The sequence below is a fragment of the Flavobacterium sp. LB2P53 genome (assembly GCF_003970305.1).
In the GTDB taxonomy this organism is placed as follows: Bacteria; Bacteroidota; Bacteroidia; order Flavobacteriales; family Flavobacteriaceae; genus Flavobacterium.
This window is the reverse complement of sequence record NZ_RYDG01000002.1, coordinates 230,686-346,028: the sequence shown is the minus strand read 5'-3', so window position 1 is coordinate 346,028 and position 115,343 is coordinate 230,686. Positions and strand designations below refer to the sequence as shown.

General features: G+C 36.2%; 88 protein-coding genes and 1 tRNA gene (2 of these 89 only partly in view). 43 read left to right on the top strand and 46 right to left on the bottom strand.

Annotation, left to right across the window (positions count from 1 at the left end; genetic code table 11):
* A protein-coding gene (locus EKL95_RS03985; RefSeq protein ID WP_126563592.1) for a leucine--tRNA ligase crosses the window boundary here: on the bottom strand, positions 1-555 show its start. It extends 2,910 nt beyond the left edge of the window; 555 of the gene's 3,465 nt are visible here — the first part of the coding sequence; the start codon lies at positions 553-555; its stop codon lies off the left edge, out of view.
* Positions 556-962: 407 nt separating this feature from the next.
* On the opposite strand from EKL95_RS03985, the gene EKL95_RS03980 reads away from it, so the two are divergent.
* The 4 genes from EKL95_RS03980 (at position 963) to truB (ending at position 3,739) form a co-directional block, all read left to right on the top strand.
* On the top strand, positions 963-1,838 hold the full coding sequence (locus tag EKL95_RS03980) for a cell division protein FtsX (RefSeq protein WP_126457611.1): 876 nt from the start codon (positions 963-965) through the stop codon (positions 1,836-1,838).
* Positions 1,839-1,909: 71 nt separating this feature from the next.
* Complete coding sequence (locus tag EKL95_RS03975; protein WP_126457612.1) at positions 1,910-2,149, top strand: DUF3098 domain-containing protein; 240 nt, start codon at positions 1,910-1,912, stop codon at positions 2,147-2,149.
* 72 nt (positions 2,150-2,221) lie between these two features.
* Entirely contained in the window at positions 2,222-3,031 is an 810-nt protein-coding gene (locus EKL95_RS03970) for an undecaprenyl-diphosphate phosphatase (RefSeq protein WP_126554004.1), read from the top strand.
* A 6-nt stretch (positions 3,032-3,037) separates the two neighbouring features.
* Positions 3,038-3,739, top strand: coding sequence for a tRNA pseudouridine(55) synthase TruB (truB, locus tag EKL95_RS03965; protein ID WP_126457614.1), 702 nt, complete (start codon positions 3,038-3,040; stop codon positions 3,737-3,739).
* Positions 3,740-3,965: 226 nt separating this feature from the next.
* Here the strand turns inward: truB and hflX are convergent, their stop codons facing one another.
* Positions 3,966-5,216, bottom strand: coding sequence for a GTPase HflX (hflX, locus tag EKL95_RS03960; RefSeq protein WP_126456307.1), 1,251 nt, complete (start codon positions 5,214-5,216; stop codon positions 3,966-3,968).
* 713 nt (positions 5,217-5,929) lie between these two features.
* On the opposite strand from hflX, the gene EKL95_RS03955 reads away from it, so the two are divergent.
* Positions 5,930-8,110 carry a glycoside hydrolase family 97 protein gene (locus tag EKL95_RS03955; protein ID WP_126563591.1) on the top strand — a complete coding sequence of 727 codons (2,181 nt, stop codon included), beginning with the start codon at positions 5,930-5,932 and terminating at the stop codon, positions 8,108-8,110.
* 326 nt (positions 8,111-8,436) lie between these two features.
* Here EKL95_RS03955 and EKL95_RS03950 read toward each other — a convergent pair whose 3' ends face one another.
* The 3 genes from EKL95_RS03950 to EKL95_RS03940 are packed head-to-tail and all read right to left on the bottom strand — an operon-like array spanning position 8,437 to position 13,162.
* Positions 8,437-8,898: an FKBP-type peptidyl-prolyl cis-trans isomerase gene (locus EKL95_RS03950; RefSeq protein ID WP_126561437.1), complete on the bottom strand. Its 462-nt coding sequence runs from the start codon at positions 8,896-8,898 to the stop codon at positions 8,437-8,439.
* Between the two features lie 60 nt (positions 8,899-8,958).
* Positions 8,959-10,314 carry a DUF5689 domain-containing protein gene (locus EKL95_RS03945; RefSeq protein ID WP_126561436.1) on the bottom strand — a complete coding sequence of 452 codons (1,356 nt, stop codon included), beginning with the start codon at positions 10,312-10,314 and terminating at the stop codon, positions 8,959-8,961.
* A gap of 10 nt (positions 10,315-10,324) precedes the next feature.
* Complete coding sequence (locus EKL95_RS03940) at positions 10,325-13,162, bottom strand: carboxypeptidase-like regulatory domain-containing protein (protein WP_126563590.1); 2,838 nt, start codon at positions 13,160-13,162, stop codon at positions 10,325-10,327.
* Positions 13,163-13,719: 557 nt separating this feature from the next.
* Here EKL95_RS03940 and rbfA point away from each other — a divergent pair.
* Both rbfA and EKL95_RS03930 read left to right on the top strand, forming a co-directional pair.
* A complete protein-coding gene (rbfA, locus tag EKL95_RS03935) occupies positions 13,720-14,112 on the top strand; it encodes a 30S ribosome-binding factor RbfA (RefSeq protein ID WP_126452046.1) in 393 nt (130 codons plus the stop codon).
* Positions 14,113-14,115: 3 nt separating this feature from the next.
* Entirely contained in the window at positions 14,116-15,315 is a 1,200-nt protein-coding gene (locus EKL95_RS03930) for an ABC transporter permease (RefSeq protein WP_126554014.1), read from the top strand.
* A gap of 122 nt (positions 15,316-15,437) precedes the next feature.
* Here the strand turns inward: EKL95_RS03930 and dusB are convergent, their stop codons facing one another.
* The gene (gene dusB, locus EKL95_RS03925; protein WP_126561434.1) at positions 15,438-16,430 is read right to left on the bottom strand and encodes a tRNA dihydrouridine synthase DusB; all 993 of its coding nucleotides are present in this window, start codon (positions 16,428-16,430) and stop codon (positions 15,438-15,440) included.
* Between the two features lie 294 nt (positions 16,431-16,724).
* On the opposite strand from dusB, the gene lepA reads away from it, so the two are divergent.
* Both lepA and EKL95_RS03915 read left to right on the top strand, forming a co-directional pair.
* Entirely contained in the window at positions 16,725-18,521 is a 1,797-nt protein-coding gene (gene lepA, locus EKL95_RS03920; protein ID WP_126452060.1) for a translation elongation factor 4, read from the top strand.
* Between the two features lie 172 nt (positions 18,522-18,693).
* Positions 18,694-19,464, top strand: coding sequence for a Bax inhibitor-1/YccA family protein (locus EKL95_RS03915; RefSeq protein ID WP_126563589.1), 771 nt, complete (start codon positions 18,694-18,696; stop codon positions 19,462-19,464).
* Between the two features lie 60 nt (positions 19,465-19,524).
* On the opposite strand, the gene EKL95_RS03910 is transcribed toward EKL95_RS03915, so the two are convergent.
* From EKL95_RS03910 to EKL95_RS03900, 3 genes are all read right to left on the bottom strand, one after another.
* Positions 19,525-20,040, bottom strand: coding sequence for a PAS domain-containing protein (locus EKL95_RS03910; RefSeq protein WP_126563588.1), 516 nt, complete (start codon positions 20,038-20,040; stop codon positions 19,525-19,527).
* Between the two features lie 94 nt (positions 20,041-20,134).
* Positions 20,135-21,217, bottom strand: coding sequence for a DNA polymerase IV (gene dinB / locus EKL95_RS03905; protein WP_126563587.1), 1,083 nt, complete (start codon positions 21,215-21,217; stop codon positions 20,135-20,137).
* 54 nt (positions 21,218-21,271) lie between these two features.
* Positions 21,272-23,356 (bottom strand): site-specific recombinase, encoded by a 2,085-nt coding sequence (locus EKL95_RS03900; RefSeq protein WP_233589370.1) that lies wholly within the window; start codon positions 23,354-23,356, stop codon positions 21,272-21,274.
* A gap of 422 nt (positions 23,357-23,778) precedes the next feature.
* Between EKL95_RS03900 and EKL95_RS03895 the strand changes: the two genes are divergently transcribed.
* Positions 23,779-24,246, top strand: coding sequence for a CYTH domain-containing protein (locus EKL95_RS03895; RefSeq protein ID WP_126457624.1), 468 nt, complete (start codon positions 23,779-23,781; stop codon positions 24,244-24,246).
* Position 24,247: 1 nt separating this feature from the next.
* Here EKL95_RS03895 and EKL95_RS03890 read toward each other — a convergent pair whose 3' ends face one another.
* From EKL95_RS03890 to uvrC, 12 genes are all read right to left on the bottom strand, one after another.
* Complete coding sequence (locus tag EKL95_RS03890) at positions 24,248-24,730, bottom strand: septal ring lytic transglycosylase RlpA family protein (protein ID WP_126563586.1); 483 nt, start codon at positions 24,728-24,730, stop codon at positions 24,248-24,250.
* A gap of 84 nt (positions 24,731-24,814) precedes the next feature.
* On the bottom strand, positions 24,815-25,249 hold the full coding sequence (locus EKL95_RS03885) for a hypothetical protein (protein ID WP_126554024.1): 435 nt from the start codon (positions 25,247-25,249) through the stop codon (positions 24,815-24,817).
* A 96-nt stretch (positions 25,250-25,345) separates the two neighbouring features.
* Positions 25,346-28,639, bottom strand: coding sequence for a TonB-dependent receptor (locus EKL95_RS03880; RefSeq protein WP_126561432.1), 3,294 nt, complete (start codon positions 28,637-28,639; stop codon positions 25,346-25,348).
* A gap of 261 nt (positions 28,640-28,900) precedes the next feature.
* The gene (locus tag EKL95_RS03875; protein WP_126563585.1) at positions 28,901-32,137 is read right to left on the bottom strand and encodes a carboxypeptidase regulatory-like domain-containing protein; all 3,237 of its coding nucleotides are present in this window, start codon (positions 32,135-32,137) and stop codon (positions 28,901-28,903) included.
* 379 nt (positions 32,138-32,516) lie between these two features.
* Positions 32,517-34,160 (bottom strand): glucose-6-phosphate isomerase, encoded by a 1,644-nt coding sequence (pgi, locus tag EKL95_RS03870; protein ID WP_126554030.1) that lies wholly within the window; start codon positions 34,158-34,160, stop codon positions 32,517-32,519.
* A 188-nt stretch (positions 34,161-34,348) separates the two neighbouring features.
* Entirely contained in the window at positions 34,349-35,569 is a 1,221-nt protein-coding gene (locus EKL95_RS03865; RefSeq protein ID WP_126457630.1) for a peptidoglycan DD-metalloendopeptidase family protein, read from the bottom strand.
* 22 nt (positions 35,570-35,591) lie between these two features.
* The gene (locus tag EKL95_RS03860; RefSeq protein ID WP_126554032.1) at positions 35,592-36,527 is read right to left on the bottom strand and encodes a tryptophan 2,3-dioxygenase family protein; all 936 of its coding nucleotides are present in this window, start codon (positions 36,525-36,527) and stop codon (positions 35,592-35,594) included.
* On the bottom strand, positions 36,527-37,297 hold the full coding sequence (locus EKL95_RS03855) for a DUF3108 domain-containing protein (protein ID WP_126457632.1): 771 nt from the start codon (positions 37,295-37,297) through the stop codon (positions 36,527-36,529). Before EKL95_RS03855 ends, EKL95_RS03860 begins: the two co-directional genes overlap by 1 nt.
* A gap of 292 nt (positions 37,298-37,589) precedes the next feature.
* Positions 37,590-38,750, bottom strand: coding sequence for a 4-hydroxyphenylpyruvate dioxygenase (hppD, locus tag EKL95_RS03850; protein WP_126457633.1), 1,161 nt, complete (start codon positions 38,748-38,750; stop codon positions 37,590-37,592).
* A gap of 206 nt (positions 38,751-38,956) precedes the next feature.
* Positions 38,957-40,114 carry a homogentisate 1,2-dioxygenase gene (locus EKL95_RS03845; RefSeq protein ID WP_126561430.1) on the bottom strand — a complete coding sequence of 386 codons (1,158 nt, stop codon included), beginning with the start codon at positions 40,112-40,114 and terminating at the stop codon, positions 38,957-38,959.
* A gap of 189 nt (positions 40,115-40,303) precedes the next feature.
* Positions 40,304-42,502, bottom strand: a complete 2,199-nt coding sequence (locus tag EKL95_RS03840) for a patatin-like phospholipase family protein (RefSeq protein WP_126563584.1) — start codon at positions 42,500-42,502, stop codon at positions 40,304-40,306.
* 74 nt (positions 42,503-42,576) lie between these two features.
* Positions 42,577-44,376 carry an excinuclease ABC subunit UvrC gene (gene uvrC / locus EKL95_RS03835; protein WP_126563583.1) on the bottom strand — a complete coding sequence of 600 codons (1,800 nt, stop codon included), beginning with the start codon at positions 44,374-44,376 and terminating at the stop codon, positions 42,577-42,579.
* Positions 44,377-44,503: 127 nt separating this feature from the next.
* On the opposite strand from uvrC, the gene EKL95_RS03830 reads away from it, so the two are divergent.
* The 3 genes from EKL95_RS03830 to EKL95_RS03820 are packed head-to-tail and all read left to right on the top strand — an operon-like array spanning position 44,504 to position 46,313.
* Entirely contained in the window at positions 44,504-45,466 is a 963-nt protein-coding gene (locus tag EKL95_RS03830; RefSeq protein WP_233589369.1) for a succinylglutamate desuccinylase/aspartoacylase family protein, read from the top strand.
* 49 nt (positions 45,467-45,515) lie between these two features.
* Positions 45,516-46,079, top strand: coding sequence for a 5-formyltetrahydrofolate cyclo-ligase (locus EKL95_RS03825; RefSeq protein WP_126563582.1), 564 nt, complete (start codon positions 45,516-45,518; stop codon positions 46,077-46,079).
* A 36-nt stretch (positions 46,080-46,115) separates the two neighbouring features.
* Positions 46,116-46,313, top strand: a complete 198-nt coding sequence (locus EKL95_RS03820) for a hypothetical protein (protein ID WP_126457638.1) — start codon at positions 46,116-46,118, stop codon at positions 46,311-46,313.
* Between the two features lie 66 nt (positions 46,314-46,379).
* Here EKL95_RS03820 and EKL95_RS03815 read toward each other — a convergent pair whose 3' ends face one another.
* The 7 genes from EKL95_RS03815 to gdhA form a co-directional block, all read right to left on the bottom strand.
* A complete protein-coding gene (locus tag EKL95_RS03815; protein ID WP_126457639.1) occupies positions 46,380-46,979 on the bottom strand; it encodes a lipoprotein signal peptidase in 600 nt (199 codons plus the stop codon).
* Between the two features lie 85 nt (positions 46,980-47,064).
* A complete protein-coding gene (locus EKL95_RS03810) occupies positions 47,065-47,445 on the bottom strand; it encodes a TraR/DksA family transcriptional regulator (RefSeq protein ID WP_126561423.1) in 381 nt (126 codons plus the stop codon).
* 6 nt (positions 47,446-47,451) lie between these two features.
* Positions 47,452-50,916 carry an isoleucine--tRNA ligase gene (gene ileS / locus EKL95_RS03805; protein WP_126563581.1) on the bottom strand — a complete coding sequence of 1,155 codons (3,465 nt, stop codon included), beginning with the start codon at positions 50,914-50,916 and terminating at the stop codon, positions 47,452-47,454.
* Between the two features lie 316 nt (positions 50,917-51,232).
* Positions 51,233-51,436 carry a helix-turn-helix transcriptional regulator gene (locus tag EKL95_RS03800; protein ID WP_126457642.1) on the bottom strand — a complete coding sequence of 68 codons (204 nt, stop codon included), beginning with the start codon at positions 51,434-51,436 and terminating at the stop codon, positions 51,233-51,235.
* 415 nt (positions 51,437-51,851) lie between these two features.
* Positions 51,852-52,565 carry a DNA repair protein RecO gene (recO, locus tag EKL95_RS03795; protein ID WP_126561421.1) on the bottom strand — a complete coding sequence of 238 codons (714 nt, stop codon included), beginning with the start codon at positions 52,563-52,565 and terminating at the stop codon, positions 51,852-51,854.
* A gap of 54 nt (positions 52,566-52,619) precedes the next feature.
* Positions 52,620-54,908: a T9SS type A sorting domain-containing protein gene (locus EKL95_RS03790; RefSeq protein WP_126563580.1), complete on the bottom strand. Its 2,289-nt coding sequence runs from the start codon at positions 54,906-54,908 to the stop codon at positions 52,620-52,622.
* A gap of 125 nt (positions 54,909-55,033) precedes the next feature.
* A complete protein-coding gene (gene gdhA, locus EKL95_RS03785; protein ID WP_126457645.1) occupies positions 55,034-56,377 on the bottom strand; it encodes an NADP-specific glutamate dehydrogenase in 1,344 nt (447 codons plus the stop codon).
* A 260-nt stretch (positions 56,378-56,637) separates the two neighbouring features.
* On the opposite strand from gdhA, the gene EKL95_RS03780 reads away from it, so the two are divergent.
* On the top strand, positions 56,638-57,453 hold the full coding sequence (locus EKL95_RS03780) for a THC0290_0291 family protein (protein ID WP_410503649.1): 816 nt from the start codon (positions 56,638-56,640) through the stop codon (positions 57,451-57,453).
* A 79-nt stretch (positions 57,454-57,532) separates the two neighbouring features.
* Here EKL95_RS03780 and EKL95_RS03775 read toward each other — a convergent pair whose 3' ends face one another.
* Positions 57,533-58,678 carry a cystathionine gamma-synthase gene (locus EKL95_RS03775; protein ID WP_126563578.1) on the bottom strand — a complete coding sequence of 382 codons (1,146 nt, stop codon included), beginning with the start codon at positions 58,676-58,678 and terminating at the stop codon, positions 57,533-57,535.
* Between the two features lie 103 nt (positions 58,679-58,781).
* Here EKL95_RS03775 and EKL95_RS03770 point away from each other — a divergent pair, with 103 nt between their 5' ends.
* Positions 58,782-59,228: a hypothetical protein gene (locus tag EKL95_RS03770; RefSeq protein WP_126563577.1), complete on the top strand. Its 447-nt coding sequence runs from the start codon at positions 58,782-58,784 to the stop codon at positions 59,226-59,228.
* A gap of 45 nt (positions 59,229-59,273) precedes the next feature.
* On the opposite strand, the gene EKL95_RS03765 is transcribed toward EKL95_RS03770, so the two are convergent.
* The 3 genes from EKL95_RS03765 to EKL95_RS03755 all read right to left on the bottom strand — a co-directional run bounded on the left by EKL95_RS03765 (position 59,274) and on the right by EKL95_RS03755 (position 63,111).
* Entirely contained in the window at positions 59,274-60,485 is a 1,212-nt protein-coding gene (locus EKL95_RS03765; protein ID WP_126452111.1) for an MFS transporter, read from the bottom strand.
* A gap of 281 nt (positions 60,486-60,766) precedes the next feature.
* Positions 60,767-61,807 (bottom strand): Gfo/Idh/MocA family oxidoreductase, encoded by a 1,041-nt coding sequence (locus EKL95_RS03760; protein WP_126563576.1) that lies wholly within the window; start codon positions 61,805-61,807, stop codon positions 60,767-60,769.
* Positions 61,808-62,043: 236 nt separating this feature from the next.
* Positions 62,044-63,111, bottom strand: coding sequence for an NADH:flavin oxidoreductase/NADH oxidase (locus EKL95_RS03755; RefSeq protein ID WP_126563575.1), 1,068 nt, complete (start codon positions 63,109-63,111; stop codon positions 62,044-62,046).
* Positions 63,112-63,346: 235 nt separating this feature from the next.
* Between EKL95_RS03755 and rseP the strand changes: the two genes are divergently transcribed.
* From rseP to EKL95_RS03725, 6 genes are all read left to right on the top strand, one after another.
* Positions 63,347-64,696, top strand: a complete 1,350-nt coding sequence (rseP, locus tag EKL95_RS03750; protein ID WP_126457651.1) for an RIP metalloprotease RseP — start codon at positions 63,347-63,349, stop codon at positions 64,694-64,696.
* Positions 64,697-64,834: 138 nt separating this feature from the next.
* Positions 64,835-64,908: transfer RNA gene (locus tag EKL95_RS03745), tRNA-Asn, on the top strand.
* A gap of 565 nt (positions 64,909-65,473) precedes the next feature.
* Positions 65,474-67,117 carry an amidase family protein gene (locus tag EKL95_RS03740; protein WP_126563574.1) on the top strand — a complete coding sequence of 548 codons (1,644 nt, stop codon included), beginning with the start codon at positions 65,474-65,476 and terminating at the stop codon, positions 67,115-67,117.
* 512 nt (positions 67,118-67,629) lie between these two features.
* Entirely contained in the window at positions 67,630-70,851 is a 3,222-nt protein-coding gene (locus tag EKL95_RS03735; RefSeq protein WP_126563573.1) for a WD40/YVTN/BNR-like repeat-containing protein, read from the top strand.
* 294 nt (positions 70,852-71,145) lie between these two features.
* Entirely contained in the window at positions 71,146-71,535 is a 390-nt protein-coding gene (locus tag EKL95_RS03730; protein WP_126515353.1) for a Dabb family protein, read from the top strand.
* A 236-nt stretch (positions 71,536-71,771) separates the two neighbouring features.
* Positions 71,772-71,972 carry a hypothetical protein gene (locus tag EKL95_RS03725; protein WP_126563572.1) on the top strand — a complete coding sequence of 67 codons (201 nt, stop codon included), beginning with the start codon at positions 71,772-71,774 and terminating at the stop codon, positions 71,970-71,972.
* 472 nt (positions 71,973-72,444) lie between these two features.
* Here the strand turns inward: EKL95_RS03725 and EKL95_RS03720 are convergent, their stop codons facing one another.
* The 8 genes from EKL95_RS03720 to EKL95_RS03685 all read right to left on the bottom strand — a co-directional run bounded on the left by EKL95_RS03720 (position 72,445) and on the right by EKL95_RS03685 (position 81,586).
* Positions 72,445-73,191: a tetratricopeptide repeat protein gene (locus EKL95_RS03720; protein ID WP_126561410.1), complete on the bottom strand. Its 747-nt coding sequence runs from the start codon at positions 73,189-73,191 to the stop codon at positions 72,445-72,447.
* Positions 73,192-73,264: 73 nt separating this feature from the next.
* Positions 73,265-75,010: a BatD family protein gene (locus EKL95_RS03715; RefSeq protein ID WP_126561409.1), complete on the bottom strand. Its 1,746-nt coding sequence runs from the start codon at positions 75,008-75,010 to the stop codon at positions 73,265-73,267.
* Between the two features lie 20 nt (positions 75,011-75,030).
* Entirely contained in the window at positions 75,031-75,783 is a 753-nt protein-coding gene (locus EKL95_RS03710; protein WP_126561407.1) for a tetratricopeptide repeat protein, read from the bottom strand.
* Between the two features lie 46 nt (positions 75,784-75,829).
* Complete coding sequence (locus tag EKL95_RS03705) at positions 75,830-76,861, bottom strand: vWA domain-containing protein (RefSeq protein WP_126457678.1); 1,032 nt, start codon at positions 76,859-76,861, stop codon at positions 75,830-75,832.
* A 129-nt stretch (positions 76,862-76,990) separates the two neighbouring features.
* Positions 76,991-77,992: a vWA domain-containing protein gene (locus EKL95_RS03700; RefSeq protein ID WP_126561406.1), complete on the bottom strand. Its 1,002-nt coding sequence runs from the start codon at positions 77,990-77,992 to the stop codon at positions 76,991-76,993.
* Entirely contained in the window at positions 77,992-79,620 is a 1,629-nt protein-coding gene (locus tag EKL95_RS03695) for a hypothetical protein (RefSeq protein WP_126563571.1), read from the bottom strand. Before EKL95_RS03695 ends, EKL95_RS03700 begins: the two co-directional genes overlap by 1 nt.
* Positions 79,621-79,637: 17 nt before the next feature.
* A complete protein-coding gene (locus EKL95_RS03690) occupies positions 79,638-80,501 on the bottom strand; it encodes a DUF58 domain-containing protein (RefSeq protein WP_126457681.1) in 864 nt (287 codons plus the stop codon).
* An 80-nt stretch (positions 80,502-80,581) separates the two neighbouring features.
* The gene (locus tag EKL95_RS03685) at positions 80,582-81,586 is read right to left on the bottom strand and encodes an AAA family ATPase (RefSeq protein ID WP_126452140.1); all 1,005 of its coding nucleotides are present in this window, start codon (positions 81,584-81,586) and stop codon (positions 80,582-80,584) included.
* A gap of 212 nt (positions 81,587-81,798) precedes the next feature.
* Here EKL95_RS03685 and EKL95_RS03680 point away from each other — a divergent pair, with 212 nt between their 5' ends.
* The 4 genes from EKL95_RS03680 (at position 81,799) to EKL95_RS03665 (ending at position 85,857) form a co-directional block, all read left to right on the top strand.
* Positions 81,799-82,671: an aldo/keto reductase family oxidoreductase gene (locus EKL95_RS03680; RefSeq protein WP_126563570.1), complete on the top strand. Its 873-nt coding sequence runs from the start codon at positions 81,799-81,801 to the stop codon at positions 82,669-82,671.
* A 49-nt stretch (positions 82,672-82,720) separates the two neighbouring features.
* Positions 82,721-83,473 (top strand): SDR family NAD(P)-dependent oxidoreductase, encoded by a 753-nt coding sequence (locus tag EKL95_RS03675; protein WP_126457682.1) that lies wholly within the window; start codon positions 82,721-82,723, stop codon positions 83,471-83,473.
* Between the two features lie 244 nt (positions 83,474-83,717).
* A complete protein-coding gene (locus EKL95_RS03670; RefSeq protein WP_126457683.1) occupies positions 83,718-84,857 on the top strand; it encodes an ATP-binding protein in 1,140 nt (379 codons plus the stop codon).
* 274 nt (positions 84,858-85,131) lie between these two features.
* Entirely contained in the window at positions 85,132-85,857 is a 726-nt protein-coding gene (locus tag EKL95_RS03665; RefSeq protein WP_126452327.1) for a metallophosphoesterase family protein, read from the top strand.
* A gap of 294 nt (positions 85,858-86,151) precedes the next feature.
* Here the strand turns inward: EKL95_RS03665 and EKL95_RS03660 are convergent, their stop codons facing one another.
* Positions 86,152-87,699, bottom strand: a complete 1,548-nt coding sequence (locus EKL95_RS03660) for an aldehyde dehydrogenase family protein (protein WP_126563569.1) — start codon at positions 87,697-87,699, stop codon at positions 86,152-86,154.
* Between the two features lie 385 nt (positions 87,700-88,084).
* On the opposite strand from EKL95_RS03660, the gene metG reads away from it, so the two are divergent.
* The 5 genes from metG (at position 88,085) to EKL95_RS03635 (ending at position 93,924) form a co-directional block, all read left to right on the top strand.
* Positions 88,085-90,145, top strand: a complete 2,061-nt coding sequence (gene metG, locus EKL95_RS03655) for a methionine--tRNA ligase (RefSeq protein ID WP_126563568.1) — start codon at positions 88,085-88,087, stop codon at positions 90,143-90,145.
* Positions 90,146-90,351: 206 nt separating this feature from the next.
* On the top strand, positions 90,352-91,044 hold the full coding sequence (locus EKL95_RS03650; protein ID WP_126457686.1) for an HAD family hydrolase: 693 nt from the start codon (positions 90,352-90,354) through the stop codon (positions 91,042-91,044).
* Between the two features lie 284 nt (positions 91,045-91,328).
* Positions 91,329-92,585: an OmpA family protein gene (locus EKL95_RS03645; protein ID WP_126563567.1), complete on the top strand. Its 1,257-nt coding sequence runs from the start codon at positions 91,329-91,331 to the stop codon at positions 92,583-92,585.
* A gap of 165 nt (positions 92,586-92,750) precedes the next feature.
* Positions 92,751-93,380 carry a chloramphenicol acetyltransferase gene (locus EKL95_RS03640; protein WP_126563566.1) on the top strand — a complete coding sequence of 210 codons (630 nt, stop codon included), beginning with the start codon at positions 92,751-92,753 and terminating at the stop codon, positions 93,378-93,380.
* Positions 93,381-93,417: 37 nt separating this feature from the next.
* Entirely contained in the window at positions 93,418-93,924 is a 507-nt protein-coding gene (locus EKL95_RS03635; RefSeq protein ID WP_126457689.1) for a ferritin, read from the top strand.
* Positions 93,925-94,219: 295 nt separating this feature from the next.
* Here EKL95_RS03635 and EKL95_RS03630 read toward each other — a convergent pair whose 3' ends face one another.
* Positions 94,220-94,552, bottom strand: coding sequence for a single-stranded DNA-binding protein (locus tag EKL95_RS03630; protein WP_126452160.1), 333 nt, complete (start codon positions 94,550-94,552; stop codon positions 94,220-94,222).
* A 178-nt stretch (positions 94,553-94,730) separates the two neighbouring features.
* Between EKL95_RS03630 and EKL95_RS03625 the strand changes: the two genes are divergently transcribed.
* The 5 genes from EKL95_RS03625 to EKL95_RS03605 all read left to right on the top strand — a co-directional run bounded on the left by EKL95_RS03625 (position 94,731) and on the right by EKL95_RS03605 (position 100,892).
* Positions 94,731-96,260 carry a bifunctional GNAT family N-acetyltransferase/carbon-nitrogen hydrolase family protein gene (locus tag EKL95_RS03625; RefSeq protein WP_126563565.1) on the top strand — a complete coding sequence of 510 codons (1,530 nt, stop codon included), beginning with the start codon at positions 94,731-94,733 and terminating at the stop codon, positions 96,258-96,260.
* Entirely contained in the window at positions 96,257-96,607 is a 351-nt protein-coding gene (locus tag EKL95_RS03620) for a hypothetical protein (RefSeq protein WP_126452170.1), read from the top strand. Before EKL95_RS03625 ends, EKL95_RS03620 begins: the two co-directional genes overlap by 4 nt.
* 99 nt (positions 96,608-96,706) lie before the next feature.
* Complete coding sequence (locus EKL95_RS03615; RefSeq protein ID WP_126563650.1) at positions 96,707-99,025, top strand: M28 family peptidase; 2,319 nt, start codon at positions 96,707-96,709, stop codon at positions 99,023-99,025.
* Between the two features lie 120 nt (positions 99,026-99,145).
* Complete coding sequence (locus EKL95_RS03610; RefSeq protein WP_126561400.1) at positions 99,146-99,949, top strand: SDR family NAD(P)-dependent oxidoreductase; 804 nt, start codon at positions 99,146-99,148, stop codon at positions 99,947-99,949.
* 1 nt (position 99,950) lies between these two features.
* The gene (locus EKL95_RS03605; protein ID WP_233579252.1) at positions 99,951-100,892 is read left to right on the top strand and encodes a DMT family transporter; all 942 of its coding nucleotides are present in this window, start codon (positions 99,951-99,953) and stop codon (positions 100,890-100,892) included.
* A gap of 147 nt (positions 100,893-101,039) precedes the next feature.
* On the opposite strand, the gene EKL95_RS03600 is transcribed toward EKL95_RS03605, so the two are convergent.
* Complete coding sequence (locus EKL95_RS03600; RefSeq protein ID WP_126457693.1) at positions 101,040-103,103, bottom strand: M13 family metallopeptidase; 2,064 nt, start codon at positions 103,101-103,103, stop codon at positions 101,040-101,042.
* A 138-nt stretch (positions 103,104-103,241) separates the two neighbouring features.
* On the opposite strand from EKL95_RS03600, the gene EKL95_RS03595 reads away from it, so the two are divergent.
* From EKL95_RS03595 to EKL95_RS03575, 5 genes are all read left to right on the top strand, one after another.
* Positions 103,242-103,907, top strand: coding sequence for an SCO family protein (locus EKL95_RS03595; RefSeq protein WP_126457694.1), 666 nt, complete (start codon positions 103,242-103,244; stop codon positions 103,905-103,907).
* Between the two features lie 155 nt (positions 103,908-104,062).
* Complete coding sequence (locus tag EKL95_RS03590) at positions 104,063-104,302, top strand: ferrous iron transport protein A (protein WP_126457695.1); 240 nt, start codon at positions 104,063-104,065, stop codon at positions 104,300-104,302.
* Positions 104,302-106,401, top strand: a complete 2,100-nt coding sequence (gene feoB / locus EKL95_RS03585) for a ferrous iron transport protein B (protein ID WP_126457696.1) — start codon at positions 104,302-104,304, stop codon at positions 106,399-106,401. The genes EKL95_RS03590 and feoB overlap by 1 nt, the downstream gene beginning before the upstream one ends.
* A gap of 452 nt (positions 106,402-106,853) precedes the next feature.
* A complete protein-coding gene (locus tag EKL95_RS03580; RefSeq protein WP_126552767.1) occupies positions 106,854-109,082 on the top strand; it encodes a TonB-dependent receptor family protein in 2,229 nt (742 codons plus the stop codon).
* A 67-nt stretch (positions 109,083-109,149) separates the two neighbouring features.
* On the top strand, positions 109,150-109,281 hold the full coding sequence (locus tag EKL95_RS03575) for a FeoB-associated Cys-rich membrane protein (protein ID WP_126457698.1): 132 nt from the start codon (positions 109,150-109,152) through the stop codon (positions 109,279-109,281).
* Positions 109,282-109,688: 407 nt separating this feature from the next.
* Here the strand turns inward: EKL95_RS03575 and EKL95_RS03570 are convergent, their stop codons facing one another.
* From EKL95_RS03570 to EKL95_RS03560, 3 genes are all read right to left on the bottom strand, one after another.
* Positions 109,689-110,105, bottom strand: coding sequence for a hypothetical protein (locus EKL95_RS03570; RefSeq protein ID WP_126563564.1), 417 nt, complete (start codon positions 110,103-110,105; stop codon positions 109,689-109,691).
* Between the two features lie 63 nt (positions 110,106-110,168).
* Complete coding sequence (locus EKL95_RS03565; RefSeq protein ID WP_126563563.1) at positions 110,169-110,987, bottom strand: ZIP family metal transporter; 819 nt, start codon at positions 110,985-110,987, stop codon at positions 110,169-110,171.
* Positions 110,988-110,989: 2 nt separating this feature from the next.
* The gene (locus tag EKL95_RS03560) at positions 110,990-111,637 is read right to left on the bottom strand and encodes a metal-dependent transcriptional regulator (RefSeq protein WP_126457701.1); all 648 of its coding nucleotides are present in this window, start codon (positions 111,635-111,637) and stop codon (positions 110,990-110,992) included.
* A gap of 198 nt (positions 111,638-111,835) precedes the next feature.
* Between EKL95_RS03560 and EKL95_RS03555 the strand changes: the two genes are divergently transcribed.
* The 3 genes in view from EKL95_RS03555 to EKL95_RS03545 are tightly spaced (at most 35 nt apart) and all read left to right on the top strand, a layout consistent with a single transcriptional unit that may run on beyond the window.
* Positions 111,836-114,079, top strand: a complete 2,244-nt coding sequence (locus EKL95_RS03555) for a TonB-dependent receptor (protein WP_126563649.1) — start codon at positions 111,836-111,838, stop codon at positions 114,077-114,079.
* A complete protein-coding gene (locus EKL95_RS03550) occupies positions 114,079-114,546 on the top strand; it encodes a thioredoxin family protein (RefSeq protein WP_126563562.1) in 468 nt (155 codons plus the stop codon). The genes EKL95_RS03555 and EKL95_RS03550 overlap by 1 nt, the downstream gene beginning before the upstream one ends.
* A gap of 35 nt (positions 114,547-114,581) precedes the next feature.
* On the top strand, positions 114,582-115,343 hold the 5' portion of the coding sequence (locus EKL95_RS03545) for a lycopene cyclase family protein (RefSeq protein WP_126563561.1). The gene runs 390 nt beyond the window's last position; the window shows 762 of its 1,152 coding nt (coding positions 1-762); the start codon lies at positions 114,582-114,584; its stop codon lies beyond the right edge, outside the window.

Sequence of the window (115,343 nt, the reverse complement as noted above, 5' to 3'; positions counted from 1 at the left end):
CGCATTGACTTTTGCATTTCCTTCTTTTTGGAAAATCGAAACCAAAGTCGAAATATCTTCGGCTTTGTCGCTGTTTTTATTGTACCATGAATTGAATAATTGAATGAAAATCCATTGTGTGTGTTTGTAATAATCGGGATTTGAAGTACGCACTTCTCGACTCCAATCGAAAGAGAATCCAATTTTGTCCAATTGCTTTCTGTATCCTGCAATTTTATTTCCTTCTTTATCCGTTCCGCCGTCAATATTTACCGAAGTAGTATCCTCAGGACGCTGACCAGTCTGTATGGCATATTGCTCAGCAGGCAAACCAAAACTGTCATAGCCCATAGGGTGCAACACATTAAAACCTTGGTGTCTTTTGTATCTAGAATACACATCTGAGGCAATGTATCCCAGCGGATGCCCAACATGCAATCCCGCTCCAGATGGATACGGAAACATATCCAGTACGTAATATTTAGGTTTTTCTGAGTTGTTTTCGGCTTTAAATGTTTGGTTTTCTAACCAATATTGCTGCCATTTGGTCTCTATTTCGTTCGGATTGTATTTCATTCCTCTTTTTTATTGTTTTTTAATGGAGTCATGCTGTCGCGCACTCAAGTCATTCCTCTTTTTTATTGTTTTTTCAGTCATTCCTCTTTTTTATTGTTTTTTAATGGAGTCATGCTGTCGCGCACTCAAGTCATTCCTCTTTTTTATTGTTTTTTAATGGAGTCATGCTGTCGCGCACTCAAGTCATTCCTCTTTTTTATTGTTTTTTAATGGAGTCATGCTGTCGCGCACTCAAGTCCTTTTTATAAGGTTCTGAACAAATGAGCAACTGAGGTTCTACCTTTTATTACGATGACTATTTTTAGGTGGCAAATTTACGTTTATTGTACGAAAGTTGAAACTTTGAGCGTTATTAACTTTAAATAAAGAAATTCTTTGTTATTTTTACCCAATAATTTCAGTAAACTATGAGTTCTTCCTTTGATAATTTCCAAAAACGTCGTTTAATTTCCTCTTATTTCTCAGTAGTGCTAAGTGTATTCTTGGTCTTGTTTCTACTTGGAATATTGGGTCTTTTCATTATAAATTCTAAAAAATTAGCGAACGATTTCAAAGAAAATATTGCCATGACCGTTTTTTTCAAAAACGAAGCCAATGACACGATATTAAAAGCTTTTGGAACTGAATTAAAAGCAAGTCACTTTGTAAAATCATACGATTATGTAACCAAAGAAGCTGCAGCAAAACAACATACCGATATTATTGGGGAGGATTTCCTGGTATTTCTGGGAGAAAACCCGTTGCAAAACTCGTATGACATTCACCTGAAAGGAGATTATGTAGTAAAGGACAGCATAACAAAAATTGAAGCTAGCTTACGCAAAAACGCTATGATTTCCGATATTGTGTATGACAAACAATTAGTAAATCTGGTGAACGACAACATCAAAAAAGTAAGCATGTGGATTTTGATAATCAGCGGTTTTTTATCTTTTATTGCCGTATTACTGATCAATAGTTCGTTGCGTTTGTCCATACATTCTAACAGATTCATCATTAAGACCATGCAAATGGTAGGTGCTACCAAATCATTTATCAGAAAACCTTTTGTAATGCGAAGTATAAAACTGGGCATGATTGGAGCTTTTTTAGCCATAATAGCCTTGACTGGTGTACTGATTTATATAGAAACCAGTTTTCCAAATCTTGGCATATTAGAAGACAAAGCATTAATTGGACTTGTTTTATTGAGTGTTCTAGGAATTGGTATTTTAATTACCTGGTTAAGCACGCATTTTGCAACACAACGGTTCTTGAATTTAAGAACAGACGATTTATATTAATTTTTACTCGTTTATTTGGCTATTTGTTTACTCAAATTCTCACCATTCAGCGTTTAAATCAATCTCATAAAATGGAAAACAACAACCACAAACCAGAATTTCTTTTTGACAAAATAAATTATAAAATTCTCTTAATCGGGATTGGTGTAATTGCCTTGGGATTTATTCTAATGGCCGGCGGAGGAAGTGATGATCCAAATGTATTTAGCGAAGACATCTTCAATTTTAGAAGAATTCGACTTGCGCCAACAACTGTTTTAATTGGTTTTGGCATTACTGTATATGCCATTCTTAAAAACCCAAAAAAATAACAAACAGTGACGCATTACAAGTTACAATACTGATTAACAGACTACTAAAAACAGAACACTGATCACGCTATAATGAATACATTACAAGCTTTTTTAATTGCCATAATCGAAGGATTAACAGAATATTTGCCCGTTTCATCCACAGCACACATGGTTTTCCTAAGTTCCTATTTTGGAATTCAAGAAGATGATTTTGTGAAGCTTTTTCAGGTTTCTATTCAGTTTGGAGCTATTTTAGCTGTCGTGGTATTGTACTGGAAAAAATTCTTCGATTTCTCCAAATTCAATTTTTACATTAAACTCATTTGTGCCGTAATTCCTGCTTTGGTTTTAGGAAAATTATTTGACGATAAAATTGAAGCTATTTTGGGTGATCCTATCCCTATAGCGGTGGTGTTAATTATAGGAGGTGTAATTCTGCTTTTTATTGACAGTCGTTTTCAAAGCCCCACTATCATTCAAGAAGAAGATATTACTGTAAAAAAAGCTGTAATTATTGGTTTCTGGCAATGTTTAGCCATGATGCCGGGGACAAGTCGTTCCGCTGCCTCGATAATTGGGGGAATGCAACAAGGATTAACGCGGCATGCTGCGGCAGAATTCTCTTTCTTTTTGGCCGTGCCAACAATGATGGCGGTAACATGCTATTCTGTGTTCTTGAAAACCTACGAAACTTCACAAATGAAAGGCTACGAATTGATTTTAAAGTCTAACGAAAACATCCAATTATTCCTGATTGGTAATGTCGTGGCTTTTATCGTTGCCATTATAGCAATTAAATTTTTTATTGAAATTATCAAAAAATATGGTTTCAAACCATGGGGCTGGTACCGAATAATTGTAGGTATCTTTTTATTGATCTACTTTTCATACTTTAAATAATTTCCTTTGAAGACAGCCGAAGATTACCAAAACGGACAAATTTTACTGATTGACAAACCTTTGAACTGGACTTCTTTTCAGGCGGTGAATAAATTGAAATGGGCATTAATCACTAAACTGAATCTGCCAAAAAAATTCAAGATAGGTCACGCTGGAACGTTAGACCCTTTGGCAACCGGATTACTGTTAGTTTGTACCGGAAAATTCACCAAAAGAATCACTGAACTTCAGGGTCAAGCCAAAGAATATACCGGAACTTTTTACATTGGAGCGACTACGCCTTCGTATGATTTAGAAACGGAGATCGATCAAACTTTCTCGACAGATCATATTGATGATGCTTTAATCCATGATACCATAAAACAGTTTCTAGGCGAAATAGATCAAAAACCCCCTATTTATTCGGCTATAAAAAAAGATGGCGTGCGCTTGTATGAACATGCCAGAGCAGGAGAAACTGTTGAAATTGCCACCAGAAAAACAACGATTCACGAATTTGAAATTACCAGAATTGCACTTCCTGAAATAGACTTTAGAGTAGTTTGCAGCAAAGGAACTTACATTCGTTCCTTGGCATTTGATTTTGGAAAAGCCATGGGTTCTGGTTCGCACTTAACGGCTTTACGCCGAACCAAAATTGGCGATTATGATGTAAAGAATGGTGTAGCTGTTACTGTTTTTGAAAATAATTTAGACTCCAATAATTAGTGTTTTGAGACTTTCAACCCTAACAACATTCTTAGTTGCTTTTTTAAAACGAGAATAATTTCCAAATTAATTCATCCCTAATTATATCTTTTTTTAATTACTTCGTTCAGCCACGTTTTATGAGAACTTGTTGTGCAGCGTACAACCTGATACAGCTGGGCATGCCCAAAAAAAATCCCTCTTAAAACTTCAAAAGGGATTGGTTTATTTTATGTTTTGGAGAAAATTATTCCATTTCTTCCGCGTCTTTGTCTTCTTTCTCCACCGCGTCTTTATAATCCGGATATAAAAACTTATTGTACGGAAAACGGGTAATGTGAATGTGACGTACGGCTTCATAAACACGTTCTCTGAATTCCTCAAAATTTTCCTTGTTAGTAGCCGAAATAAATAACGCATTTTGCTCGCCTACTCTGCTCATCCAAGTCGATTTCCATTCTTCCAGCGTATAATGTCTTGGCGTTTTTTCGGTCATTAAATCATCTTCGTCAATAGTCAAATGCTGGTAAGCATCAATTTTATTGAAAACCATAATTACCGGTTTGTCATTTGCCTTAATATCCAATAAAGTTTGGTTTACGGATGCAATATGATCTTCAAATTCAGGATGCGAAATATCAACTACGTGCAATAACAAATCCGCTTCGCGAACCTCATCCAGCGTACTTTTGAAAGAATCAACCAGTTGTGTTGGCAATTTCCTGATAAATCCTACCGTATCCGAAAGCAAGAAAGGAAGGTTTTTAATAACTACTTTTCGGACGGTGGTGTCCAGCGTAGCAAAAAGTTTATTCTCTACAAAAACATCACTTTTACCAACGGCATTCATCAAGGTTGATTTCCCCACATTAGTATATCCCACCAAAGCCACACGAACCATAGCGCCACGATTGCCGCGCTGCACACCCATTTGCTTGTCGATGGTTTTTATTTTTTCTTTCAATAACGCGATTCGGTCACGAACAATACGTCTGTCGGTTTCAATCTCGGTTTCTCCAGGTCCACGCATTCCAATTCCCCCTTTTTGGCGTTCAAGGTGCGTCCACATTCCGGAAAGCCTTGGTAATAAATATTGACATTGCGCTAATTCTACTTGCGTTCTGGCGTACGAAGTTTCAGCACGTTGCGCAAAAATATCCAAGATAAGGTGCGTTCTGTCCAGAATTTTACATTCCGTTATGATTTTAGATATATTTTTTTGTTGTGAAGGCGATAATTCATCATCAAATACCAAAGTCGAGATATCATTTTCTTTTACAAAAAGATGAATCTCTTCAATTTTTCCGGTACCAACAAAAGTCTTGGGATTAGGACGTTCCATTTTTTGCGAAAAACGTTTCACCACTTGCCCTCCTGCGGTAAAAGTCAAAAACTCTAATTCGTCAAGATATTCGCGCAGCTTCTCTTCACTTTGGTTTTGAGTTACAATACCAACTATAGCCGTCTTTTCGAAATTTATTACTTCTTTTTCTAACATATTTTTGAATAAGTTACAAATTTAATGATTTGTCAGGGACTTATTGAGTTCTGGGTTTATAAAAAATTAGTAGCCGTGAATAATGATAGTTTTTTGGTCGATCCGAAAATTATACTGTTGAAATGTTTTCCTGCGAATAAAATAAATTCAGCCGTGTATTTCTCCAGATGAAACTGCTATTTAACTCCAGAACGAGAAAAGTTTTGCCACAGATTAGCACAGATTAAACGGATTTTTTCTCTTAGCGATAAATAATCTGTGAGTATCTGCCAAATCTTTTTTATCAGCGGGTCGTAATGATTATTTCTAAAGAAAAATTTTGCCACAAATCACCATTTGATTTCAAAAAAATCAGTGAAAATTAGGATAATTCGTAGCGACAAAAATTTGCCGAATTTGCAGTTATTTTTAAAATTTTTATTCTTGCCTCGCACACATTAAATGTTAGTTCTATTTTAATAAAGTGCATCATTTGAAAACAGTTTAGGCGCTAATTTTGACTTACTATCAATTAAATTGAACAAAACAGTACATCATTCCAAATTTTATTCCACTGGAAAGAGTGTGAAATAAACAATAAAGAGTTTACTTTTACTTTTTAAGAAATTGCAGCGATAACTACAATTTTGTTACTGTTTTAAATAAAACGATCTCGTAAAAATCAAGCCGAATTATAAAACCAAAAATCAATTAGTAATTTATATTCAATAAAAATGAAGCATTATCTTTTTTCACTACTATTCACTTTAACGTTCTTGAGTAACGTTGCGGCACAACAATTAAAATCACCCAACCAAAAATTCACAATGGATTTTTCATTGTTAAGTGACGGCACTCCAAGTTACACTTTGAGCTACAAAAATAACGTCGTTATAAAACCTAGTAAACTGGGTCTCGAACTAAAAAGCGACAAAAAAACAATGTTGTTTGATTTGACATATAGTACTAATCCCGCTGAAAAAAAATTGCTTTTTGATAAAAATTCGTTGTTAAATAATTTCACGATAACAGATACCCAAACAGCTACTTTTGATGAAAACTGGAAACCCGTTTGGGGAGAAGTAGCTTCCATTCGCAATCATTATAACGAATTGGCAGTAACCTTAAATCAAAAAGAAACAGACAGAAAGATTGTGATTCGTTTCCGTTTGTTTGACGATGGTTTAGGATTTCGTTATGAATTTCCTTCGCAAAAAAACCTTACTTATTTTGTAATTAAAGAAGAAAGAACTCAGTTTGCCATGACAGGAGATCATACTGCATTTTGGATTCCGGGTGATTATGACACTCAAGAATACGATTACACCACATCAAAATTATCGGAAATCCGAGGCTTATCAGAAAAAGCAACTACCGCAAATGTTTCTCAAAAGTCTTTTTCTACAACAGGAGTACAGACTTCGCTAATGCTAAAAACAGCAGATGGATTGTATATCAATCTACATGAAGCAGCATTAATCAATTATTCGTGCATGCATTTGAATCTAGATGATAAAAATATGGTATTCGAATCTTGGTTAACACCAGATGCCAAAGGAGACAAAGGATACATGCAGGCCCCAAATCATTCGCCTTGGCGTACAATAATTGTTAGTGATGACGCAAGAGAAATTCTGGCTTCAAAAATGACATTGAACTTAAATGACCCAAGCAAAATTGAAGATACATCATGGATAAAACCCGTTAAATATGTAGGTGTTTGGTGGGAAATGATCACCGGAAAAAGTTCTTGGGCGTATACGGATGAATTTCCAACGGTACAACTTGGCGTTTCTGATTTTTCAAAAGCGAAACCAAATGGAAAACACGGTGCCAACAACACTAATGTAAAAAAATACATTGATTTTGCAGCTAAACACGGTTTTGATGCCGTTTTAGTAGAAGGCTGGAATGAAGGTTGGGAAGACTGGTTTGGACACTCGAAAGATTATGTTTTTGATTTTCTGACGCCATACCCTGATTTTGATGTCAAAGGATTGCATGAATATGCCAAATCAAAAGGTATTAAAATGATGATGCACCATGAAACTTCAGGATCTGTGCGTAACTATGAGCGCCACATGGATAAAGCGTATCAGTTTATGAAAGACAATGGATACGATGCTGTAAAAAGTGGTTATGTAGGTGATATTATGCCAAGAGGCGAAAACCACTACAGCCAATGGATTGTCAATCACTTTCAATATGCTTTGGAAAAAGCAGCCGAATATAAAATTATGTTGAATGCTCACGAAGCGGTTCGTCCAACGGGAATTTCAAGAACCTATCCCAATTTAATTGGTAACGAAGCAGCAAGAGGAACAGAATACCAAGCTTTTGGTGGTTCTAAACCCAATCACGTGACAGTGTTGCCTTTTACCCGTTTAGTAGGCGGACCGATGGATTATACTCCTGGGATTTTTGAAATGGATTTAAGCAAATTGAATCCAGATAATAATTCCCATGTCAACAGTACGATTGCAAATCAATTGGCATTGTACGTAACGATGTACAGCCCGTTGCAAATGGCAGCCGATACACCGGAAAATTACGATCGCTTTCCTGATGCTTTTCAGTTCATCAAAGATGTAGCCGTAGATTGGTCTGACAGCAAATACCTTGAAGCAGAACCTGGTCAATATGTTACTGTTGCGCGTAAAGCAAAAGTGACGAACAATTGGTTTATTGGTAATGTAAATGGCGATACTTCTCGTACATCAACCATCAAATTTGATTTTTTGGAAAAAGGAAAAAAATATGTTGCCACTATTTATGCTGATGCAAAAGAGGCACATTATAAAACCAATCCACAAGCCTATACGATTCGTAAAATGACGGTGACTAACAAATCAAAACTGGCACAACTCAGTGCGCCCGGTGGAGGTTATGCGATAAGCATCGTTGAAATTAAATAATAATAAGCCGTTGGGTGTAATTCAATTTGTTTAATTTTTTAACCACATAGAAATATAGATTTTAAAATTCCGTAATGCGTTTCACTTTTTCCTAGAAAACCATAGCTATGTGAACCCAAGAATTAGGCTATCTTACTCTTTTTTCTATGTCTCTATGCGGTTCAAATTTTTTATTAAAGATTAATTGAAATTTTCTTTAATTACACCCAACGAGTTCATAATAATAATCCGTGTATTGTAATTCATTCTACCACATAAATTCATAAAACAGAAAAGGCTGCCTAGAAAATCTAGACAGCCTTTTTTAGTTTTATCTTTCTCTTTAACTAATTTACTTTGATCAGTTTAACATTGAAAACAAGAACAGATCCTGCTGGAATAGGTCCACTACCGTTGCTTCCATAACCCAGATGAGAAGGAATTAAAAGAACTCCGTTTCCTCCTTCTTTAAAAAAGGGAATACCTTCTGTCCATCCTTTTATCACTTGGTTCAAACCAAATGAAATGCCTGAAGCATCACTTTGATCAAAAACATTTCCATTAGTAAAATATCCTTTGTAGGCTACTGTTACATTAGATGAAGCTGTTGGTTGAGCGCCAGTTCCCGCTTCATTAACCACATAATACAATCCTGAATCGGTTTTTGTGGCAGTCAATTTATTTTTCGCAATGTAATCCACGATTTCTTTTTCGTTTTGAACCGTGTAATCAACAGGTTTAGATGCTTCGTTATCCGATAAACAAGAAACAAATAATAAAGAAATTAGGGCTAATAAAGTAGATTTCATAATTTAATTTAAACGTTAATGCTGCAAATATAGTAATTCAAGCAAAGTCTTTTATAAAAATTATTTATCACCAAAAATCTGGACGTCATCTACTTGAAAAGCGCCATCCAAAGCCAGGTTTTTTCCGGAGCCTGTATATTTAAAAGCAATGCTGATTTTACCTTGGAATGCAGATAAATCTACTGCGCCACTTCCTACAAATTGATACCAAGGCGTGGCTTGTTTGGGCAAATTAACCATTAAGGGAATCCAAGTGGCAGTTGCAAAATTCAATCCGTCAAAATTACTGGAAGCATACACTTCCAAGGAATTTAACTGGGAATCAACGTCTAAATGATGCTGAGCGCTTCTAAAAGTAAGGACTTCTTTCGTATGAACATCCATGTCAATTTTTGGCGAAATCAACCAAGCCACATTCGAAACAACTTTAGTTCCGCTAATGGCAAACTCGGCATACCCGTTACCGGAATAAACGGTGCCTTTCCAGAAAAGTGTTCCTTTTTGAACCATATTTGCCCAGCCGGGAAGACTCAAATTCGACTTATCGACAACTTTTTCAAAATCTTGGGAGAAAAAAGGAACAGCTCTGCTTCCGGTCATCACCACATCTTTTTCGGAACGCGGCAATAATTGGTAATCCGTTCCGTATTTTGTCAAAATTCCCCTTACTTTTCCGCTTCCTTCGGGAACAACTTTAGTCGAAAAATCAGAAAAACTACTCGTTCTAAAATAGACTTGATTGCCTAATTTATCTACTAATCCCCAATTTGTCGCACCGCCCACATTATTGGTTTCCTCAAAATAATGACGCCCTATGGCCAAAGCTGAAAACTGAACATCAGACAATTCGACCAACGTATTCAAATTAGAATCATTCAGCAGTTCCGCCATGGTTAACGACCGAACCAAAACCTCCTCCTTTACATTCCTACACGACGCATTCAACACTTTTTTATACTCATTTTGTGAAAGTCGCCCCACGCCACCTTCATTATAGGAATTCACAAAAATACTTCCGATACGCATCCCGCCAAATGAAATATCCGTATATTGATCTTTCAATTTTATATATACTTTATTGCCCAATCTATAGTCAATATACAAGTTGGTAGCATCCACAGGAACGCTAAATCCTATGGCTGGCGTTGTGGCTGTTGCCAAAGTCTGAAAGGAAATCGACTTGAAAAAATTTCCCGATTCATCGCTGGAAACCACATACGCCTCGATGACATCCTCGTATTTGTACTGTGTTACAATGGCATTCGCAACAGCATGAACTTCGTTAACTGTTTTATTTACAACTAAATCCGGCTGGGTGCAAATGAGTTTTGGAGCCACAACCTCATCCGTTACGCAACTGCTGAAAGTGATTGTCAACAGTAAAAATAGAACCGGTTTGCAAAATATTGATTTCATGTGCTTTAATTTATAAATTGATATAAAGATTGACAAAATACGTTCTTCCGTATCCGTAAAAATATTTTGGCCCAAAAGAAGGCGTGCCACTGGAAACATCTTGATTAATTTGTCTGAAATTTGCATTTCGGGCTTGTTCATAACCACCCGTTTTATAGGTAACATCGAGCACATTATTGATGCTGGCAAAAATCCCGACATTCTTTCCGTAAATTCTCCATGATTTTCCACCCACAAGGTTGAGCAACATCGTTGGATCAAATTTTTCTTGTTTTATAAGTACTGCTGCCCGTTCCTCCGTTGCCTCTGGAAAATTGAAACCGCTTGCGGGATTTTTATAAAATATTTCGGTTCTGGAAATAGGAGAAATATCAATATAACTGTTGGTGAGGTAATTTACATTGGCGCTAATCCACCAATATTTTGGATCTCGATATTCAATTCCCACGGAACACGCGCGTTGTGGCATTCCCGCTTGCTTATAATTTTTGAGGGAAGCCGTTCCAAAATCAAAAACCGGACTGGTATTTTCTGGAGTTGCTTCAGCATCGTTTGTCAAAGTCACTCTTGGATTACTGTCATACGTATATTCCCCGAAAGCGGCCGAAAAAGTGGTTTTAAATGTTTGGCTTAATTGATATTCCAAACTGAATTCGGCCCCTACATTTTTCTTATTCAATTGTGTTAATGTCTGACTCACAAAAGCATCGGTATTTAAATAACCGGAGCCATCATCAAAAATTCCTTCGGCATAAAAAAAGGAAATTTGAGTCGCATTTTTAATTAAGGAATAATACGCTGTTAATCTGGCTTTGAGTTTTGGGGAACGATAGATGTAACTGGCGTCCAAACTGCTGATGTTCTCACTTTCAATTCCGTCTACAATCGCATTATTCAATCGGGAATTCGCAAACGTATTTTTCAAAGAGGGTGCTTTGGTTAAATGTGCCGCATTAAAAGTCACCAGCTGTTTGCCGGAGGTTTTGAAATTGAATCCGGCTTTGAAGCCAAAATTTTCAAATGCTATTTTTTCGCTTTTCCCGAAGGAATTGGTTTCATAAATTCCGTTTTTGTACAGACCTTCCCTTTGATAATTGGCGGTAGAAAAATACTGAGCCAGATAAAAATCCGCTTTGTTGTAGGTGAATTTGAATTGGGTAAACGCTTCTACAGTATTGGCAAAATAATTATAGTTGTATCCGTACGTATCCCCAACAACTACTTGACGGTCGGGACTATTCAAATCAGACTGGGATTGATTTCCACTATAAAAAGCATCGATATCTTCAAAATAGGAACCGCCAAGCAAGTCCAACAATTTTTGTGAATTATGCGATTTTAGTTTTTTGAAAGATGCTCCTGCATTCAAAAAAATATTTTCCGACAGTTCCGCACTCAAATTTGTTGTGGCCACCGCTGTCTGATCTTCTACTTGATCTTCATACAAAACATACTTGCTTTTTGTGGGTTCGTAGCCCGTAATTGTTCCATTAGCATCCAAAACTGGATTTTGATTGGCTTGGTACAATGCCGTCCAATCGATTTGCGAATTGGCTAAAAATTCCGCTTTACTTTTTTCTGCATTTTCATAATCCGGAGTAAATGCACCCGAGAATTCTCCATTATCAGGCGCATAAAGAGAGCTGTAATAACTGGGCATATTTCGATAATACGTTGGATCAGGACTATTCGCATTTTGATAATCGATGTTGCTGTTGGCAATTGTTCCAAATTGATACGTCACACTCGAATTCAAATTGGTTTTATCATTGATTTTAAAATAATGATTCAGCATTATCATGGGTTCTTCAATGGTTTTGATGCGGGCATTTCTTTTTTCATTCTCTTGAAAACCCCAATACGAATTGTATTTTACGTTTGTCAATTGGGTAACTTCAGCTGTATTAGGGGAATTTTTGGCTCTGGAATTCGGGGTGTACAGTGCCGTGAGATTCAACGAATGCTTCTCGCCTACTTTTTTTTCGAGACTTATAAAAAAGGAATTCGCATCATAACTGCTGCCTTCAAAATACCCTTCTTGCGCCCAGCGCTTTCCTGCCGAAACTACAAAAGCCCAGCCACGGGAATTCATTCCGGAAGCATGCGTAGCCATGGTGCGCCAACTGTAATTGGTATTGGTCCCAGAAAATGAAATTCGAGAACCTGGTCTGTAAATAGAGGCTCGCGTATTGATTTCCTGTGTCCCTAAAATACCCCCAAACGTATAATCCGAAGGGGCAGTTCCCAGGGTAAATTCCTGATTACGTAGCGCGTCATTCAATCCGCCCCATGCACCCCATTGCGGTCTGCCGTCATAAATTTTATTCATGGAAACGCCATTGATCATCATTGTGGAATGTTCGCTGTCTAATCCCCGAACTCTAAAACGAGCTTGTCCCCAGTTGAAAGCGGCAGCTTGCAAAAAAGCATCTCGGGAGGATTGCAAGAGTCCGGAAGTACTTTCGGAACTGCTGTTGTCATCGCCAAAATCACTTTCAATAAGTGTGATGATACTGTTTTGCTGCTCTATGGATTGGTCTTGTTCTAAAGATATGGTTCCCAAATCCAGCATTTGTCCTTCGGTAATTTCAACGGGATACAAGCCATCTTTGAAACCCTGACTGTGTACCAGAAGCAAAATATTTCCTGTGGGAACGGTATCAAAACTGAAATTACCATCCGTTTTAGTGAGTTGCATTAAAGTCGTGTTTTGAACACTGACAACCACAAAACCTAACGAAATTTGCGTTTTTGAATCGATGATTTTTCCAAAAAAGCCTGTGTTATTTTGTGCCGTAATGCATCCCAGTTGAACCATGAAAAAGAAAGCTATGTAAAAATTATTCATATATTCAAACGATGAGGGTTCTATTTAATAAAAATTATAAATTCCAATAAAAAGTTCAACCGTTACAATGAATTGCAACGGTTGAACTAAAACATAGAAAGCGTCATCCGAAAGGGAATAACTTTGAAAACAATTAAAAATGAATTTTGGAAAAAGAGTATAAAACCTTACTACTATAATGCTGAAAAAAGTGGTATTTAAAATTCAGCCTGTTGTCACGAACGAATTATAATGTTAAATGTACAAAAAAAACACTAACATATTGATTTTCAATAAATAAATTACTCTTTAGGTTAAAAATAAAAAACATACAAAAACATCGCGGTTTTAGTTGAAAATTTTCATTCTTTTCAAACGATCCTAAGCTTATTTATTCAAATATTATCTGTTGTTTTTGCTTCCAATACTAGCGATTTTATCGATTTGAAGGCCTGATAAAAGTTAAAGTGTTTTTTTATTCTTCGGAAAAAGCGTCTAAAAACGCACCAATTGTTAGGTAACTTTTAAAATTTGCCCCGAAACTTCGGGATAAAACTTAAAAGTAGTATTTTTGCACTATGGAAACAAATAGACAGAAAAAAATAGGTGGGGTTATCCAAAAAGATTTGGTTGATATTCTGCAAGGTGAAGTGAGAAAAAATGGAGTAGCTAATTTAATTATCTCGGTATCCAAAGTTACTGTAACTACAGATTTATCAGTGGCGACAGTGCATTTAAGCGTTTTTCCTCAGGACAAAGCAAAAGAAATTTTAGAGGCGGTGAAGTCCAATGCTAAAACTATAAAACATGATTTATCACAACGCGTTCGTTTACAATTAAGAAAAGTTCCTAATTTGGTTTTCTTTATTGACGACTCTTTAGATTACATTGAAAAAATTGACAATGCGTTAGCCAACAGAGACAATCCTATTGAAAACAGGGATCTTTTAGACAAACGCAGATTCCAATAAAGTTTGAATTTCTCCCTCTACATAGCCAAACGATACATCCTCAGCAATAGTAAAAACAATGCTATAAACATCATCAATCGCATTGCCAGCATGGGAATTATTGTTGGCGCAATGGCTTTGTTTGTGGTTTTATCCGTTTTTAGCGGGCTAAAAGTATTTAGTCTTTCGTTTACCAATGACATCGATCCGGATTTAAAAATAAGCAGCACTTTAGGAAAATCCTTTTTGATTTCTCCCAATCAGGAAAGCCAAATCAAAAAAATAGACGGTCTTGCTTGGTATACCAAAATCATCGAAGAGCGTGTTTTATTTACTTTTGACGGAAAACAACAAGTTACGTACTTAAAAGGGGTTGATGCTAATTTTAGCAAAGTAAATGCTATTGAATCCAAACTTTTCAATGGGCAATGGTTTAAACCTGACACCTATCAAGTAGTTGTTGGGTATGGAATTGCTCAGAAATTCTCGATGGGATTATTGGATTTTAATAATCATTTGGAAGTAATGGTGCCTAAAGCTGGAAAAGGCACGATTGAAAATCAAGAACAGGCCTTTAACAAAACGGATATAATTCCTGTTGGTATTTACGCCATTAGCGAAGATTTAGATTCTAAATATGTTTTTGCTGATTTGGGTTTGGCGCAGGAACTATTGGAATACAAAACCAATCAGGTTTCCGGGATTGAAATCAAAGCAAAAACTGGTGCTGATGAAACTGCTATTATAAATCAACTTCAAACTATTTTTAAGAATAAAATCACCGTAAAAAATAGGGCTCAACTTAACGACTCGCTCTACAAAATGTTGAATACCGAGAATATCGTTGTTTATTTAATCTTTACTCTGGTAATTGTTGTGGCACTATTCAACTTGATTGGCGCGTTAATTATGATGATTTTAGACAAAAAAGGGAATCTAAAAACCCTTTTTAATTTGGGAACTGAAATCAAAAATTTGCGAAAAATATTCCTGCTTCAAGGGACTTTATTGAGTGTTTTTGGCGGAATTATTGGGCTAACCTTAGGGATTATAATTGTACTACTTCAAGAACATCTTCAGCTTGTAATGATTACTCCTACACTGGCTTATCCTGTGATTTTCTCTCTCGAAAATGTACTTATTGTTATGGGGACGATTATTACGCTTGGCTTTATTGCATCCTTGATTGCAAGTAGTCGCGTGAGTAAGAAGTTATTGGAGTAAGTTTTTTACCGCTAATTCGCTAATTTTTAAAAAAATTACTCTTTAGATTTAGCAAAGATGTTTAATTAATAAGCTATTATAAATTAGCGAATTGGCGGTAGAAGTTGATTAATATATACTGCTTAAACCAACTCATATCCCGCATACGCTTCTTCGATTTCATTTAAAGCAGCGAACAATTCTTCGGGACGATCTAGTGTAACTAATTTTTGCTTGTGGGTTTTAAAAGAATGAATTCCTTTGAAATAATTGGTGTAATGTGGTCTTGTTTCCACAATTCCTAATCTTTCGCCTTTCCATTCCATGGCCCAAGTAAGGTGATTTCGAACTGCTTCGACTCTATCAATAACGGTAGGTTTTGGCAAATGTTCTCCCGTTTTAAAGTAATGTTTGATTTCGTCAAAAATCCAAGGATAACCAATGGCAGCACGACCAATCATAATGCCATCGATACCATATTCATTTTTATATTGCAATGCTTTTTCCGGAGAATCAATGTCGCCATTACCAAAAATAGGCATCGTGATTCTTGGATTATTTTTAACTCGGGCAATATGCGACCAATCGGAATGGCCTTTGTACATTTGGGCACGAGTTCTGGCGTGTATGCTCAAAGCAGCAACACCAATATCTTGCAAACGCTCTGCTACTTCATCAATATTAATGGAGTTATCGTCCCAACCCAAACGGGTTTTTACGGTTACCGGCAAATGGGTACTATCGATAACGGCTTTAGTCAGGCGAATCATTAAATCTACATCTTTAAGAACGCCGGCTCCGGCACCTTTGCAAACGACTTTTTTGACAGGACAACCAAAATTAATATCGATTAAATCCGGGTTTACGGCAGACACAATTTTAGAGGACATGGCCATCGCTTCTTCGTCTCCACCAAAAATCTGAATCCCAACGGGGCGTTCGTAATCAAAGATATCTAATTTCATGCGGCTTTTGATGGCGTCCCGAATCAATCCTTCGGAAGAAATAAATTCTGAATACATCATATCGGCACCGTGCGCTTTACACAATCTGCGAAAAGGCGGATCACTCACATCTTCCATTGGTGCGAGAAGTAAAGGGAATTCGGGTAATATTATGTTGCCAATCTTGATCATCGTCCTTATTTTTTTGCAAAATTACGACATTTAGCTGAAAGGATAAAAGAAGAAAGGAGAAAGACTTCGTATTAAAGGTGTTGGTTTACGAATTCGGGACTTTGAAACTGTTGAATTTAGCTTATATTTGCAGATTAATAGTCGCTGTTTGGCGATTGCGTGAGGGATTGCAGTGAAAATCCTTTTCCTTTTTTCTTTAAAAAAGGAAAAGATTGTAGCGGAAAGCCCGACCCTTGTGGTCACGCCCTGAAAAAAAATCAGGGTAAACCCAAATAAATTTGATATCAACAGAAAATGAAACACATACGGAATTTTTGTATTATTGCACATATTGACCACGGGAAAAGCACGCTTGCTGACCGATTACTTGGCGCTACACAAACCGTTACCGCTCGTGAGGAAAAAGCGCAATTGCTGGACAACATGGATCTAGAACGTGAACGTGGGATTACGATTAAGAGTCACGCGATTCAGATGGAATATACGTATAAAGGACAAGAATACATCTTGAACTTGATTGACACTCCTGGACACGTGGATTTTTCGTACGAAGTTTCTCGGTCGATTGCCGCTTGTGAAGGCGCACTTTTGATTGTAGATGCAGCGCAAAGCATTCAGGCACAAACGATTTCGAATTTATATTTGGCTTTAGAAAATGACTTGGAAATTATTCCGGTTTTGAATAAAGTAGATTTACCAAGCGCGAATCCAGAGGAAGTAAGTGACGATATTATTGATTTACTTGGATGTAAATTAGAAGATATTATTCATGCATCTGGTAAAACTGGTTTTGGTGTCGAAAATATTTTGGCAGCCATCATCGATCGAATTCCTCCTCCAAAAGGAAGTGTTGATGAGCCATTACAAGCCTTGATTTTTGACTCGCATTACAATCCATTTCGAGGAATCGAAGTTATTTTCCGGGTAAAAAATGGTCAGATTAAAAAAGGTCAGAAGATAAAATTCATGGCTACCGGAAACGAATATTTTGCAGACGAGATTGGGACTTTAAAATTAAACCAAGTTCCGAAACAAGTGATTTCAGCCGGTGATGTTGGGTATTTAATTTCTGGAATTAAAGAAGCGAAAGAAGTAAAAGTAGGTGATACATTGACAGATGCGAAAACGCCAACAACGAATATAATTAAAGGATTTGAAGAGGTAAAACCAATGGTTTTTGCGGGAATTTATCCCGTGGATACGGAGGATTATGAGGAGTTGCGAAACTCTATGGAAAAATTGCAGTTGAATGATGCTTCATTAGTATTTTTACCGGAAAGTTCAGCTGCTTTGGGATTTGGTTTCCGTTGTGGATTCTTGGGAATGTTGCACATGGAAATTATCCAAGAGCGTTTGGAGCGTGAATTCAACATGACAGTGATTACTACGGTTCCCAACGTTTCTTATTTGGCTTACACCAAAAAGGATCCAACAACTCCACTTATTGTAAACAATCCTTCGGACTTGCCGGAGCCCTCTCGTTTAGACCACGTGGAAGAGCCTTTTATTAAGGCAACTATCATCACCAAATCCGATTATGTTGGAAATGTAATGAGTTTGTGTATTGAAAAACGTGGGTTGATTACGAATCAGACCTATTTGACTACGGAACGTGTAGAGTTGACTTTTGATATGCCATTGGCAGAAATTGTATTTGATTTTTACGACCGTTTGAAAACCGTTTCTAAAGGATATGCTTCCTTTGATTATACGCCAATTGGGTTGCGAACTTCTAATTTAGTGAAAGTAGACATCTTATTGAACGCTACGATTGTGGATGCATTATCCTCCTTGATGCATGCCGACAACGCATATCAAATAGGAAAAAAAATGTGTGAAAAACTGAAAGAATTGATTCCACGCCAACAATTTGATATTCCTGTTCAAGCGGCTATTGGGGTAAAAGTGATTTCTCGCGAAACAATAAAAGCATTGCGTAAAGACGTTACCGCTAAGTGTTATGGTGGAGATATTTCCCGTAAACGTAAATTATTGGAAAAACAGAAAAAAGGTAAAAAACGAATGAGATTGGTTGGAAATGTTGAAATTCCGCAAGAAGCGTTCATGGCTGTTTTGAAGTTGAATGATTAATGACCTGACGTTTTTTCTCGTCATTAATTACCCTGACGATAGTACCGGTTTTTTTAGAGGAGTGAACTAGGTATTTCATCCCAGATTTAAATACGAAATTGGTTGTTTACTTTAGTGTTCAGAAACAAAGAGACAAAAGCGTATATTTGAATAACAAAAAAATATAACAATTATGAATTTTAATTCTAAAAATCCATTTTTAAATACTAAAACTTTTTCTACTGCAGTTTCAAAAAATGATCAAGTACATCAAACCACAATTCTTGATTATAATGACGAGATGACCTTGTCAGGAACCATAAATAAAAGTTTGATTTTATTTTTACTACTTACTGCTTCGGCTATGGTAATATGGTGGTTGACCTTTGATGGGATGAACCCAATGGTTCCAGCAATTGGCGGTGCAGTAGTAGGACTTATTCTAGTCGTAATTTCAGCGTTTAAACCTCAATATTCCCCCTATTTAGCTCCTGGTTACGCACTTTTTGAGGGCTTATTTATTGGTGGAATTTCAGCAATATTTGAAGCAATGTATCCTGGAATTGTCATTCAGGCCGTAGGAGCTACATTTGTAACCTTCATGATTTGTCTGGGATTATATAAATATAAAATTGTGAAGGTAACAGAACAATTCAAATCGGTAGTTGTGGCTGCAACATTGGCAATTGCTACGTATTATCTTATATCTTGGGTATTTTCAATGTTCACCAGTTTTGTGCCCGTGCATTATGGCGGCTCATGGATGAGTATTGGAATCAGTGTTTTTGTAATTGTGATTGCTGCTTTAAATCTGTTTTTGGATTTTGACCGCATCGAAAAAGGATCAGAACAAAAAATGCCAAAATACATGGAATGGTATGGTGCCATGGGGTTAATGATCACCCTTGTTTGGCTGTATATTGAATTTTTAAGATTGCTCTCAAAATTAAACAGTAAAAACTAATCGTGCTAATAGCTGTATAAAAAAGAGTGAACCTTTTAAAGTGTAAAAGAGTCACTCTTTTTATGCTGCTTTCTCAAAAGCAATGTAATGACTTAAAAGCCCTTTATTGTTGAAAACAGGAAACCCTTTTATGAAACAAACATAAATAGTCCCATTTTTTTTATAATTCAACACTGTTTTTTCAAAAGGTTTCTGCTCTACTATTGCCGTACGAATTTCACTTGAAGTACTCTTGCTCGTTGCTTTCCCTTGAAAAATCTTAGGGCTTTTTCCCAAAACTTCGGATTCTGCATAGCCGTTCATTTTTTTCATGTTGTGTGAAGCAAATATAATATTCAATTTTACATCCGTAACAATAACAACCTCTTCTTTCAGGCTGCTATTGAGATCCCAATCATTCTCTGACCATTTATTTTGCAAAGCAATTGAGTTGAGTTTATTTAAATCCAAAAAAATATTCTTTACTGAACTCAAAAATTCATTATGAAAATCCCAAGAACAAACAGGAACCGTCTTAATACTTAAAGCACTGTGATACATTGCAATAGCGTCTTCATATTCTTTAAAATTGATCATATTACATAATTTAATAAACCAAATGTAATTTTATTTATAAAGATAAAATAACAAATTTCAGATTTTAACCATTGTTGAACACTTTCATTTTCCATTAAAAATCAAATTTCAGCTGTACCACAACAAATTTTTTCTCCTCTGTATTCAAATTGCTTAGAGAAATCCCCAGCAAACGAACGGAATCCTTCATGCGCTCTTGGTACAAAAGTTCTTTCACAACCTCTAGAATCAGTCCTTTGCCAGATATAAAATAAGGCAAGGTTTTACTGCGGGTTTGTTGGGTAAAATCACTGTATTTAATTTTCAAAGTGATTGTTTTTCCAGCTATAGTTTGTTTTTTTAATCTTCTTTCTAAGGCACTTGCAATAGGATCCAGTTGCTCCATCATGAAAATTTCTGAAGAAAGGTTGACGTCAAAAGTATGTTCTGCCGCTACTGATTTTGTGATTCGATTGGATTTAACCTCACTATTATGAATTCCCCTAACTACGTTGTAGTAAAAATGTCCTGATTTTCCAAAATGTCTCTCCAGAAACTCCAATGATTTACTTTTTAATTCTACTCCCGTAAAAATCCCTAATTGGTACATTTTCTCGGTGGTTACTTTTCCAACCCCATGAAATTTGTGAATGGCTAATTCTTCCAAAAATGCAATCACTTCATTTGGATCGACTGTTTTCTGCCCGTCGGGTTTATTATAATCACTTGCGATTTTAGCGACAAATTTATTAACTGAAATCCCTGCCGAAGCTGTCAAACCTACTTCATTAAAAATGCGTTGTCTTATTTCCTGTGCCAATAAAGTGGCGCTAGGATTTCCTTTTTTATTTGTAGTGACATCTAAATACGCCTCATCGAGTGAGAGTGGCTCTACTAGATCCGTATATTCATAAAAAATCTTGTGAATTTTTCTTGATATTTCTTTGTACCGATCAAATCTCGGTGTAACAAAAATAAGTTCTGGGCAGTTTTTTTTAGCCATAACGCCACTTATGGCACTCCTTACGCCAAATTTCCTAGCCTCATAACTTGCTGCAGCGACAACTCCTCGATTCTCTGAACCTCCCACTGCAATGGGTTTTCCCCGCAACAATGGATTGTCCAATTGCTCCACAGAGGCGTAGAAAGCATCCATGTCAACGTGAATAATTTTTCTTACTGGAATGAATCCCTGCATAATGTTCTAATTGAATATTCCCTTCGATTTCTTCCAAAGAACCTAGCATTCTGATTAATTCTTACCGTCTGAACTCAAATAATTGACAACTACTTCTGATTTTTTTTTGTTTTCCGTTGGAAAAAAGAAACTAATGGGTCTGGATTTAAAATGATTCCAGATAGAAGCGGCAATAAATCGCAATTCAAACAAAGAAATAGCCCTGGAGCGGAGCGCCAATCCCAACGAAAGGCTAAAACTGATCGTAAAATTCACTAACCCAATAACTCCAATCCCAAAAATGCCCCAAAACAACATAGTATTGCTTACTTGATAATTTGCTCCATACACTCCTAAGGCTAGATTGCCACTTACAAAAGTGATGTGTCTAATATCCAGATTCAACCCTAAAAACAAGCCAACGGAAGCCGTACTTCCCATAAAAACGCCAAACCAAAAATTAGAAATAATTCCGGCCCCTCTTTTTTCGTACAGCTTGGCTAATTTTAAAGTACGTACTTTCCCTAAGCTTCTTTTCAACATGGGGTGTTCCGTTATCCGGAAAAAAACCTGATTATGTTTATCCCTATTGGCAATACTTCCCGAAATAATTCCAGATAAAAACAGAAAAAATCCTGCTATTGCCGCATGAAAAATAGCTAATGAATGAATGGGACTAATGTCTGTAAGTAACGTTTCCCATTTAGTTGCAGCAATATTATAATGGAATAAGTAATCAATAGCCCAAATTCCAAGCAATGAAACTGGAAAAGCCATAATTACATTCCCCAAAAATGCAATAAACTGGGACCTGAAAACACGTGCAAAAAGAATGGCAAAAGCTTCATATTTCTCCGCCTCCTTCCCTTGTTTTGCAACTCCTTTTTCTAGAGCTTTTATCAAGGCAGCAGCAGTCATCGCTGGCTGTTTTGTAGCTAAAGTAAACCCCAGAAGATAAATAGCAATAAATCCAAAAGCATAATTCATACTATAAAGAAAAGCATGCCCAAAAAAACTAGTGTCAGCGCTAGCAAGCAAAACCTTAATGACACATAATATACCTACAATAAACCCTCCACCTAGGGCGGTACGGAACATTTTAAAATATTCTTTGCGACTTTCTGTGATATAATGTTCCCCTGTTTTAGCCGTGTGCTGGGTAATTTCATAGGAGATTAATTGTGTACTTTCGGCTATAAATTTCCTAACATTGTTCTTGTAGCAATTGAATTTTATCAAACGCAAGGCTAAAATAATTCCATTGTTTTTTTTATCACTCTCTTTTTCAACGATCAGCAACGGAATTAAAAATTTAAGCCGCTCTAATTGCTGTCTGATTTTTAGTAAATTCTGGTTTACCCGAAGTGAAATGCCATATTTAGAACTATTATGAAAAGCTCTGTCCACAAATTCTTCGCATTGCTTATGCAAAACCATCAATTGGGAATAAGATAAATCATCTATAGTGATGAAATGATTTTCAGAACTCCGGACTTGATCTTCTATTTGAAACAATTCCTTTTCAAAAGCTGAAAAAGGACTTTCAAAATCATCAAATTCAGGTACCATTTTAATCACATCCGTTTCCATGGCACGACCGCTGATGCGTTGTGTAATAAGATGCATTGCAACAAGTATTTCTGATAAAACGGAGTGAGGTGCTACACTTTCATAAATAGATTTGAATTTTAAAAGGCTGTATAATTCCTCTAATTGCTCCACTGGAATTTTATTTACCCAAATCCCATCATTGGCTAGATAAAAAACCTGATTGAAAATGTATTCTAAAGTGTCTTTTTGAGGTTGATAAGGCAATATCTTAGCAAAGATTCTTTTTTTGACTTCAAAAAGAAAATCTACATCTTGTAAAATAGCTGCGTCTGTGAGGATTTTATTAAACTTAATGTCTTTGAGAATTTCTTTGAGATAAAGGGAAAGTTGTTTCCGACAAGAATAATTTTCTTTCAAAAAAGTAATAATATCCTGCAAATCCACGGTTGCCAATTTTTTTGTTTGCAAAGGCCGAATCAACCGAATTAACTCCACTAAAGGCTCCAGGTTGTCTTCTGTATCACGCCAAGACTCTGCTTCCCCAAAAAATTCAGTTAGCACTCCCACTGGAGTTGGCTTGTGTTTTCTTTTAAAAAATGGTTTTATCAACTTTGTTTAATTTTTGTAAAAATACGAACAGACTGATCATTTTTCATTAATAAATCCTTGAAATTATTGCTCAAGGACGCACAAAAAGACCTATTCGCAAAATTTCCTTCCTATTATCGGTAATCGACACACAGAATTGGAACATAAAAAACAGCAAACTAGCATAAACTCCGCTTTTGTCAAAGAGATAAAAACGGAACAAAAGCAAAATATTTAATACCTTTGGTTGCTGGTATCAGCCCAGATAGCAATGAAAAATCTTCGATTGAAAAAAACTATTTTTCATTTAAAAAAGAGCAACCCAAGACGCTATTTTTTACAAATTGAAAAAAGATTTATGAGTAAAAATTGAAATGAATATCTGGATACGAGCCAAGTGAACTGACAAAATAAATAACTAAAAATAACAAATTTCGCTTGAAATGATAGAAATAGAAAGAAAATTTTTAGTCAAAGATGATTCCTATAAAGAATCTGCTTTTACTCAAAATCATATTGCGCAGGGCTATTTGAGTTCCGCGCCAGCGCGAACGGTACGGGTACGAATAAAAGGAAAAAAGGGGTTTCTGACGATAAAGGGGATTTCTAATACCTCCGGACTGTCCCGTTTTGAGTGGGAAAAAGAAATTTCCATTAGTGACGCTGAAAAATTACTGCTTTTGTGTGAAAAGGGAGCTATTGATAAAACTCGTTTTGAAATAAAAGTGGGCTCTCATATTTTTGAAGTAGATGAATTTCATGGTGAAAATCAAGGACTGGTTGTGGCAGAAATTGAATTAAACTCTGAAGAAGAATTTTTTGAAAAACCAGCTTGGCTGGACAAGGAAGTCACCGGAGACTCCCGCTATTACAATTCTTATTTGAGCACTTCGCCTTTTAGAAACTGGTAATCTAATTACTCATTACGGCTATAGTTACCTGCAGCCCTCCGCTGTTTTTATTAGCTGCAATATCCATAAATGCTCGTTTAGAAAGATCAATCTCTCTAGACTTGACAAATGGGCCTCTATCTGTAATTTCTACAATTACGAACTTCCCGTTTTTTTCATTGGTCACTTTGACTTTGGTACCAAAGGGCAGTTTTTTGTGGGCGGCGGTATATTTATTATTGTCAAATTTTGTACCGCTGGTCGTTCTTCTGCCATTGAATTTATCTGCGTAATAGGATGCGTGAGCGGCTTTTTTGTAGATTTTAAATTTTCCTAAAGAAGAGATCAATGAGTCTATTTTTTTTTCTTCCAGCTCCATTGCGGTTCGACTTTTTTTGATGCTGTCTTTTTGTATGGTGGCTTTTTGTCTTTCAGAGATGGAACTTTGGCTACTGGCTAAAGTGATTATTGCCAACAAAAAAAATAATGTTATTGATTTTTTCATTTATGTCTTTTTTAGTTAAATCTATTTTACAAAAACCATACCTAGATAAAAAAAGCTCTATTTCTAGAGCTTTCACGGTTTTTTTTAAAACCATATTTTCCATGGGATTCGGCTTAAAATAAGCACTAATCCTAAACCATAAAAAATAGAAAATGTTTTAAATTTAGATTCGCTTGTAGTTGCTTTTTTGTGTTTTGACCACCCAATAGTAATCAAGACAATTGCTATTATATTGATCAAAGGATGTTCTAAAGCCAACAATCGGCTTTCCGTTGTCAGCCCACCCATTCCAACGGCTTTTATCATATTCAAACCATTGGGAGACACAAAGTATAAAAGTACACCTACTACTAATTGAGTGTGTATTGCTATTAAGCCAAACAGCGCTATCTTTCTGTCTTTGGAAGTAAATTCTTTTTTAGAAAACATCCCTATCAAAGAATTAACCACAGCCACCACTAAAACTAAAAGTGCCAGATAAGCCCAGCCAGAATGAAATTTTTGAATAAAATCGTCCATAAATAATATTTTTGTTTTAACAAATATAAGCAAAAAAGGCATAAAAAAACCACGTTTTTCAACGTGGTTTTAAATATTCAAACACTTAAATTACTCCTACTTACCAAAAATGTATCTAAGTGTAAATTGTGCTTGCCAAACATCAAAAGTTGAAGCATTTTTTTGAAAAGTGTCTTTTATTAAAACTCGAGTTCCGTTAGCTTCTACTTGAGTCGCTAATTGATAAAAAGGAACATTCGTAGTCGTTGTTCTGTAGTTCAAAACATTTGTATTTGTAACTCGTTGTGTAACTCCCCAATCTTTATTAATGAAATTAGTAAAGTTCAGGATATCAGCTCTGAATTGAAAATTATTCTTTTTACCCGCAATTGTAATATAAAAATCTTGAGTTGCTGATAAATCTAATCTATGTAGCATAGGTAAAACTCCTCCATTTCTCTCTGCATACTGCCCTCTTCTAGTAGAAAGGTAATCATCTTGATTGATATAGGATTCGTAAGCTTGTTGTTGTTGCGCTTCAGTGTAGACTGTTGTCACAGTCCCATTTGTTACTGAAAGTGATTGAAAACGAATTTCATTTGCATTTTTAGGGACATAAATCAAGTCATTGTTATTTACTCTGTCACCATTCATATCACCCCCGTAAGAATAGGAAAACGGTCCGGATTGTTCTCCAATGTATCCTAAATTGATTGAAGTTGCCGCCCCTACATTTTTACCGTATTCAATTTTGTATCCTAAAATACCAACTAATCTATGTGGTGTATTATTGTTAGACAATGCTAAAGGTAAGTCGTTATTTCCATTTACAGATCTAGCGCCCGTCCACGAACCAGAAGCAATAGAACCCGGAGATAACAAATCATTAGCACTTGAATACGTGTATGCAAACGATCCCCATAGCCCTTTTTTGTATGGATACTCTAATTTAAAGGTTGAAGAATAAAAATATCCTTTGTCCGTGTTTGTTAAAACAACGGCACTGGAAACATTATCATTAACACGAACACCTGCATCGGTACGAGCATATCTTGGTCTGTTATCCGGACCGCTGAAAGTTCCAACTGGCGCATCAAAATTAGCATTATAATAATGTATCGCATTAATATTTCTTTGAAAAATCCCTTCTACTGTACCTACAAAACCAAAAGGAAGTTTTTGATCAACCGCTATATTAGTTTTCCAAACTTGCGGAAACTTAAATTTTTTATCGGTGAAAGCCAATTCAAAAGTAGTAGGAAGCGTTGGGGTATCCGGAATAAAATAATCATTTGGGTTTGGAGTAAAACCATACCCACCAGAAGCCAATGCAGTGCCACTTACATCAACAAAACCTGTAAGCACTCCATTATTACCAATTGCATTAGATAAATAAACTGAAGGTGCTCTTCCTGTAAAAACACCACTACCTCCACGAAGTTGCGTCGTTGCATCGCCATTTAAGTCTAAGTTAAAACCAACTCTTGGCTCCAACAAATACTGAGTATCAGGCATTTTTCCTGTATTAAATTTTTGGCCTTGTCCAAAAGTTAATGCAGTAACTGCAGGATTCTCAAGAGCTGTATCAGCAAACCAAACAGCTGTGGCACGAAGACCTACTGTTAATTTAAATCTATCGCTCAATTTCATTTCATCTTGCGTGTACAAATCTAATTTGTTTGACTTGAAGATTTGTAATGGCTCTTGAGCGCCGGGCAATGCAGAATATCTGAATTGAAGACGTGCAGGAAGTGCAGTTGTTGATGGCGCCCCACCTGTGTTTGCAGACTGATTAGCTGCTGCATAAAAGTCAGAAAGTGAATTAAAAGTATAAACACCATTAGACCCAGAGAAAAACAAGTTGCTTGATTTGAAGTACTCAAAGTTAGTACCAAACAATAATGAATGTTTACCTATCGTTTTGGTCAAATTATTAGTAAAATGTAAAGTAGAATACGAAAGTTTATTTCCTTGAGTGAACGGATCTAAACCTGCCGAAATAAATGTGTTTGAACCGTTTAAGATATCAATTGTTGGAAACAAACCACCACCTTGTAATGCTCTGTCTTCAATTTGCTTATCGTAACCTGCAATAAAGTTATTGTACCAAGAATTGCTTAATTTACTATTCAATTCTAAGACTACTGATCTCGTATTATCCTGAATTACATATCCGCTGTTTTTAAAAGACATTGCTAACGGACTTGTTCTTCTGTTTCCAAAACCTAATGAATTTGAGTTTGAAGTTAACTCATCAGAATTAGAGTTATGAAAAACATAACGAGCGGTCAATTGATGATTATCATTAATATTCCAGTCCAGTCTGGCTAGGAATTTTTTTGAAATTCTTTCAGCATCATAGTTTTCCCATGGTCCTGTGGTATAATTAAATTTATCTTGCAAAAAAGTAGAAAGTGTTTGCATTTGTGCAAAAGTAGGAGCCGAAACCTGTGCACTTGCTTGTGGCGAACCTGTAGATGTCCAAGTAGTAGCCGGGCTAATGTTCTCTATAGTTTCAACATTCCCAAAGAAAAATAATTTATCTTTAATGATTGGTGCTCCAATTCTGGCGCCCCAAATTTTTTCTTCAAATTTTCCAGGTACTACTGTTCTTTCTCCTGCTTTACTTCCTATGAAGTCTTTTTTGTTGCTTCGGAATGAGTTGTATATTGACCCTTCCACCTCATTCGTTCCACTTTTGGTAACCGCATTGATTCCAGAACCTAAAAATCCGGATTGACGTACGTCATAAGGAGCGATATTTACTTGTAATTGCTCAATAGCATCTAATGAAATAGCTGTAGAACCGGTTCTTCCTCCGGCTTGTGAGTCACTACCTAAACCAAAACCATTATTAAAAACAGATCCGTCAATAGTAAAATTGTTTAATCTTGAATCCTGACCACCAAAAGTACCGTTACTACCTGCATTAGCATTGTACTTAGTAATTGCATTTATGGAACGTGCACCTGTTACTGGCACGGCAGTGATTTCTCTGTTAGAAAATTGTTGAGATGCTCCAGTTCTTCCTTTATTGAAAGTCCCTTTCGATTTTGTAGAAACAATTACTTCATTCAACGCATTTGATTCTTCTTCTACAACAATATTTACAGTTAAATTATTCCCTAAAGGAGCGTTAATGTCCGTGATTTCTGTTGTTTTGTAGCCCACATAAGTCACTCTTACAGTGTAGGGACCGCCTGGTCTAATACCCTGAACTGCATAGCCTCCATTGGCACTTGTAGTTGAAAAATATTTTGTTCCTGTAGGCGTGTGAACGACCTCAACTGACGCTCCTGGAAGAGTCTCTCCAGCATTCGATTTAACAGTACCAGACATAGCAGAACTAGTGACCTGCGAATGACCTACAACTGATAAAAAAATAATCAAAATAAAAATAATTCTTTTCATTTTTGTTTTTTTGTTTAGTTAAAAAAGTTTGGCAAAACTATAACATTTTTACTTAAATAAGTTAACATACTGTTAAGAATACGGTATTTCAAAACAATTTTTTCGCCCTCAACCATTATTTCTTTTTAGATCGAAAACCAAAGTATTTATTTTTTTTATTAAAGATTATTCTTTTTTTAAAAGACTTAAAATGTGGTTTTTAGTTATAAAAAAAAAACCTCATTCCAAATTGAAATGAGGGTTAGATTATTTTAAGCTAAACTAGTTGAATGTATAACGAACACCAGTTTGCATTTGCCATCTTGATGAGTTAAGACCTACATCATCAACTTGGTTAACATTATTTCCTACAGCAGGGTTGTATCTAAACGTTGGTGTGGTACCATTAGCTAAGAATCCAACTTGCTGAAGCAATTGCACTTGGTCAAAGCTTGTAAAATAACGTTTACCCCAATTTTTATTTATAAGATTGGTAAAGTTGAAAATATCAGCTGTAAATTCTAAGGTATGTTTCTTATTCCCTACGTTGATAGTAAACTCTTGTGCAAATTTCAAATCGACAACATGAGTCGTTTTTAAACGATCTCCGTTACGCTCAGCGTATCCACCTTTTCTACTTCTTAAATACTCATTCCCTTCGATAAAAGCACTAAGCGCATCCCATTGTTGATCAGCGGTTAAGCCATTAGTTGTGCTTACTAAATTAATTTCAGATTTAGCAGCAGGAACATAAATCAATGCTGAACTAGAGAATGTATCTTTTAACAAATTTCCACGGTCATTATACACATAACTTATCGGTGTTCCTTGAGCTCCTTCGTAGAAGAAACCAATTCTTGATTTTGTGAATTTACTCCATTTCAAAGTAACATTTCCGTTCGAAATAACTCTTGCACCTTGATCAAAATCAGATCTTGACAATGTTGGAAAATTAGCTCCATTAACGGTTTCAGTATTATTCCACTGAGAACTGTTTTGAGATGAGGTTGCATCCAATAGAACGGTAGACTTACCATAGGAATATGTACCAGAAATATTACCGTCAATAAATGGTGATCTAAAGTTTTTAGTTAAAGTAAAAGACACATTATAAGCTTTTCCTTCATCTGTATTAGAGGCCAAATAAATTCCTAGATACTTGTTATCAACTCTATTATTTGCATTGTAAGTTGGTCTTGTATCCGCTCCAGTTAAGTTACTTGTAGACGCTTTGATATTCAAATTTTCATAGGTGATAGCACTGATGTTATCATTGTAAGTAACTTCAGAAGTAAACACGAAGCCTAATGGCAATTTTTGATCTACTGCAAAACTTGCTTTAAATACCTGTGGTAATTTAAAATCTTTTGCAAAAATATCAATATTACCGCCCGTACTACCTGAACCTGGTCTTGGGACAGAAGCAGGAAGCGGCGCTATTTGACTATCAACGCTTGGATTAGGATTGAACACTGGCGTTGTCCCTCCGGTAATTTGAATCGCTCCTTGAGTAACTCCATTATTGTTATATGTCCCACCTGGCCATACTAGCGGTAACCTAGAAGTAAATACTCCAAATCCACCTCTAATTTGAGTTAATTTTGCACCATTTACATCATAATTAAAACCCAAACGCGGTGCAAAATGAGCATAATTAGATATCCCTTGACCTACTCTGGCATCTTTCAAGTTTTTACCGGCTGCTTGTAATAACCCAACCGTTCTAACATTAAAATCATTATTTACTAAACCATCTTCCCATACCGGCATATCAACTCTTACTCCGTAAGAAAGTTTGAAATTTTCAGTCAATCTCATGTCATTTTGAATATACAAACCAAATTGTTTTGTACCAAACTCAGCTGCTCCTAGCGACTCATCTCCACTACCACCAATCAAGGAATAGTTCATTAAAAACCTATTTGCTCTTGCATCTGTTAAGAAATCAGATAATTTGGAGTAACGATAAGCTCCAAAATTGTTACCAAAGAATACGTTTTTAGATTGTGAAAATTCGTTGTGAGTTCCAATCGTGATTTTATTTCTTCCAAGATTGATTTCAAAATTATCAGAAATAGTCAATACTTTTTGATCTAAAAGATTTGCAGTTGAAAAAGCTTCTGCACCAAAGAAAATACTACCTGGACCATCTATAATTTGAACGGTAGGAAACGGATCTCCAGATGGGTCTCTGTCATCAGCTACAGTTGTGTAAGCAATAACAAGATTGTTAGAAAATTTATTACTAAATCTTGAGTTTAGTTCTAAAGCTGTTGAATTAGTTGTCGATTTAAATAACTGACTACCATTGATAAAACTAATTGCTGTAGCAGAAGAACGGCTAGGAGAAAAATTCTCTGCATCAACAATACTGTGCTTAAATGATAATTTATGATTATCACTGATGTTCCAGTCTAACTTAGCAATGATTTTATCACTCTTAAGTGTTCTGACATTATTATTGTAAGAACCTGGATCATATCCAAAACCTGCTAATTTTGCAGTTAAGGCATTAATATCAGCTAATTTAGAATCTCCTGCGTAGGTACCAAAATCAAAAGGTTGTGGTGTTTCATTATTTTGTTTTTCATAGTTGATAAAATAAAACAATTTGTCTTTGACAATTGATCCACCTGCACGAACTCCGTACGTTTGCGCAGAAAAATCAGCTAACTTTTGTCTTCCGTCTGCACCTGCCAATGAAGGAGGCGTTTTAGCAGAAATAGACTCGTCTCTATTGAAAAAATAGGCAGATCCTTCAAAATCATTAGTTCCTGATTTCGTAATTGCACTAATTGCTCCACCCGCAAAACCTGAAAGTTTCACATCATAAGGAGCTACACTTACTTGAAATTGCTCAATTGCATCCACAGAAATTGGACTTACACCCGTTTGCCCTCCGTTAGTTCCGTTTGCAGCTAGTCCGAAAACATCATTACTTACAGCTCCATCAATATAAATTGCATTGAATCTATTATTTTGTCCCCCAATAGACAATTGATCATCGCCTCGAATTTGTGCCTGAGGTGTCAATCTTGCAAAATCAGAAATGTTTCTGGATAAGGAAGGTAATGAATTGATTTTATCAGAATTAATTACTGTTTGCGCTCCTGTTCTTTGAGAATTAAACGTATTGTCTCTTGCGCTTCTAACTACTACTTCTTTCAATTGATTTGACTCTTCAGCCAAAGCAATTTTAAAGGTTTTATTTTCTCCTAATTGAAGATAAATTTCGTTTTCTTCATGGTTTCTGAAACCTACATAAGTGATAGTAATTTTGTAAGGTCCCCCTACTCTCATGTTTGAAATACTAAAATTACCAGTCCCATCTGTAGATGCAGTGTAACGGGAACCTGAAGGAGTATGTACTGCAAGAATAGATGCCCCTGGTAAAGTTTGAGAATCGTTATCATAAACATTTCCGCTTACAGAGGAATTTGTATTTCCCTGTGCGTAAAGGTTAGGATTAGCGCAAAATAATAACGCTAATGCAAAAAACAACTTTAAAAATTTTTTCATATTGTCTAGTTTATTAATATTTGGCAAAAATATAACATTTTTGCTTTAATAAGTTAACATAACGTTAAGAATATCGTTTCTTTTAAACAGAATTTTTATCTCAAACCAATAATCACGCTTTTTTTAATTAAAAAAAAAGAAATTATTCAATTAAAATCATTTTATATTAAATTATCCACACCAAATTACCAATTGCAAATACTAAAAAAAATAACACAAATTTAAAAAAAGTACTCTGCCAGAATTACTTAAATACTAAAAAGCCCTGAATTAGCTAAAATCAAGGCTTTTAGTGTTTTATACCTCCATCAAAAACAGAGCAGTAATCAACCTTAAATGAAAATTGATACGATCATAAAAATCAGTAGCTTATTTGCTCCTATTTATTCTTCAAAAAATGATTCAATAAAAAAGTGGTAGATCCGTCATGTGTTTGAACCGTTTTTGTATTAATTTCTTCCAAGATAGAATTTGCCAATTGTTTTCCTAATTCAACTCCCCACTGGTCAAAACTAAAAATATTCCAGATCACTCCTTGTACAAAAATCTTGTGCTCATACAAGGCTATCAAAGAACCCAAGGTTTCGGGTGTCAGTTTTTGGATTAAAATAGTGTTTGTAGGCTTGTTACCTGTAAAAACTTTAAATGGCAAAAGGAATTTTGCTTTATCAGCTGAAATTCCTTGTGTATCAAATTCAGCTTGTACTTGTTCTTCTGATTTCCCATGCATTAATGCTTCTGTTTGTGCAAAAAAGTTAGACATTAGTTTATCATGATGATCATTGTCGCCGTATAGAGGAGTTACAAATCCAATAAAATCTGCAGGTATCAGTTTTGTCCCTTGGTGAATTAACTGAAAAAAGGCATGTTGCGCATTCGTTCCTGGCTCTCCCCAAATGATCGTCCCCGTTTGGTAATTGACCGGTTTCCCGTCCCGACCCACACTTTTACCATTGCTTTCCATTGTTCCTTGTTGCAAGTAGGGTGCTAATTTTTGTAAGTATTGCGTGTACGGAATCAAAGCTTCACTTTCGGCACCAAAAAAATTGTTGTACCAAATACTCAATAACGCTAACGTAACCGGCATGTTTTGGTCAAAATCGGCAGTTTTGAAATGCTCGTCCATCTCATTGGCTCCTTTTAGCATGCCGTCAAAATTATCGTACCCAACGGCTAAACTTATCGTAAGTCCAACGGCACTCCACAAAGAGAATCTCCCTCCAACCCAATCCCACATAGGGAATACGTTGTCTGGGTTTATCCCAAACGCTGTTACTTTTTGAATATTGGTAGAAACGGCAACAAAATGCTTGGCCACATCTTCTTGAGTAGCCGATTTTAAAAACCATTTTCTGATGGTTTCAGAGTTGGTTAATGTTTCTTGAGTTGTAAATGTTTTGGAAACAACCACAAAAAGCGTTGTTTCTGGATTTAGTTTTTTTATGATTTCATTTACATGATCCCCATCCACATTAGAAACAAAATGAACATTTAAATGATTTTTATAAAATTGCAATGCCTCAACAACCATAACAGGCCCTAAATCCGAGCCTCCAATGCCTATATTGACCACATCCGTGAACGGTTTCCCTGTAAAACCTGTTCTTTTGCCGGAAATTACTTCATTGGTAAATAATTTAATTTTACTTTTTACTTCATTAATTTCAGTAAGTACATTACTTCCATCAACATTTATTATTGCTGATTTTTTGGCACGCAATGCGGTGTGAAGTACTGCTCTATTTTCGGTTTGATTAATTATTGCACCATTAAAATAATCAGCAATAGCACTTTTAAGTCCTACTTCATCTGCTAGTTGTAATAACAACTGAAGTGTTTCTTGATTAATAATATTTTTTGAATAATCAATTAAAAAATCATTCCATTTCAAATTGAATTTTTTTGTTCTGGATTCGTCCAATTGAAATAATTCCTGAATCGACGCTTTTTGCATTTCGCTGTAATGCTTTTCAAGTTTTTTCCAAGCGCTTGTTTCGGTTGGATTTGTGGTATTTAAAGCCATTTATTATGTGTTTTGTAGTATTATTTTAATAGGGTAAAAATAGTGAAATTAGTTTTAATGCTAAATGAGTTTTCATTTATATAACAATTTATCAGGAAATACAATGAATAATGACCATCGTATAATCACACCACGTATTTGTATTTTTCAACAGAATAATTGTTTTCAATTAATTTTTAAGTGCTGCATTATAAGTTAGCCACACTATCCAGTTCAAATTTCAAGGGCGTTATTTGTGTCAAAAACCGACTTTTATTAGCGCCATTCATCGGCTCACCACTAGGCAATTTAAGTCTTAATGCATCTACTTGTCTTCCGTTTTTCCAAAATCGATAACAAACATGTGGCCCTGTTGCCAAACCTGTGCTTCCTACTAAACCGATAACCTGTCCCTGACTGACCCGTTGTCCGCGTCTCACGAGTATTTTTGACATGTGCAAATATTGTGTTGAGTAGGTTCCGTTATGTTTAACTTTTACAAAATTCCCGTTTCCGGCAGTAAAACCACTTTGCTCCACAACGCCGCTTGCCGTAGTGGTTATAGGTGTGCCATGAGGCGCCGCATAATCCGTTCCTTTATGTGCTTTCCATCTGTGCTGAACCGGATGAAATCTACTGTTTGAAAATCTTGACGAAATTCTACTGAATTTTATTGGAGACTTAAGAAAGAAATTTTTTAGTGTTTTCCCTTCTTCATTATAATATTGAATTTTATCTGAATTGGGGTTCTGCGCAAAGGGAAAGGCATAAATAATTTTTCCTCCGTATTCAAAAAAAGAAGCTTCCAGTTCTTCGACTCCATCATAAACGGAATCATTTATAAAGCGCTCTGTAAACGTTATCGCAAAACGATCTCCTTTTTTGAGTTTCATGAAATCAATTGAATAGGCGTAAATTTTAGCTATTTTATTCGCTAGAGCCCCTTCAATCTTAGCATTGTCTAAAGTTTCCGACAATGATTCTTTCAAAACTCCACCAATGGTGCGTCGCCTAATTGTAATTGGTTTGGTTTTTTTATAAACAACTACCGCTGTGTCCCGCATATCAATCACGTAATAACTCAGCGCATCGGGTTGATAAATAAAAGCCTGTAAATTATGTTTTTTATCCTTGGACCTCAACAACGTAAAAGGCCTGTTGATTCTAATACTTCTTACATCAAACGAATCTCTCACTTTAGCAATAATATCATATACTTTTCGTTCCCCAATATTCTGATTTTGAATAATAGTTCCAAAAGTATCTCCCCTTTCTATAGTATCATTAACGATATTAAAATCAGCAAGAACAAACCCAAACTCACTCTTTTTAGGAACAAGTTTCACTACTTTTTCCGGCACAACTTCCTTCATTTTATTACATGATACTAAAGAAAAAAGTGCTATTATAATTATAAATATTTGTTTCAAATCTTGTTTTTTTTTATTCAATCTACATTTCTACTCCCCAATTTTCTAATTCGTGGCTACTCCATAATTCCGGGAAGAAAATTCTTCTTTGATATTTTGGATGCATGTATTTTTTCCAGTCACTCCCGCCAGTAGCTTCTCCGTCGCCTTTTCCACTTTGATCAATATATTTTTTTGCTGTATTAAGGTGTTGCATTACCCAAGTAATATTTACCGTATGGTCATAATGACGCATGGCTTGAATTAGTTCTGGATTTTTTTGATCTGATTCCGGTAATTGTTTGAATTTTTGCCAAATATTAATGGTGTTGTATTCCTCCATGTGGGCTAAGAATTCCTTCTTATATTTTTTTTCAAACTCCTCCAGTAAAAATGATTTTTTACCGCTGTGATACTCTTTTCCGGCTGCTTGCCAATACAAATGTTCCAGTGCAAACTCATACGTTGTATTCCGGTCAATGGTATCTCTATAACGGTAATCAATCAGATTTATTAGGTCTGTTGATGAAAATTCTATCAAGCGGTATTGCGCACTTTGAAAGCCGCTGGCCGGAGTTAGTGTATTTCTAAATTTCATGTATTGCTCCACTTCCATTCCATTTCCCATAATATCAAAAGAGGTGGTTAACATGTCAAAATAACGGCTGATTCGCATTAATCGTTCCGTGAAAAATACTGTATTAATGCTTTCACAATAGGAAATTTGCCGCATCTCCCAGAGAATCATTTTAAATATCAATTCATTAACCTGGTGATACATGATAAAAACCATTTCGTCCGGAAGCGTCGTTCTCTGAATTTGAAGATTCAACAGGGCATCTGTCTGAATATAATCCCAATAGGTGATTGGCTTAGACCATAATAATCCTTCGAGCTGTGTTTCTGTTTTTTGATTTATCGCTTCATATTTAAGCTCAATTTCTTTTAAAATAGCTTCTGAATTGTCTTTAGTACTCATTATTTTTTTGTTTTAAAAGGATTTTTCAATCCTCTGTATCCCTCAATATCTGCCTTGATTGACCCTACTGCCAGACTGGCTTTTATCCTCAGCGGTACTTTATTGTCATCGTCCGAAATCCAGACAGTAAGACTTTCTTTCTCTTTGAAAACGCGTCCTGATTGAACCAAAGGTCTAAAAATCATAGCTGAAACAACGCCAAATTTAGTGGTAATATTTTCTCGTCCAATAAACTTTAGCTTGAATTTAGTAGTTTCATCATCAAAAAACATATCGATTGCCACTGATTCTCCAATTTTTAATTTATCGATACTAGGATAGTTTCTTAAATAATAAAAGGCCGATAGAATATCCTGAGTGTTTTTTGGAATGTAAAGTGTTTTTTCGGTTTTATGTTTATAATCTTTTACAACAACTCTGTTTGTAGATTGGTCAAAAAACCCTTCTTGATTTTTAGTATAGCCGCCTTCATCAATTTTTCGAACAAACTGGTACGGATTTCCTGTTTCCTTATCAATGTAGCTTTCGTATAAATCATCTACTTTAAAGAAAAAACGAGACATCCCCGTGGTGTATCCTTTACCAACAACATGAAACGTTTTTTTGTTGTTCAAAATGGCCTCTTTTACTTCCAGCGTGGCATAACCGGCATTGACTATTCCATAGTGTATCCTGAATTTGAACCACTCACCCACTCCGTAAGCATCTTCCTGAGGAGAATCAAAGCTTACTGTTATAATCAACACAAAGAATAAGAATAGTTTTTTCATCACTTAATTTGTCTGTTTATTGACTCTATTAGCAAATTTTGTTCCAAATATATCAAAACAAAAAAACTCAGTCAAATAATGACTGAGTTTTTATGCTATTAACTAACCAAAAAACTATAAACTATGAAATTTATATGAAATCAGGAAGGAAACCACCCCTTCCCTTTTTGCGAGTGCAAAGGTAGTTAACAAATCCACTTTTTTTTGTTAAAAAAAAAGTTTAACACAACATTTACAAAAAAACATGTTGTTTATTAGTTATTTTTTCACAATATGTAAAAATAATGCTTTTTTACAACGTTCCTCGCAATTCCTGTTCTCGCTCAATTGATTCAAATAGCGCTTTAAAGTTCCCCGCTCCAAAACCTTTGGCTCCCATTCTTTGTATAATTTCAAAAAATAAGGTTGGCCTGTCTTGCACCGGTTTTGTGAAAATTTGCAACAAATACCCTTCTTCATCGGCATCTACCATGATGGCTAGTTTCTCGATTTCGTTTAAATCTTCTTTCATCATTTTCATGTGATCTCCCAATCGCTCCGGAATGGCTTCATAATAGGTATGTGGAGGAGCGGACAAAAATTCAATTCCTCTGGCTTTCAATTGCGATACGGTTTTGATAATATCATCCGTTGCAATAGCGATATGTTGAATTCCAGGTCCTCCATAAAAGTCCAGATATTCCTCAATCTGTGACTTTTTCTTTCCTTCGGCAGGTTCGTTGATTGGAAATTTGATTCTTCCGTTTCCGTTTGACATTACCTTACTCATCAATGCTGAATATTCCGTATTGATTTGTTTGTCATCAAAAGAAAGGAAATTTACAAATCCCATCACGTCTTCATAAAACTTAACCCAAGTATTCATTTCGTTCCAACCCACATTTCCTACCATGTGGTCAATGTATTTTAATCCTGTTGGTTCCGGATTATACTCGGATTTCCATTCCTTATAACCAGGAAGGAAAACACCATTATAGTTTTTGCGCTCTACAAAAATATGTACCGTTTCTCCGTAAGTGTAAATTCCGGAACGTACTACTTCTCCAAATTCGTCTTTCTCTACCGTAGGCTCCATAAAAGAGCGCGCACCACGTTTCATGGTTTCTTCGTACGCACTGGTGGCATCTTCTACCCATAGCGCTGCAACTTTCACGCCGTCTCCATGTTTTCTTAAATGTTCGTGTATTGGAGAATCTTGTGTTAATGGCGTAGTTAATACAATGCGGATTTTATCTTGTTTTAACACATACGACGTTCTGTCTCGCACTCCGGTTTCTAATCCTGCATACGCCAAAGACTGATACCCAAAAGCCGTTTTATAATAATGTGCGGATTGTTTTGCATTTCCTACGTAGAATTCTACATAATCGGTTCCTAATAACGGAAGGAAATCTTGTGCTCCTTCAAATATTTTTTCGAGTCCGTATTCTACTGATTTTACTTCTTTGCTCATTGTGATTTATTTTTTGATTCGGCATCTCTAGTTTTGGAACGCGGTTGACGCGGATAAAACAGATGTACACGGATGTATTAATTTAAAATTATGTTGTTGTTTACTCTAAAGCCCTAGCCCTGATGGTCGAATTGCTCTCGCAATTACCTTTTTCTGGCTTCTTTAGCCAGGAAAAGATAAAGCGTACAGCAGGAAATAGCTTCTAATTACTCGACCCAAGATTTGTAATATTGACCGTCGTCCAATCCCATCGCTTCTTCGGTGACCATTAAGGGACGAAAGGTATCAACCATAACCGCTAATTCGTGGGTTTCTGTATGACCAATGCTGCGTTCCATAGCACCTGGCGCCGGTCCGTGAGGAATCCCTTTTGGATGTAGTGTAATGTGACCTTGCTCTATATTGTTGCGACTCATGAAATCCCCATCTACATAATACAAAACCTCATCACTATCTATATTACTGTGATTGTAAGGCGCAGGAATGGATTTTGGATGGTAATCGTACAATCGTGGAACGAACGAACAAACGACAAAAGTTGAAGTTTCAAAAGTCTGATGCACTGGTGGTGGCTGGTGTACCCGACCTGTTATAGGTTCGAAATTATGAATACTAAATCCGTATGGAAAATTATAACCGTCCCAACCTACTACATCAAAGGGATGTGTGGCATAAACGAATTCATGCATCATTCCTTCTTTCTTGATTTTTATTAGAAAATCACCTTTTTCATCGTGCGTTTCTAATTCTGTTGGCAAAATAAAGTCGCGCTCGCAAAATGGAGAATGTTCTAGATGTTGACCTGATTCATTTTTATAGCGTTTTGGCGTGTAAAAAGGAGCAAATGATTCGACGTAAAACAATCTATTTTCCGAAGTTTCAAAATCAATTTGGTAAATCATTCCACGTGGAATAATCAAGTAATCTCCATATTCGAAAGAAATATTTCCCATCATGGTGCGCAATTTTCCTTTCCCTTTATGAATGAAAATCATTTCATCGGCATCGGCATTTTTATAGAAATAACTGCGTAATGATTGTCTGGGTGCGGCTAATCCTATGATACAATCTTTATTGATCAACATGGCTTTACGACTGTCCAGAAAATCGTTCTCCGGCTTTAACTCAAAACCTTTTAAAAGTAATGATTTGATGTTTTTTCCAATGGCAATTTTTGGTTCTACTGAATAGGATTTTAAAATTTCCTTTACCTGTGTTGGTCTGTGAACGTGATATAGTAATGAGGAATGGCCATGAAAACCTTCCGTTCCAAAAAGCTGTTCGTAATACAAACCACCTGTAGGCTTTTCAAATTGAGTATGTCTTTTTTGGGGAAATTTTCCCAATTTATGGTATAAAGGCATGATTTTTTTGCTTAAAAGTTAAAGTTTAAAAGTTTATCGTTTTATCGAAATAAACTTATTTAATTAAATCAAAAAAAATACAATCTATTCCGGATTCCTCTTAATGAGGAATTGCAGATATCCTAACAAACCGTTCCAAATTGTTTTCATAATAACAAATATCGGAATTAAAATTCAAATAAATTACAATTAAAACATAAACCCGATGCTAAACCATGTAAATCCTTTAGGCTGTTCCGGGGACCAGGAATATTTTATTTCTATAGGTCCAATGACTGTTTCTAAACCATATCCTACGGCATAGCCAGAATATTTTGGAATTGAAACCCAATCCACGGTCTCAAAAATCCGATCTCCAATATTAGCAAAATTTGCCGAAAAATTGATGTGGTTTTTTTTATAAAACTCATAATCTATCGTTCCTGTTGATTTTATATAACTATTAGCGGCCACACTTAAATAATCGTATCCATATAAATATTTGAAATTATTAAGCGGATTATATCCATATCCTCCTAAAATAAAATTAAAAAAAGCAACGCTTTCCTGACCAAAAGAAAACCCGGCATCGGTTTGGAATTTTACTGTAGCGTTCTTAAATAAAGTTGCGGCTACACCAAAATCTGCTTTAGCAATAGAAAACGGTTGAAAATCGCCCGTGTAATTGGACGAAAGCAAATAGGTTTGAATATCACCAGTAAAATACCATCCTTTTTTAGGAAAATATTTATTATCAAAAGAATCAAATTTCATGTAGCCAAAAAGACTGAAGTAATTACTGTTATCAATTATTGGATCTACATTGGCGAGTGTTTCTGATTTTATTTTTAAATATTTGAGTTCGACTCCGCCTCCTATCAGAAATTTTTGAACAAATAAAGACTGGAAATACGCTTGATTTGTCAAGTCCGTAAAATCTACATTAATCGAATTTATATCCGGATTATTAAACGTTGTACTGCTTATTTCTTTGGCTACATTCCTGTTAAATTGGTTGTAATAAGATTTAAAACCAAAACTCAAATTAAATCTATTTTCAATATAATAATCTAAATTGTATCTAATATTATCTCCTAAAACAATATCCAGAGAGGCTATATCATTTTTAAAAAGTGTTTTTTTACGGGTCAAATTTACCAAAACGCCACTTTTGAATAAATTATCATAATGCAGGCCAAATTTTAAATAGGTTTTTGTTGAATTCTCTTCTAAATTTATGTTCAGGTCTACACCCCCTTTATTAGGTTCCAATGAATATGAGATAGAGCTGAAATTTTTGGTTGCATTGATATTATTAATGCCTTTTAATAAATCATCATAGCACGTTTTTACTCCGGGCTTAAATCTTAGCTTCCCTATGACATACTCTTTCGTATAATTCTTTAATTCATTGCTTTTTATTGCTCTTATTTGAAGACTGTCTGACAGTAGTTTTAACTTGGGCTTCGTGTAGGGATTGGACGCATCAACAAGTTGTTTGAGTTGCTCATAAATCCCAAATGTTGCCTCTTCCCCTTTTCTTATTATTTCCTTTCCCTTGTCAAATGAGATCACACCATATTGTGTAACGTCTGGTCTAATATAAATATCAGTATCCGTTACATTTTTTTTCATTCGCTCTATAGATTGAAGATTGGTGATTTGAACTAAAATTTTAGTAGCATCCTTGAGTTCTGTTCGGTCTAATAAATCATTTTGAACATCAACTCCTATAATGATATCCGCACCTAATTTTCGCACCTCTTCAATGGGATAATTATTAACAACGCCGCCATCTACCAGAATTTTTCCATCAATTTCCACCGGAGAAAATAAGGAGGGAAATGCGGAACTGGCAATCATGGCCTGTGCCAGATTCCCTTTGTTCAATACCACTTGCTCTCCCGTTTCAATATTAGTTCCAATACATAAAAAAGGAATTGGAAGCTGGTTAAAATCCTTTATGTGTCTTACGTTTCTGGTAATTCTGCTCAATAAATTATAATTGTAGATCCCTTTAGACAAGGCTTCTGGAATTCCTATTTTGAATTTGTCAAACGGTAAAACCAATGCATACAATTCGTCGTTTCTTTTTTCATAAAAATTCTTGGAAGACCTGGGGATAAAATCATTTATTAATTCATTGAAATCGGTCGCTTGAAAAATAGAATCGATCTGGTTTGCATTGTAACCTGAAGCATACAACCCTCCAATAACTGCACCCATACTGGTTCCACCTATGTAATCAATCTTGACACCCGCTTCTTCTAACACCTTAAGGACTCCTATATGAGCAAATCCTTTTGCGCCACCACCGCTTAAAACCAAGCCTATTTTAGGTCTTTTTTGCTCCTGCGAAAACACCATTAAACTAGTAAAAACAAGAAATATTAGTGCAATTTTCTTCATAAGCAGCAATTTGGCAGTACTAAAACTGGACGCGATTGGGTATTATTTGTCCAAGTTTAGATACTCTAGATTAATCATTGATTTGTTGCCTTGTAAAATTCGGTAATTTTTTTGGCTTTAGACACACCTATAACGTCCGAAATTTCTTTTTCTGTTGCTAATTTCAATCTTTTAACACTTTTGAAGTGTTGGATCAAGGTCAGCATCGTTTTTTCGCCAATACCGGGAATGGATTCTATCGAAGAATTCAGTGCTGCTTTACTCCTTTTGTCCCGGTGATGCGTTATCCCAAAACGGTGCGCTTCGTTGCGTAATTGCTGGATTATTTTAAGGGTTTCTGATTTTTTATCTAAATATAACGGAATAGAATCACCCGGATAAAAAAGTTCTTCGAGCCTTTTGGCAATGCCAATTATGGCTATTTTTCCGCGAAGACCCAATTCGTCAAGACTCTTCAGCGCTGATGACAATTGCCCTTTTCCACCGTCAATAATTATTAAATTCGGTAACGGTTCCTTTTCGTCCAGCAATCGTTTGTACCTTCTATAAACCACTTCGGTCATTGAAGCAAAATCATCCGGTCCTTCGACTGTTTTTATATTAAAATGGCGGTAGTCTTTTTTGCTGGGTTTTCCATCTTTAAAAACCACACAAGCCGCTACAGGATTTGTTCCTTGAATATTCGAGTTGTCAAAACATTCAATATGTCTTGGCTCTACAGGCAATCGCAAATCTTTTTGCATTTGTGCCATAATCCTTTTTGTATGACGGTCTGGATCTACAATTTGCAGTTGTTTGAGTTGTTCAATTCGGTAAAACTTAGCGTTGCGAATGGATAAATCCAAAATTTGCTTTTTATCTCCCAATTGCGGAACAGTTACTTTTATATTCTCCCCTAAATCAACGGGAAACGGTACGATTATTTCACGCGACAGCAATTGAAAACGTTCCCGCAGTTCAATAATTGCTAATTCCAGTAATTCTTCATCGGTTTCGTCAAGTTTCTTTTTGATTTCCATCGTGTGTGAACGAATAATCGAACCGTGCGAAATTTGTAGAAAATTTACGTACGCCGCACTTTCATCCGATACAATCGAAAAGACATCAATATTCGTAATTTTTGGATTTACAATCGTGGAACGCGACTGGTAATTCTCCAACACTTCGATTTTCTCTTTTATTTTTTGTGCTTCTTCAAAATGCATGTCGGCGGCCAGATTGGTCATCACCCGCTTGAAATCCTTCATGCTTTCCTTGAAATTCCCTTTCAGGATTTCGCGAATCGCATCCACTTGCTTTTGATAATTTTCTAAAGTTTCTAATCCTTCGCAAGGCCCCATACAATTACCAATATGATACTCAAGACACACCTTGAATTTTCCACTTTCGATATTGCTTTTACTCAAATCATAATTGCAAGTTCTAAGCGGATACAACTCTTTGATCAGTTCTAAAATAGTACTTACGGTCTTGAAACTAGTATACGGCCCAAAATATTCCGACCCGTCTTTGACCATTCTCCGAGTCGCAAATATGCGCGAAAAAGGTTCTTTCTTGATGCACAACCACGGATAACTTTTATCATCCCGCAATAACACGTTGTAGCGCGGCTGCAAGGTTTTTATTAGGTTATTTTCTAGTAAAAGGGCATCGGTTTCCGTAGGAACCACAATGTGTCTTATGGTCACGATCTTCTTAACGAGCACATTGGTTTTGGCCGTGTCATGAATTTTATTGAAATACGAAGAAACTCTTTTTTTTAAATTTTTGGCTTTGCCTACATACAAAATTTTCCCTTCCTTGTCGTAATATTGGTATACGCCTGGATTATCAGGTAAGGTTTGGATTTGGAGTTCAAGTGAAGGAAGTAGCATTTTAGATTGATTCTTTTTAATTTAATTTTGCACTTCAAAAATACAAATAACATTTTTCAAAAGCGAAAAATGACGCACTTCTTATTTCTTCCCGAATAATTTTCTAAATTTAGCCTTTAAACTTTCTATGAATCTACGAGAACCTAAAAACATAACGATCTTAAAAGAGCCCATCTTACCGGGAGACAGCAAAACCATCAATATGGAAATTGCAAAACTCCATACCATGACCAAACTGAAAATTCCAATAATTGTGGAACGGTCAAAAATAAACGGGCCTACCGTATTATTCACCGCGGGGCTTCATGGAGATGAAATTAACGGGATCGAAATTGTACGCCAGCTGATTGTACAAAAAATCAATAAACCAAAAACAGGAACCATTATCTGTATTCCCGTGATTAATGTCTTTGGATTTGTGAATCAATCCCGAGAATTTCCAGACAAACGGGACTTAAACCGGGTATTCCCTGGCAGTAAAACAGGCTCACTTGCAAGCCGGTTTGCGTATAATTTACTTAAAGAAATTATTCCACATGTAGATTATGTAATTGATTTTCATTCCGGTGGCGCCAGTCGCTTCAATGCCCCACAAATTCGTATTGTTCCTAATAATCCAGAACTGAAAGCCTTGTCGGATATTTTCAACACCTCTTTTACGATGTTTTCAAAAAACATTCCGGGAACTTTTAGAAATTCATGTAACAAGTTGGGGGTAAAAATGTTGCTGTTTGAAGGCGGGAAATCCATTGACATAAATGAAACGGTCACACAGGAAGGAGTTGAAGGTTCTAAACGAATATTGCATCATCTGGCGATGTTAAATGCAAAGAAAAAAACCATCATTCCTGAAAAAGAAACGATTTATATAGAAAAATCCGTCTGGGTCAGAGCCAAATACTCCGGGATGTTTCACGGTTATACTAAAATTGGCAATTACGTAACCAAAGGACAACTCTTAGGCTCTATTTCTGATCCCTACGGAAAGGTTGAACACAAAGTAAAAGCACCCAATTCAGGTTATATTTTTAATGTAAATGATGCGCCCATCGTATACCAGGGTGATGCCATCTACCATCTTTCTCTTTAAATACGAGTATACAATCCATACTTTTGCATCCGGTTCAAAATAATAAAACATGAATAAAACAGCCTTACGGAAAAAAAACAAAGCCTTACGGAACTTCCTTTCCGAAAATGAAATCGAGGAAAAGAGTTTGGCTGTAGCCAATAAAACACTCACACTTCCTCTTTGGGAGAAAACCTATTTTCATATTTTCCTACCCATAACAGAACAAAAGGAAGTCAATACAGAATTTATTCTTCACATATTATCCGGAAAAGACAAAGAGATTATTGTTTCCAAAGCTGATTTTGCCACCCGAAAGATGACGCATTTTCTTTTGACTGATAATACCCGAATCAAAAAAAATAAATATAACATTCCCGAACCGGTAGATGGTATTGAAGTTCCTTCTACTAAAATCGATGTGATTTTTGTTCCGCTTTTGGCTTTCGACAAAAAAGGACATCGGGTGGGTTACGGCAAAGGATTTTATGACAAATTTTTATCAGAGTGCAAACCGGATGCAATCAAAATTGGACTTTCTTTCTTCGAACCCGAAGAATTGATTACCGATATTTTTGAAGGCGATATACAACTGGATTACTGTGTGACTCCGAATCAAGTTTATAAATTTTAATCCGTACTTTTGTAACTGATACAATCCACTTAACTTATGAGAACATTCAAAAATTCAAGATTTGCCGTAAGCGTTATGGTCATCCTTTTTGCAGTTTCCTTTTCAAGCTGCAGTATTCACACTGGAACCAGCAGATCATCCTATAAAGCTAAAAAACTACCTCCAGGTCAAGCAAAAAAAATATATGGCGGGAAAAGCGCTAAACAATATGCCCCCGGACACAATAAAAATTAATACAAACAAAAAAGACTTGCTCAAATCAGGAACAGGTCTTTTTGTATGTTATAAAAAACGTCGAACCTATTCGTGATGAAAAGCTTTTTTATTGAAAAAAATCAAGATTCCAACTCCTGTGGAAATCGCCATATCTGCAATATTGAAAATTGCATTGAAAAAAGTAAATTCTTTTCCTCCCCAAATTGGCAACCAACTAGGTAAATTTCCGTGCCAAAAAGGAAAATAAAACATATCTACCACTTTTCCGTGAAACCAGGTTCCATACGGTTGATCCGAGAATAAAGTAGCCACTTCTTGCTGACTATCATCAAAAATAATTCCGTAAAAAACAGAATCGATGATGTTCCCAAAAGCACCTGCCAAAATCAATGAGATGGCAACAATTAGATAGTTAGAACTATTTTTTCTTTCTATAGAATCCCATAGCCAGTACCCAATTCCGCCTACAGCAACCAATCTAAAAAGGGTTAAAAATAATTTTCCGTAAACCCCCGGAATTACTGTTCCCCATGCCATTCCCTCATTTTCAATGAAAAGGATTTTGAACCATTTGAATACTTCGACTTCTTCCCCTAAGATAAAATTAGTTTTGATGTAGATTTTAGTGACTTGATCAACAAGCAGTAAAATAAAAATAAGGAGATAGGCTTTTCGTAATGACATTTTATAAATTTTAATGGCGCAAAAATAGCAATTTAATCAAAAAAAACGCTCCCAATGGAGCGTTAAATATTGTTTAACTAGTAGTTTATCGTTGCAGGTTCTTTGCTTCAATACTCATTGTAGCGTGAGGGACAATTTTCAATCTTTCTTTCCCGATTAATTTGCCTGAGACTTTACACACTCCATACGTTTTATTTTCGACACGGAAAAGGGCATTTTTCAAATCCCGAATAAACTTTTCCTGACGAATTGCCAGTTGAGAGTTTGCTTCTTTAGACATCGTTTCGCTTCCTTCTTCAAAGGCTTTAAAAGTTGGAGAAGTATCGTCAGTTCCGTTATTTAAATCATTCATGTACGCACTTTTTATCAGATCTAAATCAGCCTGTGCTTTTTTAATTTTCCCAAGGATTATCTCTTTGAATTCTGCTAAATCAGTATCAGAATATCTTGTGATTTCATCTGTCATCTTATATTATTTTGAAATTAATATCATTGTTTTTATTTCATCAAATGTTATTTCCGTACCGTTTGTTATTTCATCTACAAATACCAATTCACTGGTCAGTGTTTCTGATTTTATATAGGCTTCATTTTCTAAAATTGCCTGCTCTAAAAGTCCGTTTCTCTTCAGTTGCACTTTAATTTTATCCGTAACTTCAAATCCGGAATCTTTACGAATATTCTGAATTCTGTTTACTAATTCTCTGGCAATTCCCTCTTGTTTTAATGCTGGTGAAATTGTAATGTCCAGCGCAACCGTTATTCCGTTAGCGTTTGCTACCAACCAGCCTTCAATATCCTGTGAGGTAATTTCGACATCTTCTTGTGTTAAAATTACGGTATTTCCTGCAATAACAATACTTAGGCTTCCATCCTTATCCAATTGACTGATCTGTGCCGCAGAAAACCCTTGTATTTCCCTAGAAATCAACCCCATATCCTTTCCAAAACGGGGTCCAAGTGCCTTAAAATTAGGCTTGATTTGTTTCACCAAAACACCGGAAGCATCATCCAAAAGTACGATTTCCTTCACGTTTACCTCTGCTTTTATCAGGTCAGAAACAGCTTCAATTTCGGCTCTTTGATTGTCGTCAAGCACCGGAATCATTACCTTTTGCAACGGCTGACGCACCTTGATCATTTCCTTTTTTCGGAGTGATAAAACCAATGATGAAATGGTTTGTGCTTTCTGCATTTTGCTCTCCAACATTTTATTAACATAGTTTTCAACCGAAATTGGAAACTCGGCCAAATGTACGCTGTCATATTTTTCCGACTGTGTTGCTACAGTTAAGTCTCTGTAAAGTTTGTCCATAAAAAACGGAGCGATTGGCGCACCAAGTTTACTTATGGTTAACAAACACGTATATAAAGTTTGATATGCCGCGATTTTGTCCTGTGCGTATTCCCCTTTCCAGAAGCGTCTTCTGCACAAACGAACGTACCAGTTACTCAAATTTTCCTGAACAAATTCAGAGATTGCGCGAGCCGCTTTAGTTGGCTCATAATCTGCATAATAGGTATCTACATCTTTTATCAAGGTATTCAATTCAGAGATAATCCATTGGTCAATTTCCGGTCTTTCGCTTAATGGAATCTCTGCTTCTTCATATTTGAAACCATCAATATTAGCATACAAACTAAAAAACGAATACGTGTTGTACAAGGTTCCAAAGAATTTTCTACGTACCTCAGCGATTCCTTCTAAATCAAATTTCAAATTGTCCCAAGGATTTGCATTCGAAATCATGTACCAACGCGTCGCATCTGGACCGTATTCTTTTAATGTTTCAAATGGATCTGCGGCATTGCCCAGACGTTTAGACATTTTTTGTCCGTTTTTGTCTAAAACCAATCCGTTAGAAACTACATTTTTATAGGCAACTTTATCAAAAACTAATGTCCCAATGGCATGTAAAGTATAAAACCAACCACGCGTTTGATCCACTCCTTCAGCAATGAAATCAGCAGGAAAATCCTTGTTTGCGTCTATTTTATCTTTGTTTTCAAAAGGGTAATGCCATTGCGCATAAGGCATGGAACCAGAATCGAACCAAACATCAATCAAATCAGCTTCACGTTTCATTGCCTTTCCAGAAGCAGAAACCAAGGTGATTTCGTCGACTACATTTTTATGCAAATCAACTAAATCGTAATTGGATTCAGCCATATTTCCAATTTCAAAACCTTTAAAAGGATTTTCTTTTTGAAAACCTGCAGCGATAGATTTTTCAATTTCGTTGTATAATTCTTCAACAGAACCAATTAAGATTTCCTCTTGTTTATCTTCAGTTCTCCAAATTGGCAATGGAATTCCCCAGAATCTGGATCGCGATAAATTCCAGTCATTGGCATTTTTTATCCAGTTTCCAAAACGTCCTTCTCCAGTCGATTTTGGCTTCCAGTTAATCGTTTCGTTCAGTTCGAACATTCTGTCTCTAACCTCCGTGATTTTTATGAACCAGGAATCCAATGGATAATATAAAATCGGCTTATCGGTTCTCCAGCAATGCGGATAACTGTGGACATATTTCTCTACTTTGAAGGCTTTGTTTTCTTCTTTTAATCGAATGGCAATTTCAACATCTACTGAACGCTCTGGCGCTTCACCGTCGTTGTAATATTCATTTTTCACATATTTACCGGCATATTCGCCCACATGTGAGGTGAATTTTCCTTGTAAATCTACTAATGGAACCGGAGTTCCATTTTCATCCAGCACCAACATCGGCGGGATTTCTGGCGTAGCTTCTTTTGCTACTCTTGCATCATCAGCACCAAAAGTAGGTGAGGTATGTACAATTCCTGTTCCATCTTCGGTAGTTACAAAATCTCCTGAAATTACTCTAAAAGCATTTTCAGCATTTTGATACGGAAGCACCAATGGCATTAGTTGTTCGTACCGAATATCAACTAAATCAGCTCCTTTGCATTCTGCTAAAACCTGAAACGGAATTTTCTTGTCGCCTTCTTTGAAATTTTCAAAATCAGCAGGTTCTGTACTTTCAAAAAACCCTTTCCCGAATTGTTTTGCAACTAATTTTTTAGCCAAAATCAATGTTGCCGGACGAAATGTATATTGATTGAATGTTTTTACTAAAGCATATTCAATTTTTAGACCTACAGTCAAAGCGGTATTACTTGGCAATGTCCAAGGCGTTGTCGTCCAAGCGAGGAAATAAAAATCCCCAGCCCAGCCCTCCCCTTTGGGGAGGGAGTCGAGTCCGAAAGCCTTTGATACCGAATTTTCAGTTTCAGCTCCCTCTCCTTTGGAGAGGGTTGGGGAAAGGACTTTAAATTGTGCCACAACCGTCGTATCCGTTACATCACGATAACTTCCTGGCTGATTCACTTCATGCGACGACAATCCTGTTCCTGCTTTTGGAGAATACGGCTGGATGGTGTAGCCTTTGTACATCAAATCCTTATTGTAGATTTGTTTCAAAATCCACCAAACCGTTTCCATGTATTTGGATTTATAGGTCACATACGGATCTTCCATATCTACCCAATATCCCATTTTTTCGGTCAAATCATTCCACACATCGGTATAACGCATCACGGTTTTTTTACATGCTTCGTTGTATTCTTCGATGGTAATCGTTTTTCCGATATCTTCTTTTGTAATTCCTAATTCCTTTTCGGTACCTAATTCTACGGGCAAACCGTGTGTATCCCAACCAGCTTTTCGCTTTACTTGGAACCCTTTTTGAGTTTTATATCGGCAAAAAATATCTTTAATGGCACGCGCCATCACGTGATGAATTCCAGGTAATCCATTTGCCGAAGGCGGCCCTTCAAAAAACACGAATGGGGTGTTTCCTTCACGAGTGGTTACACTTTTCTCGAATATGTTTTCCTTCTTCCAAAAATCAAGTACCTCTGACGCTACAGTTGGTAAGTCAAGTCCTTTGTATTCAGTAAATTTTGTGCTCATTTTATCCTTTTCTAAATCGAGGTGCGAAAGTAAGGAATAGTTATGAATTATGAGTTATGAGTTACGAGTTTTTGCGTGAGGGATGGAAGAGGAAATCCTTTTATGAAGTTTACGAAATAAAAGATTGGAACGAACAGCCCGACCCGAAGTTTTTACGTAGGGTCACGCCCGAATTTCTAGGTAAAAACTTCTTTTAAAACATCCAGCGATTTTGGTTTTCTTGAAACTTTTATGGCTTTGCAATTTTCTAAAGTGAATTTGTTTTGAAAGAATTTGTATTAAATACAATTTCTTATCAAATTGAAGTATTTAACCCTTATTTGTCATCATCATCCAGTTCGAAAAAATCATTAACTGATTTTCCAAACAACCTTGATAATTTTAGCGCAAGAACTGTTGATGGCACAAAGCGATTGGTTTCAATTGAATTTATAGTTTGCCTTGAAACTCCTATTTTCTCCGCTAATTCCTCTTGAGTTAAATTTAAAATGGCGCGTTCTACTTTTAATCTATTCTTCATTACACACCTTTTTTAAATTACTAAAATTCAACAATATGACAACGAAGAACATTAATAGTTAACTGCTATTTCCTCGTATTTTTTATTGAGTTACGATATTCTAAAAAAAATAGCATGACAAGAATTAGGTATCCTGCTGCTTTTATCCACTTGCTAATATTGTAGTCCGTAAATAATTGTAACGAAATAATAGTTATTGAAATCAAAATCAAAATTAATTTTATATACTTCATATCAATGATTTTAAATAGTTAGCAACCTATGTGTTTTTTAAACTTTTCCTTTTTGTTTTGATTTTGATTCCATAAAGTTAATTAGTTAAAGCTTATTTTCCATAAAGAACAACAAACTTGATTAAAAGACAAATATACTTTACTTTTAAACACAAAACTATATTTTCTCAAAAATTTTAAGTTTAAGAAAAAACTTCTTTTAAAACATCCAGCGATTTTGGTTTTTTGAAGCCGTCCAAGTGGAAACTGTAGTAATCGATCAGTATTCTTAAAATGATTTGCCGTTCGATGACATGGAATATTTTTTGATCGGTATCGAATTTCAAATCGATTAGTTTTTTGAACAAATTGCTTTCATGTTCCGTGAGCGAACTGATGGCATTGAAAGGCGTAAAGACACCTTCGTTCATTTCGAAAAAAGGCATGTCCATATCAGAAATATCCGGATAAAAACCCAGATATTTTGTGGTTTCTAATAATAAAATCAAATGAAAATTAGCAATTTCATCGTGATTGTCGAGCCAATGCAAAGCGGTTTCCAGAAAGGTAAACAGATGTTCATTTGCCTCTTCTTCGTGAATGGAATGGTGTAGCATTTCGGAAATGAACATTACAATCGTGCTTTTATAGATATCCGAATGTATCGAATGAAAAGGAGTCCCGATTTTTATTTCCTTGAAATTTTCTAAAGTACCTTTGTTTTTATGAACGGCTTCAATTTCGAGTATCGTCAAAGGTTGAAAATAAGCGATTTTTTGATTTGATTTTCGACTCGAAAAAGCATCCCGAACGAAGTACGATTTCAAGCCATGTGACAGCGTAAAGCATTTCACAATTAAGCTTTTTTCTTGAAATTTTAAAGATGAAAGAACAATGGCTTTGGTTTTTACGAGCACAATTTTAATTTAAAGATTGAAAAATTTAAAGATTGAAAAATTCATTCTTCTAAATTACCTGATTATCATTACTTTTTTAACTTTAGTTTCCACTCCGTCTTGCGCCGAAATAAATATCATGTACACCCCTGAGGCCACTTTATATTTCCCAAAGGCGGTGGTATCCCATTCTATTGTTCCACCCTCGGAAGTGGTTTCATAAACCAGATTTCCTCCAATATCAGTGATTTTAATGTTGGCTTTATCCAGTAATCCGGCAATTTTAACGGTTCCTTGGTATTCCGGTCGTACCGGATTTGGATACACATACGCGTTACTTAAATCATCATTAGCAGCAGTTGCAATTCCTTTGAAAGAAATCAGCCCTTTTGCAGTAGCAATAAAAACTTCGCCCGTAGCGCTATTGATCTCAATGTCATTGATCACATTGCTGGGCAACGGCGAGTTGCTTATTGTAAAATGATATTTGGTTTCCTGACCGTTTGGCGAGACTAAAAACAAACCGGAATCAGCCGTTCCTATCCATTTATTATTGGCACCATCAACAGCAATATCCGTAATAAATTGCTCGTATAACAATTCTTGGGCCAGATTATCGTCTGTAATAATTATGGGATTGGTCGTCATCTGGTCATCCGATTGAAAACTACTTACATTTGACAAAATTCGCAACCCTTTTGTAGTACCGATCCAGAGCTGGTTTCTGGTATCTATTGCAATAGTTCGAACATCCGAAACTGGTAAATTACCCAAATCAGCGCCTGTTGTTATTTTTTTAAATTTAGTGTTACTTTCGTTAAAACCAATCACACCATCACCATTCGTAGAAAGCCATTTGGTTCCATTTCTATCTATTGCAATTGTTCCAAAATTGTTGTCATTTGGCGAGTCCAAAATAGCATCCATCGCATAACTTTGCCATTGACCCGAAGGCCTCAAGACTTTCAATCCATTTTTTATTCGGCTGTTGGTAACCCAAAGATTTCCTGTTTTGTCAAATGCGGTTCCATTGATCCTAATGTCTTTATAATTAGGCCCTGCAAAGGTTAATGACTCTAAGCCGCTATTGGTTTGATTGTACAAAATTTTTGGTACGTCATTTTCTATTTTCAACAGTCCTGAGAAAAAAGAACTGGCATATACTTCGTTTTCATTGCTTGGATTAACTATTATTCTGGTCATTGATTGCGCTCCTAAAACTGCTTCATACGGAATATTTAACCACCCTGTAGCGCTAAATTTACTAATCCCATAACTGTCTAACGGATACGGATTATAATCGGACGTATAATCTCCGTAAACCCCCCAAAGCGAGCTGGGCGCCACCTGAAGCGAAAATATATTGTTTCTTGACGGACCAATGGGTGTTATGTTTTCAAAAGTTACCCCCAAAGAAAGCGTAGTTGTAGTCAATCCATTTTCTTTTGTTCCAATAAAAACAGTGTCGCCTATTATAGTAGCACACGTAAAACTAATATTGGGTTCCGGCAGTTGGTTGGTGTTTATTTGATGTACCAATGCCATTTGGCTGTTATAAATATAAATCCTGCTTAAAGTTGTAACTACTAAATAACCATCCGATGTTCTCATATCCAATGCAGGTTGAGAAAGCCGGACAGATCCCGCAAACGAATCCGTAACCAAATTAAATTTATGAATGTATCCCGAAGCGTCCACAGCATACAGATTTGAACCTACTGTTGTTATGCCAGACCAGATTCCAGAGGCTATTGTGGTCCATTGGTTAAAATCGACTAAATTCTTATTAGAAACAGCAGCTCTTTTTATTCCATTATTTGTGGCAGCATAAATAAAACCATTGTACAATGCGGTTTGGCTCACACTGATTTCGGCACCGGCATTCCCAATAAAATAAGTATCCCCAAATTGCATGGTGGCCAAATTAAATTGGACAATACCAAAATCACACGAGAGATAAGCTATCCCTTCAAATTCCATGAAATGATTGATTTTCTTTATATCCGAAGGAAGTTGTTTGTTGATAATATCGACTACATTGAGCATGCTTCCATCAACTTCATTAATCACGATTAGCAGTCCGTTTTCATATCCTACAATTGTTTTATTGGAGGCTGTACTATGAAATACCGACGAGATGGTTTGTCCGGAGAGTCCGTCTACTGTATTGGTGGTTTTGATTATATTACTGGTTGTGTTTTTAGAAAACAACGCATTTTCAGAAGCAGCAAAAACGGCTGTTGCAGATACGGAGACATCTTTTATTTCATTATAGGAGAAATAACCCTGCCACGACAAATCGTTTTGAGCAAAACCCATTTGCACAAAAAGTAGCAGCAAAAAAAATAAAACGCTCTTGTTCATTATCTGTATGACTATTGAATTACAAATATAGAACAAACGAAAGTCTTAGCATTTTGTTACACACAAAAAATGCCTTCTGTCCAGAATAAAGACAAAAGGCATTTTATACAATAATTAAAGCTGATTTACACGACCCCTTGTGCCAGCATAGCATCTGCTACTTTTACAAATCCAGCAATGTTTGCTCCTTTTACATAGTTCACATATCCTTCTTCGTCCGTACCATATCTTTTACATTGATTGTGGATTCCTACCATAATCTCTTTTAGCCTGCTATCTACTTCTTCACTGGTCCAGTTTAAACGAATAGAATTTTGTGTCATCTCTAATCCAGAGGCTGCAACACCACCTGCATTTGCCGCTTTACCTGGTGCAAAAAGGACTTTTGCGTTTAAGAATTCTTTGATAGCTTCTAACGTACATGGCATGTTTGCTGCTTCGGTTACACAAATAACTCCATTTGCAATTAAGTTTTTTGCATCTTCCTCGTTCAACTCATTTTGAGTTGCGCAAGGAATGGCAATATCTGTTTTTACTTCCCACACACTTTTACCTCTGTGGAAAGCGGCATTTGGATATTTTTCTAAATACGATTCGCATCTGTTATCGCCTCTTGCCCTCATCTCTAGCATAAAGTCAATTTTTTCTCCGAAAATACCTTCCTCATCATAAATATACCCATCCGGACCTGAAATAGTAACTAATTTTCCGCCAAGGTCATTTACTTTCAAAGCGACTCCCCAAGCCACATTCCCAAATCCAGAAATGGAAACTGTTTTTCCATTGATAGTTTGGCCTATGGTTTTAAGCATTTGTTCCGCAAAATAAACCACTCCATACCCTGTTGCTTCCGGTCTGATCAAAGAACCTCCGTAAGCCAGTCCTTTACCGGTTAACACTCCAGTAAATTCGTTTTTTATTCTTTTGTATTGACCAAATAGATACCCAATTTCCCTGGCTCCAACACCAATATCTCCTGCAGGAACGTCTAATTGTGGCCCGATGTGTCTGCACAATTCCGTCATGAAAGACTGACAGAAACGCATCACTTCCCCATCTGATTTTCCTTGTGGATCAAAATCCGATCCTCCTTTTCCTCCGCCCATTGGCAAAGTGGTCAGACTATTTTTGAATACTTGTTCAAATGCTAAAAACTTAAGCACTGATAAATTTACCGTATGGTGGAAGCGTATTCCCCCTTTGTATGGTCCGATTGCTGAATTCATTTGAATTCTAAAACCTCTGTTAACCTGTATTTCACCACTATCGTCAACCCACGGAACACGAAATATAATCGACCGTTCTGGTTCAGCTATTCTGAGAAGCAAATTTTTTCCGTCGTATTTTTTCTGTTCTGCAATAAATGGGATTACAGTTTCAGCGAATTCCCTAACAGCTTGAATAAATTCAGGTTCATTTGGATTTTTGGCTTCAACTTGAGCCATAAATTCATTTACTTTTAGTAACATAGATTATAAATAATTGATTAAGAAAACGATTTCGTTAAACTATACAAAGATACATTTTATAAAAATATTCAGACTTAGTTTTTCCACTTTATCAATAGAATTATTTTTTTATTACCCATTTGCAATCAATTGTGTATAAGATATACCATTTAATCTAAAATCACTATGACTTTCGTAAGTAAAACAAGAATTTGTAAACTTATTTATAATTTTATTTTTATTAGTGAATGATGTTTTTATATATTTGTCAGGATTAGAAAATTTATCCCCCTAATGATCAAACAAATAACCCTGCTTACCCTTTTTTTTTTGGGTTTTTACCTCATTCTAATGCACAATTCGGTGGTTTTTCGCATGAAATAGGAGTGGTTGTTGGGCCTGTTGCTTTTCAATCTGATTATGGGGAACGAAATGACCTTTCAACAAACTCAGGAAATACAGGTATAGGAATAGGGATTATTCATTATTTGAATTTTTCTTATAAAGCCGACTGTAGTTGTTATACCCCGGAAACGTATTTTAACAACCACTTCAAATTAAGAAGTGAGCTATCGTATAATAAAACCCACTTAAAACACTTTGGCGAATGGGTCGCTCCAGAGAAACCCTCACTGGAAGCAGATCAATTGCGCGCAATGACAGGAAGCACTGCTGTTACTAACATTGGAATGCAACTGGAATATTTTCCCTGGAGTATTCGTGATTTCAGTTCCCGAACAGGAAGCTTAGGGCCTTTTATAAGCCTGGGAGGTCAGTTTAGTTATTACAATGCAAAAGCTTCGTCCTCACTAGGCCCTTTAGGAACTCCGTTAACTACATTTCCTAAATATCTAACCCCAACTGATGGTCGTCCGTATGGGTTTTCTTCTGAAAGCGGATCTGTCTGGTCCGTGGTATCCAGCGTGGGAACCCGCTATAAATTATCTCCATTATCGGATTTAATGGTCGACTTAAGAATGCAGTATTATTTTTCCAACTGGGTAGATGGTTTAAATCCTAATCCGGAAATTTATAAAGAAAACAAAGCAAACGACTGGCTGGTCTGGTTTAATGTAGGGTATATTTATTATTTGTAATAATAATGGCAATACTTTTACACAACAAACCCCCAACTCTAAATTAGAATTGGGGGTTTGTTTTTATTTTGAAAAAATCTTACGTTAAGGCTTGTTTCAAATCTTCCAGTAGATCTTCGATATCTTCGATTCCTACGCTTAACCGGACTAAATCATCTGTGATACCAACTGCTGCCCGTTTGTCTTCCGGAATTGATGCGTGAGTCATCAAAGCCGGATGATTTGCTAATGACTCTACACCTCCAAGGGATTCTGCAAGGGTAAATACGTTAATTTTTTCTAGAAAAGCAATAGCATCTTCTTTTTTACCAGAAACAAAGGTAAACGAGACCATTCCTCCATAACCGCTCATTTGCTTTTTTGCAATTGCATGAAACGGATGGCTTGGCAATCCTGGATAATACACCGTCTTTACTTTTATATGATTGTCTAAAAAATCCGCTACTTTCTCTCCATTCTGACAATGTCTTTCGACACGCAAATGCAACGTTTTTATTCCTCTAAGCACTAAAAAACTATCCATTGGCCCTAATGTAGCTCCAGTTGCAAATTGTTGAAAATGCAATTGTTCCCCAAGCGCCTCCTCTTTTACAATTAAAGCTCCCGCAATTACATCAGAATGACCGCCAAGATATTTCGTCGCCGAATGCATGACAATATCAGCACCTAAGTCTAATGGTTTTTGTAAATAAGGCGTTGCAAAAGTATTATCAACTGCGAAAAGTATTTTCTTTTCTTTGGTGATTTTAGCAATTTCCTGAATATCTGCTAATTTCATCAAAGGATTTGTTGGCGTTTCTACCCAAACTAATTTTGTGTTTTCAGTTATCAATGACTTGAATTTCTCTATGTCATTCATATCCACAAAATGAAATTTTATTCCGGAATCTTTGTAAATACGGGTAAACATGCGATAGGTTCCTCCATATAAATCATCCATTGCTATAATTTCATCCCCTGCTTTGAAAGAACGCAAAACACAATCTGTAGCCGCTAACCCTGAAGAAAAAGCCAATGCTCGGGTTCCGTTTTCTATACTTGCTAATGCATTTTCCAGTGCGGTTCTGGTAGGATTTGCAGCTCTGCTATATTCATAATCCGGATTTATGGGTTGTCCGGGACTTGTTTGTGCAAATGTAGATGTTTGATATACCGGTGGCATAACGGCTCCTGTGCTTGGGTCATGGTGTTGTCCACCGTGAATCACTTTAGTATTAAATTTCATATCTTCTAATTTTAAAATGCTCGATTGTTTTACAAATTTACCGTTTAATTCATTCTTACCAAGCCTCAAGTAGGTACCATAGTATTTAATTATCTATTACAGGATGAAATACATTGTCTTATTTTCACTTATCCTTTTTTCTATCACACGGTGCTCTAATGAATTAGTTTTTGAATACCAGAATTTTGTAACAACAACTACATTACACTGCAAAAAGCCATGTCCTACAATAAGCTTAAAAATCCTAATAGCTAAAGAACTCCCAATTGTAGCAGACAGCATTAATAAAAAAGTATTTTCTGTACTGAAGAAAATTATTTATTTTGGCGAAAAGCCATACACTGCATCAAATCACAAGGAACTAACGACTGCTTTTATTGGTTCCTACGAAAAACTCCAAAACGATTTTCCGAATGATACCTTTGGATGGGAAGCTCAGGTTGAAGAAAGCATAAAATACAAATCTGAAAATATTTTAAATTATAAAAGCATGTCTGACCACCAGTCTTTCGGTTTAATTTACTCCAACAGAGGTCTTTTGGAGATCTGATTCTAAAAACACGAAGACAACTTGTTTTACAAATCAAAAATTCAATTAGTCTATAGCTTTAATTCGGGATACCATCAGTGCTATCAAAAATCCAAAAATACCTATAAATGCGAATGAAAATCGCAGACTGGACAACTCAGCGATGTACCCTATAATAGGCGGACCCATCAAAAATCCAAGAAAGCTTACGCTGGAAACTGTAGTTAGGGCTACGCTGGGAGAAACGTTTGGTGTTTTCCCGGCAACACTATATACAGTAGGCACAATAGTAGAAACACCTAGCCCTACAAACATAAAAGCGAGGGTTGCGGGAATAATAAAAGGAAAAAGTACTGCTGTAAAAAGTCCTGCCGAAATCATGATACCACTTATTTGTAAGACTCTTTTTCTTCCAAATTTACGGATCAGTCCATCCCCTAAAAAACGCCCACCTGCCATCATAATCATAAAAGAAGTGTATCCTAAAATCACTAATGGTCCGGGTGCTTTGATAACATCTTTGAAATAAACGCCGCTCCAGTCAAACATAACACCTTCACTGGCCATGCAACAAAAGCCAATGACACCAAGCCAAATTAAACCGCTATCTGGTTTTGAAAACATTTTTTTCTTCTCGACTTGGATCGTTTCTTTGGCTTTGACCAAAAAATTATAATTAAATGCCATCATCAATAGTACTATTCCGGCAACAATCAAAAAATGAACATACGGAGTCAACTCAAATGCCAGCATACCCAATCCTACTAAAGCACCTGTAAATCCGGCAAAACTCCACATCCCATGAAAAGAGGACATAATTGTTTTTTTGAAAAGTACTTCTGTGTAAACACCCTGTGTATTCACGGCTATGTTAGACAAGTTTCCAAAAATTCCAAACACGAATAATCCCAATGACAATTGCCAAGCCGCAACAGCCAAGCCCAAGTTTGTCAAGCTAAAAACATAAAAAAGCAAGGAAAAAATCAAGATCCGATGACTGCCAAAACGAGTGACCAATTTACCGGAAAAAGGCATCACCACCAGTTGTCCTAGTGGCAAAGCAAATAAAATACTCCCTAAATCCCCTTCGCTTAGGTGCAATGCTGTTTTAATATCCGGAATTCGGCTGGCCCAAGTAGCAAAACACAAACCCATACCAAAATAGAACATAGAAACTGCCCAACGAATTCTTTTCAGATACGAAATCTTAGCATCTTTATATGTTTTCTTGAATTTAGCTTTCGTTTTTGACCTTCCTAAAAAGTTTAAATCTATCAAAGTGATTTGTTTTAGAATTTTATTGTGCCAAAATTACAAAAAGCAACGATTGGTTGTGTCAGAGCCACACATTTGATGCAAGCTACAACGTTATTGTTCATAAAAAGTAATTCCCGCGAATTCACTAATTTTCACAAAAGTTTAAAAAAATTAGCGAATTCGCGGTACATTTTATAAATCTAAAATCGGTTTTTTAATAAAAAGACCGCTGATTCACTGATTTTATAAAGGCATATAATCAGTGAATCAGTGACTACATTTTTATTTTCGTAAAATACTTACTACAAATCAATTGCTTTTTTGTGAGCGCTACTCTCAATCGCCGCTTCAATAATTCGCATAACCTGAACACCCTCTTGTGCCGTAACCGGTTCTATAGATTCATTTGTAATCGAATGATATACGCCGTCAAAAAAGTCATAATAATTCCCTTGAAGCGTGGGTGTGATTTCCTGAACCGTTTTGCCTTTTATTTCCGTGTGTAACAACCCTCTTTTTTCAACTGATTCCGTTCCCCAAACATCCAGATTGGGTTTCATTCCTAATTTTAATTCGTCTTCCTGTACATCGCCACGCGGTTTCAGGAATGACCCTTTTTTTCCATGAATAATATAAGCGGGAATCGCTTCCCGGACAAAAAAACCCGCTTTTAATCGGACACGAAAGTTAGAATAATACAGTAAAATATCGATATAATCATCAACCAAAGAATGTTCCCGTGTGATGCGGATGTCAGCAAAAACAGATTGTGGCAATCCAAACAAGCACAAGGCCTGATCGATTAAATGTGGCCCTAAATCCTTGAGAATTCCAGCACCGGAATTGGCGGTTTCTTTGTGTTGTTTTGGACTCAAAAGCGGATTGTACCGATCAAAATGGATTTCGGCTTCTATAAGATCTCCCAAAACTTTCTCTGAAATGATTTTCTGGACGGTCTTGAAATCACTGTCCCATCGTCTGTTTTGAAAAACGGCCAGTTTCAATCCATTTTCTTTAGCGATAGCAGCTAATTCCTGCGCTTGGGCAACCGTTGTGGTAAATGCTTTCTCGACAATGGCGTGTTTCCCGGCCAACAGCACTTTTTTAGCATATTCGTAATGTGTCTCTACAGGGGTATTGACTACCACCAGATCAAGATCATCCTCTAATAGCTCTTCCATCGTGGCATAACTTTTCACCGAAGGATAATCTTGATGAATCAATTTTTTACTTCGTTCCCAAGAACCAAGCAGCTCAAATCCGGGATGAAATTCTAAAAAAGGAGCATGAAATACTTTTCCGGACATTCCGTAGGAAAGCAAAGCTGTTTTTATTTTTTGCATGGTAGTAATTTTCAAATTATTGGCGTATTATTTTTAAACATGTAAGTCCTGTAAGTTTTTAAAATTTAGAGGAGTACTATAAATTCTTCTCAACTCATTATCTTTTCAAAATAAAGATTCTTGTTTTTTTAAGCATTTAATGAATTTAAGTTCATAGAAGAATTAAAATGCCTTTATACAGTGTCACTTTATACTTTTTAAAAGTAAAACGTATTTGACTTATATGTTTCAAAATTTTACTTTTTTGCTCTTTCGTATTGTTTTGGCCATTCGCTCTCCGCCTTTAAGTCATGGGCAAATGTCAATCCTAAATTTGGATTTCTCAGGGACTCTCTGGCAAATAGCACTAAATCCGCTTTACCTGAAGCAACAATCTCCTCGGCTTGGGCGGCATCAGTGATTAAACCTACGGCGCCAGTCCGGATTCCGGTTTCTTTTTTTATGCTTTCTGCAAAAGGGACTTGGTAATTTGGTCCCAACGGAATTTGTTGGTGCGAAACTAATCCTCCCGAAGAAACATCAATCAAGTCCACTCCTTTTTCTTTTAGTATTTTCGAAAGTTGTACAGATTCCTCAGCATTCCACCCGCCTTCTGCCCAGTCTGTTGCTGAGATTCTAACGAATAAAGGCAAGTTTTCCGGCCACTCAGCTTGAACTGCTACAACGACTTCGAGTGTCAATCGGATTCGGTTTTCGAAACTTCCACCGTATTCATCGGTTCTAAAATTAGACAAAGGCGAAAGAAACTGATGCAACAAATACCCGTGTGCGGCATGGATTTCCATCACTTGAAAACCTGCTTGAAGCGCTCTTTTTGTGGCTGATTTAAAGTCGGAAACTACTTTTTGAATTCCTGTTTGGTCTAATGCAATTGGTATTGCTTCATTGTCATGATAGGCTACAGCACTTGGCGCTACTGGATCCCAACCGTCTTGTATTTTAGCTACTTTTCTACCTCCGTTCCATGGTGATGCGGCGCTGGCTTTTCTTCCGGCATGTGCCAATTGGATTCCGGGAATTGAATTCTGACTGATGATAAATTGATTAATTTGCTGCATTTTTTCGATTTGTTCGTCTTTCCAAAGTCCCAAATCGCCCGGAGAAATCCTGCCTTCTGGAGAAACCGAAGTCGCTTCCTGAATGATTAATCCTGCGCCTCCGCTGGCGCGACTTCCCAGATGCACAAGATGCCAATCATTAGCAAAGCCATCATGAGCAGAATATTGGCACATAGGAGAAATTGCAATTCTATTTTTAAGCGTGATGCTTTTTATTTGGAGTGGAGAAAATAATTGAGATGACATAGTAGTAATTTAAGTATGTAATTAAAATAAAGACAAAGGGAATTTCCTTTTAAAAAAAGTAAAGTTACGAGACAGCAGCGAAACGAGGGACTGAATTTTCATTAATTAACAAACATTTAAAACGGTATGGAACAATTATTGCAAAATATACAAATAGAAAACCCTACTTTTGTGAGTTTTAAAATCTAAATTAATAAGAGGATAGGATTGCTTCACTCCTCGCAATGACAAATAAATGGACATAGTTATCAAGCTTTCTCAATTTTTATTGAGCTTATCATTACTGATTATACTTCACGAATTAGGACATTTCATTCCTGCTAAACTGTTTAAAACCAGAGTCGAAAAATTCTACCTATTTTTTGATGTCAAATATTCTCTTATCAAAAAGAAAATTGGCGAAACCGAATACGGTATCGGTTGGTTGCCTCTTGGCGGTTATGTGAAAATTTCGGGAATGATTGATGAGAGCATGGACAAAGAACAAATGGCTTTACCCCCACAACCATGGGAATTTCGATCTAAACCGGCTTGGCAACGTTTGATTATTATGTTGGGAGGCGTTACCGTAAATTTTATTTTGGCTTTCATTATATATATCGGAATGGCATTTGCTTATGGCGATATTTTCATAGCAAATGCGGATTTGAAAGATGGAATTTGGGTAACAAATCCAGCTATTGAAAAAGCAGGAATACAAACAGGCGATAAAATACTCTCTATAAATGGAAAGAAAATGGAACGTTATGATGATATCTCTAAAAATTTATTCTTAGCTAAAGAAGTTACAGTTGAAAGAAATAATGAAACTAAAATAATTGAGTTTCCTATAAATATTATCAATCAAATAAGTAATTCTGGCGTTAAACGTACATTAGTAGAAATGAGGATTCCATTTATCGTTAGTGAGATTGAAAAGAGTTCTCCTAATTTTAAAACTATAAAATCTGCAGATATTATAACCCACTTTAATGGCAGCCCTATAAAATATGCTGATCAAGCAATATCACAATTTAAAAACTTTAGTGGGAAAACGGTTCCCGTAACTTTAAAACGAGATGGTAAAATCATTCAGACAACAGTAATATTTAATAACAAATCAAAATTAGGAATAGCTTACGCTTCAAGATTACCTTATTCTAATATTGAAAAATTGAATCTTTATAAAGTTAATCGTGAGAAATATAGTTTTGCAGAATCAATTCCAATTGGGATTAATATTGGTTTTAATGGATTAGTTGATTATGGGAATCAGCTTATAACGATATTTAATCCTAAAACTGAAGCCTATAAAGAAGTTGGGGGGTTTGCTGCTATTTTTAACATCTTTCCTAATACCTGGAGCTGGCAAGTGTTCTGGAACATCACTGCATTGTTATCCATAATGCTAGGTGTAATGAACTTATTGCCTATTCCGGCACTTGATGGAGGTCACGTTATGTTTTTATTATATGAAATCATCAGTGGTAAAAAACCAAGTGACAAATTCCTAGAGAATGCGCAAATGGTTGGTTTCGTATTACTTATAACACTGTTATTATTTGCTAACGGAAACGACATTTACAAGGCAATTGTAGGGAAGTAAAAAAAATTAAAAAAAAATTTATTTTTGCTTGCAGAAATCAAATTAAGCCCTATATTTGCACCGCTTTACAAGTGAAATAAACTTCATTAATAAGCACACAAAAACGTTCATTTTTTACCAGAATAAAAATATACAGTTTCCTTCTTAGCTCAGTTGGTTAGAGCATCTGACTGTTAATCAGAGGGTCCTTGGTTCGAGCCCAAGAGAGGGAGCTTTTTAAAAAGACTTTACAGCAATGTAAGGTCTTTTTTGTTTTAAAGCGGTAGTGAAATCGGGACTTCAGGGTGATTCAGTAGATAAAAGCTAATTCTAGATTTTGCCAAGTTACTAGGTTCGTTTATAAAAAAAAGGCACACTATTCGGTACCCATCTAAAATCTCGAGGTACCCATTTTATATTCTGACTTGTCATGCCAATTGTTTAACTCTAAAAAACGGAAACATGAATCAAAAAAAAACTACAATTCTAATAGTGCCTCTTGCCAAAAACCCACCTCCTTTTTTTAAAGAATCCTATCCTGCCTTTGCTATAATTTTACGCTAATAGTACATTAATTGTATATCTTTGAATTTCGATCACATGACTTATTATTTACAAATAGGTTCGGGAATAAATAAAGACACTTAATGCTGTTTGAACTTGCGGATTTTAATATCTTTTCTTTCGAATATACATCCAACACCTTTTGTTTATAGTTGCTTCGATTAAGTAAATAGTGTAAAAACGAACTAGAACTGACCTAAAAAAAACCAATACATAACCCTAAATTTAGATTTAATGAAGAAAATTCTTTTCCTCTCTCTCTTTTTTATACTGGCTTGTAAGCCAACTCAAAAAACAGTTATTCCGGCATGGGCCCCTTATGACGAAACCGAAGAACTAGCAAAAAATGCTACCAACGCATCAACAAGAATGCAATACAAATTGATCCAGTCAAAAATTCTGGATAAAAACACTATTTGGGAAAACATAACACAACAGATAGGTGCTTTTTCGGAGGACGATTATCAAAGACTAAAACCTTTAATCTTAGAACAAAACATTCCCACCATTCAATCCCATATTAAATCTGGCAGCCTTAGCTATGAAACACTGACACAGTGGTATTTATACAGAATTGTCAAATATGAAAATGATAAAGATAAGATGCTAAATGCAATTGTAGCTATTAACCCTGAAGCAGTTAATGAAGCACGAAAGAGAGATAAAAACAAATCCAATCACGACCATCCAATTTACGGTATTCCAATACTTGTAAAAGACAATACAAACGTTAAAGGCATGCCTACCACCGCAGGAACACATTTGTTACGAAACAATACCGCTGCAGATGCATTTATAATTACCCAAATAAAAGATAAAGGTGCTATTGTTTTAGGTAAAACAAACTTAAGCGAATGGGCTAATTTCCTTTTCCTGACTGGTCCTAATGGCTATAGTGCAGTGGGAGGACAAACGCTTAATCCCTATGGACGGAAAATATTTGACACTGGTGGTTCGAGCTCAGGAAGTGGTGCTGCGGTAGCCGCCAATTATGCAGCGGCAGCAGTGGGAACTGAAACTTCAGGTTCTATTCTTTCTCCTTCGTGGCAAAATTCAATTATTGGTCTAAAACCAACTACTGGTTTATTGAGCCGAACGGGTATTATTCCAATCTCAAGTACATTAGACACGCCTGGGCCAATGACAAAAAATGTTACTGATAGTGGAATCCTTCTTTCGGCTATGAGTGGAGAAGACAATAATGATCCTGCAACCAAGAACAATCCAAAAAACATAAAGTACCTCGATGATCTAAAGTCGGGAACGCTGCAAGGATTACGATTTGGTGCCATTAAAAACTTTTTAGGAGATTCAATTTATAAGCAGAGTATCAATACCATAATTAAGTTAGGTGGCATAGTCGTTGAATATGATCCAGAACCAATGAACTTCGACGGTTTTGGCACCATACTTAGTGCCGACATGAAAGTTGATCTTCCTAATTATTTGAATAAATATGCATCAAATGAACTTACTATCCGCTCTATTGCTGACATTATAGCGTACAATAAAAATGATTCGATACTAAAAATTCCCTACGGACAAGGACGTTTTGAACAAATGCTAGCCGAAAACACTACTGAAGCAGAATTACTGCAAATAAAGGCCAAAATCAAAAAAGAAGGAGTCAATTTTTTTGAAAAACCGATGGTAAAATACCAACTCGATGCTATCTTATCCATAAACAATAATAACGCCGGTCATGCCGCTGCGGCCAACTACCCTTGCCTTACTATTCCTATGGGTTACAAAACAACGGGAGAGCCATGGGGTCTTACATTTATAGCCAGACCGTATCATGAAGACAGCCTTTTAAAAATGGGATTTGCCTTTGAAAAAGCAACAAAAATTCGAAAATTACCGCAAGACTATAAATAGTTTTAAAAGATTAAAATTAAAACTACCCGCATCTATTAAATCACTTGTACGTTGGTTACAACTTTAATTTAAAGCAAGAAGATGCAAAGCAAAATTGATATTGAAAACCTAATACAGAATCCTGAAATTTCAATGAGATTACTTGAAAACATATAAAAAGTTAATCATCGAATAAATCACCCGAACAAGCCTCAATAGCTATCGGTAGAACCTTTTTAAAAAAGACTTTACAGCAATGTAAGGTCTTTTTTGTTTTAAATTCACAATGAAATTAAGACCTCACCTAGTTCAAAGATAGAAATAGAAAATTTGTTGATAACCATTTTAACTTAGTTACAAATCTGTGCTTCCATGCAACGCCGTTTAACAACTACAATTACTACTAAATTAATTCTTATATTTGATAAATAACTAGGTATGTGTTTTTCCAATATGCAGTGTTTAAAACTAAAAATGGCAAATCCTTATTGAAGTTTAAAATTTAACAACCACTAACCAATCTATTAAAACCTATGAACCAAACTTATTTTAAAAGAATTAATTTTAGTATCGTTCTTGTCTTTTTTATAACACTTTCCACTAGCTTAGGCTATGCTCAAAAAAAGAATGTAAAAAACAAAACAACTTCAAATTTTGTCTCAGATAGCGTATTTAATGCGCTTAAATGGAGAAATATCGGACCTTTTCGATCGGGAAGATCACTTGCGGTAGCAGGACATGCCAACCATCCTTTGACGTATTATTTTGGTTCAACAGGAGGTGGCGTTTGGAAAACAATTGATGGAGGAAATGAGTGGTTTCCTATTTCTGATAGTATTTTTAAATCATCTGCTGTAGGTGCAATTACAGTTGCTCCATCTGATGCGAATGTAGTATATGTAGGAATGGGCGAAGCGGATATGAGATCCAATATCTCTTTTGGTGACGGAATGTATAAATCTGTAAACGGCGGAAAAACTTGGTCAAAATCTGGCCTCGATAAAGCGGATGCAATCGCTAATATTGAAGTACACCCTTCTGATGCTAACATCGTTTTTGTTGCAGCAATGGGAAATCCTTTTAAATCTAATCCAGAACGCGGTGTTTACCGATCACAAGATGGTGGAAAAACATGGCAATTAGTTCTTTCTAAAGATGAAAAAACGGGCGCTATGTGTGTTCGTATCGATCCTACCAACCCTAGAATTGTTTACGCAACGCTTTGGGAAGGATATCGTAACGGTCATTCTATGTCATCAGGAGGAAAAGGATCTGGAATGTACAAATCTATTGATGGCGGTGATACTTGGAAATCGCTTAACGAAAAACCAGGAATGCCAGTTGGAATCCTCGGAAAAATGGGAATCGCTGTGTCTCCAGTAAATTCGAATCGCTTGTATGCTTTGATCGAAAATACAAAAGGCGGACTGTATCGATCTGACGATGCAGGCGAGCACTGGGAATTGATTAATGAAGATAAAAATCTTTGGCAAAGACCATGGTATTACATGAATTTACAAACCGATCCTAAAAACGAAAATGGATTAATTGTATTAAATGTAGACGCTTGGAAAACTAGCGATGGCGGTAAAAGCTTTAAAAAAATAAATGTCCGACACGGAGATACACATGATGTATGGATAAATCCTTTAAACCCAGATAACTTTATCATAGGCGATGATGGCGGTGGAGAAGTTACCTTTAATGGTGGGGAAACCTTCACGGAACTAGACACACCAACCGCTCAATTTTATCATGTATCAGTAGACAATGAATTCCCGTACAATATCTATGGAGCTCAACAGGACAATTCTTCCATTCGGATTGCTTCTAGAACTAGTGGCAATAGTATAGGTCCTGAATCTTGGTACGCCGCTGCAGGTGGCGAAGCAGGATACATCGAGGCAGATCCAACGAATGCTGACATTACATACGGTGGCGAGTACGACGGTCAATTGAGTTCTTACAACAAAAAAACAGGCCAAGGAAAAGATATCTCTCCGTATCCAGAATCAAATATTGGGGCTCCTTCTAGTGCTAAAAAATACCGTTTTCAATGGACGTACCCAATTGTTTTTTCGCCTCACAACCCAAAAAGAATGTATGTTACCTCTCAGGTAGTACACGTGACGGAAGATCAAGGTCATTCATTTGAAATTATAAGTCCTGATTTATCACGAAATGATCCAAAAACTACAGGAGAAACGGGCGGACCAATAACTAAGGATCAAACAGGAGCGGAAGTATACGCTACTATATTCACCCTCTCAGAATCACCGCTAGAAAAAGGGGTAATTTGGACCGGATCTGATGACGGTTTAGTACATATCACTAAAAACAATGGGGCAAAATGGGAGAATATCTCATTACCAACAACAGTATTGCCTGACTTTTCTTTGATTAGTATGATTCACACTTCAGAACACGAAAAAGGAAAAGCATATTTAACAGCCAATAAATACATGTACGGCGATCGTACACCGTATATGTTCAAAACGGTTGATTATGGAAAAAGTTGGACTAAAATAACCAATGGAATTCCATCTGATGAATATTGCAGAGTATTGCGTGAAGATCCTAACAAACCTGGATTACTGTTTGCTGGAACTGAGCGAGGCGTTTATGTTTCTTTCAACGATGGGGATTCTTGGCAAAAACTAAACTTGAATTTACCGGTTACTCCTATCCGAGATTTAAGAATTCAAAAAAGAGAAAAGGATTTAATCGTTGCAACCCACGGCCGATCTTTTTGGGTATTAGATGATATTACACCGCTTTATGAAATAAAAGACAAAACAGTAAAAAGAGACAAACACCTTTTCAAACCGCGTCCTGCTTATAGAATGCAAGGCGGACAAAGCGATGACATGAGTTCAGGAACTAATGCCTCAAATGGAGTAATTGTACGTTACTTTTTCAAAAAGAAACCTTCAACTGAGATAAAATTACAGTTTCTGACACTCAAAGGAGATACGATAAATACCTACTCTTCAACCAAAGACATGAAGGGTGAACCCATGAAAATTTCCAAGGAATTTTATCAAGATCCAAAAAAAGAGCAAGCGGGTTTCATCACCGCAAAAGCAGGTATGAATTCATTTGTATGGAATATGCGCTATCCAAATGCAACTGCAGTTGACGGAACTAATGTAATGTGGGCAGGATCTGGTACTGGCGCAAAAGTAGTACCGGGATCTTATATTGTTCGGTTAATTGAAGACAAAACCATTATTGCAGAGGCAGCTGTTGAAATCAAACTTGATCCTCGAATGACCACGAGTGATGCTGATTTAAAAGAGCAATTTGACTTGCACCAAAAAGTAAATAAAAAAGTCAATGAAGCTCATCTCGCGATTAACCAATTGCGAAAAATACGCACGCAAATTAATGGATACATAGCAACTGTAAAAGATACTGTGGCAGTCAATCAAATGAAAAAAATGACGAAATCGACTCTGGAAAATTTGGATAAAATTGAGTCATCATTAATGCAGCCAAAAGCTAAAGCACCACAAGATGTGTTAGCTTTCCCAATTCAATTGAACGATAAAATGGCTGGATTAGGATCCAATATTTCGTCATCGGAATCAAAACCAACCCGAAATGCTTATGTTGTTTATGAAGATTTAGCTATGAAAATAGATGCCGAACTCCAGAAAATAAAAGATATCGTGGATAACGATGTCAAGAAATTTAATGCTTTTGTAATGAAACAGCAAATTCCTGCCATTATTTTAGATAAGGAAATAAAATAATTAGATCGTATCAATCTTGTCAAATGGAGCGCAGTCGAGATTTAACTGCTAATCTGTCCCGAGGGGCGAGCCCAAGAGAGGAGCTTTTTAAAAAGACTTTACAGCAATGTAAGGTCTTTTTTGTTTTAAGGCTTTAGTGAAAGCCGGGCTTCATGGTGATTAATGAGAAAAACTATCTTGTTTTGCAAAAACCGTTCTGTTTCAAAAACAGCAGTCATTCTCCTTTTAAAATTTGAGATAAATAGTGATCCTATTCTATTTTTAATTTAGATATTTACATTTAAAATTAATCAGATGATACGAAGACAGTTTATTGGTTCGGCGGCTTTAGTAGGTATTGCAGGTGTTTTTGGATTCACAAAACACTCCAATGAAAAAAATTTAATACACCATGTGTTTTTTTGGTTAAAGAACCCCCAATCGGAAGAAGATAAACAGCAATTGATTTCCGGCTTGAAAACTTTAGCAGCAATTCCAACGGTTCGCCAATTTCATTTGGGTATATTAGCTTCTACGGAAAAACGGGAAGTAGTAGACACTTCTTGGGACGTTTCAGAGCTGTTATTTTTTGATGATGAAGCGGGTCAAAAAATATATCAGGACCACCCTATTCATCAGGATTTTGTAAAAAACTGTTCCCATCTTTGGGAGAAAGTTTTGGTTTATGATGCAATAGACTTATAGGCCTTGAATCTTGAGATATTAGATCAAATACTTTTACCATAATTAAGAGATTCTAAACAAAAATTAATGAATTCTTATTTTTTTCAGCCATTACAATTTTCTACTTTACCATTTTTGCAATAATCTTTTTTGCTTGATTTGAATTACCCCAGCTTGCGATTTCGTGCAAAACAGGCATTAAGCTTTTCACTTTAGCAAATGAAAATGTAATTCCAGATTTAGATATTGGAAATTATTTGAATAACATTCGTCGGGAAAAATTATTTATTGTTGAGCAAAAACTTGTTGATGGCAAAATTTTTGAAGTAGAAAGATCATATTATTTAGCAGAAGTAGAAATTGGAAATAAAGTATCTATAAACAATGAGGTTATTAAAGACGGCTCATATCAAATAAGCAACGAAAAAAAAAATATGAAGTCAAAAACAATACAATAATACAGATTTTTACAGTTAACATTTACAAAACTTCTTCTGAAACAGAAATTACAGTACATCAAAAAAATTACTGGGAGATATCAAAAGGTGATAGCGTTTTTATAAACTCTGAAATTGCAGAAAGTCAATCATTAAAACTTACGAAAGGGAGGATTTTATTAATTCATGATGGTAAAATTAACCAAATTAAATGGAAAACAATTTTTCATAATTTACTGTATTTATTTCTGCATTAAATTCTCACTAAGTTTCAGAGTAAATTGGGCATTTAATCGCAATAATACTTATGTCATGGGGTGATTATGTTTTTAAAGTTTCAATATAAAAACATGGGACAAATATTAAATGCCAACTGTAGAATTTGCAATTTTGAAACTGATTTTAAATATGGTGGCGGTCAGTTTAATTACCATGAAAACCGCCCTGTTTCTGCTATAAATAAAGAAACTGGACAATTTGAAACCGTGAACTATTATTTCACTTTCTTAATTGCACTGCTCTCTATCCAGCCTTCGGTTCCATCCGTTAGTTGCACTTTTTTCCATTTTTCGATGACTTCCTTCACATAAACTTTAGTTCCTTCATGCAGCACAAAAATAGATTTACCGCCATTTCTGGGTTCGCTTTTCACATTCGCCATTTCGGCAAAAACAATGGCTGGTTTTTCGGTATCAAAATGACTTTTCTCAATAATAGCTGCGACCAGCGTCATTAGTAAAAGAAAAACAGCCAGAAACATTCCAAAAAAGAAAATCCGTTTAGGAAGTGTTCTTTGTAAAAAATAGTACCCGATAAAAAACAACAAAAAAGCGGCAGCCAATCCTACAGAAACCCATCCCCAGGTATTATAATGATAAATTCCCGTGAAATCACGAACTAATTTTGCAAAACCTACTTTTGGGATTACTTTAATTTCATCAATTGTTCTTTTTTGAGCGAATTTCAGGTTGTTAATACTTCCTTGATCGTTTGGATTGAGCACTAATGCTTTTTCATAATTGTAGATCGAAGGCGCAACCTGATTCAATTTATAATAGGCATTTCCTAAATTAAAATACAATTCCGAAGAGTGCTGCTGCTGGGTTTTCAAAACACTTTCATAGGCAGCCACGGCTTCAGTGTACTTTGCCTTTTCATAATACGCATTCCCTTTTTCAAAGCCGTTTTGGGCAAAGAAAAACTGAGTTGAAAGTAAAAGTATGTATAGTATATTTTTCATCATTATCTTTTTTTGCAACGAGGGCACAAAGGCTCAAAGTGTATTTACTCAAAAATTAATTTTAGTACTTTTATTAAGCAATCTGTTTTTCCAACGCAGCGATGATATAAACTGCTTTATCAAAATCCTGTTGTATTGTAACACTGGATGAAGGTGCATAACGAGCCACTTCACAATTTTCAGTAAGCGCAATAAAATCGTTTACAGCTTCTGGTTTTGCATTTCGGGACAACAATAATTCCTGAATATTATTCTTGCTCATTTCAGAGGTTTCAATGTGTAATTTTGCCTTCAGGAAATTATGCATCGCTTTCTCCAGTGCAATGTAAAACAGTTCTTTGTTATTGATTTGTTTCTTGGCCACTGATAAATATTTCTTGGCCAGTCTATTATTCATTCGGATTCTGTTTCCGGAAATATCGCCATCCATAGCTTCCTTTTTCTTTTTGAATAACACAATTATTGGAACCAATAAAAAAGGCAGTACTAACAATCCAATAAACAAATTCGATCCATAGAAATCCTCTTTATCAATGGTAACCAGATTAGTTTTTGACTTGATCGTTTTAAATTCTTCAACCGCTGCAATTTTATTTTTATTTCCAGCTGTAGCAGAAGAATCTGCCGGAGAGGGGCCATCAAGAATATGGATCATAATCTCTGGAGAACGGAGTGTTTTATACGTACGGGAATCCAAATCAAAATAAGAAAACAGCATTGGTTTTACTGGATAATTCCCTCTGTATTGCGGAATTATAGTATAACTGTCTGACATTTTTCCGCTCATACCGGAAAGTGGTGTACTGATGTCTTCGCTGTGAACGGCATCATACATTTCCAGCGCATTTGGCACAACTGGTTTTGGCAAACTGAACAATTTTAGATTCCCTTTTCCGGTTACGCTGACAACAAGATCCAGACTTTCTCCGTTTTTTAAATCGGTTTTAGACGGTGTGACTTTGAAGTCGAAACTTCCAACCGCTCCGGTAAAATTTTCTGGTTTTCCAGACTCGGGTAGTGGTTTAACGGTAATGGTTTTGGCTCCGGCCGAAACTCTTTGGGTCGTTTCCGTTAGTACCATTCGACCAAACATATCCCTTTGGTTCGTTGGTAACTGCACATCAACTGCTAATGATAGGGGCTCGATCTTAAGTTTTCCTGATTTTTGCGGATATAGCACTACTTTTTTTAGCACGATATAGCGATAATTTTGGCCTTTAAACATCCCCTCTTCGGCAGCAAGCTGTTTTATTTCAATATTTTGACTCCAAAAATCATTGTATTTTGGCTTGGTTAGTTCTCCTAAATTTGAGATTCCAATATTTGCAAAATACAATTTGTACACGACCGTAATGGGTTCGTTGATGTACGGATTTGTTTTAGACACATCGGCAACAAGATATAAGTTTTCATCCGCAGACACTTGTGAATCGTTTGGATCTCTGGGTTGTTGCGTAGCCTCAGTAACATTTATTTTTACTGGTGCTGTCTTATAAATTTGACCATTAAACTCTATGGCTGCCTGCTTGATAACCAAGGTTCCTTTTTGATTTGGCAAAAGAATATATGAATAGACTTTCTCAAAAGAACTTCTCCCGTTTACCCAGGACTGACTTACTTGCTGGCTGGGCCCGGCAACAATTCTAAATCCTTCAAATGAAGGCTTCACAAAATTATCCCCATCTACATTCATCATAAAATCAATACGCAACCTCTCATTTAAGCCCAACGTACTTTTGCTGACTTTGGCCTCAAACTGAACCTGAGCATTAAGGGAGCTGCACACCAATAAAACGATTGCTGCTATATATTTTTTCATTTTCAAACTGTCTAATTGAATTACCAATCCTTCTCCGTTTTAACTGGTTTTCCTTTTACTTTCTGGGCATTCACCTTATCCTGAACCTTCTTTTCTTCTCTATTTACAGCATCTAGTAAATTTTCCAGACGCTGCTTGGAGATACCTCCAGGTGCTGGTTTTGGCTCCCCATTTTCATTGGGTTTTGGCTCATTTTTATCTTTGTCCTGATCACCTTTATCGTCTTTTTTATCTTCCTCTTTTTTGTCTTTCTTATCGTCCTTTTTATCGTCTTTCTTGTCTTTATCTTTATCTTTCTTGTCGTCTTTTTTCTTGTCATCCTTTGGCGGATTGTCTTTCAGCATTTTTTTGGCCAAAGCAAAATTATAACGGGTTTCCTCATCGGTTGGGTCATTTCGCAAGGCGTTTTTATACGCTTCTACCGCCTGAGTATAATCCTTTTCATTCATGAATACGTTTCCCAAATTATGCAGGGCTCTGTGTTTTTGAGGTCTCGTTTTTGAATTTTTAAATGCTTTGGCGTACGCAAATTTGGCTTCTCCAGACTGCTTTTGCTTGTAAATACTATTTCCAAGATTGAAGGACGCAGCGGTACTATTAGGGAATTTTGAATCCGAAATTCTGTAATTAGCCTCTGCCTCTGCGAATTTATTTTCCGCATATTCTGCATTTGCTTTAGGCAAAATTCGGTCTTTTTGTTGTGCGTACAAACCGGCCGTTCCGCAGAAAGCAATCATTAAAAAAGCAATTATGATAATTTTAAATCTTTTCATTTATTGTATCTATAAATCCAGAAGGTTAAGAACCTTTAGGAAATAATTATTTATTTTCGTTAAATAAATTCAATTTCTTAACCCAGTTTGTTTTTCTCTCCAATAGAAAGACATCCACAAATAACAGCAAGAAGGCAAACCCCAAAAACCATTGAAATTGCGATTGAAAATCCGCCATTTCCGTCGCTTCAAATTCGGTTTTTTGAATATTATTCAATGCATTTTTTACATATTCAAGCACTTCTTTGGTATTATTTCCGTTTACATAACCCCCTTTTGTGGCTTTAGCAATCGCTGTCAGACTTTCTGGAACCAACTTCGTTATAACCACTTGGTTGTTATTGTCTTTCTTGAAACCTTCAATAATTCCATTTCTTTTCAATGGGATTGTACCTCCTTTTTCAGTTCCAACACCAATTGTAATAATTTTAATTCCCAACTTATTGGCTTCTTCAGCCGCTTCTTCAGCACCTTCATTATGGTCTTCACCATCCGAAATCATGATCAATAACTTACTCGTTTTTTTATCATCAAAATAGGTTGACGATAATTTGATTGCCTCGTTGAACGATGTTCCTACGGAGGAAACCATATCAGTATTCATGCTTTGCAAAAACATTTTTGCAACGCTGTAATCCGTAGTGATGGGCAATACCGGAAAAGCACTTCCGGCATACGCCACAATACCTATCCTATCGCTTCCTAACTGGTTGATGATTTGTGAGACAATTTGCTTGCTTTTGTCCAATCGATTGGGCGCAACATCTTCGGCCAGCATACTTTTAGAAACATCCATTGCAAAAACAATGTCAATCCCTTCCCGTTTTACGGTTTCCATCTTGGTGCCAATCTTTGGGTTTACCAAAGCAAAAATCAGCCCAAGAAAAGCTAAAATCAGCACGACTATTTTTAATACTGGCTTAAAAACGGAACTTTCCGGACTTAATTTTTTTACCATTTCTAAATCTCCAAACTCGCGCTGTTTCTTTCTTTTCCAATATAAATTGGCCAGAAAAACCAACACTAAAAGAGGCAGTATAAAAAGAAGGTATAAATATTTTTTTTCGTCTAATTCCATTTTTAATTTTAGATTTATGAATTTTGATCTTAGATTTTTACCCTAAATCAAAATTCTAAACTTGGTCATTCTAATTCCAATATTCCAGTTCGTGCTCCCTTCCCTTCGGGGAGGGCTGGGGTGGGGATTTTATATAAAGCTTTTAAAAACTGTATTCCTTAGTCCTACTTCCAGCAACAACAAAAAACCGGCAAACCATATAAAAGGCCTGAATTTTTCATCGTAATCATAGAATTTTAATTCTTCTATTTCTGTAGTTTCCAGTTTATTGATGGAGGCATAAATTTCGGCCAGCTTGCTATTGCTGGTGGCTCTAAAATATTTTCCGTCCGTTTTTCTGGCAATACTTTTCATTAATTGTTCGTCGATTTCCACTTTCATCATTTGGAATAAAAACGTTCCATTAGGTGCTATTTTATAGGGAAACATGGCCATTCCGTTAGTTCCAATTCCTACTGTGTATACTTTTATTCCATATTGCTTGGCGATGTCTGAGGCTGTTTCCGGCTCAATGAACCCAGCATTATTCACACCATCTGTCAAAAGAATAATGACTTTACTTTTGGCTTTACTGTCTTTTAATCGGTTTACGGCAGTGGCTAATCCCATCCCGATTCCGGTTCCGTCCTGCAAAACAGTATCGTATTTTATAGTGCTAATCGCATTTAGGATTACTGCTTTATCGCTGGTCACCGGTGTTTTTGTGTACGCTTCCGAGGCATACACCACTAATCCTATTCTGTCATTTGGTCGTTCTTCAACAAAATCAGCTGCGACTCTTTTCAATGCTTCCATTCGGTTTGGTTTCAAATCTTTGGCCAGCATACTTCCAGAAACATCTATTGCCATAACAATATCAATTCCTTTAGTTGTTTTTGTTCTACTGCTTACATCCACCGTTCTTGGCCTGGCCATGGCAACAATTAAAGAACACAATGCTAAAACCCGTAATACATTCAACAGTGGCTTTAACTTTGTCAAATACGACTCTGCGCCTTTAAATCCTGCTATAGAACTAATTTTTAATGTTGCGATCTGTTCGTTTTTTGTCCAAAGCAACCAGGCAATCACAACTGGAATCAGTAGAAACAGCCAAAAAAATTCTGGGTTCAAAAAAGTTATTTTATCCATTATTTACTTGCTTGTTTTAATTCGACCGAGTTCAAAACTCGTTCTGAGATTTCATTGCCATAGGTATCTCCTTCTTCATGAAAAAGTAAAATTTGTTGTAATCCACCTTCCTGACTGAACAATACTGCTTCATAGTACATTTTTACACCTGTCGCATCACCGCCATCAACTTGGGAAAAAGTGCCGTAGGCTTTAATCCCTTTGACCCCTTCTTTGGTTTCAAATTCTTCTTGTTTAACAATCATATTTTGAGCTCCTTGGGATTCTAATGATTGCAATATCCCGTCCATCGATTTAGCCAAATCAATTTGCGTTTCTGCTTTGAATTTTAACGTAGAAACCATCACATAAAAACGATCTAAAACACTACCATACACAAACGATTGCATCTCTTTAATCAATGCCATTCCATTTTTAGGAAGCGTTTTAGTCAGATCTATTCTCTTGAGTACTTTTGGTGTTTCTATGATAATTCCTGGATTTCCATATTCACTTTTTACCCATTCGCCTTCTAATAATTCTTTTGTAGGATGACCAATGATATTGTCTTTCACATAACTAAACCCTTTGGTAACAATAAAAAAAGTGGTGGTCGCTGCCAATAAAAAAAGTACAATAGCGCTGGCCGTAAGAATCCGTTTATTTCTTTGTTTGCGCAACTGAATTTGAATTTGTTTTTGTCTTTGTGCTTCATTCAACAGTATCTCTTCTGCTTCTGGAACTTCCAGCGGAATGGAGCTGTCCAGGGTTAAAATTGCTTTTTGAATTTTATTTCGGTCTTCGGTTATTTCAAAATCCAATGGTTTCGATTTGGCAAATTTCACTAAATCGGCTTGTTTCAAAACACGCTCCAGATTATCTATAATTTCCTTCGAAAGCGTCATTTTCTTTTTGACAGAAGCCGCTCTAAGTCCAAGAATCAGCTCTGATGTAGTACTTTCCATAGCTGGAATTTCTATGGCTTCTTCAATATAATTTCGGGCAATATCAGTCAATTCACTGTAATAGGCCTTGACTTCTCCTTTTTGCCAAAGTTCTTTTTTCTCCAAAGAATCTAGCAAACTAGTCGCTCTTTCTATAGGCGTTTTATAAATTTCTTTGTGTAGTTTTTTCTCTTGTCGTTTTTTAATAAACCAATAAATACACGCTCCTATACCACCAATCAAAGCAACAATCAGCAGGTATTTCCACCAATCCCCAATTGAATTATCCGCAGGAGCAATGTCCTTGATGTCGTACATTTTTTGTTTCAAAGTATCCACTTGAACATTCGCTACCTCAACCAAAAGCGAATCCGTAAAAAACGGCTTGCTGTTGATAAAAATCTTGATACTTGGAACCACATATCTGCCAGAATCAAATTGGGTCAACCCGTATTTCTTGATTAATTCATAACGGCCGTCCATTTTGACCGTATCAATAGGATACGACTGAATCACCTCTAAAGCGCCAAGGTTTTTTAAGTTTGGAAAAATGACCTTAGACGAAGTATCAACAGTAGTTTTTATAGATAATTTAAATTCGGCACCAATTTTATTTTTAATTGTATCAATACTTGTGACTACTTGCTTTTGTTGTGCAAAAACAGCCGTAGAAAGCAGCAATAGTAGGTATAATTGTTTTTTCATCTTTTATTATTGAACCCTTATCTCGATTTAAAATAACTCAGCAATTTAGTCACATAACTTTCATCAACTCTTGTGTTTACCACACCTGAACCTGATTTACTGAATGTTTCTTTAAAATAGGTTACTTTATTATGGTACTGTTTTTCATAATTCATTCGCACTGCTTTCGAGCTGGTATTTATCAATTCAATTGCTCCGGTTTCGGCATCAAGCATAGAAACCATCCCTAAATTCGGCATTTTTTCTTCCCGAATGTCGTACACGCGAATCCCAGTTATATCGTGTTTTTTAGAGGCTATTTTTAATGTATGTTCATACTCTTCCGACATGAAATCAGAAATTACAAACACAATAGCTTTCTTTTTCTGGGTTCCCGATAAAAATTTTAAGGCTTGGGCAAGATCTGTTTTACGGCTTTTGGGCTGAAATTCGATCAATTCCCTGATGATGCGCAATACATGCGATCTTCCCTTTTTTGGCGGAATATACAATTCGATTGCGTCAGAAAACAAAATTAAACCTATTTTATCATTGTTTTGTGTGGCTGAAAAAGCCATTGTTGCCGCAATCTCCGTAACAATATCTTTCTTGAATTGATTTTTCGAACCAAAACTTTCTGATCCTGATATATCCACCATCAACATCATGGTCAATTCCCGTTCTTCCTCAAACACTTTTACGTGCGCTTCATTATATCGCGCCGTAACATTCCAATCAATAGCACGAATATCATCTCCAAACTGGTATTGACGCACCTCGCTGAACGTCATTCCGCGCCCTTTAAAAGATGTGTGGTATTCCCCCGAAAAGATGTGATCGCTCAATCTTCGGGTTTTGATTTCTATTTTTCGTACTTTTTTTAAGAGGTCTTTTGTATCCATTTCTTTGGTAATTAGTGAGAAGTGAGTGGTGAGTAGCAACCAAAAAAGGCTAATTACTATTCACTTTTTACTATTCACTTTTATGGCACTTCTATTTCGTTTACAATTTTGTTAATGATATCGACTGAAGTAATGTTTTCGGCTTCTGCTTCGTAGGTAACACCAATTCTGTGACGCAATACATCATGCACTACCGCCCGAACATCTTCTGGAATTACATAACCGCGACGTTTGATAAAAGCGTAACATTTTGCAGCATTTGCTAAATTGATGCTTCCTCGAGGAGATGCTCCAAAACTGATTAACGGTTTCAAATCAGCCAATTTGTATTTCTCCGGGTACCGTGTGGCAAAAACGATATCCAGAATGTATTTCTCTATTTTTTCATCCATGTATACTTCCCGAACGGCTTCCTGTGCGCGCAAGATTTGCTCTACTGAAACTACTGGATTAACTTTTTCATAACTCCCTTTCAGGTTCTGGCGAACAATCAAACGTTCGTCTTCCATTTTTGGGTAATCAATAACCGTTTTCAACATAAAACGATCCACCTGGGCTTCAGGCAATTGGTACGTTCCTTCTTGTTCAATAGGATTTTGAGTAGCCAAAACCAAGAATGGACGGTCTAGTTTGAAAGTAGTGTCTCCAATAGTTACTTGCTTTTCCTGCATGGCTTCCAGTAAGGCGGATTGTACTTTGGCAGGTGCACGATTTATCTCATCCGCAAGGACGAAATTAGCAAAAATTGGTCCTTTTTTTATCGAAAACTCATTTTGCTTAATATTGTAAATCATTGTTCCCACAACATCCGCAGGCAATAAATCCGGCGTAAATTGTATTCTGCTGAAAGAACCATGTACGGCTTGTGAAAGCGTATTGATCGCTAATGTTTTTGCTAATCCGGGAACTCCTTCTAATAAAATATGACCCTGACCCAAAAGTCCAATCAACAAACGCTCCACCATGTGCTTTTGACCTACAATAACCTTGTTCATTTCCATTGTGAGAAGGTCTATAAAAGCACTCTCTCTTTCAATTTTTTCATTGATTGCTCTGATGTCTAAAGCCGCTGTATTTTCTTCCATTTTATTATTTTTAAAACCTTGAATTTAATGCCGTCGTTTTGAAGGTGCAAATTGAATTTTTTTTTAGAAGTAAGATGTTAAAAAATGGTTAAAACTTCGACAAAAGACTTAATTTTAAGGCCGAATTATGATACAATTTTTATATTTTTAAGAACTTTGAAAAATATATTTCGAATTTGAAGATTTACGCATTTTAATAAAAAATAAAAAACATGAATAAAACTAAATTATCACCCATTGTAGCAGGCGTCATGAACTGGGGGATTTGGGATAAAAATCTCAATACCAAAGAAATGGAAAACATGATTAATGTGTGTTTAGAAAATAAAATCACAACTTTTGACCATGCTGATATCTACGGGGATTACACCACCGAGTCTGATTTTGGAAAAGCATTTACAGCCAGCAGTATTGACCGGGAAAAAATGCAATTGATATCCAAATGCGGAATCCAAATGGTGACCGAAAACCGGAACAATACGATCAAACATTATGAATATTCAAAAGAGTACATTATCTGGTCCGTTGAAAACTCCTTAAAAAACCTGCATACCGATTATTTAGACGTGCTTTTACTACACAGACCCAGTCCTTTGATGCAGCCGGATGAAATTGCCGAAGCCGTTTTGAAGCTAAAATCAGAAGGGAAGATCATCGATTTTGGAGTTTCTAATTTCACTTCTACACAAACCGAATTAATTGGTCAAAAAACAGAAGTCTTGTACAATCAAGTCCAATTTTCGGCCACTAATTTCGAACCTATGGTGGATGGAAGTTTTGATTATATGCAGGCCAATAACATTCGGCCTATGTCTTGGAATCCACTTGGATCTGTTTTCAGAAAAGATATTCCGCAAACCCATCGCTTAAAAAAATTATTGGCGACCTTAGTTTCAAAATACCATTTAGGCTCCGACTCGATTTTGCTGTCCTGGATTTTAAAACACCCTGCTCAAGTAATTCCTATTGCCGGAACGGTAAATGTAGCCCGAATCCAATCCTTGATGAAAGCCGTTGAATTAGAATTAGACAAAGAAGATTGGTTTGCAATTTGGGCAGCAAGTATGGGAACAAATGTAGCCTAGAATCCCTATTCAACTCAACAACTTTAGAATCAAAAAAGAAAAAAATTTCATGACTAAAACAGCCTTAGTGACCGGAGCCACCAGCGGAATTGGTAAAGCAACAGCACAAATATTAGCTAAAAATAACTATCAGATTATTCTTTGCGGACGCCGTGAGGACCGATTGACTGAACTCAAAAAGGAGCTTTCAGCATTTACCAAAGTGCATACGTTGTCTTTTGACGTTCGAGATAAAAAAGCGGTTTTCGAAAGCATCAATTCTATTCCGGAAGTCTTTGCTACAATTGATGTTTTGATTAATAATGCCGGAAATGCACATGGTTTAGACCCCATTCAAAAAGGAGATTTAGACGACTGGGATGCCATGATTGATATCAATGTAAAAGGACTTTTGTACGTCTCAAAAGCCATAATCCCACAAATGATCGAACGAAAATCAGGTCATATTATCAACATTGGGTCCATAGCCGGAAAAGAAGTATATCCAAACGGAAACGTCTATTGTGCTTCCAAACATGCTGTTGATGCCTTAAACCAAGCTATGCGAATGGACTTGAATCCTTATGGAATCCGGGTGGGAGCCATTCATCCCGGTGCCGTGGAAACAGAATTCAGTGAAGTGCGTTTCAAAGGCGATACAGACAGAGCCGCCAATGTATACAAAGGTTTTGAGCCATTACATCCTGAAGACATTGCTGACATTATTCACTTTGTAGTTTCCAGACCGTACCATGTAAATATTGCCGATTTGATGGTGTTGCCAACCGCACAAGCCGCTGCTACTATTTTAAAAAGGAATTGATTATCCCCATTATTTATTATAAAACACTACAATACATCGAGTTATCATTATATTTATAAAAGGGAATAAACAAAAAATGCAACAGGTAAAAATGCAACCGCTAATTCGCAGATTTTCTAATTAATTTTAAAATCTGCGAATTAGCGGTAGTTTATTAAAATATTCTGATAGAAAAGGATCAAAATAGGATCAACAAATATGTCTTTACAACACTGAAAAAAAAAATACATAATAAACAGTACCAATGATCAACAAACGCATTCTTATTAAAAACCTGCTTGCTCACAATGATGAAAGTAGTTTTTATGACAAAAAGCGCCAGTTAAATTTGCATACACGGGAAGGAAAAGCCAAGTTTCTCAAACACATTTGCGCGCTGTCCAATTCAAACCCTATGAATAACTCCTATATTGTAGTGGGGGTTGAAGACCAAGACAATACTATTGTGGGGGATGATTTTTTTGATGACAGTCGGATTCAGAATTTAGTGAATGCCTATCTGGAGAATCCACCCAAAATTCAATATGAAAATATACCTTTTCCAAATCTACCAAAGGACAAGGTTATCGGACTGGTAACAATCAAGCCAAAAAGCAACACCTCCTATTTCAAAAAAGGAATTCACACGATTCCTGCCAACAGTATTTTTATCCGAAGAGGCAGCAACACGACACCGGTTGAAGGCGAAATTGAAAAGAATTATCAGAATACGGAAACCGTAATTGGCATTGAAAACAACTCCCGAAACAGCATTGAATACACACTTGATGGCGTGATTGATTTTATGAATTTACGCCACAAAGACATGTCGCCAAAGTATAAAGTATTCAAGGAGTTATTTGTGATTTGCTGGGCAGGAATTGCAAAAAAATCCCGTGATAAAACGTATTTATCCCGCGTGGATATTGAATTGATCAACGAACAAATCAAGCTGTTTTATTCGGCTCAGGATGTGGTCGAAATCACTTTTGACGAAGATACTTTTACCATTATTGAGTATGTTCCTTTGGGTCTGAATGATAAAACGAGTTATTATCCTTTAGAAAAACAAACGATTCATTTTCACGACAATGGCTATTATAAAATTGAGAGAGAGATGCTTTTTCAACCACCGGAATTCAACAAGAAAATGCTGTTCCATATTTATAATGCCAATATTACTTTGCTGAACAAACTCCAAAAAGGACTTTCATTAAGCAAACGAGAAGAAAAAGATTTAGAGAATTTACCCTCAACATTTATGATTTGCTACCTCAACGGTTTTGAAGAAGCCAAACAAAAGCTAATAGATGCCAAAGTACTGTTGAAACCTTTCAACCACGTGTATTTATCGTTTAAGGAAGCGTTGCGAATTTTGAGAAAGATGAAATATGATGTGCAGTAATTTTTTGTTGATTTATTTATTTTTAAAATGTCCTGAAAAGTAAAATAAGCCCCTAAAGTAGTGATATTTTAAGTTTTACTTTAAAATGAGATTTGAGGAATTTAGCCCTGTTATTTGCAATAAAAATCAGAATTTTTAAAAAAGAGCTCCTTTAACTTTAGTTAAAAAAATAAGTTAAAAAGTAGTACTTCACCACTCTTTTACTTAATTTTATACCTTGAAAGACAGCTCGTATTTCTTGCTGTTTTTAGACTAATAAATGAACAACCCGTACATGAGAACACTTGTTATAGGCGATATCCACGGTGGTTTGCGAGCATTGCACCAAATTATGGAAAGAGCCAATGTTACTAAAAACGACACCCTGATTTTTCTGGGAGATTACGTCGATGGCTGGAGTCAATCGCCTCAAGTACTAGATTTTATCATTGCTCTGAAAACCAAACAAAACTGCATCTGCATCCGTGGGAACCATGATGATTTATTGCTGGAATGGCTCGGCGAAAGCAAAGACAATCTGCTTTGGCACAAACATGGTGGAGAAGCAACTGTTTTAGCCTACGAAACGGTTGGCTTAGAAACCAAGAAAAAACACATTGAATTCCTGAAATCATTAGAAAATTTTCATCTGGACGAGCAACAACGGCTTTTTGTCCATGCCGGTTTTACGAATATGAATGGTGTTGACTTTGAATATTTTCCCGGGCTTTTCTATTGGGACAGAACCTTATGGGAAACGGCCTTGGCATTAGACACGACAATGAAAACCGACCATGCGTTTTACCCAAAACGCTTTACTTTATATAATGAAATCTATATTGGTCACACGCCTGTCACCCGAATAGGTGAAACGACTCCCGTTCAAAAGGCAAATGTTTGGAATGTAGATACCGGAGCAGCCTTCAAAGGACCATTGACTATTATGGATGTTGACACCAAGGAGTTTTGGCAAAGTGAACCTTTGAACCAATTGTATTTTGACGAAAAAGGAAGAAATTAGATATCCTATTTTTTTAAACCTGTGTTTAAAAGTGATCTATTACTGCCACATTAACACTTGCACAAGCTTTAAAAAACAAAAAAAATCGTCTAAGTCAAATATATTTGTCTGGGCACTTTGGATTTTATTATTGCTGTAGAAAAGGGTTTGTTTTTTTCGATGTGTATGACGGGTTAGATTACATCACAAAGATTATTGTGCGGGTTTTTTAATAAGTTTGCAAGGAATTTGTAATACTAAAAAAGGCAATTTGAAATATTCAAATTGCCTTTTTTAGTTAATTCTATTTTGGGGTTACAAGTCAAATTTTATTCCTTGTGCCAATGGCAATTGGGTTCCGTAATTGATAGTATTAGTTTGTCTTCTCATGTAGGCTTTCCATGCATCAGAACCCGATTCACGTCCGCCGCCAGTTTCTTTTTCCCCTCCAAAAGCACCACCAATTTCAGCTCCTGAAGTACCAATATTTACGTTGGCAATTCCACAATCGGAACCCGATTGAGAAAGGAACAATTCCATTTCTCTCATGCTGTTTGTAAAAATAGAAGAAGAAAGTCCTTGTGGAACTCCGTTTTGCAACGCAATCGCTTCTTCAATCGTGCTGTATTTCATTACATATAAAATAGGAGCAAAAGTTTCTGTTTGCACAATGTTAAAATGGTTTTCAGCTTCAATGATACATGGTCTTACATAACAACCACTTTCATATCCTTCGCCTTCAACCAAACCACCTTCAACAATAATTTTTCCACCTTCTTTTTTAGCGCTTTCAATCGCATTCAAATATTCCTGAACAGCACCTTTATCGATCAGCGGTCCTACGTGATTATTCTCATCCAATGGATTTCCTATTTGCAATTGACCGTACGCATTTTTCAACACGCTGATCGTTTTGTCATATACACTTTCGTGAATGATTAAACGTCTGGTTGAGGTACAACGCTGTCCTGCTGTTCCTACCGCTCCAAAAACCGCTCCGACTAATACCATACTGATATCCGCGTGTTCCGAAACGATAATAGCATTGTTCCCTCCTAATTCAAGGATAGTATTTCCAAAACGTTCGGCAACAGTTTTTGATACGTGACGACCTATTCTAGTTGATCCTGTAAAAGAAACCAGCGAAATTCTCCTATCATTATTGATTAAGTCTCCGGATTCATTTCCTGTTACTAAACAACTAACGCCTTCAGGAACGTTATTTCTTTTTAACACTGTTTTAATGATGTTCTGACAAGCAATTCCACATAAAGGTACTTTTGAACTTGGCTTCCAGATGGCAACATCACCGCAAACCCAAGCAATCATAGCGTTCCAACTCCAAACTGCTACCGGAAAGTTAAACGCTGAAATGATTCCAACCGTTCCTATTGGATGGTATTGCTCATACATCCGGTGCAAAGGTCTTTCAGAGTGCATGGTTAATCCGTACAATTGACGGGATAATCCCACCGCAAAATCACAGATATCAATCATTTCCTGTACTTCGCCATATCCTTCTTGAAGACTTTTTCCCATTTCATAAGAAACTAGTTTTCCTAAAGGCTCTTTGAATTTTCTTAATTCATCTCCCATCTGACGAACGATATCCCCTCTTTTAGGAGCTGGAACCATACGCCATTCTAAAAATGCTTCCGAAGCTTTTTGCATTGCTTTTTCATAGTCTTCCTTAGAAGACGTTTTTACTTTTCCAATTAAAGTCCCATCTGCTGGTGAATAACTTTCGATGATTTTTCCATTGGCAAAATTAGCTGCTCCTGTTGATGTTCCTTCATTTACCTCCTCAATCCCTAATTGCTTTAGGGCGTCTTTGATTCCGAATTGATCTGCTATTGTTATCATTGTAACTTTTTTATTAAAAATTGTTATATTATTTACAAATATATTGATTTAACGTCAAATACTAAACATTGCTACTTTTATTTTGTTCTTTGGATCCAAAATCTGTTTTTTATAGAACAAATCCTTTTATAGATCTCAGAATTCTATCCAAATGATCTTCTTTTGAGGTTCCTTGTTATCGGTAGGCAAAATAAAATCGGATACACACTATAGTTTTAATCCCCGATAGTTGTAAATCTATTCTATTTTATCTTAAAAACAGAACAATTACTTATCTTAACTTTTATTTCCTGCGACGTTCCGTGAATATATTTGCAAGGGATAGTGGGAAATAGCTCCAAATAAAAATTGGATTGCTTATTTTTGTGCTCAATAAAATAGAATCATGATACAGAATCCAAAAAGATATACAATTACAGCGGCATTGCCTTATACGAACGGCCCAATTCACATTGGCCATTTGGCGGGTGTCTACGTACCTTCGGACATATATTCCAGATATTTAAGATTGCAGGGAAGAGACGTTTTGTTTGTTTGCGGAAGTGACGAGCACGGCGTGGCGATTTCGATGAAAGCTAAAAAAGAAGGTATTACACCACAGAAAGTAATCGATAAATATGACGGAATTATACGTAAATCATTCTCTGATTTTGGAATTTCATTTGATAATTATTCCAGAACTTCGGCTAAAATCCATCATGATACCGCTTCGGAATTTTTTAGAAAGCTGTATGATAAAGGTGATTTTATTGAGGAAGTGACCGAGCAATTGTATGATGCAAAAGCGGATCAATTTTTGGCAGACCGTTTTGTGGTGGGAACGTGTCCAAAATGTGGCAACGAAGAAGCCTACGGCGATCAATGCGAAAAATGTGGCTCTACGTTGAATGCTACGGATTTGATTAATCCAAAATCGACCATTACAGGCGAAACGCCAATTATGAAAGCAACGAAACACTGGTTTTTGCCTTTGGATCGTTATGAAGATTTCCTGAAAGAATGGATTCTTGTTGGACATAAAAACGACTGGAAACCGAATGTTTACGGACAAGTAAAATCATGGATTGACGGTGGTTTAGAGCCTCGTGCAGTAACTCGTGACTTGGACTGGGGAATTGACGTTCCTGTTGAAGGTGCCGAAGGAAAAAAATTATACGTGTGGTTTGATGCGCCTATTGGCTACATTTCTTCTACAAAAGAATGGGCTTTGCGCGAAGGAAAAGATTGGGAACCGTACTGGAAAGATCAGGATACAAAACTGGTTCACTTCATAGGGAAAGACAATATTGTTTTCCATTGCATTATTTTTCCGGCGATGTTGAAAGCCGAAGGAAGTTATATTTTGCCGGACAATGTGCCTGCAAATGAGTTCTTAAATTTGGAAGGAAATAAATTATCGACTTCAAAAAACTGGGCGGTTTGGCTGCACGAATATTTGGAAGAATTCCCGAATCAGCAAGACGTGTTGCGTTATGCGTTGACCTCAAATGCACCGGAAACAAAAGACAATGATTTTACCTGGAAAGATTTTCAGGCGAGAAACAATAATGAATTGGTGGCGATTTACGGAAATTTCATTAATCGCGTGGTAGTTTTAACCAATAAATATTACAACGGAATTGTACCTACTCCAAATAAACTTTCGGAAGTGGACGAAGCTACTTTGACGGAATTAAAAGCGTATCCAGCGGTGATTTCAAGTTCTCTGGAGCGTTACAGATTCCGGGAAGCGTTGAGCGAGTTGATGAATGTGGCTCGTTTAGGAAATAAATATTTAGCCGACGAAGAACCCTGGAAAGTAATCAAAGACAATCCGGAGCGCGTGCAGACACAAATGTACGTTGCGTTGCAAATTGCGGCTGCGTTGAGTTCACTTTGCGAACCCTTCTTGCCGTTTACAGCTACAAAATTATCAAGAATTCTAAAAATAAAAAGTCCTTTGAATTGGAATACTGTTGCTCAAAACTCTGATTTGATTCCAGCTGGTCACCAAATTGGAGAAGCGGAATTATTGTTTGCCAAAATTGAAGACGAGGAAATACAGAAACAAATTGACAAATTAGAGGCGACTAAAACGGCTAACAAAGCAGAGAATAAAGTAGCCGAACCACAGAAAGAAACAATTCAATTTGAGGATTTTACCAAAATGGATATCCGTACAGGAACAATTCTGGAAGCCGAAAAAATGCCGAAAGCGAACAAGCTTTTGATTTTGAAAATAGATACTGGAATTGACGTGCGCACCATTGTTTCAGGAATTGCGGAGAGTTTTAAGCCCGAAGATATAATAGGGAAAAAAGTTACTGTTTTAGTGAATTTGGCTCCAAGAAACCTTCGTGGCGTAGAAAGTCAGGGCATGATATTGATGACCACTAATGCCGAAGGGAAACTGGTTTTTGTAAATCCGGATACCGATGGCATTGCCAATGGAGAGACTATAAATTAAGAAAAAACAACCGCAAATTTGCTAATTAATATGTAATCTTAAATATATTAAGTAATAACCATGGTATAATGTCGTATTTTAAAATCAGGATGAAATTATGTAACAATCTGATTTTAAGCTGTTTTACTTAAGGTTAATTCTTTTGACTTTACGACTTTTAAACTTTCGACTTACTTAATTAGCGAATTCGCGGTAAATAAAAAAATATGAGCTTAAAAGTAATTGCCTTCGATGCCGATGATACCTTATGGATCAACGAAACCTATTTTGATGAAACGGAGAAAAAATTCTGCGGTTTGATGGAAGATTATTTATCGCATCAGGGAATTTCTAAAGAACTTTTCAAGGTCGAAATTGACAATCTGAAATTATACGGCTACGGAATCAAAGGCTATATTCTTTCGATGATTGAAGCCGCGATGAATATTTCGAATAATACCATTCCTATTGAAATAATCGAAAAAATTATTCAATATGGAAAAGAATTGCTGGAGAAACCTATCGTTTTATTGGATGGTGTTCAAGAAACTTTAGACGCATTGAACGGAAAATACAAATTGGTTGTAGCTACCAAAGGCGATTTATTAGACCAACGCCGAAAATTGCACAATTCTGGTTTGGGACATTATTTTCACCATATAGAAGTGATGTCAGACAAACAGGAAAAAGATTATTCCGATCTCATCAAACGATTGGAAATACAACCTTCGGAATTTTTTATGATTGGCAATTCCTTAAAATCAGATATACTTCCGGTTTTAGCCATTGGCGGACATGCCGTTCACATTCCGTTTCATACCACTTGGGCACATGAAAAAATTGACCATAAAATAGAACACGAAAATTTCATTGCTTTCAAAAAAATAACAGACGTTTTAAAACGATTGGAATTACGATAAATCCACCAATCCAATTGGCTAAAATTAGAGTATGCGAGTGCATTTGTCGGATCTGTTCTGTCTTAAATTTAGCCCCTTTAAACCTCTTTTTTAAGTAAAAAAGACACAAATTCAGCATATAAATACCTATTTTGAGCTATCAAAAACGCTTTAAAACATTCAAAAAATGCCCGTTTTAGTACATTGTTTATTACAATTGGAACGAATCCTTATATAATTTACTCTTTACCGGCTATCCTCCATTTTTGTACTGTAGGTTTGTAAAAACTTTAAATTTTTATATGATGAAAAAAATCATACTTACGTTAGTTTTTGCTTCAGCGATTACAACTTTAAGCGCTCAAACAGAACCTCAGAAAAATACTGAAAACGATTACAACAAATGGTCTGTTGAATTAGCAGGTGGTGTTAATAAAACACAAAGACCAATGACTGCTGGTTATTTCACCTCTACACCTAGTCCTTTTGTTGCTGATCTTGGAGTTCGATATATGTTCAACAACAAATTTGGTTTAAAGGCTGACATTGGATACAACAGCTTCCAAGGCAAAAACAATTCAATTGATTTTGACACTAAATATTACAGAGCAGATATTCAAGCCGTCGCTAATTTAGGAAGAATCATGAATTTTGAAACATGGACAAACACTCTCGGTTTATTGGGTCATACAGGTTTTGGTTTAGCACAATTAGAAGACCAAAATTCGGCGTTGAAAGACAGAATGGGTAACTTTATGGCCGGTGTTACAGGTCAAATTAAACTATCAAACAGAATTGCTCTAACGGGAGATTTCACAACTATTCTTAATGCTGCGCAAGATGCCGCTTTTGATGGTGCAAGTACTCGTGATGCCAGAGGTTTCTCAGGAATTCTTTTTAATGGTACAGTAGGTTTAACAGTTTACTTAGGTAAAAACGAAAAACATGCGGACTGGGTTATCGATCACGAAGGTAAATTTGATGCAATTGATACAAGATTTATGGCTATCGAAAATAAAATGCTGGATACGGATGGAGATGGCGTAGCTAATTATTTAGATCAAGAAGAAAATACCCCTGCAGGAGCTTTGGTTGACACAAAAGGAAGATCAATTGATAAAAATAACAACAATGTTCCTGATGAAACAGAAGCTTACGTCCTAGAGAATTATGCTAGCAAAACCCCCGATAGTAACGTTGTATATGATAACGAACTAATCAAAAGTTTAATTAATGGTGGTTATGTTGCTGTTTATTTTAACTTTGATCAATCAAGACCAACTGACGTATCTACAGAAGCTACTAGTTTTATTTTAACATACTTGAGAGACAATCCTTCTGCTTCAGTAGACATTATTGGTCATGCTGATGAATTAGGAGGATCTGCTTACAATGATAAATTATCTACAGCAAGAGCTAACCATGTTAAAACTACATTGGTAAAAGCTAACATTGATGCATCAAGATTGAATGTTGTTGCAAACGGTGAAGATACCTCTGTAGATAAAAATTCAGTAAATGCAAGAAAATTAGTTAGAAGAGTTACGTTCTCCGTAAAATAAGCTTCATACTTACTTATAAAAAAGCCCTAAAGGAAAATTTCTTTAGGGCTTTTTTTAGAACTACACCTTATCTAACTGTTCCATTTTAGAATAGAGAATCAACTAACTCCTAACTATTCACAAAGAATAGCTGTACTTTTGAACTTTAAATAAAATCCCTTCATTTTGAGAACCCTTTTAGATATAGAAAATTGGCCCAGAAAAGAACATTTTCATTTTTTTAGACAATTTGAAGAACCTTTTTTTGGAGCCACAGTCAAAATTGATTGTACGAAAGCTTATGCAGCTGCAAAATCACTAAATTCTTCTTTTTTTAATTATTATTTACACCAAACATTAGTAGCGGTAAATACCATTGAATCTTTTAAGTATCGAGTTTCAGAGGACCAAATATATATTTGTGACCAAATTAATGCTTCAGCTACAATTGGTCGGGAGGACGGCACTTTCGGATTTTCTTTAATCGAATACAATGCTGATTTTGCAGTTTTCAAAACGACCGCCGCTACAGAGATTGCCCGCATTCAAACCACAACAGGACTTTTTACCCGAACCTTTGAGGAGGATAACGTGATCCATTTTTCAGCAATTCCGTGGCTGGATTTTTCCTCTTTATCCCATGCTAGAAGTTTTTCCTTTCCGGACAGCTGTCCAAAAATATCTTTTGGCAAAATGAAAGTCTCCCCTAGTGGCAAAAGAACCATGCCCATGTCTGTTCATGTACATCATGGATTAATGGACGGTTTTCATCTGGGACAATTTGTGGATTGTTTTCAGGAATTGATGAATCAGTAGTGACTTATTTTTTTTAACTTTACTAAAAACTAAAATTATGCTATCTAAAAATATTGAAATTGCCCTAAACAAACAGATTCGCATTGAAGCAGAATCCTCGCAAACCTACCTTTCTATGGCGTGTTGGGCTGAAGTGAGCGGACTGGAAGGAATTGCTCAATTCATGTTTGCCCAATCTGACGAAGAGCGCCTGCACATGCTCAAATTAATCAAGTATGTAAATGAACGTGGTAGCCATGCAAAAATAACGGACTTAAAAGCCCCAAAAACTACTTATGAAACCTTCAAAGATATGTTTGAGGAACTTTATAAACATGAAATTTTTGTTTCGGATTCGATAAATGAGTTGGTACACATCACTTTCTCTGAAAAAGATTATGCCACACATAACTTTCTGCAATGGTATGTTGCCGAGCAAATTGAGGAAGAAGCGACCGCAAAATCTATTTTGGACAAAATCAACTTAATAGGAGATGACAAAGGCGGTTTATACTTATTTGACAGAGACTTACAACAAGTGGCGCTTGTCAAACCTGCTATTTAAATGTTAAAATTTATTTAGAACAGATAAAAATAACATACATTTGCCTTAGTTTTTAATTCTTTATAAAAATTGGAAAAGAAAAAAAAGGAAAAGAAAAAAAATCAAAAAGAAATCCTTAAAACCATTAAGATTGCAGAAAACTGCAAATCTAAATGTTGCAAAAAATTCAAAAAAGGGGAAGACAATCGCTGTAAGCGGTGTCCGTTGTTTGATTTATTAAAAAAAGTATCCTGATTCAAAACATAAATGCCCTCTGATACAGAGGGCATTATTTTATTGCTTAGTCTTGAAAAACCTATTTCCCTAAAAGCAAAACATCATCAACGACAACTTCAGTGATGTAACGTTTTTCTCCATTTTTATCGTCATAACTTCTATGGGTTAATTTTCCTTCAATGGCAATTTCTTTTCCTTTGGTAACATATTTCTCTATGATTTCAGCCGTTTTTCCCCAAGCAACGAGTTTGTGCCATTGGGTTTCTTCTACTTTTTCTCCTTTGTCGTTTTTGTAGCTTTCATTTGTAGCTAAGGAAAAATTAGCTAGTTTTTTTCCTCCGTCAAATGATTTGATTTCCGGATCATTTCCTACATGTCCAATTAACTGTACTTTGTTTCTTAATGTGCTCATGGCGTATACTATTTAAATGTTAGTGTATGTTTGTTGAATTGGTCTTTCAAATCAACAGGGCAAAGATGCGATCATTGCTAAAAGGTAATCGGTTGTTAACTATTTACTTTCGGTTGTAACTATTTGTAACCGTTTGTAATTGGTAAATTTTAGCTATATTTGATAAAATCATTATTTCATGCAAGCCAAAATAAACAAAGTAGAGTTACGAAATCTAGCGATTGAAGACTATAAAGAGCTCAAAAAATCAATGGTAGAATCGTATCCGGAAATGGTTGGTTCCTATTGGAGAGAACATCATATTGAAAAATTATTGAGCATTTTTCCGGAAGGCCAACTCGTAATCTTAGTAGACGGCAAAGTTGTAGGCTCTGCATTATCGCTAATTGTGGATGAAAGCTTAGTAGACAAAAACCATAATTATTCTGATATAACAGGAAAATATACCTTTTCGACCCACAATCCACAAGGGGATGTCTTGTATGGAATAGATGTGTTTATTCATCCAAACTACAGAGGACTCCGCTTGGGAAGACGTTTGTATGACGCCCGTAAAGAACTATGTGAACAATTGAATTTGAAAGCAATTGTTTTTGCCGGCAGGATTCCAAATTATGGGCAACACGCCAAAACCCTCACTCCTAAAAATTATATCGAAAAAGTAAAAAGAAAAGAGCTACACGACCCTGTGCTTTCTTTTCAGCTGAGCAATGATTTTCACGTAATCCGGGTCATGAAAAACTATCTGGAAGGCGATACCGATTCTAAAGAATTTGCCGTTTTACTAGAATGGAATAATATTTATTACGACGAAAGCCCTAAATTAATAAACCTCAAGAAAAGTGTCATCCGCCTGGGACTCGTTCAGTGGCAGATGCGCCAACTGAACAATCTGGAAGCTTTGTTTGAACAATGTGAATTTTTTGTTGATGTCGTTTCCGGGTATGGCAGTGATTTTGCATTATTTCCAGAACTCTTTACCGCTCCGTTGATGGCGGATTACAATCATTTGTCCGAGGCAGAAGCCATACGGGAATTAGCCAAACATTCAGAGCCTGTTCGCAAACGCTTTCAGGAGCTAGCCATTTCGTACAACATCAACATTATTACAGGAAGTATGCCTCATTTAGAAAACGGCACGCTTTACAATGTGGGTTTTTTATGCAAGAGAGACGGAACTTCAGAAATGTATGCCAAAATTCATGTTACTCCAAACGAAGTACAACACTGGGGGATGACCGGAGGATCACAAATTAAGACCTTTGATACCGATTGTGGTAAAATAGGCATCATGATTTGTTATGATGTTGAATTTCCGGAACTCTCTAGATTAATGGCAGATGAAGGCATGAATATTTTATTTGTACCGTTCTTAACAGATACTCAAAACGCCTATACCAGAGTCAAACATTGCGCACAAGCCAGAGCAATTGAAAACGAATGTTATGTAGCCATAGCAGGATGTGTAGGAAATCTTCCAAAGGTAAACAACATGGATATTCAATATGCGCAATCAGCAGTATTTACACCTTCTGATTTTGCTTTTCCAAGTAATGGAATCAAAGCCGAAGCAACCCCAAATACCGAGATGACACTCATTGTAGACGTAGATTTAGATTTACTGAAAGAGCTTCACGAGCACGGTAGCGTACGCATTCTAAAAGACCGTAGAACTGATTTATACGATATCAAAAAAATAAATCCATGACAAAAACCTGCTTAGAATGTGAAGAGAAAATTGTAGGCCGTGAAGATAAAAAGTTTTGCAGTGACGGATGTCGCAACGCCTACAACAATAAAATGAACAAAGACAGCACTAATTTTATGCGCAACATCAACAATAAGTTGCGTAAAAATTACCGCATTCTAATTGAACTTAATCCCGATGGAAAATCAAAAACCACCCGCGCAAAATTATTAAGCAAAGGTTTTGATTTTGAATTTTTTACTAATATTCTGCGAACCAAAACAGGAAATACTTACTATTTCCTGTACGATCAGGGGTATTTAGTTTTAGACAATGAGTATTACATGCTAGTCAAAAAAGACATTTAACACCGCATCCAAATCTACTTACTTACCATGAAAAAAGATTATTTCTCCATTTTTGCCGGTTTGTTTATTTCAGTAACCCTAGCGTTAATCTACTTTACGATGATGCCGCAATGGACTTCCAATGATCAAGGGTCCCTTACTGAGTTTTCGACCCAAAGGGCTTTGAATCACATCAAATCCATTTCAAAAAAACCTCATTATGTAGGCTCCGACAATCATGATGTGGTCGCAAATTACCTCCTGAAAGAGCTAAAAAAGTTAGGACTGCAGACTTCTGTTCAAACCGGCTATACGCTAAGTGACTGGGGAAATCTTGTACAATCAAAAAACATCTTGGCTCGTATCAAAGGTTCTAATAGTTCCAAAGCCTTGTTGTTGCTTTCACACTATGACAGCGCACCCCATTCCTACTCGCCTGGAGCTAGTGATGCGGGTTCCGGTGTAGCTACAATTCTGGAAAGTGTTCGGGCTTTTTTATACAATAAAACCCCGCATAAAAACGATATTATTATTCTGTTTTCGGATGCAGAAGAGTTAGGACTTAATGGTGCTGCACTTTTTGTAACCCAACATCAATGGGCAAAACAAGTGGGACTGGTACTCAACTTTGAAGCCCGTGGTTCTTCCGGCCCCAGCTACATGCTGATGGAAACTAACAATGGAAATGCAGGATTAGTAAAAGAGTTTGCTGCTGCAAAAGCGACTTTTCCAGTATCTAATTCCTTGATGTACAGTATTTATAAAATGTTACCCAACGACACTGATTTGACCGTTTTTAGGGAACAAGGCGATATTCAGGGCTATAACTTTGCATTTATTGACGACCATTTTAACTACCATACCGCTCAGGATGACATCCAGCATTTAAACAAAAATACGCTGGCTCATCAGGGTTCATATTTAATGCCGTTGTTAAATTATTTTTCCAATACGGATTTAAATGCGGTGCAATCCAGTGAAGAGTATGTCTATTTTACCATTCCATACACTTTTATAAGCTATCCTTTCAGTTGGGTTTTGCCTATGGTTCTACTCGCTTTAGCGTTGTTTCTTTCGCTATTATTTATAGGAAGAGCCAAACGCCTTATATCAGCCCGAGAAATTGTAAAAGGATTCATTCCGCTGTTTGGTTCCCTGACGGCAACGGGAATAATTACCTTTTTTGGATGGAAAGGATTGCTGCTCGTCTATCCTCAATACACGGATTTGCTGAACGGATTTACCTATAACGGACATGCTTACATAGCTGCTTTCGTACTGCTGGCTTTAGCAATAAGCATGGTCTTTTATCATTTATTTTCATGTCGTAAAGTCAACATCAATCATTATGTAGCGCCATTATTTATTTGGATTGTGATTAATGCCATCATAGCTTTTATGTTACCGGGAGCTGGATTCTTGATTATTCCGGTGTACTTTGGTCTATTCCTTTTTGGGGTTTTCATTGTGACTCAAAAATCAAGCGAAACATTAAATCTTATTTTTAGCATTCCTGCTTTGATCATTATAGCTCCTTTTATCCAAATGTTTCCTATCGGTTTGGGACTAAAGGTATTGTTTGGAAGTGCCCTTCTTACCGTATTGCTATTCGGATTATTGCTGCCTATTTTTGGGGCTTTCGCCAAAAAGGGAATCTGGTCTATACTCCTGCTTTTGCTTTCCATTGGCTTTTTTGCGAAAGCGCATTTAGAGTCGGGATACAAACCCGGAAAAGCGAAGTCAAATAGTTTATTATACCTCTATAATGCTGACACAGATCAAGCCAATTGGGCCACGTATGACACCAATCTCGATTCCTGGACCACAGGCTATTTGGGTGTAAACCCGAAAAAGGCAACCAATTTGAACGAAATTCCGTTGTTTAGCAAATACAATTCTGGTTTTACCTATGCTGCCAAAGCTCCTAAAAAAGCGATTCCGAAACCAACTATCGCATTTCTGGAAGACCGAATTATAGGAAATCAAAGACATGTCAAAATAAAAATTTCCCCGAACAGAAACGTTAATCGCTATGACATTTTTGCCAATGAAAAAATGATACTTCATAATTTAAAAGCGAATGGCGTGACTACACTAGGTCGGAAAAATTCAATTTACCAGCGAAAAGGAAAGAAGATATTGAGTTATTATGTGGTAGGAAACGCCCCTTTAGAATTGCAGTTTAGTTTTAATGCTGCAACTGCGTTCAACATGGAACTGTTAGAAAGTTCTTTTGACCTACTTTCAAATCCTTTATTTGAAATCACAAAAAGAGAAAACTGGATGATGCCAACCCCTTTTGTTTTGAACGATGCGGTTGTCATTAGGCAAAAAATAAAAGCGAGTCCGGTTGTTGAGAATACTTTGAATACTACTGTAACAAATCCTGTTGTAAAAGATAGTTTAGCAGTAGTGAAAGACAGTTTGAAAAAATTATGATGGAATTTCTTTAAGGTCACATTTTATGACCTTGAAGAAATTTAAATTTAAGAGAATGCACGGCCACCAATTGTAACCGCATATAAATTTAAAAATTACGATTGATTACAAAAAACGAAAATGACAAAAATTAGTGTTCTGGGTTGCGGATGGCTGGGTTTGCCTTTGGCGAAAGCCTTACTTTCGAAAGGATTTTCCGTGAAGGGCTCGACGACTTCTACAGCGAAATTAGACGTATTGAAAAATGCCGGAATCGCTCCTTTCTTAATTGCGCTTTCAGAAAATAAAACCAAAGGAAACCTTTCTGATTTTCTGGAAAATTCTAAAATTTTAATCATTGATGTCCCACCAAAACTTCGTGGTTTAGCGCAAGAAAACTTTGTTGCCAAGATTAGAAATATGATTCCATCTATCGAAAAATCTTCTGTTGAAAACGTACTTTTCATCAGTTCGACATCTGTTTATAATGATGAAGCTATTTTTGTTACTGAAGAAACTATCCCAAAACCGGATACGGAAAGCGGCAAACAATTACTGGAAACAGAACAGCTTTTGCTAAACAACAGTCATTTTAAAACGACGGTATTGCGTTTTGGCGGATTAATTGGCCAGGACCGCCATCCTGTAAAATTCTTGGCCGGCAGAGAAAATCTTGACAACCCTAATGCAACCATTAATTTAATTCATCAAGACGATTGTATTGGAATCATTGAAAAAATTATTGAAACGGATTCATGGAATGAAACCTTCAATGCAGTGGCTCCATTTCATCCTTCTCGAGAACAGTACTACACCCAAAAAGCGAAGGATCTGGATTTAGCTTTGCCAAAATTTAATTCAGAAGAAAATTCAACTGGAAAAATAATTTTGAGTGCTCGCATAGAAACGGTTTTAAAGTATACTTTTACGAAACCAAATTTGTAATGTGAGAACTAAAATTAAGAATGCCGTTTCGTCCAAAATAGACACTATTGGACTGCCAATTTTGGCTTTGTGTTGGGTCAGTTTTTTTTGGGGAACTACCTGGATTGCTTCTAAAGAGGGCGTGAAACACATGCCCGCCTTACAACTTGTCGCCATCAGACAATTTTTAGGAGGATTCCTGTATATTTCCTATTTTTTATTTAAAAAGGCGCCTTGGCCAAAGGGAAAACAATGGAAAACGATCATCATTCTAAGCATTCTTAATTTTGTTTTAAGCAACGGATTAAGCACTTGGGGCGTCAAGTATATCAGTAGTGGTCTAGGCGCAATTATTGGTGCTTGTGTCCCTTTATGGATTGTGATCATTACTTTTTTTAGAGGCGAACGATTATCCAGAGTATCAGTTGTGGGTTTGATTATCAGTTTCAGTGGGGTTTGTGTGATTTTTTACGACCACCTGAGTGATTTTTTGATTCCTAGTTTCAGATTTGGAATAATCATTTCCATAATTTCTACTTTAACTTGGGCTTTTGGCACCTTGTACACGAAGAAAAAAGCAGCCACTTTTAATCCGTATTTTAGTTTGGGACTGCAAATGTTTATTTCTAGTATTTTAGTTTTCGCCTACACTGGCGCAACTGGAATTTCCGTCAAATTAAGCGAAATTCCTGCTGCTTCCTGGTGGTCTATCGCTTATTTAGTTGTTTTTGGTTCCATACTTACTTTCATTGCCTTTATTTATGCTCTTCAAAATCTTCCTGCGGAGATCAGTAGTGTGTATTCCTATATCAACCCAATTATTGCCGTGATTTTAGGCGCAATAATCTTTGGGGAAACCCTCAATACTGCCATAGCCGTAGGAGGTGGCGTCACCTTATTTGGCTTGTATCTGGTGAATTATTCGCTGAGAAGAACCCGAAAAAACAGTATCAAAACAGAATAAAAAAAGTCCCATTTGCTCAGGCAAATGGGACTTTTTCATACTACAAGATAATTTTTATACCTGTATTTTTTTCTGGACTGAAGCTACGTCTCTGTGTCATTCGACTAAGGAGAAATCACATCAGGATCATACTCTGGTGAATAATTTCTACCAGATTTTCACTCTCTTTTCTGGAGCAATGTACATTCCATCATTTTCTTTAATATCAAAGGCTTGATAAAACGTATCAATATTTTGCAAAGGCACATACGCACGGTACATTCCTGGAGAATGCGGATCTGTTTTCACTTGGTTTTTCAAGGCTTCATCACGCATTTTGGAACGCCAGATCGTTGACCAGGAAATAAAGAACCGTTGTTCCGGAGTATATCCATCGATTAATCCCGGGTTTCCGTTTGCTTTCAGGTACAATTGCAAACCATCATAAGCGGCATTTACGCCTCCTAAATCTCCAATGTTTTCACCAAGCGTGAATTTACCATCTACAAAAGTTCCTGGAATAGGTTGCAAAGCGCTGTATTGAGCTGCAAGCGCTCCTGTTAAAGCAGAGAATTGTTTCAAATCTTCAGCGGTCCACCAATCTACTAAGTTTCCGTCAGCATTGTAACGCGATCCCGAATCATCAAACCCATGTGAAATTTCATGCCCGATAACGGCTCCAATTCCACCATAATTTACGGCTTCATCTGCTTGATAATTGTAAAAAGGCGGTTGCAAAATAGCTGCTGGAAATACAATTTCATTATTTGATGGGTTGAAATAGGCGTTCACCGTTTGTGGAGACATGCCCCATTTTTCTTTATCGACTGGCTTGTTCAATTCAGCTATGTTTTCTTCAAAACGCCATTTTGCCAAGTTTTTAACATTATCAAAATACGTTCCGCCTTCTTTTGGACTTTTAATGGTCAAGGCTGAATAATCTTTCCATTTGTCTGGATATCCAATTTTTATTCTTGATTTATGCAGTTTAGCAAGTGCACTTACCTTAGTTTCTGTAGACATCCAAGGCAAATTATTGATTCGGTTTTCGAAAGCAAGAAATATATTTTTGATCATTTTTTCCGCTTTGGCTTTGGCTTCAGCCGGAAACATTTTCTCTACATATAATTTTCCTAACGCTTCTCCAACCGTTCCGTTGATGGTTTGAAGTGCTCTTTCGTCACGTGGTCTTTGACTTACAGCGCCCGTCAGGGTTTTTCCGTAAAACTCCCAGTTTGCGTCTTCAATAGTAGTTGACAATTGACTTGATGCTCTGTTTAATAAAGTCCAACGCATGTATGCTTTCCAGTCTTCTACTTTATTTTCTTTGAAAATTGTTTCTAAAGCAGTCATATATTTAGGCTGCGACACTATCAAGGAATCCACTTTAGGCAATCCTATTTTTGTGAAATAATTATCCCAGTTGATTGAAGGCGTCAGTTTTTGTAAATCTTTAACCGTCATTGGGTTGTATGATTTACGACGGTCTCTTCTTTCTACTCTATCCAATCTTGGTTTAGACATGGCGATTTCAAGTGCCAGGATTTTTTCGGCATTCGCTTTAGCAACTACCGGAGTATCACCAAGGTACTGTAACATTTTAGCAACGTGAAGCACGTATTTAGCTCGTTTTTCTTTAGAGTCGGCATCTTCAGAAACATAATAATCTCTGTCTGGCAAACCTACGCTACCCAATCCTACATTAATTACATTTCTATTGCTGTTCTTTGCATCAGTGCCTACACTGGCTCCCACAAATCCAATACCGCCAATTGGCTCCATTTCAATTAATAATGCCTCTAGGTCTTTCGCATTTTTAACTGCGTTTATTTTTGTCAAATACGGCCTTAAAGGCGCTATCCCAAGCTTATTTCTTCCTATGGTATCTAATATCGACTGGTATAAATTAACGGCTTTCCCTTGATCAGTATTTGATTTATAACTCGGATTCTTAGTGGCTTCCTTCAAGATTGCCAAAGCATCGGCATCTGTTTTTTGACGCAATTCATCAAAACTTCCCCAACGGGTTCTATCAGCTGGAATTTCTGTATTATCCAACCATGTTCCATTCACATAGCGAAAAAAATCATTGTTGGGTTGTACATTCTTGTCCATGTGGTTCACATTGATTCCTGGCTCTTTCGCCACGGCTGTGTTCTGGGCTTGACTTACCGTAAAACCCATGATTGCAGGAATCACAAAAAGCAACTGCTTATTGATGTTCTTTTTCATTTTTAATATATATTTAGTTAGTTTTACAAAGCTATCAATAAAACTTTTAACTTCTTGTTAAATTTTATCCCAATAAGATTGTGTTAATTTGAATTAAAAACAAATTTCGTTTTCGTATTTTTGTATTAAAATAACATTATGTTACGAATTTTAAAAAAATACCGAATCTTTTTAGGCGTCTTCCTGGTTTTTTCTGCAGTCGTTTTATCCTTATTTTATTCGGCCTTAAAGCCAAAAAAAACACTTCCTATTTTTAATCCTTCTGATGTAAATCCGGAATTAGTAGACAGTACGATTCAGTATAAAAGTAAATACCATACCATTGCTGATTTTTCGTTTGTCAACCAAAACGGAAAAACCATCACCCAAAAAGACTATGAAGGAAAAATATATGTGGCTGATTTTTTCTTTACCACTTGCGGCTCCATTTGTCCAAAAATGAGCACCAATTTATCGGATATCCAGAAAGTTTTTGCCAATGATCCCAAGGTGAAGTTATTGTCGCATACTGTTTTTCCAGAGACGGACAGCGTTCCGGTTTTGAAGGCTTACGCCAAAAAATATAAGGTAGATGCCTCAAAATGGAATTTAGTCACCGGCGATAAAAAAGAAATTTATGAGATGGCCAGAAAATCGTATTTGGCCGTTAAACTGGGAGAACCAAGCGAATTATACGACATGGTTCACACGGAAAATTTTGTATTGGTAGATACTAAAAAAAGAGTTCGTGGGTTTTATGACGGTACTAACAAAGAAGACATGAAACGATTAATCGACGACATTCGTTTTTTGAGTGCCGAATAAGATTAATTGACCTTTAATTTCTTCGCCTTTTCTGATAAATCCCATCCCAATCCATGCATTTTTTTTGTCTTAATTAAGGTTTAAATGTGATATTTATCATTTTTATTTGTATTAAAATGTGTATTTTTGCAATCTTAATTCAATCTAAATAAGATTTGCAAACAACGATAAATTCTCTCAAAAAAGGCGAAAAGGCCATTATAAAAGACTTTGACATTGATACAGTTCCATTAAAATTATTGGAAATGGGTTGCTTACCGGGCAATCTGGTAGAATTACTTCAAATTGCTCCTTTTGGCGATCCTTTATATTTAAACATCAATGGTTCACACGTTGCTATCCGATTGGAAACTGCCCGTGAGATTGAAGTTGAAATACTAAAAACCAATTTATAATGACCAATCAAAATATCAATGTTGCTTTAATTGGAAATCCTAACACCGGAAAAACCTCTGTTTTTAATCAATTGACGGGTTTGAATCAACAAGTAGGGAATTACCCTGGAATTACCGTTGAAAAAAAGATGGGTTTTTGCAAATTACCCAATAACATCAAGGCTAATATCTTGGATTTACCGGGAACCTACAGCCTAAATGCCAGTTCGATTGATGAAAACGTTGTCATTGAATTATTACTGAATAAAAACGATAAATTATACCCTGATGTAGCCCTTGTAGTTACGGATGTGGAGAATCTAAAACGAAATTTATTACTTTTTACCCAAATAAAAGACCTTGAAATTCCAACCATATTAGTCATCAACATGGCCGATAGAATGAAATTCAAAGGAATTACGCTGGATATTCCGTATCTTGAAGCGCACTTAAAAACAAAAATTGCGCTGATCAGTTCGAGAAAAGGTTTTGGAATTGATGAACTAAAAAAATTGATAGTCAACTACAAATCCCTTTCGAATGAACCCTGCTTGAATGCCTCAAGCATTGATCCGGAATATTTTAATACTTTAAGAAAAACATTTCCCAACCAGCTCTTGTATAAATTATGGCTGGTCATTACTCAAGACGTCAATTTCCTGAATTTAGACCGAAATGAAATCCGAAATTCATTTACTAAATCGCATTCGGATCTAAAGCGTTTGCAACAAAAAGAAACCATAAAACGCTACCAATTCATCAATGACGTCTTGAAAACAGGATTAAAAGTCGATGAGACAATTGCTAAAGATTTTCGCAGCAAACTGGATCGCGTCCTGACTCACAAGATTTGGGGTTATGTGATTTTCTTCATGATTTTGTTTGTTATTTTTCAATCTATTTTCGAATGGTCTAAAATTCCAATGGATTTCATTGACGGTACCTTTGCTACAATAAGCGCTCTTGCTGCCGAGCAATTACCGGCCGGCGTTTTAACCAATCTAATTTCGCAGGGAATAATTCCTGGAATTGGAGGTATTTTGATCTTCATCCCTCAAATTGCTTTCCTATTTATGTTTATTTCAATTCTTGAAGAAAGCGGTTACATGAGCCGAGTTGTTTTCCTGATGGATAAAATTATGCGTAAATTTGGATTATCAGGGAAAAGTGTAGTCCCACTTATTTCCGGTACGGCCTGTGCGATTCCGGCAATTATGGCAACCCGAAACATTGAAAACTGGAAAGAACGATTGATCACCATCCTGGTCACCCCATTCACGACCTGCTCCGCCAGATTACCTGTTTATGCCATAATCATTGCTCTGGTAATTCCGGATACTCGTGTTTTGGGTTTTCTGAACATGCAAGGAATGACCTTGATGCTGTTGTATCTTTTGGGTTTTGGAACGGCTATTTTTTCAGCGTACATTTTGAATAAAATCCTTAAAATAAAAGGAAAAACATACTTTGTGGTAGAAATGCCCAATTATAAATTACCGCTTTTCAAAAACGTAGGTATTAATGTGATCGAAAAAACAAAAGCCTTTGTTTTTGGTGCCGGAAAAATCATACTGGCTATTTCTATAGTTTTATGGTTCTTAGCTTCGTACGGACCAGGAGAAAAATTCAATGATGCAGAAACCATTGTCACTGAAAACACCAAAAATAATCCGTTGCCTGAAGCTGAATTTGAGAATGCAGTGGCCTCCCAAAAACTGGAAAACTCTTATATCGGAATCATGGGAAAAGCCATTGAACCTGCTATTTCTCCTCTGGGTTACGACTGGAAAATAGGAATTGCCATCATCAGTTCCTTTGCCGCCAGGGAGGTTTTTGTGGGAACATTAGCCACTATTTACAGTGTGGGTGGTAGCGATAATGAAGTCACTATTAAAAATAAAATGGCTGCCGAGATTAATCCGGTTACCGGAGAAAAGGTTTTTAATTTTGCTTCCGGAATATCACTATTACTTTTTTATGCTTTTGCTTTGCAATGCGCCAGTACACTCGCCGTTACTAAAAAAGAAACCAATTCCTGGAAATGGCCGGCAGGACAATTGATCTTTATGTCCGGATTTGCGTATGTTGTTGCTTTAATTGCATACCAAATTTTAAAGTAATCACACACTACAATGGTTTTAAAATCACTCGTATGAGTGTGGGTGAAAAAAGCTAAAATTTAAAAAAATTAAAATGCAGATCTTAGCCTTTTGCCGTGCGATTTGATTACTTATTAAATAACTCCAAGTTGGATAAACAATTTGCGAATTAGCAGCAAAAGAAATTAAGAAGATCAAGCAAAATAGGATAAAGCACTTGGTTATACATGCTTTTAAGACTCATAAATTTAATTCCTTTATGAGAACTAAGTAATAGGAACGATATATTGTCACATATTATAATGTCAAACCTTCAATAAAGACTGAGGTTGAGTTAAAAACAAATACGACATTATTTTAATCTCATTACTTATATGTCAACAAAAGTTAAAATGTCAAATTTTTATTATTTTTAATTTGTCTAAATAAGATTTAGGTTCTACATTTGCAGTGTAGAATTAATCTAAATAAAAATGAAAAATATTATAATTATCGGCTCGCTATTAATTACGTCCGTTTTGTTTGCACAAGAAAAGGAACTTACAAAAACTCAAAAAGATAGTATTGAAAGTTTAAACGAAGTTATTATTACCACCGATGCGATCATTGGAAGTAAATTTAAAGCCAAAAATAAAGCCGGATCAACATATTTTATCTCTCCAAAAGAATTAAAAACCTTTAATTATGATGATGTTTCCAGGATTCTAAGAACCGTTCCCGGCATCAATATTCAGGAAGAAGAAGGGTTTGGACTCCGCCCAAATATTGGTATGAGAGGAACCAGCCCAGATCGTTCGAGTAAAATTACACTAATGGAGGATGGCGTTCTAATAGCACCTGCTCCTTATGCCGCTCCTGCCGCGTATTATTTCCCAACAGTAAACAGAATGCAGTCTTTCGAAATTGTAAAAGGAGGAAGTCAAATACAATACGGTCCTTATACTACCGGCGGCGCCATCAATATGGTTTCTACTCAAATCCCAAATCGTTTCAAAGCCCGAGTTGTAGCCAGCATTGGTAGTTTCAATACCAAAAAAACATACGTAAATATTGGAGATGAACGCAAAAATTTTGGTTACGTTTTAGAATACAACAACCGAAATTCAGACGGATTTAAAAAAATAGACAACAGTTCTAAAAACACCGGTTTTCAGGGAAATGATTATGTTGCTAAATTTAGAATTAATACGGATCTCGATGCCAAAATCTTTCAATCCTTAACCGCTAAAGTCCAGTTTGGCGAAGATTTTGCCAATGAAACTTACCTTGGTTTGACCGAAGACGATTACAACAAGAGTCCTTACAGAAGGTATGCCGGATCAAATGAAGATTATCTTGATACGGAGCACAAACAAATCATGTTGACCCATTTTATTCAACCCTCAAAAAATTTCAACATCACCACAAAGGCCTACAAGAATGATTTTGCCAGAAATTGGTATAAACTTGATGCCTTAAAACTTGGAACTACAAAAGTAGGAATCAATTCTATATTAATTGATCCAATAAAGTATAATGCGGAATATTTAGCTTTAACAGGAGCTAATAACACTGCTGATAATGCTTTATTAGTTAAAGCCAACAATAGGATGTACGAGGCCAAAGGAATCCAATCAGTAGCCAATTATAATTTTGCAACAGGAGCGCTGAAACACGATTTTGATTTTGGATTTCGCTACCACGAAGATTATGAAGATCGCTTTCAATGGGTTGACGGATACGCCATACAAAATGGAGTGATGAATAGAACTTCAAACGGAACTCCAGGCACAGATGCAAATAGGATTACCTACGCCGAAGCAATTGCCGCTCATGTGCTTTATACGATTACCTATGACAAATTTACGTTCTCGCCAGGAGTCCGATATGAAAATATCAATTTAGAATCGATTAATTACGGGAGCAACGATATTACAAGAACCGGTACAAATATCGTAAATGCAAATAACCGTTCTGATGTTTGGATACCGGGAATGGGAATTCTGTATAAAATAAATGAAGATTACAATGTGTTTACGAGTGTTCACAAAGGGTTTTCTCCTCCGGGCGCTAAAGTTGGAGAAGATGCCGAAAACAGTATCAACTCAGAACTGGGTTTTCGCTTTCAAAAAAATGCCTTTTACGGAGAATTGATTGGCTATTACAATGATTTTTCTAATTTACAAGGTTCGGATAACATGTCCGGTGGCGGAACTGGAACTGGAGATTTATTCAATGCAGGTGCTGCAATCGTAAAGGGAATTGAATTTTTGGCCACGTATGAAATCCTGAAAAATTCAGAAAAAGGATATAAACTACCGCTTAGCTTTTCCTATACTTTGACGGATACGAAATTAAATAGTAACTTTAACAGCCCAATATGGGGAAATGTAACACGTGGAGATGAGATTCCGTACATCGCCAAAAATCAATTTGCTCTGACTGCCGCTTTCGAAACAGAAAAATTCAATTTGGCCATCAGTGGAAAATATGTAGATGCGTTTAGAACATTGGCAGGAACGGGAACTATTCCGTCCCAAAACAAAGTAAACAATAATTTTATTGTAGATTTCTCAGCAAGATACCACCTTAGTCAAAAAGTGAGCCTGATGTCGAATATCATTAATTTAATGAATGAAAAGTATGCCGTTTCAAGAGTTCCAGCAGGATTAAGACCTGGAATGCCTTTTAACATCAATTTTGGAATTATGGCACAGTTGTAAAAAACTTTCTCATTGGTTTAACTCAAAAAAGCAACCTCTTTTGGTTGCTTTTTCTTATTTTTACAATATGGATATTCAAGAAATTTTAGCTTTTTTTGCCCTTGGAATAGCACTTGCTTTTTTGATTAAAAAATTCTTCCTCAAAAAGAAAAAATCAGATAAAAATTGTGGCAGTGGTGGTGATTGCGGCTGCCATTAAAATTTTATTTCGTATTTAAACGTTAAAAAAGAGCCCATGTAAAATGTTTGGTAGTAGTCTGAACTATCTTAAAAAACAATAAGTCTGTGCTTTCTTTAAAATATAAAAAAAGTGCGGTACTTTAATAGAATGAATTTTTAGACTCAATATCAACTGTTTACGTTTGTATGTTTTAGAAAATGTTTTCAAATTTGAACTTGTATCTAATTTGACTTTGAACATGATTTTAGTTTTATCCCTACAAAAATTGAAATTATGGTACTATTATGAATTAGTAATCCGTATGCGATTAGACCATCATAATTTTAACAAAAATCTGATATATAAGTTATATATATTTAATCCCAATGAAAATATTTTTCATTTTGCTATAGTGATATGCAGTCATTCAGTAGTGATATAAAAAGTTATTTTAAATACCCAATTTTCACATAGTATTCACTCGGGTTGATTTTGACACCTTCTTTTGGATACGGAAGAACACTATAGTTTTTTATGTTTTTTTGCTTTTTAGGCAAATATTTAGAAAACCACTCTTTATTTTCGTTTTCGTTTTTCATCGAAAAAACCAATATCTTGTTTTCAATTAATTTTGAATCTTTGTAAACAGAAACGACTCCAGAAACTTCCCCTTCCCAAATACAAGTAACCCCTTCCGGACAACGGGAATCTGAAGAAATCGATTTTAGAACCAACTGAAATCCTTTTTGATTGGGACATATTTTCTGATGTATTGTACTGTATTTGACCTTTTGGGATTTTGGGATTTGCGCCAAAACTGCACTGCTGATAATCATACAAAGGAATACTACTGACTTTTTCATAAACGCGGTTTAAAAGATAAAGCTACGCTTCTTTTTAATAACAAATGGCAAAAATTAAAAACCCTATCCCAAAGCCACATCCAGAACCATCATCATTATAAATCCGCCAACAAATCCCAGTGTGGCAATATCCGTATTTTTATCCTGTTGTGTTTCCGGAATCACTTCCTCTACCACAACAAAAATCATTGCGCCTGCGGCAAAAGCCAAAGCGTACGGTAAAATTGGGGTAAAAAACGTGACTGCAAAAGCGCCTAAAACAGCAGCAACAGGTTCTACCAAAGCTGATGATTGTCCGTACATAAAGCTTTTTCTTCTACTCATTCCCATACGCCGCAACGGCATGGCCACGGCAATACCTTCGGGGAAATTCTGAATTCCAATACCAATGGCCAAGGTAACAGCTCCCGCAATGGAAGCCTCCGGAATCCCGGCAGCCACTCCCCCAAAAAGAACCCCTACGGCCAATCCTTCAGGTATATTGTGCAGTGTAATTGCCGAAACCAGTAATGTAGTACGCTGCCAAGGCGATTTAATTCCCTCCGTAACTTTAAAATTAATGTGAAGATGTGGCAATACTTTATCAATCCCAAAAATGAACAAGGCACCAAGAAAAAAACCAAAAGCTGCGGGAATCACTTTTTGAAAACCTTCGCCGCCGGTCATTTCTATAGCTGGAGCCAATAAACTCCAAAAACTTGCAGCAACCATTACGCCCCCGGTAAATCCGAGCATTCCGTCCAGTACCGTCCGGTTCATGGTTTTAAACAAAAAAACAAACGAGGCTCCTAAAGCCGTAAGAAACCAAGTGAATAAACTCGCGTACAAAGCGGCTAATATTGGGTCGATACTCGTGAAATAATCTACTACAGATTGAAACATAATTATTTGATGTATATATTACTGGCTATTTTATTTGAAACCGTTATTTCTTTTGTTCCAACCCGAATTCTCAAAGAGGAATCAAAACTTTCCTTTTCGATAATTTCAATTTGGGAACCCAAAGCGATTTCTTGTTTGTCTAAATATTTTAAAAAATCAGAAGATGTATCTTTGACACCCACACAAATCCCGATTTGGTTTTTCTCGAATTCAGAAAGCAGTTGTTTGTCTACTTTTATAATTCTTCCGTTAGCATCCGGAATCGGATCTCCATGTGGATCTTCAGTGGGATTTCCCAGAAAATCATCTAACTTATTGATGAGTTTTTCAGATTTGATGTGTTCCAATTGTTCCGCAAGATCATGCACTTCATCCCATGAAAAATCTAATTTTTCAACTAAAAAAGTTTCCCAAAGCCGGTGCTTTCGAACAATCATTTTAGCGGCTAATTGTCCCTGATCAGTAAGGGAAACACCTTGGTATTTGATGTAGTTGACTAACTCTTTTTCGGCGAGTTTCTTGAGCATATCGGTAACGGATGACGCCTTGATTTCTATTTTTTCGGCAATCGCATTGGTGCTGATATCCACCTCTGAAACAGCCGTAAGGTGGTAAATGGTCTTGAGATAATTTTCTTCTGAAAAGGTCATGCTATGTTTTTTGAATACTCTTTTTAAATTTTAATACAAATCAATTTATTGATTTCTTCTTGAAGACTTCTCACTAAACCAATTAAGTTATTGATACAAATGTAATTAAAAAATTGGTTTTGCAAAATATAATTTTTAGTTTTGCCTAAATTTAATTTAAGCATTGTGAAAAAATTATGTTCATTATTAGTTTTCCTTATGTTTCACTTTGGCTACGGCCAAGAAAAAACAAATCTTTCTGGATTTATTTCATCAGAAAAAAAAGGGGTTTCGGAGGCTCGAGTTTTTTTAATTGGAACAAAATACGCCACCCAAACGGATAGTTTAGGAAATTACAGTATAGCGAATATTGCTGAAGGGAATTACAAAATACAAATTGTTGCAGAAGGTTTTCAAACTTTAAAAAAGAATATAACGGTCAAAATTAATGAAAACACTATTCTGGATTTGGAACTTTCAAATAATGAAAACCAACTTAACGAAGTTGTGGTTTCCGGAACTTTAAAACCCGTAAAAAGACTGGAAAGTCCCGTTCCTGTCGAGGTTTATTCCCCAATATTTTTCAAGAAAAATCCAACGGCCAGTATTTATGAAGCATTACAGAATGTAAATGGTGTTAGACCACAGCTTAATTGTGGCGTTTGCAATACGGGCGACATTCATATTAATGGGCTTGAAGGTCCGTATACTTTAGTTCTAATTGACGGAATGCCCATCGTGAGCAGTTTATCGACGGTGTACGGATTATCTGGAATTCCGAATTCACTGGTGGAACGAATCGAAATCGTAAAAGGTCCCGCTTCGTCTTTATACGGCAGTGAAGCCGTGGGCGGTTTGATTAATATCATTACCAAAAACCCAACAAACGCGCCCCTATTTTCCGCGGATGTGTTTTCTACTTCTTGGTTGGAAACCAATGTTGATTTAGGCGTAAAACTCAATGTTAGCAAGAAAGCAACGGCACTTTTAGGTTTAAATTATTTTAGCTACAATCAAAAAATAGACAACGATGGCGACAATTTCACTGATGTTACCCTTTCAGACCGAATTTCCCTTTTTCAAAAATGGACTTTCAACAGAAAAGAAAACCGTTTGTTCACTATTGCGGCGCGTGGGGTTTATGAAGACCGTTTTGGCGGCGATGTGCGTTGGGAGAAAAAACACCGTGGCGGAGACGAGATCTATGGCGAAAGCATTTATACAAAACGAGCCGAATTAATAGGAAGTTACCAATTGCCTTTTCAGGAAAAACTGATGCTATCCTTTTCAGGAAATGTACATTTTCAAGACAGTCGCTACGGGACAACCAGTTATATTGCCAATCAAAAAATTGGTTTTCTACAATTGACTTGGGATAAAAAAATAGGGAGAAATGATTTACTAACCGGAATTGCTACCCGATACAATTATTACGATGACAATACACCGGCAACATTAAAACAGGGAAATAACAATCCCGAGAAAACCTGGCTGCCGGGAATTTTTGTTCAGGACGAAATTACATTTACCGAAAAACACAAGATACTCTTGGGACTGCGTTACGATTACAACTCGTTTCACGGAAGTATCTTGACGCCAAGAATTGCCTATAAATGGAAATTGAACGATAATAATATTATTCGACTGAACGCCGGAACAGGTTTTAGAGTGGTAAATTTATTTACCGAAGATCATGCTGCCTTGACTGGCGCTCGTGAAATTGTAATCGTAAATAATTTGAAGCCGGAACAATCCATCAATGCTAATTTGAATTATATCAAGAAAATAAATTTTGATAACGGAACCTTTATTGGCATTGAAACTTCCTTTTTCCATACCAGATTCAGTAATAAAATTGTTTCGGATTATGTTACTGATCCCAACCAAATCATTTATGACAACATCAATGGCTATGCGATAAGTCAAGGAATCAGCATGAATATTGATATCAATTTTCCTAATGGATTAAAAATTATCACCGGTGCTTCTTTGTTAGACAACAAAAACGTTCAAAATGGCCTAAAAGAAACACCTTTTCTAACCGAAAAATTTACTGCAACCTGGAGTGCTTCCTATAAAATTCAAGCTATCGATTTAAATATTGATTACACCGGAAATCTATACAGCCCTATGCGACTCCCACTTTTAAGCGCTTTAGATCCCCGTGCTCCAGAATCACCTTGGTACAGTTTACAAAACATTCAATTCACCTATTCTGGTTTTAAAAACTTTGAATTTTATGCCGGAATTAAAAACCTGTTAAACTTTTTGCCTAAACAAAATAATCCGTTTTTAATTGCACGAACAAATGATCCTTTTGATAAAAATGTAACCTACGACACAAACGGACAAGTATTGGCAACGCCTGAAAACCCGTATGGGTTGACGTTTGACACGACGTATGTGTATGGACCCAATCAAGGAATCAGAAGTTTTTTCGGAATCCGATATACCTTGAGATAATGAGAAAAAAACTTTTCATACTGTTGCTTTTATGCTGTGCGATTCCCGCTGGATTTGCGCAGTTGCATTCGGTTTCATTCGAAAAAATAGACAGTTTGCAAAATAACAAAAAGAGAAAAACGATTGTTTTCATTCAAACCGATTGGTGCTCGTTTTGCCATGCCATGAAAAACACCACTTTTAAAAACAAGGAAATTATTACCCAGCTCAATTCTAATTTCTATTTTATTGATTTTAATGCCGAGGAAAAGCGAACGGTTATTTTTAACAAAACCAGTTTTCAATATAAGCCGACTGGAAATAATTTTGGAACCCATGAGCTCGCAATCGCATTAGGAACAGTAAATAAGCAACTGAACTTTCCTGTTTTGTGTGTTTTGAACAGTGAAAATGAGATTATTTTTCAGCACAACGGCTACTTAAACCCAAAAGAATTTAAGCTGATTTTAGCCAAACTAAAAGAATAAAATTGTCTATTTTTGAGGAAATGTCAAATTCTCAAATGAAACACTTCGATTACATCTTTACCGGCGCAGGATTATCGGCTTTGATGACCGTGTATAAAATGGTCCAATCTGGTAAATTCCGAGATAAAAGTATTTTGTTATTGGATGAAAATACCAAAAAAACAAACGACAGAACCTGGTGTTTTTGGAAAACTAACGATTCACTTTGGGAACAATCTATTTCAAAGAAATGGGATTCGGCATTGTTTGCCAATTCAGATTTTCGACGAGATTTAGACTTGAAACCCTACCGCTACAATATGGTGAAAGGGTTGGATTTCTATAATCAGGTATTTGATTTGCTTTCAAAACAAGAAAACATCACGTTCATCAACCAGAAAGTTTTGGAAATCGAAGAATCCGAAACCATAATTATGGTACAAACCGAAAGCGAATCCTTTTCCTGCTCCAAGTTGTTCAACAGCATTTACAACAACAAAAAAGCAGAAAACCAGACAAAATATCCTGTTTTACAACAGCATTTTATAGGTTGGTTTATCAAAAGTGAGCAAGCTGTATTCAATCCCGAACAAGCTACTTTCATGGATTTTTCGGTGGAGCAAAAAGGAAATACCCGTTTTATGTATGTGTTACCTACTTCCAAAACTGAAGCTTTGCTGGAATACACGTTGTTTTCGCACAAACATTTAAAAACCGAGGAATACGAAAACGAAATCCAGAAATATATCGAAAAACTTGGGATTACAAACTATGAAATCGTCGAAAAAGAGCAAGGCAGCATTCCCATGACGTGTTAT

Bases quoted from the DNA above. Each gene is read 5' to 3' on its own strand.
- metG (WP_126563568.1), top strand. From the start codon at position 88,085: ATGATACAGAATCCAAAAAGATATACAATTACAGCGGCATTGCCTTAT.
- EKL95_RS03670 (WP_126457683.1), top strand. From the start codon at position 83,718: ATGATCAACAAACGCATTCTTATTAAAAACCTGCTTGCTCACAATGAT.
- dusB (WP_126561434.1), bottom strand. From the start codon at position 16,430: ATGATCAAGATTGGCAACATAATATTACCCGAATTCCCTTTACTTCTC.
- EKL95_RS03840 (WP_126563584.1), bottom strand. From the start codon at position 42,502: ATGAAGAAAATTGCACTAATATTTCTTGTTTTTACTAGTTTAATGGTG.
- EKL95_RS03710 (WP_126561407.1), bottom strand. From the start codon at position 75,783: ATGAAAAGATTTAAAATTATCATAATTGCTTTTTTAATGATTGCTTTC.
- EKL95_RS03730 (WP_126515353.1), top strand. From the start codon at position 71,146: ATGATACGAAGACAGTTTATTGGTTCGGCGGCTTTAGTAGGTATTGCA.
- EKL95_RS03790 (WP_126563580.1), bottom strand. From the start codon at position 54,908: ATGAACAAGAGCGTTTTATTTTTTTTGCTGCTACTTTTTGTGCAAATG.
- EKL95_RS03720 (WP_126561410.1), bottom strand. From the start codon at position 73,191: ATGAAAAATATACTATACATACTTTTACTTTCAACTCAGTTTTTCTTT.
- EKL95_RS03565 (WP_126563563.1), bottom strand. From the start codon at position 110,987: ATGTTTCAATCTGTAGTAGATTATTTCACGAGTATCGACCCAATATTA.
- EKL95_RS03645 (WP_126563567.1), top strand. From the start codon at position 91,329: ATGAAAAAAATCATACTTACGTTAGTTTTTGCTTCAGCGATTACAACT.
- EKL95_RS03595 (WP_126457694.1), top strand. From the start codon at position 103,242: ATGTTACGAATTTTAAAAAAATACCGAATCTTTTTAGGCGTCTTCCTG.
- EKL95_RS03910 (WP_126563588.1), bottom strand. From the start codon at position 20,040: ATGATCAATTTTAAAGAATATGAAGACGCTATTGCAATGTATCACAGT.
- EKL95_RS03885 (WP_126554024.1), bottom strand. From the start codon at position 25,249: ATGGACGATTTTATTCAAAAATTTCATTCTGGCTGGGCTTATCTGGCA.
- EKL95_RS03675 (WP_126457682.1), top strand. From the start codon at position 82,721: ATGACTAAAACAGCCTTAGTGACCGGAGCCACCAGCGGAATTGGTAAA.
- EKL95_RS03970 (WP_126554004.1), top strand. From the start codon at position 2,222: ATGAATACATTACAAGCTTTTTTAATTGCCATAATCGAAGGATTAACA.
- EKL95_RS03660 (WP_126563569.1), bottom strand. From the start codon at position 87,699: ATGATAACAATAGCAGATCAATTCGGAATCAAAGACGCCCTAAAGCAA.
- EKL95_RS03680 (WP_126563570.1), top strand. From the start codon at position 81,799: ATGAATAAAACTAAATTATCACCCATTGTAGCAGGCGTCATGAACTGG.
- EKL95_RS03940 (WP_126563590.1), bottom strand. From the start codon at position 13,162: ATGAATAATTTTTACATAGCTTTCTTTTTCATGGTTCAACTGGGATGC.
- EKL95_RS03815 (WP_126457639.1), bottom strand. From the start codon at position 46,979: ATGTCATTACGAAAAGCCTATCTCCTTATTTTTATTTTACTGCTTGTT.
- EKL95_RS03945 (WP_126561436.1), bottom strand. From the start codon at position 10,314: ATGAAATCAATATTTTGCAAACCGGTTCTATTTTTACTGTTGACAATC.
- EKL95_RS03855 (WP_126457632.1), bottom strand. From the start codon at position 37,297: ATGAAAAAACTATTCTTATTCTTTGTGTTGATTATAACAGTAAGCTTT.
- rseP (WP_126457651.1), top strand. From the start codon at position 63,347: ATGGACATAGTTATCAAGCTTTCTCAATTTTTATTGAGCTTATCATTA.
- lepA (WP_126452060.1), top strand. From the start codon at position 16,725: ATGAAACACATACGGAATTTTTGTATTATTGCACATATTGACCACGGG.
- EKL95_RS03810 (WP_126561423.1), bottom strand. From the start codon at position 47,445: ATGACAGATGAAATCACAAGATATTCTGATACTGATTTAGCAGAATTC.
- EKL95_RS03575 (WP_126457698.1), top strand. From the start codon at position 109,150: ATGGATATTCAAGAAATTTTAGCTTTTTTTGCCCTTGGAATAGCACTT.
- rbfA (WP_126452046.1), top strand. From the start codon at position 13,720: ATGGAAACAAATAGACAGAAAAAAATAGGTGGGGTTATCCAAAAAGAT.
- EKL95_RS03700 (WP_126561406.1), bottom strand. From the start codon at position 77,992: ATGGATAAAATAACTTTTTTGAACCCAGAATTTTTTTGGCTGTTTCTA.
- EKL95_RS03845 (WP_126561430.1), bottom strand. From the start codon at position 40,114: ATGCCTTTATACCATAAATTGGGAAAATTTCCCCAAAAAAGACATACT.
- EKL95_RS03690 (WP_126457681.1), bottom strand. From the start codon at position 80,501: ATGGATACAAAAGACCTCTTAAAAAAAGTACGAAAAATAGAAATCAAA.
- EKL95_RS03715 (WP_126561409.1), bottom strand. From the start codon at position 75,010: ATGAAAAAATATATAGCAGCAATCGTTTTATTGGTGTGCAGCTCCCTT.
- EKL95_RS03980 (WP_126457611.1), top strand. From the start codon at position 963: ATGAGTTCTTCCTTTGATAATTTCCAAAAACGTCGTTTAATTTCCTCT.
- EKL95_RS03950 (WP_126561437.1), bottom strand. From the start codon at position 8,898: ATGAAATCTACTTTATTAGCCCTAATTTCTTTATTATTTGTTTCTTGT.
- EKL95_RS03635 (WP_126457689.1), top strand. From the start codon at position 93,418: ATGCTATCTAAAAATATTGAAATTGCCCTAAACAAACAGATTCGCATT.
- EKL95_RS03955 (WP_126563591.1), top strand. From the start codon at position 5,930: ATGAAGCATTATCTTTTTTCACTACTATTCACTTTAACGTTCTTGAGT.
- EKL95_RS03800 (WP_126457642.1), bottom strand. From the start codon at position 51,436: ATGAAGAATAGATTAAAAGTAGAACGCGCCATTTTAAATTTAACTCAA.
- EKL95_RS03695 (WP_126563571.1), bottom strand. From the start codon at position 79,620: ATGAAAAAACAATTATACCTACTATTGCTGCTTTCTACGGCTGTTTTT.
- EKL95_RS03735 (WP_126563573.1), top strand. From the start codon at position 67,630: ATGAACCAAACTTATTTTAAAAGAATTAATTTTAGTATCGTTCTTGTC.
- EKL95_RS03825 (WP_126563582.1), top strand. From the start codon at position 45,516: ATGAATAAAACAGCCTTACGGAAAAAAAACAAAGCCTTACGGAACTTC.
- hppD (WP_126457633.1), bottom strand. From the start codon at position 38,750: ATGAGCAAAGAAGTAAAATCAGTAGAATACGGACTCGAAAAAATATTT.
- EKL95_RS03755 (WP_126563575.1), bottom strand. From the start codon at position 63,111: ATGTCATCTCAATTATTTTCTCCACTCCAAATAAAAAGCATCACGCTT.
- EKL95_RS03975 (WP_126457612.1), top strand. From the start codon at position 1,910: ATGGAAAACAACAACCACAAACCAGAATTTCTTTTTGACAAAATAAAT.
- EKL95_RS03740 (WP_126563574.1), top strand. From the start codon at position 65,474: ATGAAGAAAATTCTTTTCCTCTCTCTCTTTTTTATACTGGCTTGTAAG.
- EKL95_RS03555 (WP_126563649.1), top strand. From the start codon at position 111,836: ATGTTTCACTTTGGCTACGGCCAAGAAAAAACAAATCTTTCTGGATTT.
- EKL95_RS03760 (WP_126563576.1), bottom strand. From the start codon at position 61,807: ATGCAAAAAATAAAAACAGCTTTGCTTTCCTACGGAATGTCCGGAAAA.
- EKL95_RS03580 (WP_126552767.1), top strand. From the start codon at position 106,854: ATGAAAAATATTATAATTATCGGCTCGCTATTAATTACGTCCGTTTTG.
- EKL95_RS03890 (WP_126563586.1), bottom strand. From the start codon at position 24,730: ATGAAAAAATCAATAACATTATTTTTTTTGTTGGCAATAATCACTTTA.
- pgi (WP_126554030.1), bottom strand. From the start codon at position 34,160: ATGGCTTTAAATACCACAAATCCAACCGAAACAAGCGCTTGGAAAAAA.
- EKL95_RS03775 (WP_126563578.1), bottom strand. From the start codon at position 58,678: ATGAAATTTAATACTAAAGTGATTCACGGTGGACAACACCATGACCCA.
- EKL95_RS03650 (WP_126457686.1), top strand. From the start codon at position 90,352: ATGAGCTTAAAAGTAATTGCCTTCGATGCCGATGATACCTTATGGATC.
- EKL95_RS03820 (WP_126457638.1), top strand. From the start codon at position 46,116: ATGAGAACATTCAAAAATTCAAGATTTGCCGTAAGCGTTATGGTCATC.
- EKL95_RS03895 (WP_126457624.1), top strand. From the start codon at position 23,779: ATGATAGAAATAGAAAGAAAATTTTTAGTCAAAGATGATTCCTATAAA.
- EKL95_RS03625 (WP_126563565.1), top strand. From the start codon at position 94,731: ATGCAAGCCAAAATAAACAAAGTAGAGTTACGAAATCTAGCGATTGAA.
- EKL95_RS03685 (WP_126452140.1), bottom strand. From the start codon at position 81,586: ATGGAAGAAAATACAGCGGCTTTAGACATCAGAGCAATCAATGAAAAA.
- EKL95_RS03570 (WP_126563564.1), bottom strand. From the start codon at position 110,105: ATGAAAAAGTCAGTAGTATTCCTTTGTATGATTATCAGCAGTGCAGTT.
- EKL95_RS03915 (WP_126563589.1), top strand. From the start codon at position 18,694: ATGAATTTTAATTCTAAAAATCCATTTTTAAATACTAAAACTTTTTCT.
- gdhA (WP_126457645.1), bottom strand. From the start codon at position 56,377: ATGTTACTAAAAGTAAATGAATTTATGGCTCAAGTTGAAGCCAAAAAT.
- EKL95_RS03830 (WP_233589369.1), top strand. From the start codon at position 44,504: ATGAATCTACGAGAACCTAAAAACATAACGATCTTAAAAGAGCCCATC.
- EKL95_RS03615 (WP_126563650.1), top strand. From the start codon at position 96,707: ATGATGCCGCAATGGACTTCCAATGATCAAGGGTCCCTTACTGAGTTT.
- hflX (WP_126456307.1), bottom strand. From the start codon at position 5,216: ATGTTAGAAAAAGAAGTAATAAATTTCGAAAAGACGGCTATAGTTGGT.
- dinB (WP_126563587.1), bottom strand. From the start codon at position 21,217: ATGCAGGGATTCATTCCAGTAAGAAAAATTATTCACGTTGACATGGAT.
- ileS (WP_126563581.1), bottom strand. From the start codon at position 50,916: ATGAGCACAAAATTTACTGAATACAAAGGACTTGACTTACCAACTGTA.
- EKL95_RS03860 (WP_126554032.1), bottom strand. From the start codon at position 36,527: ATGAGTACTAAAGACAATTCAGAAGCTATTTTAAAAGAAATTGAGCTT.
- EKL95_RS03880 (WP_126561432.1), bottom strand. From the start codon at position 28,639: ATGAAAAGAATTATTTTTATTTTGATTATTTTTTTATCAGTTGTAGGT.
- feoB (WP_126457696.1), top strand. From the start codon at position 104,302: ATGACCAATCAAAATATCAATGTTGCTTTAATTGGAAATCCTAACACC.
- EKL95_RS03600 (WP_126457693.1), bottom strand. From the start codon at position 103,103: ATGAAAAAGAACATCAATAAGCAGTTGCTTTTTGTGATTCCTGCAATC.
- uvrC (WP_126563583.1), bottom strand. From the start codon at position 44,376: ATGCTACTTCCTTCACTTGAACTCCAAATCCAAACCTTACCTGATAAT.
- EKL95_RS03705 (WP_126457678.1), bottom strand. From the start codon at position 76,861: ATGGAATTAGACGAAAAAAAATATTTATACCTTCTTTTTATACTGCCT.
- EKL95_RS03610 (WP_126561400.1), top strand. From the start codon at position 99,146: ATGACAAAAATTAGTGTTCTGGGTTGCGGATGGCTGGGTTTGCCTTTG.
- EKL95_RS03560 (WP_126457701.1), bottom strand. From the start codon at position 111,637: ATGACCTTTTCAGAAGAAAATTATCTCAAGACCATTTACCACCTTACG.
- EKL95_RS03620 (WP_126452170.1), top strand. From the start codon at position 96,257: ATGACAAAAACCTGCTTAGAATGTGAAGAGAAAATTGTAGGCCGTGAA.
- EKL95_RS03550 (WP_126563562.1), top strand. From the start codon at position 114,079: ATGAGAAAAAAACTTTTCATACTGTTGCTTTTATGCTGTGCGATTCCC.
- EKL95_RS03770 (WP_126563577.1), top strand. From the start codon at position 58,782: ATGAAATACATTGTCTTATTTTCACTTATCCTTTTTTCTATCACACGG.
- EKL95_RS03665 (WP_126452327.1), top strand. From the start codon at position 85,132: ATGAGAACACTTGTTATAGGCGATATCCACGGTGGTTTGCGAGCATTG.
- EKL95_RS03630 (WP_126452160.1), bottom strand. From the start codon at position 94,552: ATGAGCACATTAAGAAACAAAGTACAGTTAATTGGACATGTAGGAAAT.
- EKL95_RS03875 (WP_126563585.1), bottom strand. From the start codon at position 32,137: ATGAAAAAATTTTTAAAGTTGTTTTTTGCATTAGCGTTATTATTTTGC.